Annotated in this window: 78 protein-coding genes, 1 tRNA gene and 12 pseudogenes (1 of these 91 cut by a window edge); 42 read left to right on the forward strand and 49 right to left on the reverse strand. The window is 66.1% G+C overall.

All coding sequences use genetic code 11. From position 1 onward, the window contains the following. On the forward strand, positions 1-305 hold the end of the coding sequence (locus tag LRS12_RS15585) for a class I SAM-dependent methyltransferase (protein WP_374581177.1). The gene continues 952 nt to the left of window position 1, outside the view; only the last 305 of its 1,257 coding nucleotides appear in the window; its start codon lies off the left edge, out of view; its stop codon occupies positions 303-305. A gap of 11 nt (positions 306-316) precedes the next feature. Next, the gene (locus LRS12_RS15590) at positions 317-1,483 is read left to right on the forward strand and encodes a serine hydrolase (protein ID WP_257845322.1); all 1,167 of its coding nucleotides are present in this window, start codon (positions 317-319) and stop codon (positions 1,481-1,483) included. A 4-nt stretch (positions 1,484-1,487) separates the two neighbouring features. Here the strand turns inward: LRS12_RS15590 and LRS12_RS15595 are convergent, their stop codons facing one another. Both LRS12_RS15595 and LRS12_RS15600 read right to left on the reverse strand, forming a co-directional pair. Next, on the reverse strand, positions 1,488-3,596 hold the full coding sequence (locus LRS12_RS15595) for a hypothetical protein (protein ID WP_257845323.1): 2,109 nt from the start codon (positions 3,594-3,596) through the stop codon (positions 1,488-1,490). Further along, complete coding sequence (locus LRS12_RS15600) at positions 3,521-3,787, reverse strand: hypothetical protein (RefSeq protein WP_257845324.1); 267 nt, start codon at positions 3,785-3,787, stop codon at positions 3,521-3,523. Before LRS12_RS15600 ends, LRS12_RS15595 begins: the two co-directional genes overlap by 76 nt. Before the next feature lie 82 nt (positions 3,788-3,869). Here LRS12_RS15600 and LRS12_RS15605 point away from each other — a divergent pair, with 82 nt between their 5' ends. Beyond that, a complete protein-coding gene (locus LRS12_RS15605) occupies positions 3,870-4,163 on the forward strand; it encodes an Hpt domain-containing protein (RefSeq protein WP_257845325.1) in 294 nt (97 codons plus the stop codon). A 70-nt stretch (positions 4,164-4,233) separates the two neighbouring features. Here LRS12_RS15605 and LRS12_RS15610 read toward each other — a convergent pair whose 3' ends face one another. Then, positions 4,234-4,467 carry a hypothetical protein gene (locus tag LRS12_RS15610; protein ID WP_257845326.1) on the reverse strand — a complete coding sequence of 78 codons (234 nt, stop codon included), beginning with the start codon at positions 4,465-4,467 and terminating at the stop codon, positions 4,234-4,236. 123 nt (positions 4,468-4,590) lie between these two features. Here LRS12_RS15610 and LRS12_RS15615 point away from each other — a divergent pair, with 123 nt between their 5' ends. The 3 genes from LRS12_RS15615 to LRS12_RS15625 all read left to right on the forward strand — a co-directional run bounded on the left by LRS12_RS15615 (position 4,591) and on the right by LRS12_RS15625 (position 8,273). Then, complete coding sequence (locus tag LRS12_RS15615) at positions 4,591-6,000, forward strand: dipeptidase (protein ID WP_257845327.1); 1,410 nt, start codon at positions 4,591-4,593, stop codon at positions 5,998-6,000. Between the two features lie 406 nt (positions 6,001-6,406). Further along, a complete protein-coding gene (locus tag LRS12_RS15620) occupies positions 6,407-7,540 on the forward strand; it encodes a sensor histidine kinase (protein ID WP_257845328.1) in 1,134 nt (377 codons plus the stop codon). Then, positions 7,530-8,273 carry a LytTR family DNA-binding domain-containing protein gene (locus tag LRS12_RS15625; protein ID WP_257845329.1) on the forward strand — a complete coding sequence of 248 codons (744 nt, stop codon included), beginning with the start codon at positions 7,530-7,532 and terminating at the stop codon, positions 8,271-8,273. The genes LRS12_RS15620 and LRS12_RS15625 overlap by 11 nt, the downstream gene beginning before the upstream one ends. A 56-nt stretch (positions 8,274-8,329) precedes the next feature. On the opposite strand, the gene LRS12_RS15630 is transcribed toward LRS12_RS15625, so the two are convergent. The 3 genes from LRS12_RS15630 to LRS12_RS15640 all read right to left on the reverse strand — a co-directional run bounded on the left by LRS12_RS15630 (position 8,330) and on the right by LRS12_RS15640 (position 10,646). Continuing rightward, positions 8,330-8,665 carry a UrcA family protein gene (locus tag LRS12_RS15630; protein ID WP_257845330.1) on the reverse strand — a complete coding sequence of 112 codons (336 nt, stop codon included), beginning with the start codon at positions 8,663-8,665 and terminating at the stop codon, positions 8,330-8,332. Between the two features lie 243 nt (positions 8,666-8,908). Next, complete coding sequence (locus LRS12_RS15635) at positions 8,909-9,133, reverse strand: hypothetical protein (protein WP_257845331.1); 225 nt, start codon at positions 9,131-9,133, stop codon at positions 8,909-8,911. A gap of 142 nt (positions 9,134-9,275) precedes the next feature. Then, complete coding sequence (locus LRS12_RS15640; RefSeq protein WP_257845332.1) at positions 9,276-10,646, reverse strand: M28 family peptidase; 1,371 nt, start codon at positions 10,644-10,646, stop codon at positions 9,276-9,278. A 143-nt stretch (positions 10,647-10,789) separates the two neighbouring features. On the opposite strand from LRS12_RS15640, the gene ettA reads away from it, so the two are divergent. Then, positions 10,790-12,469: an energy-dependent translational throttle protein EttA gene (gene ettA / locus LRS12_RS15645; protein ID WP_257845333.1), complete on the forward strand. Its 1,680-nt coding sequence runs from the start codon at positions 10,790-10,792 to the stop codon at positions 12,467-12,469. A gap of 45 nt (positions 12,470-12,514) precedes the next feature. Here the strand turns inward: ettA and LRS12_RS15650 are convergent, their stop codons facing one another. From LRS12_RS15650 to LRS12_RS15705, 13 genes and pseudogenes are all read right to left on the reverse strand, one after another. Continuing rightward, positions 12,515-12,895 (reverse strand): DoxX family protein, encoded by a 381-nt coding sequence (locus tag LRS12_RS15650; protein WP_257845334.1) that lies wholly within the window; start codon positions 12,893-12,895, stop codon positions 12,515-12,517. A 69-nt stretch (positions 12,896-12,964) separates the two neighbouring features. Next, positions 12,965-13,963, reverse strand: coding sequence for a quinolinate synthase NadA (nadA, locus tag LRS12_RS15655; RefSeq protein WP_257845335.1), 999 nt, complete (start codon positions 13,961-13,963; stop codon positions 12,965-12,967). Between the two features lie 49 nt (positions 13,964-14,012). Beyond that, positions 14,013-14,786, reverse strand: coding sequence for a hypothetical protein (locus LRS12_RS15660; protein ID WP_257845336.1), 774 nt, complete (start codon positions 14,784-14,786; stop codon positions 14,013-14,015). 60 nt (positions 14,787-14,846) lie between these two features. After that, positions 14,847-15,143, reverse strand: coding sequence for a hypothetical protein (locus LRS12_RS20105; protein WP_308223029.1), 297 nt, complete (start codon positions 15,141-15,143; stop codon positions 14,847-14,849). Continuing rightward, positions 15,143-15,595, reverse strand: a complete 453-nt coding sequence (locus LRS12_RS20110) for a DUF4230 domain-containing protein (RefSeq protein ID WP_308223030.1) — start codon at positions 15,593-15,595, stop codon at positions 15,143-15,145. Before LRS12_RS20110 ends, LRS12_RS20105 begins: the two co-directional genes overlap by 1 nt. Continuing rightward, on the reverse strand, positions 15,577-16,434 hold the full coding sequence (locus LRS12_RS15670) for an MBL fold metallo-hydrolase (protein WP_257845337.1): 858 nt from the start codon (positions 16,432-16,434) through the stop codon (positions 15,577-15,579). Before LRS12_RS15670 ends, LRS12_RS20110 begins: the two co-directional genes overlap by 19 nt. Positions 16,435-16,437: 3 nt before the next feature. Further along, positions 16,438-18,171 carry a M56 family metallopeptidase gene (locus tag LRS12_RS15675; RefSeq protein WP_257845338.1) on the reverse strand — a complete coding sequence of 578 codons (1,734 nt, stop codon included), beginning with the start codon at positions 18,169-18,171 and terminating at the stop codon, positions 16,438-16,440. Then, complete coding sequence (locus LRS12_RS15680) at positions 18,168-18,536, reverse strand: BlaI/MecI/CopY family transcriptional regulator (RefSeq protein ID WP_257845339.1); 369 nt, start codon at positions 18,534-18,536, stop codon at positions 18,168-18,170. The genes LRS12_RS15675 and LRS12_RS15680 overlap by 4 nt, the downstream gene beginning before the upstream one ends. Positions 18,537-18,798: 262 nt before the next feature. Then, positions 18,799-19,050 carry a hypothetical protein gene (locus LRS12_RS15685; RefSeq protein WP_257845340.1) on the reverse strand — a complete coding sequence of 84 codons (252 nt, stop codon included), beginning with the start codon at positions 19,048-19,050 and terminating at the stop codon, positions 18,799-18,801. Beyond that, complete coding sequence (locus tag LRS12_RS15690; RefSeq protein WP_257845341.1) at positions 19,050-20,120, reverse strand: glycosyltransferase; 1,071 nt, start codon at positions 20,118-20,120, stop codon at positions 19,050-19,052. The genes LRS12_RS15685 and LRS12_RS15690 overlap by 1 nt, the downstream gene beginning before the upstream one ends. A gap of 29 nt (positions 20,121-20,149) precedes the next feature. Beyond that, positions 20,150-20,480: pseudogene (gene grxD, locus LRS12_RS15695) on the reverse strand (Grx4 family monothiol glutaredoxin). 2 nt (positions 20,481-20,482) lie between these two features. Further along, positions 20,483-20,724, reverse strand: a pseudogene (locus LRS12_RS15700) (BolA/IbaG family iron-sulfur metabolism protein). 2 nt (positions 20,725-20,726) lie between these two features. Then, positions 20,727-21,050 (reverse strand): DUF1476 domain-containing protein, encoded by a 324-nt coding sequence (locus LRS12_RS15705; RefSeq protein WP_257845342.1) that lies wholly within the window; start codon positions 21,048-21,050, stop codon positions 20,727-20,729. 139 nt (positions 21,051-21,189) lie between these two features. Between LRS12_RS15705 and nadC the strand changes: the two genes are divergently transcribed. Together nadC and LRS12_RS15715 are read left to right on the forward strand one after the other, a co-directional pair. After that, positions 21,190-22,035 (forward strand): carboxylating nicotinate-nucleotide diphosphorylase, encoded by an 846-nt coding sequence (gene nadC, locus LRS12_RS15710; RefSeq protein WP_257845343.1) that lies wholly within the window; start codon positions 21,190-21,192, stop codon positions 22,033-22,035. Positions 22,036-22,195: 160 nt separating this feature from the next. After that, positions 22,196-22,546: a hypothetical protein gene (locus LRS12_RS15715; RefSeq protein WP_257845344.1), complete on the forward strand. Its 351-nt coding sequence runs from the start codon at positions 22,196-22,198 to the stop codon at positions 22,544-22,546. 4 nt (positions 22,547-22,550) lie between these two features. Here LRS12_RS15715 and LRS12_RS15720 read toward each other — a convergent pair whose 3' ends face one another. The 7 genes from LRS12_RS15720 to miaA form a co-directional block, all read right to left on the reverse strand. Next, positions 22,551-22,949 (reverse strand): DUF4112 domain-containing protein, encoded by a 399-nt coding sequence (locus tag LRS12_RS15720; protein WP_257845534.1) that lies wholly within the window; start codon positions 22,947-22,949, stop codon positions 22,551-22,553. A 28-nt stretch (positions 22,950-22,977) separates the two neighbouring features. Beyond that, positions 22,978-24,051: an ABC transporter substrate-binding protein gene (locus tag LRS12_RS15725; RefSeq protein WP_257845345.1), complete on the reverse strand. Its 1,074-nt coding sequence runs from the start codon at positions 24,049-24,051 to the stop codon at positions 22,978-22,980. Further along, positions 23,957-24,439, reverse strand: a complete 483-nt coding sequence (locus tag LRS12_RS15730; RefSeq protein ID WP_257845346.1) for an ABC transporter substrate-binding protein — start codon at positions 24,437-24,439, stop codon at positions 23,957-23,959. The genes LRS12_RS15725 and LRS12_RS15730 overlap by 95 nt, the downstream gene beginning before the upstream one ends. 55 nt (positions 24,440-24,494) lie before the next feature. Beyond that, on the reverse strand, positions 24,495-25,514 hold the full coding sequence (gene ilvC / locus LRS12_RS15735) for a ketol-acid reductoisomerase (protein ID WP_257845347.1): 1,020 nt from the start codon (positions 25,512-25,514) through the stop codon (positions 24,495-24,497). Positions 25,515-25,669: 155 nt separating this feature from the next. Continuing rightward, complete coding sequence (ilvN, locus tag LRS12_RS15740) at positions 25,670-26,185, reverse strand: acetolactate synthase small subunit (protein WP_257845348.1); 516 nt, start codon at positions 26,183-26,185, stop codon at positions 25,670-25,672. 4 nt (positions 26,186-26,189) lie between these two features. Further along, a complete protein-coding gene (locus LRS12_RS15745; RefSeq protein WP_257845349.1) occupies positions 26,190-27,950 on the reverse strand; it encodes an acetolactate synthase 3 large subunit in 1,761 nt (586 codons plus the stop codon). An 85-nt stretch (positions 27,951-28,035) separates the two neighbouring features. Beyond that, positions 28,036-28,959 (reverse strand): tRNA (adenosine(37)-N6)-dimethylallyltransferase MiaA, encoded by a 924-nt coding sequence (gene miaA, locus LRS12_RS15750; protein ID WP_257845350.1) that lies wholly within the window; start codon positions 28,957-28,959, stop codon positions 28,036-28,038. On the opposite strand from miaA, the gene serB reads away from it, so the two are divergent. Beyond that, positions 28,958-29,899 carry a phosphoserine phosphatase SerB gene (gene serB, locus LRS12_RS15755; RefSeq protein WP_257845351.1) on the forward strand — a complete coding sequence of 314 codons (942 nt, stop codon included), beginning with the start codon at positions 28,958-28,960 and terminating at the stop codon, positions 29,897-29,899. The two genes, miaA and serB, sit on opposite strands and share 2 nt — an antisense overlap. A gap of 103 nt (positions 29,900-30,002) precedes the next feature. On the opposite strand, the gene LRS12_RS15760 is transcribed toward serB, so the two are convergent. Then, positions 30,003-31,019, reverse strand: a complete 1,017-nt coding sequence (locus LRS12_RS15760; protein WP_257845352.1) for an SPOR domain-containing protein — start codon at positions 31,017-31,019, stop codon at positions 30,003-30,005. A 197-nt stretch (positions 31,020-31,216) separates the two neighbouring features. Between LRS12_RS15760 and LRS12_RS15765 the strand changes: the two genes are divergently transcribed. From LRS12_RS15765 to LRS12_RS15775, 3 genes are read left to right on the forward strand one after another with little or no spacing between them, the layout of a single operon-like run. Continuing rightward, complete coding sequence (locus LRS12_RS15765; protein ID WP_257845353.1) at positions 31,217-31,939, forward strand: ParA family protein; 723 nt, start codon at positions 31,217-31,219, stop codon at positions 31,937-31,939. Beyond that, positions 31,939-32,490: a hypothetical protein gene (locus tag LRS12_RS15770; RefSeq protein WP_257845354.1), complete on the forward strand. Its 552-nt coding sequence runs from the start codon at positions 31,939-31,941 to the stop codon at positions 32,488-32,490. Before LRS12_RS15765 ends, LRS12_RS15770 begins: the two co-directional genes overlap by 1 nt. Positions 32,491-32,509: 19 nt before the next feature. Beyond that, on the forward strand, positions 32,510-33,844 hold the full coding sequence (locus LRS12_RS15775; protein WP_257845355.1) for an SPOR domain-containing protein: 1,335 nt from the start codon (positions 32,510-32,512) through the stop codon (positions 33,842-33,844). A gap of 57 nt (positions 33,845-33,901) precedes the next feature. Here the strand turns inward: LRS12_RS15775 and LRS12_RS15780 are convergent, their stop codons facing one another. The 5 genes and pseudogenes from LRS12_RS15780 to LRS12_RS15800 all read right to left on the reverse strand — a co-directional run bounded on the left by LRS12_RS15780 (position 33,902) and on the right by LRS12_RS15800 (position 39,387). Then, positions 33,902-35,116: a dihydroorotase family protein gene (locus tag LRS12_RS15780; protein ID WP_257845356.1), complete on the reverse strand. Its 1,215-nt coding sequence runs from the start codon at positions 35,114-35,116 to the stop codon at positions 33,902-33,904. After that, positions 35,113-36,106: pseudogene (locus tag LRS12_RS15785) on the reverse strand (aspartate carbamoyltransferase catalytic subunit). The gene LRS12_RS15780 and the pseudogene LRS12_RS15785 overlap by 4 nt, the downstream one beginning before the upstream one ends. Positions 36,107-36,162: 56 nt before the next feature. Further along, entirely contained in the window at positions 36,163-37,719 is a 1,557-nt protein-coding gene (locus tag LRS12_RS15790) for a S10 family peptidase (RefSeq protein WP_257845357.1), read from the reverse strand. A gap of 59 nt (positions 37,720-37,778) precedes the next feature. Continuing rightward, positions 37,779-38,239 (reverse strand): annotated as a pseudogene (gene ruvX, locus LRS12_RS15795) (Holliday junction resolvase RuvX). Further along, a complete protein-coding gene (locus tag LRS12_RS15800; protein WP_257845358.1) occupies positions 38,236-39,387 on the reverse strand; it encodes a DUF3089 domain-containing protein in 1,152 nt (383 codons plus the stop codon). Before LRS12_RS15800 ends, ruvX begins: the two are co-directional and overlap by 4 nt. Before the next feature lie 112 nt (positions 39,388-39,499). Here LRS12_RS15800 and LRS12_RS15805 point away from each other — a divergent pair, with 112 nt between their 5' ends. The 5 genes and pseudogenes from LRS12_RS15805 to gatB all read left to right on the forward strand — a co-directional run bounded on the left by LRS12_RS15805 (position 39,500) and on the right by gatB (position 44,650). After that, entirely contained in the window at positions 39,500-41,050 is a 1,551-nt protein-coding gene (locus tag LRS12_RS15805; RefSeq protein ID WP_257845359.1) for a DUF4153 domain-containing protein, read from the forward strand. 223 nt (positions 41,051-41,273) lie between these two features. After that, positions 41,274-41,561, forward strand: a complete 288-nt coding sequence (gene gatC / locus LRS12_RS15810; protein ID WP_145845652.1) for an Asp-tRNA(Asn)/Glu-tRNA(Gln) amidotransferase subunit GatC — start codon at positions 41,274-41,276, stop codon at positions 41,559-41,561. After that, a pseudogene (gatA, locus tag LRS12_RS15815) lies at positions 41,561-43,044 on the forward strand (Asp-tRNA(Asn)/Glu-tRNA(Gln) amidotransferase subunit GatA). The gene gatC and the pseudogene gatA overlap by 1 nt, the downstream one beginning before the upstream one ends. After that, entirely contained in the window at positions 43,041-43,193 is a 153-nt protein-coding gene (locus LRS12_RS15820) for a hypothetical protein (protein ID WP_257845360.1), read from the forward strand. Before gatA ends, LRS12_RS15820 begins: the two are co-directional and overlap by 4 nt. Next, positions 43,190-44,650, forward strand: coding sequence for an Asp-tRNA(Asn)/Glu-tRNA(Gln) amidotransferase subunit GatB (gene gatB, locus LRS12_RS15825; RefSeq protein ID WP_257845362.1), 1,461 nt, complete (start codon positions 43,190-43,192; stop codon positions 44,648-44,650). The genes LRS12_RS15820 and gatB overlap by 4 nt, the downstream gene beginning before the upstream one ends. Positions 44,651-44,772: 122 nt before the next feature. Here gatB and LRS12_RS15830 read toward each other — a convergent pair whose 3' ends face one another. Further along, complete coding sequence (locus LRS12_RS15830; protein WP_257845363.1) at positions 44,773-44,967, reverse strand: hypothetical protein; 195 nt, start codon at positions 44,965-44,967, stop codon at positions 44,773-44,775. Positions 44,968-45,120: 153 nt separating this feature from the next. Here LRS12_RS15830 and LRS12_RS15835 point away from each other — a divergent pair, with 153 nt between their 5' ends. The 14 genes and pseudogenes from LRS12_RS15835 (at position 45,121) to LRS12_RS15895 (ending at position 59,327) form a co-directional block, all read left to right on the forward strand. Beyond that, positions 45,121-45,747, forward strand: coding sequence for a hypothetical protein (locus tag LRS12_RS15835; protein WP_257845364.1), 627 nt, complete (start codon positions 45,121-45,123; stop codon positions 45,745-45,747). Beyond that, entirely contained in the window at positions 45,744-46,115 is a 372-nt protein-coding gene (locus LRS12_RS15840; protein WP_257845365.1) for a hypothetical protein, read from the forward strand. Before LRS12_RS15835 ends, LRS12_RS15840 begins: the two co-directional genes overlap by 4 nt. A 40-nt stretch (positions 46,116-46,155) precedes the next feature. Beyond that, positions 46,156-46,617, forward strand: coding sequence for a hypothetical protein (locus tag LRS12_RS15845; protein WP_257845366.1), 462 nt, complete (start codon positions 46,156-46,158; stop codon positions 46,615-46,617). Between the two features lie 317 nt (positions 46,618-46,934). Next, a pseudogene (locus tag LRS12_RS15850) lies at positions 46,935-47,507 on the forward strand (ANTAR domain-containing response regulator); the annotation flags it as partial. After that, positions 47,499-48,709: pseudogene (locus tag LRS12_RS15855) on the forward strand (CmpA/NrtA family ABC transporter substrate-binding protein). The pseudogenes LRS12_RS15850 and LRS12_RS15855, both read left to right, overlap by 9 nt. 254 nt (positions 48,710-48,963) lie before the next feature. Further along, positions 48,964-50,202 carry a NarK/NasA family nitrate transporter gene (locus tag LRS12_RS15860; protein ID WP_257845367.1) on the forward strand — a complete coding sequence of 413 codons (1,239 nt, stop codon included), beginning with the start codon at positions 48,964-48,966 and terminating at the stop codon, positions 50,200-50,202. A 4-nt stretch (positions 50,203-50,206) separates the two neighbouring features. Continuing rightward, entirely contained in the window at positions 50,207-51,406 is a 1,200-nt protein-coding gene (locus LRS12_RS15865) for an alginate export family protein (RefSeq protein WP_257845368.1), read from the forward strand. Further along, positions 51,406-53,886, forward strand: coding sequence for a nitrite reductase large subunit NirB (gene nirB, locus LRS12_RS15870; RefSeq protein ID WP_257845369.1), 2,481 nt, complete (start codon positions 51,406-51,408; stop codon positions 53,884-53,886). Before LRS12_RS15865 ends, nirB begins: the two co-directional genes overlap by 1 nt. Next, the gene (gene nirD / locus LRS12_RS15875) at positions 53,883-54,224 is read left to right on the forward strand and encodes a nitrite reductase small subunit NirD (protein ID WP_257845370.1); all 342 of its coding nucleotides are present in this window, start codon (positions 53,883-53,885) and stop codon (positions 54,222-54,224) included. The genes nirB and nirD overlap by 4 nt, the downstream gene beginning before the upstream one ends. Then, a pseudogene (locus LRS12_RS15880) lies at positions 54,224-56,820 on the forward strand (molybdopterin-dependent oxidoreductase). The gene nirD and the pseudogene LRS12_RS15880 overlap by 1 nt, the downstream one beginning before the upstream one ends. Beyond that, a pseudogene (cobA, locus tag LRS12_RS15885) lies at positions 56,810-57,593 on the forward strand (uroporphyrinogen-III C-methyltransferase). Before LRS12_RS15880 ends, cobA begins: the two co-directional pseudogenes overlap by 11 nt. Further along, a pseudogene (locus tag LRS12_RS20430) lies at positions 57,586-57,933 on the forward strand (molybdopterin molybdenumtransferase MoeA); the annotation flags it as partial. The pseudogenes cobA and LRS12_RS20430, both read left to right, overlap by 8 nt. 64 nt (positions 57,934-57,997) lie before the next feature. Further along, positions 57,998-59,077, forward strand: coding sequence for a molybdopterin-binding protein (locus LRS12_RS15890; RefSeq protein ID WP_257845371.1), 1,080 nt, complete (start codon positions 57,998-58,000; stop codon positions 59,075-59,077). Then, entirely contained in the window at positions 59,061-59,327 is a 267-nt protein-coding gene (locus LRS12_RS15895) for a molybdenum cofactor guanylyltransferase (RefSeq protein WP_257845372.1), read from the forward strand. The genes LRS12_RS15890 and LRS12_RS15895 overlap by 17 nt, the downstream gene beginning before the upstream one ends. Before the next feature lie 289 nt (positions 59,328-59,616). Here LRS12_RS15895 and LRS12_RS15900 read toward each other — a convergent pair whose 3' ends face one another. The 3 genes from LRS12_RS15900 to LRS12_RS15910 all read right to left on the reverse strand — a co-directional run bounded on the left by LRS12_RS15900 (position 59,617) and on the right by LRS12_RS15910 (position 62,019). Next, a complete protein-coding gene (locus tag LRS12_RS15900; protein WP_257845373.1) occupies positions 59,617-60,522 on the reverse strand; it encodes an ankyrin repeat domain-containing protein in 906 nt (301 codons plus the stop codon). Positions 60,523-60,610: 88 nt separating this feature from the next. Next, positions 60,611-61,096, reverse strand: a complete 486-nt coding sequence (locus LRS12_RS15905; protein ID WP_257845374.1) for a DUF3592 domain-containing protein — start codon at positions 61,094-61,096, stop codon at positions 60,611-60,613. Between the two features lie 14 nt (positions 61,097-61,110). Next, entirely contained in the window at positions 61,111-62,019 is a 909-nt protein-coding gene (locus LRS12_RS15910; protein WP_257845375.1) for a hypothetical protein, read from the reverse strand. A gap of 272 nt (positions 62,020-62,291) precedes the next feature. Between LRS12_RS15910 and LRS12_RS15915 the strand changes: the two genes are divergently transcribed. From LRS12_RS15915 to LRS12_RS15925, 3 genes are read left to right on the forward strand one after another with little or no spacing between them, the layout of a single operon-like run. Further along, a complete protein-coding gene (locus tag LRS12_RS15915) occupies positions 62,292-63,302 on the forward strand; it encodes a sensor histidine kinase (protein ID WP_257845376.1) in 1,011 nt (336 codons plus the stop codon). Continuing rightward, positions 63,299-64,042 carry a LytTR family DNA-binding domain-containing protein gene (locus LRS12_RS15920; RefSeq protein ID WP_257845377.1) on the forward strand — a complete coding sequence of 248 codons (744 nt, stop codon included), beginning with the start codon at positions 63,299-63,301 and terminating at the stop codon, positions 64,040-64,042. The genes LRS12_RS15915 and LRS12_RS15920 overlap by 4 nt, the downstream gene beginning before the upstream one ends. Further along, positions 64,039-64,998 (forward strand): alpha/beta fold hydrolase, encoded by a 960-nt coding sequence (locus LRS12_RS15925; protein ID WP_257845378.1) that lies wholly within the window; start codon positions 64,039-64,041, stop codon positions 64,996-64,998. Before LRS12_RS15920 ends, LRS12_RS15925 begins: the two co-directional genes overlap by 4 nt. Here LRS12_RS15925 and LRS12_RS15930 read toward each other — a convergent pair. From LRS12_RS15930 to LRS12_RS15965, 8 genes and pseudogenes are all read right to left on the reverse strand, one after another. Then, positions 64,989-65,252 carry a hypothetical protein gene (locus LRS12_RS15930; RefSeq protein WP_257845379.1) on the reverse strand — a complete coding sequence of 88 codons (264 nt, stop codon included), beginning with the start codon at positions 65,250-65,252 and terminating at the stop codon, positions 64,989-64,991. The two genes, LRS12_RS15925 and LRS12_RS15930, sit on opposite strands and share 10 nt — an antisense overlap. A gap of 201 nt (positions 65,253-65,453) precedes the next feature. After that, positions 65,454-65,732: a hypothetical protein gene (locus LRS12_RS15935; protein WP_257845380.1), complete on the reverse strand. Its 279-nt coding sequence runs from the start codon at positions 65,730-65,732 to the stop codon at positions 65,454-65,456. A 733-nt stretch (positions 65,733-66,465) separates the two neighbouring features. Then, a tRNA-Lys gene (locus LRS12_RS15940) sits at positions 66,466-66,541 on the reverse strand. A gap of 108 nt (positions 66,542-66,649) precedes the next feature. After that, positions 66,650-67,777, reverse strand: coding sequence for a rod shape-determining protein RodA (gene rodA, locus LRS12_RS15945; protein WP_257845381.1), 1,128 nt, complete (start codon positions 67,775-67,777; stop codon positions 66,650-66,652). A 159-nt stretch (positions 67,778-67,936) separates the two neighbouring features. After that, a complete protein-coding gene (gene mrdA / locus LRS12_RS15950; protein ID WP_257845535.1) occupies positions 67,937-69,820 on the reverse strand; it encodes a penicillin-binding protein 2 in 1,884 nt (627 codons plus the stop codon). A gap of 14 nt (positions 69,821-69,834) precedes the next feature. After that, on the reverse strand, positions 69,835-70,347 hold the full coding sequence (gene mreD, locus LRS12_RS15955; protein ID WP_257845382.1) for a rod shape-determining protein MreD: 513 nt from the start codon (positions 70,345-70,347) through the stop codon (positions 69,835-69,837). Beyond that, entirely contained in the window at positions 70,344-71,225 is an 882-nt protein-coding gene (gene mreC / locus LRS12_RS15960) for a rod shape-determining protein MreC (RefSeq protein WP_257845383.1), read from the reverse strand. The genes mreD and mreC overlap by 4 nt, the downstream gene beginning before the upstream one ends. A 13-nt stretch (positions 71,226-71,238) precedes the next feature. Further along, positions 71,239-72,283: pseudogene (locus tag LRS12_RS15965) on the reverse strand (rod shape-determining protein). Positions 72,284-72,427: 144 nt separating this feature from the next. On the opposite strand from LRS12_RS15965, the pseudogene mutL reads away from it, so the two are divergent. Continuing rightward, positions 72,428-74,245, forward strand: a pseudogene (gene mutL, locus LRS12_RS15970) (DNA mismatch repair endonuclease MutL). Between the two features lie 259 nt (positions 74,246-74,504). Here mutL and rplI read toward each other — a convergent pair. The 4 genes from rplI to LRS12_RS15990 all read right to left on the reverse strand — a co-directional run bounded on the left by rplI (position 74,505) and on the right by LRS12_RS15990 (position 76,282). Next, the gene (rplI, locus tag LRS12_RS15975; protein WP_257845384.1) at positions 74,505-75,101 is read right to left on the reverse strand and encodes a 50S ribosomal protein L9; all 597 of its coding nucleotides are present in this window, start codon (positions 75,099-75,101) and stop codon (positions 74,505-74,507) included. 11 nt (positions 75,102-75,112) lie between these two features. Beyond that, complete coding sequence (rpsR, locus tag LRS12_RS15980) at positions 75,113-75,337, reverse strand: 30S ribosomal protein S18 (RefSeq protein ID WP_066575653.1); 225 nt, start codon at positions 75,335-75,337, stop codon at positions 75,113-75,115. A gap of 3 nt (positions 75,338-75,340) precedes the next feature. Then, positions 75,341-75,718, reverse strand: a complete 378-nt coding sequence (rpsF, locus tag LRS12_RS15985) for a 30S ribosomal protein S6 (RefSeq protein ID WP_257845385.1) — start codon at positions 75,716-75,718, stop codon at positions 75,341-75,343. A 183-nt stretch (positions 75,719-75,901) separates the two neighbouring features. After that, a complete protein-coding gene (locus LRS12_RS15990; protein ID WP_257845386.1) occupies positions 75,902-76,282 on the reverse strand; it encodes an RcnB family protein in 381 nt (126 codons plus the stop codon). A gap of 189 nt (positions 76,283-76,471) precedes the next feature. Here LRS12_RS15990 and fabD point away from each other — a divergent pair, with 189 nt between their 5' ends. The 5 genes from fabD (at position 76,472) to mltG (ending at position 80,917) form a co-directional block, all read left to right on the forward strand. Continuing rightward, positions 76,472-77,407 carry an ACP S-malonyltransferase gene (gene fabD / locus LRS12_RS15995; RefSeq protein WP_257845387.1) on the forward strand — a complete coding sequence of 312 codons (936 nt, stop codon included), beginning with the start codon at positions 76,472-76,474 and terminating at the stop codon, positions 77,405-77,407. An 11-nt stretch (positions 77,408-77,418) separates the two neighbouring features. Further along, positions 77,419-78,156: a 3-oxoacyl-[acyl-carrier-protein] reductase gene (fabG, locus tag LRS12_RS16000; protein ID WP_257845388.1), complete on the forward strand. Its 738-nt coding sequence runs from the start codon at positions 77,419-77,421 to the stop codon at positions 78,154-78,156. Positions 78,157-78,254: 98 nt separating this feature from the next. Then, on the forward strand, positions 78,255-78,491 hold the full coding sequence (locus LRS12_RS16005) for an acyl carrier protein (RefSeq protein WP_066575645.1): 237 nt from the start codon (positions 78,255-78,257) through the stop codon (positions 78,489-78,491). Positions 78,492-78,660: 169 nt separating this feature from the next. Continuing rightward, entirely contained in the window at positions 78,661-79,920 is a 1,260-nt protein-coding gene (fabF, locus tag LRS12_RS16010; protein WP_257845389.1) for a beta-ketoacyl-ACP synthase II, read from the forward strand. A gap of 22 nt (positions 79,921-79,942) precedes the next feature. After that, positions 79,943-80,917 carry an endolytic transglycosylase MltG gene (gene mltG, locus LRS12_RS16015; RefSeq protein ID WP_257845390.1) on the forward strand — a complete coding sequence of 325 codons (975 nt, stop codon included), beginning with the start codon at positions 79,943-79,945 and terminating at the stop codon, positions 80,915-80,917. On the opposite strand, the gene LRS12_RS16020 is transcribed toward mltG, so the two are convergent. Next, positions 80,914-81,876, reverse strand: coding sequence for an MFS transporter (locus tag LRS12_RS16020; protein ID WP_257845391.1), 963 nt, complete (start codon positions 81,874-81,876; stop codon positions 80,914-80,916). The two genes, mltG and LRS12_RS16020, sit on opposite strands and share 4 nt — an antisense overlap. 34 nt (positions 81,877-81,910) lie before the next feature. Between LRS12_RS16020 and LRS12_RS16025 the strand changes: the two genes are divergently transcribed. Next, positions 81,911-82,087: a hypothetical protein gene (locus LRS12_RS16025; protein WP_257845392.1), complete on the forward strand. Its 177-nt coding sequence runs from the start codon at positions 81,911-81,913 to the stop codon at positions 82,085-82,087. Positions 82,088-82,378 lie beyond the last annotated feature (291 nt).

The raw sequence follows: 82,378 nt of genomic DNA on the forward strand, positions 1-82,378 counted from the left end.
GCAATGTCGATTTCATCCAGACCTATGTCTTCCCGGGCGGGCTGCTGCTGTCCGAAAGCCGGTTTAGGGCAATCGCCGAGGCGCGGGGGCTGCGCTGGGCCGATCAGCATGATTTCGGGGCCGATTATGCCGAGACGCTGCGCCTGTGGCGCGCGGCATTCGATGCCGCGGTGGCGCAGCGGCGGCTTCCGCGTGAATTCGATGCTCAATTCATCGACTTGTGGCGCTATTATCTGATGTATTGCGAAGGCGGGTTTCGCGGCGGGGGCATCCATGTCGCGCAGGTCACGCTGATAAAGGAATAGGGAGAGCGGTGATGCGGGCAATCGGGGTGGCGCTGGGCGCGCTGGCATTGGCGAGCTGTGCCACGGGGGCGCGGACGCCGCCGCCCGCCGCTCAGGTTGCGCCGCAGGAGGCCGCGAAGCTGCGTCAGGTGGGCGCGGCAGTGCTGTTCTGGTCGCAGGAGGAGCGGTTCCGCAACTTCCCGGCGATGGAGAAGATCTTCCCCGGCACCACCGCCAAGGCCGGGCGCAAGGTCCGTGCGCTGCCCAAGGGCGCACCGCTGCCGATCGCCGAAGCCGATATATCCGGGTTCATGGCCGCACAGAATGTCGCGGGGCTGCTGGTCCTGCAGGACGGTAAGGTCAGGCTCGAGCGCTATGCCCATGGCTATGGCGCGGAGGGGCGCTGGACCAGTTTCTCGGTCGCCAAGTCGGTTACCTCAACCCTGGTCGGTGCCGCGATCAAGGACGGCTATATCAAGTCGATCGACGATCCGGTGACGCGCTACATCCCCGATCTGGCGGGCGCGGGCTATGACGGGGTGACGATCCGCCAGCTGCTGACGATGACGTCGGGGGTGAAGTGGAACGAGGATTATACCGATCCGAAGAGCGACGTTGCGCGCATGTTTGCGGAGGCTGTGCCGGCGGGCACGGACCCGACCGTTTTCTACATGCGCAAGCTGCCGCGCGAGAGCGATCCGGGCGTCAAGTTCGTCTACAAGACCGGCGAGACCAACCTGATCGGCGTGCTCGTCCGTCGCGCGACGGGCAAGTCGCTGTCGGCTTTTCTCGAAGAGAAGATCTGGAAGCCGTTCGGGATGGAGCGCGATGCATTCTGGATGACTGACCAGACCGGTACGGAAGTATCGGGATGCTGCCTGTCGATCTCGCTGCGCGATTATGGGCGGATCGGGCAGATGGCGCTGGAGGGTGGAAAGGGGATCGTCCCCGACGGCTGGTTCGCCGACGCGACCAAGGCGCAGGTGAGCTTCCCCGGTGGCGGCTATGGCTATCAATGGTGGGTGCCGGCGGGCGGAATCTTCGCGGCGCAGGGGATTTTCGGGCAGGTGATTCTGGTCGATCCGGCGAACAAGCTGGTCATGGTCACCAGCGCGACCTGGCCCAGGGCGACCGACCGTGACCTGTCGGCAGCGCGGATGGCGTTCGCGATGAAGGTTCAGGCGGCGGCGAAGCGCTAGCGGCTCAGCCTCGCAGCCGCTCGATCGCCTGTGCCAGCGCGACGTAAAGCTTGCCCATGTCGGACGAGAGCAGGGTGACGCCGAGCGGCGCGCCGTCGCGCAGGGCGAGCACCTGACGCAGCATCGCCTCGAAATCATGGATGTAGCGGTTGACCTGCTCGCGGAAGTCGGGGTCGCCTTCGTAGAGCGACGACACTTCGCGCGCCTGACCGGTGTCGAGCAGCCGCACGGCGCGGCGGGTGAAGACGCCGCGATCGCCTTTCAGATAGGCCGCCCAGGCGCTGTCCGACACTTCGTGCGCAAATGCCTTGGAGATGTCGATCGACGCCGAGTTGAGCGCCTCGACCAGCAGCGACACGCGGCGCGCGAAATTGTCGCGGTCGGCGGTTTCGCGTTCGGCGCGGGCTTCGTCGATGCGGGCTTCGACCTCGGCGGAGGCTTCGTTGATCGACAGCATCTGGTGCGCGAGGCGTTCGGAGGCGCGGGCGGCGGCGTTGACCGCCCCTTGGGTCACCTCGCCCAGTTCGATCAGCTGGGTGCGGATGCTGGCGTCGAGCGCGCGGCGGAGCGCGGCGGAGCCGGCGTCCTCGAGCTGACGGGTCGCTTCGGGAACGATGCTCGCCAGCGCGACGCGCGCCTGATCGGTCGCAGCGTTGGCGGTCTCCCGGATACGGAGCAGGGCGTCGACCAGTTCCGGCGCGGCCTCTTCGGCGAAGCGGCGGGCATTGGCGATGGCGCGATCGACGACATCTTCAAGCTGCGCCGTCCTGGCCTGGCCATCCTCCAGCGAGTCGAGCAAGGCCGCCTGGGTCTTGGCGAGCATGTCGCGCTGGGTGCGGACCACATCGGCGATCGCCTCGATCGCGTCGTGCGTGCTCTCTGCTGCGGTGACGAGTGCGAGCAGTTCGGGCTTGGACGCGGCGATGACGCCACGGGTCGCGCCGATCCGCTCCTCCAGCCGCGCGAGCGCCTCGGGCATCGTCTCGTCCATTTCGCGCGCTGAGGAATCGAGCGCGGTGAGCAGCTCCTCGGCGGTTGCGATCACGCGGCGGGCGATATCGTCGCCTTCACGCAGCGTATCGTTCATCGTCGTCGCCGAGATGTCGAGCGCGCTGATCGAGGCGGCGAGCGCCTGGGTGCGCTCCATGCCGCTGCTGTGCAGCGACGCCAGCTGGCCGTCGGCCTGGGCAATGCCGCCGGTGACCGAGGCGAGCAGGATGTCGATCCGCGTCTGCTCCTCACCCAGCCGCTCGGCGATCCGGCCGATCGTCTCCTCGACCTCGCCGATCCGCGTGCCGACGGTGTCGATACTGTCGCGCCCGGCCTTGTCGAGCGAAGCCTGATTGGCGGCGAGCATCGCGAGCATCGCTTCGCCCTGTGCGGCGATACCCTTGCGTGCCTCGTCCACCGCAGCGGCGGCGCGGTCGAGCATCGCGTCGACCGTCTCGGACATGGTGGCGGCGACGCCTTCCAGCCGTGTGCCGGCGCTTTCGCTGGTCGCCTCCATCCGGGCGATATGCGCGGCGAGGCGCTGGGCCGCGCCACCGGCGACGTTGTCCGCCTCACGCCCGCGTTCGCCGAGCGCGACGAGCTGGGCGTCGAGCGCGGAGGCATGTTCGCTAGCTTTCATCCCCGCCGCGTCGAGCGTTGCGGCCATGTCGGACATTTCGTCATGCGCCTTGGGCAGCGAGGCGAGGACGATGCCGACGCTGCGTTCGGCGGTCGCGCTGCTATCGACCAGCTTCTGTGCGCTGTCGGACACGGCGCGCGCTTCGGCGGCCATGCCGTTGGAGATCGCCTGAAGCCGTTCGGCGGCGCGGTCGCCCATCGCCATCAGCGCCGTGGTCTGTTCCGCGAGTTCGGCGCGGTTCGCCTCGATCTTGCGCGACAGCGTTGCGACGACGCGCTCGAGGCTCGCGGCCTCGGCACGCATCGCGCGCGCGGTCGCGCCGAAGCGGCGTGCCTCGGCGGCGCTGCTGCGACGGGCGAGCAGCCAAAGGATGCCGATCAGTGCGGGAGGAACGCAGAGCGCGGCGATCAGCTGGATGAGTTCGGCAGGGGGGGAGGGGCGGCCAGGACCGGCTGGAGCAGCCAGCCCGCGACCCCGATCCATGCAACGACCAGCCCGAAGGCGACCGTGGCCGCCAACCAAGGAGTGCGCAGCCGCTTTGGCTCTTCGTCGTCCAGATCGAGTTCGACCTCGGCCTCCTCGGCCAAGGGCTCAATCGTTTCCTCGACGAGCAGCAGCTCGTCGTCCTCGGCGTCGAGCGGACGCGGTCCGATCTTGTTCGTTCCCCCGTTCATTGTCCCGGTTTAGCACAACCGCACCATCGCCGCCTAGCATTGTGAAACCACTCATTAAGCACGTGGAATCTAGGCTCGTGACATGGCGTATGATCCCGGTGCAATCGATGCGACTCTGGCGGCGGCAGTGGGCGATGAGCCCGGGCTGATCGCGGAGCTTCGTGGAGCATTCCTCGAAAGCGCGAAGCGTGCGCTGGAGGCGCTCGGCAAGGCGCCGGATCCCGAAGCCTGGCGCGGAGCCGCGCTGCGGCTCAAGGGGCTGGCGGCAAGCTTTGGCGCGGTGCGGCTGATGGCGCTGGCGCAGGACGCGGCGGATGCACCGGCAGGCGATCGCGCGGTGCTGCGCAAGATCGAGCGTGCGGTCGAGCGGCTCTAACGCTTTTTCGACCCATTGAAGGCGACGGCTTCCGCGATTGGCGCGCGAAAGGCTGCCGATTTCACTTCGCTCACAATCTTTCTCCCGGCAGCTTGCTCGCCTGTACGACCCAGTCGACAAGCTGAGCCTCGAAATCCTCGCCTTCATGGATATGAAAGTAGCGGGTGTCGCCGCTTTTCGACGGCTCGGGCGGGATCGGGTCGAGCGACTGGCCGCGGAAGAAGGTGAGCTTCAGGTAGCGGTCGAAACAGTGGAAGCTGAGGAACCAGAGATCTTTTCGAGCCCGTAAAAGGGTGAGTTCCACTTGATCGCGCGTTGAACGCCCGGGACGAGGCGGCCGACCAGCGCATCGACGCGCGCCGCGGCGTCGCGTTTCCAGCCGGGGATCGCAGCGATGTACGCGCGGACGGGCGCATCGCCATAGCCCTTGGCGATCTGGGGATTGCCGCCGGACAACAGTCTGGGTGTCGTCATCGCCTGGTTCCGTCGTGATCGTCGCTGCACGAGACTGGCCGGGATCGGAAATCGCCGCAACCTGTCGTGCGACCCCTTCCATCGTCCGCGCGCCACGCTAGGTTTGGCCCATGTCGATGTTGACCCTCGCTCCGTTGCTGCTGCTCGCCGGTCAGGCGCAGTTGCCCCCGCACCCGATGCCGCGACGCTGAAGCGCGTCGATAAGGTGCTGACCCGCGCGCCGGTGATCGACGGGCATAACGACCTGCCCTGGGAATTGCGGTCCTCGCATGAGTCGCGGGTGGAGGGGGTCGCGCTGGAGGCCGATACCGCGTCGCTCGACGACCCGTTGCAGACCGATATTCCCCGGCTGCGCAAGGGCAAGGTCGGCGGGCAATTCTGGTCGGTCTATATCCCGGCGAGCATGACCGGGCCGAAGGCGGTGGAGGCGACGATTGAGCAAATCGACATCGTCCGCCGGATCGTCAACCGCTATCCGCAGGATTTCGCGATGGCGCGCACCGCCGCCGATGTCCGCCGCATCAGCCGGCAGGGCAAGGTCGCGTCGTTGATCGGTGTGGAGGGCGGCCACCAGATCGACGGGCGATTGTCGGTGCTGCGCCAATTTCATGAACTGGGCGTCGGTTACATGACGCTGACGCATGGCAGGAGCCTGAGCTGGGCGGATTCGTCGACCGATGCGCCGCGCGCCAATGGTCTGTCGCCGTTCGGGCGACAGGTGGTGGCGGAGATGAACCGGCTGGGGATGCTGGTCGATGTCAGCCATGTCTCCGACGCGACGATGGCGGCGGTGTTCGAGGTGACGAAGGCTCCGGTGATCGCGTCCCATTCTTCGGCGCGCGCTGTGACCGACCGCCCGCGCAACGTGCCCGACGCGCTGCTGCGCGGGATTGCGAAGAATGGCGGGGTGGTGATGATCGCCTTCTACCCCGGGTTCCTGTCGCAGGAGTGGAGCGCATGGGACGGAAGGCGCACCGCCTATGCCAAGGAACGGGGCGTCCCGGGGAATCGCTATGGCGCGCAGAGCCCGGCGGAACTGGTCGATTGGGAGAAGGCCAATCCCGAGCCGGTGGTGAGCGTTGCGCACGTCGCGGACCATGTCGAGCATGTCGCCAAGGTCGCGGGGCGCGATCATGTCGGCCTGGGCGGCGATTATGACGGGATCAGCGGCACGGGGCCGGTGCAGATGAAGGGCGTGGACAGCTATCCCCTGTTGTTCGCCGAGTTGGCCCGCCGGGGATGGAGCGATGCAGATCTCGCCAAGCTGGCGCAGGGCAATGTGTTGCGCGTCATGGAACGCGCCGAGGCGGTGGCAAAGAGCATGAAGGGACAGCCGCCGATCGACGCGACCGCGCCTGACTAGGTTCGGTACACGATCGGAGCGGGGATCGAGATTGGCTCGGCCAAGGCAGCCGGGCGGCGTCGCTTGCGTGCGCGTAGCTCTGCTACGCGACTGCGCTACGCTCGTTGCCGACGGCCGGCAATCGCGCAGCAGCGGCGGGCGTCGTTTGGCGCATGGTTTCGTCGCTCGTCGGTCACGATGCATCAACGTCGATCTCACTCCTCGCCCTGCGCCAAAATCCGCTCCGTCTCGATCCCGATCTGATCGAGTACAGACCCTAGAGTCGGGTTCAGCGGCGCTGAACCGGCGTCGGCCCGCCGAAGATCGATCGCGCCTGGCGGAAGGCTTTCGACCAAAGGTCGACGGGCTTCGACGAGCGGGACTGGCGTGAATGGTTTCTTGGCCGCTGATCGGCTTAGGTTCAGAAATGTCAGACACCCCCACCAACGCCTCCCGCTTCAAGGTTCCACCGCGGATCGCCCTGCTGTCGATCGTCGGCTTCTGGGTGTTCTACTATGTCAGCGTCACGCTGCGCGCCTGGATCATGGACTATCCGGGACATTTGCAGATGCTTGACAACCGCGCATGGGTGTCGCTGTTCGGGATCGGGTTCACGACGTTGATGTATCTTGCGCTCCGCTCGCTGGAGCAGCGCAGCCTGAGGGTGCGGGTTGCGGCGGCGTTTCTGTTCGCCGCAGCTACGTCCACGGCCTATTCGACGGTCAACTATCTGTCATTCTATGTCGTCGACCCCAGACCCGAGATGGAGAAGTTGGACGCCGAGAAGTCCGAAACGCACAAGGCGCAAGAAAAGCGGGAGATGAAGAAGGGACCCGCCTCTGTGATCGCCGACAACGCGATCCATTGGTATTTCTTCAACCTCGCCTGGGCGATCTTCTATCTGGCGCTGTCCTATGCCGGTGCGGTGCGAGCGTCGGAGCGTGAGACCGCGCGGTTGCGGACCGCGGCCCAGACCGCGGAGCTTCGCGCACTGCGATACCAGGTGAACCCGCATTTCCTGTTCAACACGCTCAATTCGATCTCGTCGCTGGTGATGACGGGGCGGCGTGAGGACGCCGAGACGATGATCCTCAACCTGTCGACATTCTTCCGGACCAGTCTTGCCGCCGAGCCGACCGAGGATGTGCCGTTGGCGGACGAGATCGCATTGCAGCGGCTGTATCTGGAGATTGAAGCGATCCGCTTCCCCCAGCGCTTGCGCAGCACGTTCGACATCGCGCCGGACGCGGAGAGGGCCTGTGTTCCGGGCCTGCTGCTCCAGCCATTGATCGAAAATGCGATCAAGCACGGCGTCGCCCCGGCTAGGCGACCGGTAGAGGTGCTGGTCCGCGCGTGGATTGACGGCGCCTGGTTGGTGGTCGAGGTTATCGACGATGGCGAGGCGGTTCAGGGTCAACAGGGTACCTGTGTCGGCCTGCGCAATGTTCGTGACCGGCTGACCGTCCGGTTCGGCGACGCAGCGTCGATTGATGCCGGGCCACGGCCCGAGGGCGGGTTCGCCGTCACCATTCGCATCCCGGTGACGACTCATGGCTGCTGAACGGTTGCGTACCCTGATCGTCGACGACGAGCCGCTGGCGGTCGAGCGGATGCAGATCTTGTGCGCGGGGCTGGCGGAGATCGACCTGATCGGCACCGCAGTGGACGGTGAGGCGGCACTACGCATGATCGATGCGCTGCGGCCCGACCTGGTGCTGCTCGACATCGCGATGCCCCATTTCGATGGCATGTCGGTGGCGGCATCGCTTGCCACCGCGCCGCACCGGCCGGCGGTGATTTTTTGCACCGCGTTCGACCAGCATGCTGTGGCGGCGTTCGACGTTTCGGCGGTGGATTATGTGCTGAAGCCTGTAAGCGCCGAGCGGCTGGCGCGCGCGGTGACGCGGGCGGTCGAGGCGATTGGCAGGCGCAGTGTCGAGCCGCTATCGCCGCCGTCCCGCTGGACCGAGGAATTCTGGGTGCCGTACCGTTCCGAGATGGTGCGGATCGGGGCGTCGGAGATCGAGCGGATCGACGCCGAGCGCGACTATATGCGGCTGAGCGTGAATGGGCGCAGCTATCTGATTCACCAGACGATCACCGAACTGGAGCGGCGGCTCGACCCCGAATGCTTCATCCGGCTGCACCGATCGACAATCGTGCGGCGCGACCGGATCGTGAAGCTGCGCCATGACGGGCTGGGCGCGTGGTACGCGGAGCTGAGCGACGGGGAGAGTGTGCGGATCGGGCGCACCTATCAGGCGGCGGCCAAGGCGATCCTCGCAGGGAAGTAGACACCAAAAAGATCCCGCCCGCCAAGCAATGCTGGGCGGGCGGGAGACAGGGTCGATTAGGGGGCGACCCTGATGCTCTGATCGCGTGCGGCGAGTTGCCGCGTGGCGGAATTTCGGAATGCGAGCTCGACGGCGGGGCGCGACGATTCGAGCGCGGTCGCGACGCAGCGCTTGTGGCGGACGACACCGGCCAGGTCGCGTCCGTCGGTGGGGCCGCACACGGCATCGGCAGCGCGAGCGATGCGGCGTTCGAATGTCTTCTTGCCTGCATCGGCGGTCAGGTCGAGATCGGCATAGGATACGCGAACATGTTTTCCCTGACCGGCGACGGTCGGAAGCGAGACGAGCAGGGCAGCGCCAAGGGCAGCTGCGCGGGCGAAGTTGGTAATCATCACGGACCTCTTTGGGTTCAATGCGTTCGGGGGCTGAACGCAGGTCCGGAGCTAGGCGGGGTGGGGCGGGGGCGCCATTTCACATCGACCGGCGACGACGTTGGATCGACCAGACCCGTTCGCGGCGACCAAATGTCGTTCATCGACGACGAACGTACCTGCGCCGGAACGAAAAAAGGGCGCCCCCGCAGGGACGCCCTTTCGATCGACCGGACCGGGTGGGTCCAGGAAGAACGATCCGGATTAGCCGGCGACGTTGTCGGCCGCTGCTTCCAGGTTGTCGGCAGCGTTCTCAGCCGCGTCCTCAACAACTTCGTTGGTCGCGTTGTCGGCAACCATTTCCATGTTGTCGGCAGCCTCTTCGAGGTTGGCGGCGACGTCAGCGGTGTTGTTCGCGGTCGGCGCGGTCTCGCAAGCTGCGAGCGACATCAGGCCGGTCGCGGCAGCGACGATGAGGATCTTCTTCATTCGTTTGCTCCCAAGCAAAGCTATTTCGGTTCGCCCCGGCCCGATTGCCGTGCGAGTTAGTCGGAATAGCGCCCGTTACGCGCCCGTCAATGGAAATTCATCTGGCAGCAAGGTTTGCGGCGAGCCGAAATGGTGCGCTGCATCACTTTACCGAGCCGATTTCCTCGGGCGCGTTGGCCACCACGGCCAGCATCGCGGTCCATGCCGCGACATTCTGGCGCAATTGTGCCGGATCGACCTTGTCGAGGGTATCGTCGGGCGTGTGGTGCAGGTCGAAATAGCGGCTGCCATCCTGTTGCAGGTCGATTCCCGCCACTCCGGACGCCACCAGCGCCGCGATATCTGCACCCCCGCCCGCAGGGGTGCGTCCGCGACTGATGCCCAGCGGCGCGAGCGCCGTGGCGACGCGATCGCCCACTGCTTTCGCACTCTCGGGGAGCTTGAAATCGACACGCCAGACGCGATCGGCGCCGAAATCCGATTCGGCGGCAAGCGCGTGGCGCTCGCCCTTGTGGGCGTCGAAATAGGCTCGGCCACCGAACACGCCGACCTCCTCCGCGCCCGCCCACAGGATGCGAATCGTGCGTCGCGGGGTGCCGGCGTCCATGATCCGCTTCGCCGCAGCGGCGACGATGCCGCACCCGGTGGCGTCGTCGAACGCGCCGGTGCCAAGATCCCAGCTGTCGAGGTGACAGGCGACGACGACCATGCCGGCGGCAGGGTCGCTGCCGGGAACCTCGGCGATGACATTGCCCGATTCGGTGGTGCCGATCTGACGCGGGGTCAGGGTAAGCTTCACCTTCACCGGCTGGCCGCGCTTGAGGATTCGCTCGAGCTGCTCGGCATCGGGCAGCGAGAGGGCGGCGGCCGGGATCGGCGCCACGCCCTCCGCGAAGTTGGTCACGCCCGTATGGGGATTGCGGTGGTAATCGGTGCCGATCGAGCGGATCAGGATCGCCGCCGCGCCCTTGCGCGCCGCGACGGTCGGCCCGCTGCGCCGGGCGGCACCGAAAGCGCCATACTGCGATCCGTCCTGCGTGCGGGTCATGCTGTGGCTAACAAAGGCGATCTTGCCCTTGAGGCTGCCATCGGGCGCAGCGTTCAGCGCGGCGAGGTCGGCGAAATAGACGATTTCCGCCTCAAGCCCCTTTGGGCCGGTCGCGCCCGAATTGCCGAGCGCGGTAAGGTGGAGTGGCTGGGGAAAGGGGGCGAGCACCTCCAGCGCTTCGACGCCGCGGACCCAGGTCTTCATGTCGAACGGCTCGTTACGAACATTGCTGAAGCCGAGAGCCGTCAGTTTTCGAAGCGACCAGGCGCGTGCCCGTGCCTCAGCCTCGGTGCCCGCCAGGCGCGGGCCGACTTCGGTCGTCAGCCCCTCGGTAATCTCCCACGCCAGATCGTCCTTGAGCGCGGCATCGCGCAGCGCGGCAGGGTCCATGCCCTGCGCAAGGGTGGTGGCGGGGAGCGCGAGCAGGGCGGTCGCGGCGGCGAAGCGAGTGAGGCGATGCATCATGCCGCACCTCCTAGCCAGCCGATGTACGTTCGTCACCTGGCCGACGTCCGCGATCGCGCGCGTGGCGTTTGCCTTGACGCCGTACCGTCGCTACATCGCGCGTCAAATCCAGACCAACCTGTTCGATCGATCGGAGACCACAAGTGGCCGCCCAATACGCATTCGTCATGAAGGACATGACCAAGTCCTTCCCCGGCGCGCAAAAGCCGGTGCTGAGCAACATCAACCTGCAATTCTATCAGGGCGCGAAGATCGGCATCGTCGGCCCGAACGGCGCGGGCAAGTCGACCCTGATCAAGATCATGGCCGGCATCGACAAGGATTTCACCGGCGAGGCATGGCCGGGCGAGAACATCACCGTCGGCTATCTGGAGCAGGAGCCGCAGCTCGATCCCACCAAGTCGGTGCTGGAGAACGTCAAGGACGGCGCGCGCGAGACCGCCGATCTGGTCGAGCGGTTCAACGCGATCAGCGCGGAAATGGGCGATCCCAAGGACGACACCGATTTCGACGCACTGATGGAGGAAATGGGCGACCTTCAGGCCAAGATCGACGCGGTCGACGGCTGGAGCCTCGACAACCAGCTCGAGATCGCGATGGAAGCGCTGCGTTGTCCGCCGGGCGACTGGAGCGTCGAGAACCTCTCGGGCGGTGAAAAGCGTCGCGTCGCGTTGACCCGCTTGCTGATCCAGAAGCCGTCGATCCTGCTGCTCGACGAACCGACCAACCATCTCGACGCCGAAAGCGTCCAGTGGTTGGAAAACCACCTCAAGGAATATGCCGGCGCGGTGCTGATGATCACCCACGACCGCTATTTCCTCGACAATGTCGTCGACTGGATCCTCGAGCTCGATCGCGGGAAGTACTTCCCGTACGAGGGGAACTATTCGACCTATCTGGAAAAGAAGGCCAAGCGCCTGGAGCAGGAGGACCGCGAGGCCACCGGCCGCCAGAAGGCGATCAAGGACGAGCTGGAGTGGATCCGCGCTGGCACCAAGGGGCGCCAGACCAAGTCCAAGGCGCGCATCGCCAAGTTCGACCAGCTCGTCGAGGCGCAGTCGCAGCGCGCGCCGGGCAAGGCACAGATCGTCATCCAGGTGCCCGAGCGTCTCGGCGGCAAGGTGATCGAGCTCGACAATGTCAGCAAGGCCTATGGCGACAAGCTGCTGTTCGAGAATCTGTCCTTCACGCTGCCGGCGGGCGGCATCGTCGGCGTGATCGGGCCGAACGGCGCGGGTAAATCGACGCTGTTCAAGCTGATTACGGGTCAGGAGACGCCGGACAGCGGCACCATCGAGATGGGGTCGACCGTGCGACTCGGCTATGTCGACCAGAGCCGCGATCACCTCGACCCGACCAAGAATGTCTGGGAGGAAATCTCCGACGGGCTCGATTACATGAAGGTCAATGGCCACGACGCGTCGACCCGCGCCTATGTCGGCGCGTTCAACTTCAAGGGCCAGGACCAGCAGAAGAATGTCGGCAAGCTGTCGGGTGGTGAGCGCAATCGAGTCAACATCGCCAAGATGCTGAAAAAGGGCGGCAACGTGCTGCTGCTCGACGAACCAACCAACGACCTCGACGTCGAAACGCTGGGCGCGCTGGAAGAGGCGATCGAGAATTTCGCGGGCTGCGCCGTGGTCATCAGCCACGATCGCTTCTTCCTCGACCGTCTCGCGACTCACATCCTCGCGTTCGAGGGCAATTCGCACGTCGAATGGTTCGAGGGGAATTTCGAGGCGTATGAAGAGGACAAGCGCCGCCGTCTGGGCGACGCGGCGGATCGTCCGACGCGGTTGGCGTACAAGAAGTTGACGCGGTAACCGACGATTGACGGCCCGGCGACTGCGCCGGGCCGGTTTCGGCGCTTAGCCCTTGCCGGTCGCGCGGTCGACGCTCCACGCGCCGCCGCCCGCTGCGGCGAGATAGAGAAAGATGAAGCAGAAGAGCAGGATCGCCTCGCCGCCATTGGCTGCGGGGAAAAGGCTCTTGGTGCCGTGTGCCAGCCAGTAGCCGACCGCGCACATGCCGGACGACAGGAACGCCACCGGCCGGGTGAACAGACCGATCACCAGCAGCGCGCCACCGACCAGCTCGATCGCCCCGGCCGCATAGAGCATCGGGTTCAGCTCCATTGGAAAGGGCGGGACGCCGAAGAATTTCGCCGTGCCGTGCTGTAGGAAGGCGAGCCCGGCGACGATGCGGAGCAGGGCGAGAAGCTTGTCAGACCAGCTTGCGGGAATTGGCATGGATTGTCTCCCAGCGGCGGGCAGGGTGCCCGTTGCGCAGGTGAAACATTCCATGCCGTTCCCGGCGGATCAATCCCCGGTGACGCGGAGCGGGCCGAGGTCGCCCAGGCCGACGGTGCCGCTCGCCATGGCCAGCATCCGATCGAGGCTCTTCTTCGCCTTCAACCGGATATCCTCGGCGATCTCGATCCGGGGTTCGAGGTCGCGGAGCGCGATGTAGAGCTTTTCCAGCGTGTTGAGCGCCATGTACGGGCAGATGTTGCAGTTGCAGTTGCCGTCCGCGCCGGGCGCGCCGATGAAGGTCTTGTCCGGGACCGCCTTTTCCATCTGATGGATGATGTGCGGTTCGGTGGCGACGATCATCGTGTCGCCTTCGAAATCCTTGGCATAGGCAAGGATGCCGCTGGTCGATCCGACATAGTCGGCATGGTCGAGTACGTGTGGCGGACATTCGGGGTGCGCGGCCACCGGGGCGTGGGGGTGCTGTGCCTTGAGTTTCAGCAGTTCGGTTTCGCTGAACGCCTCATGCACGATGCACACGCCCGGCCAGAGCAGCATGTCACGGCCTATCTTGCGGTTGATGTATCCGCCGAGATGCTTGTCGGGGCCGAAGATGATCTTCTGCTCGTGCGGGATCTGGCTGAGGATCTTTTCGGCGGAGGAGCTGGTGACGATGATGTCGCTGAGCGCCTTCACCTCGACCGAGCAGTTGATGTAGGTCAGCGCAATGTGATCGGGGTGCTGCGCGCGGAACGCGGCGAACTGTTCGGGCGGACAGCTGTCCTCGAGACTGCACCCCGCGTTCATGTCGGGCAGGATCACGGTCTTGTCGGGCGACAGGATCTTCGCGGTTTCGGCCATGAAGCGCACGCCGCAAAAGGCGATCACCTCGGCATCGGTTTCGGCGGCCTTGCGCGACAGTTCGAGGCTGTCGCCGACGAAATCGGCAAGGTCCTGGATCTCCGGCTTCTGGTAATAATGTGCCAGGATCACCGCGTTGCGCTCCTTGCGCAGGCGGTCGATCTCGGCGCGGACGTCGATGCCGTTGAGGCTGCTGGGAGCGTTCATTCTGGGACCCTCTGATTCGGGTCTCACATGGCCTTGTCGGCTCCGCGGTTCAACCCATTGGCGGCATCGGTGGGAAGGCATAGGGCGCGAGCGCGCCGCCGGGCTGGCCGGTCGTCACCGCTTCGAACAGCGCCAGGCCGACCGGGCTGTAGGCGATCAGATTGCATAGCGCGCGCATCGCGATGATCGCGCCCACCGCCCAGATCCAGGCGGGGTGGATGCGGCCATGTTTGCGCAGGTCCCACGCCATGCCGGCAAGCGGCCAGAGCATCACCAGTCCGAATTCGATGATCGCGGAGTGCGGCATGACCAACGGCATCGGGAACAGACGCCCGATGCCCGGACCGGTCAGCACCGCCATCCCGGCGAAATGCAGCCTTTTGTGCCAGTCGGTCCGCCGCCGCATCAGGATGGCCGCGGTCGACAGGCCGACAAAGGTCCAGACGGTGAGCGGCGCCATGACGAGGAAGAAAGCCGGCTCATAGAATGGAGCGGCGCGGCCAAGGCGGATCGCCTCGACCGCGACCAGCGGGCCGACGACCGCCATCATCGCGAGCCAGCCCGCACCGACCCAGCCGAGGCGGCGATGCAAGACCAGGCTGCCGCGCGTGGCGAGCAGGGTCTGGAGGACATAGATTCCTACCCAGCCGAAGAAAATTATTGCGTGCACGTGCACAACCCACGGCGCGCTGAAGCTGGAAATCCCCATGACGACGAAGAAGGTGAAGCCGGCAGCGATGATCGCGGCCATTGCGAACCCGCCCCACAGGAAAAACCCGTCGTCCCGCGCCGAAATCAGACCCGATCGTGCATGTGTTGCCATTGTCCCTGCCCCCAAGAACCCTGTGGGCGCAGGAATATCATGCTTCGCGCCGGTTCCCAGCTATTTCGTCCTGTCGCCTTCACGCTCGGCGCGTTCGCGCAGCACCTGTTCGATCGACTTGGACACGTCCCAGCGTTCGCGGTCGGTGGAGCTGCGCTCGTCAGGGAACAGCGCCTCGACCGTCACCTCCATGCCGGTGGCGCGCAGCGGCATCGCGAAGCTTCGCTCGACGGCCCGGCGGGTGGCGTCGCGGGCGAGGCGCATCGGCGCGGGTTCGCGCGCCTGGCGGACCAGTTCCTTCTGTCCCGCCGCGCGATTGGCGGCGTCTAGTCGCTCCTCGCTGTCGGTGAGGGCCATCAGCACGCCGCCCTCGCCATATTCGCGGATATTGTTGAGGTCGACCTCAGGGCCGACGACTTCGAGCGGGGGAGGGCGATGCTGAGCTTCTTCGCAGCAGGGTCCCAGATCACGTCGCGCTGGCTGAGCTTGCCGAGATCGACCTCGTACCGGACCGATCCGGGCATGATCATGGTTTTTTGCGCGGTAAATCCCATCCGCGTCTGGCTGGTGGTGACCACGGCGACATAGCGCGCGGCAAAGGCGGACAGGCGGTTCTGTTCGCGCAGCCCTTGCAGGCTCGCCTGGGCGACGGTGACCGGGTCCGGACCGCCCGTCAGCCGGTCGAACGCGCTGCGCCCGACGAAGTACAGCGTGGCACCCACAGCGAGCGCCATCGCCAGCACCATGCCAAGTGCAACGACACAACCCTGTGCCAGTCCGCTGCGCTGCCTTACGCCGCTTTCGTCCATATCTCTCCTTCCGCACGGACGATGCCGCGGTTGTTCAGGTCGATCAGATGCGCGAGCACCGATCGCCCCGCTGCGCCGGTCAGCCGCGGGTCGAGCCCGACATACATGCGGGCGACCATGTCTGGGATCGCGCCGACCTGTTGATCGAGCAGGCGCAAGATCTGCCCCTCGCGCTGCTTGCGATGGCCCATCATGCCGCGAACGAGGCGGTGCGGCGTTGCCACTTCTGGCCCGTGCGCGGGATAATAGACCCGGTCGTCGCGGGCGAGCAGCCGGTCGAGGCTGGCCATGTACGCGCCCATGTCGCCATCGGGCGGGGCGACGACGCTGGTCGACCAGCCCATGATGTGATCGCCGGTGAACAGCGCGCCGCTCTCACCCAGCGCGAAGCAGAGATGGTTCGATGTGTGACCGGGGGTCGCGACCGCCTCCAGCGTCCAGTCGTCGCCTGAAACGCTCTCGCCATCTGCGAGCACGCGGTCGGGCGCATAATCGCGGTCGAACGCGGCGTCGGAGCGGGGGCCGTCATCGTCGAGCGCGAGGGGCGCACAGCCGATGATCGGCGCACCGGTCGCAGCGGCGAGCGGGCGGCTCGCCGGGCTGTGATCGCGATGGGTATGGGTACACATGATGGCGCGAACCGGACGGTCGGCAATCGCGGCAGTGAGCGCGGCGAGATGCGCGGGGAGGTCGGGGCCGGGATCGATCACCGCAAGGTCGCTGGTGCCGACGAGATAGGTCTGCGTGCCGGTATAGGTGAACGGGGAAGGGTTCGCCGCCAGCAGCCGTGCCACTAGCGGTTCGAGCTGCATCGCCACGCCGGTTGCCGCGTCATCCATGCGTCAGAAATGGCGGTTCCTTGTGGTTGGCACAACCCCGAACACTGCGCACGCGAACGGGCCGGCCGCGTGAAGGGGGACGCGGCCGGCCCTGGTGGAGACATCGCGCAGTGATGGGCTCGCCGCGCGATGGTCCGCTTCGCGATCAGTCCTTGTCGGCCCCTTCCAGCTCGCGCATCGCGTCGTCGATGCCCTTTTGAGCGCATTGGCCTTTTGCTCGGCACTGAGTTCGGTCTGCGCCTCGATCGAGCGGCGGGCCATCTTGAGCCCCATCAGCGCGTGACGCTTGCCCATGTCAGCGCTGGCGATCGCCATGACCTTGGCGCGGGCAGCGATGGCCTCGGCACCCTTGGCCTTGTCGGCAGCGGCGGCGGCGCGCATTTCGATACGATCGGTGCAGATCACGATCTTGCGCTTGTCGCCGTCGCGCGTCTCTACCTTGACCTCGTCATCCTTCGATCCGCCGCACTTCATCGACTTGACGTCGATATCCATGTCACCGGTCCAGACGAAGTCCTTGCCATCGCCCTTCAGGCGGATGACGCGGGTTTCGGCCTTTGTGCCCTTGCCGTCCTTGTCCTTGCCGTCCTTGCGCTCGACCATCACGATGCGATGGACGCGCTTTTCCTTGGTGGCTTCGGGCGCTTCCGGCGCGGCGGGCGCATCGGGCGCCTGGATTGCAGCAACAGCGGCGGGTGCAGCAGGAGCCACAGGTGCTGCGGGCGGCGTCGGCGCATCGGCCTGGGTCACGGCAGCACCCGCGCCCGAGGCGGTGAGCGCGAGCCCCGTGAGGGTCAGCGCGATGGCGCCGGTGACGCCTGCGGTGATCCGGGCGCGCGACTTGGGATTATGTTTCGAGAGCATTTTGAGCCTCCCCTTGAGTTCGTTGACAGTGTGTAAGTGGCATGCCGCCGAGACCGCACCCCCATGCGCGGACTTGACGATGGCGCGGCCATAGGCATGGCGCAGCGCCGGTGCGCGGCCTGAGAGCACAAGGGCGTCACAGGCCAGTTCCTGATCGGCGCGAAAGGCGCGGAACGCCCGCCATGCGACCGGGTTGAACCAATGGATCGCGAGCACGACCAGCGCGACCCAGTTGGCGATCAGGTCACCCCGAAGGTGGTGCCCGAGTTCATGGGCGAGCGCGAGGTTGCGCTCGACCGGATCGTAGCGCTCGGCGAAATCGCGCGGGAAGGCTACGTATTTGCGCCAGATGCCGAAGGCGAGCGGGCCGGTCGCGGCATCCGTTTCAATGACATGGACGCGGCCTTCCGCGACGGTGCGGCGGATCTCGGCCTTGCGCATCAGATTGGCGCAAAAGCGGGTATGCGAGACGATGTGCCAGAGCAAAAAGGCGAGCGCCCCTGCTGCCCAGATCGCGCCGATAATGAGCAGCAGGCTCGGGGCGCTCGACGTCACGACTGTCGTTTCGGTAACGGTGGCGGTCGTTCCGCCGGCAAGTTCCAACTGTGCCTGGACGAGCGCCTGATCGATGATCGCCTGGGTCGTAGCGGGATCCGCGGAGGCGGATTGCACGCTGCCGGTCAGGCCACGGAGCAGATCGGTGAAGCTCCACGCACCGGGCAGCGGCGGGATCAGCAGCCGCAGCACCGGCAACAGCCACAGCGCATAGGCGATATTCGGCCCGAACTGTTCGCGTACCGGTTTGCGGATCGCGAGGACCAGCAGCATCAGCAGCGTGGTGGCGATGCAGGTCTCAACCATCCAGGCGATCATTGCTTGATCTCCTTCAGCAGGGCTTCGATCTCGGCGATGTCCTGATCGGTCAGTGCATCGCGTTCGGCGAGATGGGCGACCAGCGGGGTCAGCTTGCCGCCGAACAGCCGGTCGATCAGACGGCGCGATTCACCTTCGACATAGTCGCCACGCTCGACCAGCGGGCGATACTGGTAGCGACGGCCATCCTCGTCGGCGGCGATGACGTTCTTGGCGAGCAACCGACCGAGCAATGTCTTGACCGTGTTGGCGCTCCAGCCACGCGACGGATCGACCCGCTCCACCACGTCCTGCGCGGCCAGTGGCGATTCGTCCCACAGGACTTCCATCACGGCGTGCTCGGCATCGCTGATTCGCTCGGTCATCGCTTCCCTCTCTGACTACGGGTGTAATCGTTACGATCACATCTGTAGTCAAGGGGCTGAACGGATGATGAATGGCGTTCAGGAAGCGGACGGGCGCGGTGGGCGGTGTCGGGAAATCTGACAGCCTGACAAAGGGCTAAATCATATTAACTATCGTGTCGCGCGGGATTGCGCGCTTCATCCGAATTGGCACGGGCGATGCAACTATTCGGGCATATGTGTTCACCCTTGTGTGACGCTTCAGGGGCGGGTGGCTTTCGGGTCACCCGCCCTTTCCCGTTCTGGCGACGGCATAGTCCACCGGGCTGCCGTCCCTGCGCCGACGGCGGCGAAATATTCGGGTCCCGTCCTCTTCAAGCCGCTCGGCGGCACGGGACAGCGCCATGGGGTAAATCTCGTTGAACAGCCGGTCGAAGGTTCGGTCCCAGCCATAAAGGTCAACCACCATCGCGCGGGCGCGCGCGCCGATCAGTTGCGCTCCGTCTTCCCACAGTTTTACGACATTGACCGCCATCACCGCCGTATCATCGACCGGGCCGAGCAGGCCGAGACCGGGGGGACGCGGTCCGGCATCGCCCCGCTCGCAACGCCAACGACAGGAAGCCCGCAGGACTGTGCCTCCAGCACCGATATGCCGAACGTCTCGTCCGCCATCGCCGAGACATAGATGTCGGACGAGGCAAGCGCACGGGCGAGTTCTTCGCGGTCCTTCTCGAAGCCGATGAACGCGATCGGCAGATCGCTCGCCTCGCGCGCGAGGCGATGCCGCAGCTTGCCGTCGCCGATCATCACCATCGCTGCGCCGAGGTCGGCGGGGAGGCGGCGGAACATATCGACCAGGCGATCGGCGCGCTTTTCATTGTCGATGCGGCCCGCATAGGCGAGCAGCGGTCCGTCGCCCGGCAGGCCGAGCTCAGCGCGAAATGCGGGGTCGCGGCGCACGGGGCTGAACAGGCTTGTATCGACACCCAGCGGCATCACATCGGTTCGCGTGATCGTCTTGCGGGCGAGGGTCGTCCGGGCGTCCTCGCTCAGGGTATAGACGCGATCGAATTCGCGATAGGTAACCTCCGCATAGCCATAGGCGAGCACGCGCATGAAGTCTGCCGCCAGCCGTCCCGCCTTCGCCTCGACGACGCGGTGGACATGGGCATTGGGGAAATCTGTGCGATATCCCGCGACCAGTGCGGTCTCCGGGAAGTCGCGGCGGTGGTTGATCGCGGTCCAGGGGAGCACCCAGGGGCAGAGCGATTCGATGATGTCGGGCCGGTACTGCGCCAGCAGATCCCGTACCGCGCCGGTCCGGAGGATGAAGCGATAGTTCGGACTTCCGCGGACCGGAGCGGCCCCGACTTCCGCGAAGATGTGGCGTCCATTGACCGTGACCCGATCCTCCGGTCCCGGCACGATCTGCAACAGTTGGTGCGGCGTGTGGTTGAGCACATAGTCGCGCTTTTCACGCAGATAAGTGCTGATGCCACCACCGCCAGCCGGCGAATAGCTTTGAGTAAGGTCGCAGATCAACAGGGACGCATGATCCCCAGCCACCGCGTCGGGCGCGGCAGCAAAAGACTGTACGAACATAGGTTCTTTACTCGATCTTCAACCCCCCGTTACGAGGCCGAAACGCCCTTCTCCTGGAGAAGTTGCGAGAGCTCCCCGCTCTCATACATTTCCATCATGATATCCGAACCGCCGATGAACTCCCCCCTTTATGTAAAGCTGGGGGATGGTCGGCCAGTCGGAGAATGCCTTGATGCCCTGCCGCACCTCCTGATCCTGGAGCACATCGACGCTTTCGAATTCGACGCCAAGATGGGTGAGGATCGACACCGCGCGATTCGAAAAGCCGCACTGCGGGAACAGGGGCGTACCCTTCATGAACAGCAGAACTGCGTTCGAATCGACGAGGGACTGGATGCGGGCGTTGGAATCGTCGGTCATGGTCATTCGCTCCCTGCCGGAACTGCGGTGGTCAACTGAAGCGCGTGGAGAACGCCCCCATCCGACCGCCGAGCGCGGCGTACACAGCCTGGTGCTGCCGGATGCGCGGCAGCCCCCGGAAACTCTCACTGGTGACGCGGGCGGCATAATGATCGCCGTCCCCGGCAAGGTCGGTGATTTCCACCGCCGCATCGGGGATGCCGGCGCGGATCAGCGCCTCGATCTCTTCGGCCGCCATCGGCATTGTTACTGCGCCTCGATCAACTGGCGGCGCGCCTCGACGGTCATCTCCTCGACCGCCTTTCGCACCACGGCGTCGTCGACTTCGATGCCTGCAGCAGTGAGATCGCCCATCAGCTTGCGTATCACGTCCTCGTCTCCCGATTCCTCGAAATCGGCCTGGACGACCGCCTTGGCATAGGCGTCGGTCTCTTCGGGGGTCAGCGCCATCTGCGCCGCCGCCCACTGCCCAAGCAGGCGGTTGCGGCGCGCTGTCACGCGGAACGCCATTTCCTCGTCCCGGGCAAATTTAGCCTCGAACGCGCGCTCGCGATCATCGAAGGTCGTCATCCTGCGTCACCCCTAATCTGTTTCGCCCGGGAGATAGGGGGCAGCGTCGCGCATGACAACGGGTTCGCCTGAAAGCGTCCGAGATTGAACCGGACAGGGAGGGGCGGTAGGCGGCGGGGAAATGGGTTCAGGAGTTGCAATGTCCGCCTTTCAACTTGCCGGGTTCGATCTGGACGGCTTTGTCGCCGCCACGCTGGCCGAGGATGTCGGCACGGGCGATGTGACTGCAAACGCAGTGATCCCGGCGGATGCGGTGTTCGACGGCGTGATGGACAGCCGTGACGCGGTGATTGTCGCGGGGCTGCCGATCGCTGCCGCCTTTTTCCGCGCGCTCGACCCGGCGGCTGAGATCAAACTGCTGGCGGGGGAGGGAGAGGCGGTGGCCGCCGGGAGCGATCTGATGCGGCTGCGCGGCAGTGCGCGGGCGTTGCTGACCGCCGAACGCTCGGCGCTCAACACCGTCCAGCACCTTTCCGGTATCGCGACGATGACGCGCGCCTATGTCGATGCGATGGCCGGCAGTGGGGCCACGTTACTCGACACGCGCAAGACGATCCCGGGCCTGCGCCGGCTAGAGAAATATGCGACGCGGATGGGTGGGGCGAAGAACCACCGGATGGGCCTGTGGGACGCCGCGATGATCAAGGATAACCACATCGCGGTGGCCGGATCGGTGGACGAGGCAGTCGCGCGCGCGGTGCGTGCGGGGATCGCAGAGATCATCGTCGAGGTGGACCGGATCGACCAGATCGAACCCGCGCTGGGAGCCGGAGCCACCCACCTTTTGCTCGACAATATGGGGCCGGAGACATTGCGCGAAGCGGTGGCGCTGGTCGCCGGGCGGGTTCCGACCGAGGCGTCGGGCGGGGTACGGCTCGACACGATCGGGGCGATCGCTGCGAGCGGGGTTACCTATGTCAGCGTCGGACGGCTGACCCAATCGGCACCTGCCGCCGATATCGGACTGGACTTCGTCCCCGCCTGACGCCTAGCAAGGCGTCCTGTCAGGGGAGTGATAACCATGCGTCCCAATTCGATTATTCGTTTCGAACAAGCCTATCTCGCGTCGATCGCGGTGTGGGGGGCTGAACGCCGCGCTTGGCTGGAGCAAACAGGTCGCTGCGATTGAGGCGGGATTCGCCGAGATGCCGCAGATGGTACCGATGGGCCATGCGATGCTGATCGGTTTCACCCTGTTCGCGCTCTTCCTCTCGCTCCTGCTCTGGTATTTCACCGCGCGTAGGGCGAGTGAAGTGGCGAAGTGGATCATTGTCGCATTCTTCGGCCTCTCGGCGGTTAGTCTGCCGTTCACGCTCGCGGGCTTTGAGGCCGTCGGGATCGTTCCGGTCGCGCTCAACGTCGTGACCTTCGCGCTGACTGCGGTTGCCGTGTGGATGCTGTTCCGTCCCGACTCCGCGGCGTGGTTCCGCGACAGTGGCGGCGATAGTGACAGCGACAGCGACAGCAGCACGCCTCCGGTGCCGCCGATCGCCTGAGGGCCTATCGGTCGATCGTCGCGGTCGCCGGGTGATGCTTGTCCAGGTGCCGCCGGATGATCCGCAGATTGCGCGAGTTGGAGCGGTAGAAAAAGTCGGCGACGTCGCCTACCCCGGGGATCAGGCCGATCAGCCAGTCGAACCCGACATTGCCGGCCATCCGCAGCATCGCGCCGCGCGACATGCCGATATTGCGCGCTTCCCACATCATGTAGAGGCCCATCGCGGCCGCGATCACGTCTCCGCCGACCGGAATCAGGCCGATCAGAGCGTCGAGGCCGACGGTCTGGCGCGTCCCGGGGATGGTGAAGCTGCGTTCGAGCAGTTTCTCCATCGCGGTGACCCGCTGGCGCACCGAATGGGGATCTCGGCCGATCGGGAAGGCGTCGGGGGTGCGTTGCATGCGGGTCGCCTTGGCCACGTCAGTCCTCCTAGGGCTCGCGCAGATGGGTCAGCGGATGCCAGGCGCGCGGGTTCGTCTGGAACGCGCTGAGCCTGAGCGCCGCAACCGACCAGCGCAGCGGTTGTGCGATCGGGATATAGCGATGCGCGGCGGTGAGCGCGAGGTCGGCCTCCGCGATGCGGCGGGCGCGCTCCCCAAGCGTCGGAGCGTCGCGTGCTGCTTCGATCACGGAAGCCAGATCGTCGGGGCAGTTTCGGCAGGCGGTGACCAGATACCAGCGCCCGCTGTCATAGGGGGCAACGCTGTCGATAACGCGCAGGTCGGCGTCCTCGCGTTCGTTCACCCATGCGGGCGTTAGCCCGATTGTGCGTAGATCGCGGGCGACGCGGTTCCACAGCAATTTGGTGCCAGGACTCCGGGTCATTGCAATGCGGATCGTCAGGGGCGCGTCCGGATTAGCTGAACGCCACGCTGCAACGCGGTTGCGGGCAGCGTTCACCCGTTCTTCCAGTGGCTGGTTCACCCAGGCCGGTGCCGCTGGAGGGGCGGCGGAGTCGAACTGGGCGGGAAGCACCGTCTCCACCGGCTGCCATTCGGGTCGAAACACGGCGGTCAGCGCGACACGGTCGATCGCCATCGCCAGCGCCTCGCGATTTATCGCATCGGCGGTAAAGCCCTTGTCTGACACGATCGCGATGCCGAACAGCCCGACCGCAGGGTCGACCCGCAAGTTCGCCGGGGCAATATCGGCATGGGAGAGCAATGGCCAGTCGCGGAAGCTGCCACCGAGAATCAGGTCGGATTCGCGCCGCGCGAAGCGGATAAGCGCGAGTGCGGCACGCTCGCCGCGCAGCCGGACATTGTCGGCGGGATCTGGCTCATCCTCCCCAGCCTCGGGATCGAGGCTGGGGCCGCGATTGGGACGCAGCAAAAGGGAAGTGTCACCGCTCTCGGCGATGTGAAACGGTCCCGTTCCGGCAAGGCGCGGGCGACGCAGGATCGCGAATTCAGGCTGGGCGAACAGCTTGAGCAGGTCGGTGCGGGCGCTTTTCAGCCGGACCTCTACCACCTGCGGTGTCATCTCGACCACCTCGTCGATCACGGCGACAAAAGGGGCGATCGAGGAGCGCGCGCGGGGGGCCGATCGTGGCGCGCATACTGGCGACGACATCGGCCGCAGTGATCGGTTCTCCGTCATCCCATTCGGCGTCGCGCAGGCGAAAGATGTAGCTGCGCCCGCCATCGGTGACGATCCAGCGTTCGGCGATGCCCGGCTCGATCCCGCCATTGGCGTCGAAGCGCACCAGCCCCTGTGCGGTCGCGCTCAGCACGACGCGCTGAGAGAAATCGAGTTCGCCCTTTGCAGGGTCCGACAGTTCCGCCGCGCCGCCGATCGTGCTGACCACCACGGCGACATCGTCGGGTCGGCGCTCGCAGCCGCCTGCGATCAGCGCGAGCGCAACGGCGAAGGGCAGGGCGGGGGAGCGCATGGCTCCAGCTTTATGGAGGCGGGGCGGGGAATCCAACCCCGCCCCGATGGTTGGGTCAGTTCTTTTCCTTGTCGACCAGCTTGTTCGCGCCGATCCACGGCATCATCGCGCGCAATTCGCTGCCGACCTGCTCGATCGGATGTGCGGCGGCGGCCTTGCGGCTCGCCTTCAGCTCGGGCTGGCCAGCGCGGTTGTCGAGCACGAAATCCTTGACGAAGCGGCCCGACTGGATGTCGGCGAGCACACGCTTCATCTCGGCCTTGGTCTCGTCGGTGATAATGCGCGGCCCGGTCTTGATGTCACCATATTCGGCGGTGTTCGAGATCGAATAGCGCATATTGGCGATGCCGCCCTCATAGAGCAGGTCGACGATCAGCTTGGTCTCGTGCAGGCATTCGAAATAGGCCATTTCGGGGGCGTAGCCGGCCTCGACCAGCGTTTCGAACCCGGCCTGAATCAGGTGGGTGATGCCGCCGCACAGCACCGCCTGCTCGCCGAACAGGTCGGTCTCGCACTCTTCCTTGAAATTGGTCTCGATGATGCCCGAACGACCACCGCCGACGCCGCTGGCATAGGCAAGCGCGACGTCATGCGCGTTGCCGGTCGCGTCCTGATGGATCGCGATCAAGCAGGGGACGCCGCCGCCGCGGACATATTCGCTGCGCACGGTGTGGCCGGGGCCCTTGGGCGCGATCATGATGACGTCGATGTCCGCCGGCGGCTCGATCAGCCCGAAATGGACGTTGAGGCCATGCGCGAAGGCGAGCGCGGCGCCCGGCTTCATGTTGCCGGCGATGTCATCGGCCCAGATCGCGGCCTGATGCTCGTCGGGGGCGAGGATCATCAGGATGTCGGCCCAGCCGGCAGCTTCCTTGGTCGACATGACCTTGAAGCCTGCGCCTTCGGCCTTCTTCGCGGTCGCCGAGCCGGCGCGGAGTGCGACGGCGACTTCCTTGACGCCGCTGTCGCGCAGATTCTGCGCATGGGCATGGCCCTGGCTGCCATAGCCGACGATGGCGATCTTCTTGCCGGTGATCAGGTTCAGGTCGGCGTCACGATCGTAATAGACACGCATTTCTCAGTTTCCCTTTTCCTCCTCTCCCTATGGGAGAGGATACGAAGACTTGCCAGCTTGCTGGCTAGTCGGAGTTGGTGAGGGTGACTGGCCTCTCGCCCTCACCCTTCCGCGCCTTCGGCGCTCCCTCCCTCTCCCGCTGGGAGAGGGAAATTTCAGGCCGCCTCACGCCCACGCGAGATGGCGACAATGCCGGTGCGAGCGACCTCGATCAGGCCGACTTCGCTCATCAGTTCGATGAACTTGTCGATCTTTTCGGTGGTCCCGGTGACTTCGAACACGAAGCTCGAGATGGTCGCATCTACCACGCGGGCGCGATAGACTTCGGACAAGCGCAGCGCCTCGATCCGGTGGTCGCCGGTGCCCGCGACCTTGACCAGTGCCAGCTCGCGCTCGACATGGTCGCCCTCGGCGGTGAGGTCGTGGACCTTGTGGACCGGCACGAGGCGATCCAGCTGCGCCACGATCTGCTCCAGCACGTGCGGGCTGGCGCTGGTGACGATGGTGATCCGGCTGACCGACTTGTCGTCGGTGATCTCGCTCACCGTCAGGCTTTCGATATTATAGCCGCGCGCGGTGAACAGGCCGGCGATCCGGGCGAGGATGCCCGGTTCGTTGTCGACGATGATGGCGAGCGTGTGCCGCTCGGCCTTTTCTTCCTTGATGTGCATAAGCTTAGACCAGCGCCTTGGCTTCGTCGTCCATTTCACCGGAGACTTCGGCGGCCTGGAGGAGCATGTCGGTATGGGCGGCGCCCGACGGGATCATCGGGAAGCAGTTGGCGAGCTTGGCCACGCGGCAGTCGACGATCACCGGCCCGTCATACGCCAGCATGTCCTGAATACCGCTTTCCAGATCGCTGCGGTGCTCGATCAGAATGCCCTTCCAGCCATAGGCTACGGCGAGCTTCACGAAATCGGGCAGCGAGTCGCTGTAGCTTTCCGAATAGCGGCTGGAATAGGTCAGTTCCTGCCACTGGCGGACCATTCCCATATATTCGTTGTTGAGGATGAAGATCTTGACCGGCAGGCGATACTGGGTCGCCGTCGCCAGCTCCTGGATGTTCATCTGGATCGACGCCTCGCCGGCGATGTCGATCACCAGCGCGTTGGGGTTGCCCAATTGCGCGCCGATTGCGGCGGGCAGGCCATAGCCCATCGTGCCGAGGCCGCCGCTGGTCAGCCACTTATTGGGCGCTTCGAAATGGAAGTGCTGCGCCGCCCACATCTGGTGCTGGCCGACCTCGGTCGTGATGATCGGGGCCTGATCGCGCGTCGCCTCCCACAGCGCGCGGATCGCGCGTTGCGGCATGATCGTGTTCGCATCGATGCCCGGACCTTCCTCGGGGAAGTCGAGGCACTTGACCGCGCGCCACCCCTCGATCCGCCGCCACCATTCGGACAAATCGGGCTTGGGATGCTGGCGCGCCTTCCAGATGCGCAGCATGTCCTCGAGCGCGTGGCCGACATCGGCGACGATCGGCAGGTCGACCCGGACGGTCTTGTTCATCGACGAGCGGTCGATATCGATATGGATCTTCTTCGCGTGCGGCGCGAAGGCGTCAAGCCGCCCGGTGACGCGATCGTCGAACCGCGCGCCGACCGCGACGATCAGGTCGGCCTGATTCATCGCGTAATTGGCTTCATAGGTGCCGTGCATGCCGAGCATGCCGAGCCACTGGTCGGACGAGGCGGGAAAGGCACCCAGGCCCATCAGCGTCGAGGTGACCGGCGCACCGGTGATCTTCGCCAGTTCGCGCAGCAGCTGCGACGCGCCGGGACCCGAGTTGATGACGCCGCCGCCGGTGTAGAAGATCGGCCGCTCCGCCGCCGCCAGCATCTCGACCGCCGCGTCGATCAGCGCCTTGTCGGCCTTGACCTGCGGACGATAGGTCTTGTGCTGGATCGGGCCGGGCTTGCTGTAGCGCGCGGTCGCGATCTGGACGTCCTTGGGGATGTCGATAACGACCGGACCGGGGCGGCCCGAGGTCGCGATATGGAATGCCTCATGGACGACCGCGCCAAGATGCGCGGGGTCCTTCACCAGATAATTATGCTTGGTACAGTGGCGAGTGATGCCGACCGTGTCCGCCTCCTGAAAAGCGTCGCTGCCGATCAGGTGCGTCGGGACCTGGCCGGTGATGACGACCATCGGGATCGAATCCATCAACGCGTCGGTGATGCCGGTGACCGCATTGGTCGCGCCGGGGCCGGAGGTGACGAGGACAACGCCGGGCTTGCCGGTCGATCGGGCATAGCCCTCCGCCGCATGGGTCGCCGCCTGTTCGTGGCGGACGAGGATGTGGCGGATCTTCTTCTGCTTGAAGATCGCGTCATAGATCGGGAGCACCGCGCCGCCGGGATAGCCGAACACGACCTCCACACCGAGGTCGACCAGCGCCTCGATCAGAATGTCTGCTCCGCTTTTCTCGGCCACGATAAGTCTCCTTGGATGCCGCAGTGCAATGCGTTGGGGGAAGCGCGCTGCTATGCGTATGAAAGATGCGTGTCAAGCATTGTGTTTATACGATTCGTGCGAAATTAGCCATTCGATTGATAATATCTGTCGCGTGAATGCGCGGCCAGGCGACCGGCGGCTGGTGCCGCAACCAGGTATATTGCCGCTTGGCATATTGCCGCGTTGCCGCCTGCGCACGCTCAAGTGCCTCTGCGCGCCCGATTTCCCCGGCGAGCATCGCGGCGATCTCCGGCACGCCGATTGCCTTTCGCACCGGAGCCTCGGGCGGAATGTCGTCACGAGCGAGCAGCGCGGCGACCTCGTCGATCGCGCCCTCGTCGAACATCGCGGCGAGGCGGAGGTCGCAGCGCTCGGTCAGCCATGCGCGGTCGGGAAGAAGGATCAGCGGGGCGAGGTCGATCTGGTCAGCGATCCCACCCACTTTCGCGCGCTGCCAGTCGGCCAGCGTGCGGCCAGTGGCGGTGACCACCTCCAGCGCGCGGGCGACGCGGGTGGTGTCGGCGGCGGCGAGGCGCGCGGCAGCTTCGGGGTCGCGTTCGGTCAGCAGGGCGTGAGCCTGCGCGACGGGCAAAGCGCGGACCTCGGCGCGGATCGCCGGGTCGATGCCGGGCACCGGGGCGATGCCGTCGAGCAGGGTGCGGAGATACATGCCGGTCCCGCCGACGAGAATGGGGAGGCTGCCGCGTTCCTGCGCCGCCGCGATCTCCGCCTTGGCCTCAGCCGCCCAGCGCGCGGCGGAATAATCGTCGGTGCCTGTGACATGGCCGAACAGGCGATGCGGGGCCTGTGCCTCTTCTTCGGGCGAGGGCCGGGCGCTCAGCACGCGCAATTCGGCATAAACCTGAGCCAGATCCGCGTTGATCACGGTGCCGCCGGTCGCCTGGGCGAGTGCGATCGCCAAAGCGGACTTGCCGCTGGCGGTCGGTCCTGCAATGAGCGCGACCTTCGGCCGGTCGGGAGGGTTCATGTTCGTCGCCACTTTGATTGCTGATGGTGGGCTGGATGACGCGCTTCTAGCGGACATGGCGCATCAGTTCGACATGGACTGTGTTGCCGGCAAAGTCCTGAGCGCCGATTTGACGGACCCCGGCCGTGCCGCCGATTTGGTTTTTCAACCATCCTCCGATTTCAGTATCTCGGATTGCGCTCTCCTTGCCGACAGCATTCGCGAGATGGCGGGATCAATCGCGAAATCCGGCTTTGGCTGCGACCTGTCTCTCGATGTCATTGTTCAGCCCAATTCTACGCGCGAGAAAAGGCTGATCGTCGCCGATATGGATTCGACGATGATCACCGTCGAATGCATCGACGAGCTGGCCGATTATGCCGGGATCAAGGCGCAGATCGCCGAGGTCACGGAGGCGGCGATGCGCGGCGAGCTGGACTTTGCCGAGGCGCTGGATGCGCGGGTGGCGCTGCTCAAGGGGCTGGGCGCCGACGCGATCGACCGCTGTCTGGCGGAGCGGGTGCGGTTGATGCCCGGCGCGCGGACTCTGGTGCAGACGATGAGGGCTCGCGGGGCGACCGCGATCCTGGTGTCGGGTGGCTTTACGCGCTTTGCGCAGCCGGTGGGAGCGCAGATCGGGTTCGATCGCGTGATCGCCAATGAATTGCTGATTGAAGACGACGCGCTGACCGGCGCGGTGACCAAGCCGATTGTCGATTCATCGACCAAGGAAGTGACGCTGCTGGGCGCGATGGCGGAGCTGGGGCTGGACGCTTCCGCGACGATGGCGGTCGGAGATGGCGCGAATGACCTTGCGATGATCCGTCAGGCGGGGCTGGGGGTCGCCTATCATGCCAAGCCGGTCGTTGCCGCGGCTGCGGGCGCGCGGATCGACCATGGGGATTTGACGGCGTTGCTGTACGCGCAGGGTATTGCGCGGAGCGAGTGGGTCGAGGGCTGAGCTTTTCGTCACCCTGGGCTTGACCCGGGGCCAGCTGCCTTGGCCGGTCGAAGAAGCGGGGCCCGGGTCAAGCCCGGGGTGACGGTTAGTTTATCGCTTCAACCTACTCCCGCACCGGCACGCAGGGGCTTAGTCCGCGACACGCCGCGCTGGCTTCGGCACTGGAGGCGAAGGGGCCGACCAGCACCTTGGTCAGGCGGCCCGACTTCACGTAGGAAACCTTGCGGCCCGGGAAGCGGCCGCCGACCTGCGACCACAGCTTCTGGGCATTCCCCGGCTCGCCAAACGCACCGAGTTGGAGTTTCCAGCCGCCATCGCGGATCGCCGCGGTGGCGACAGGGGCGGGTGGTGTCGGCTTCGGCGTCGGCTTTGGGGCGGGCCGGACGATCGGTGGTGCAGGGCGTGTCTCTGTGCTCTGCGTCGGGGTCGGTGCCGGGATCGCCTCACGCGGCTGATAGGCCGCCGAGGGCGGCAACTGGGTGCGGCCGACGGTTGCGGGCGGCTGGTTGCCGCGCGGCGGCTGGATCACGGCGACGCTGGGACGTCCAGCGTCGCGCTCATAGGCGCGCGCGAGTTCCAGCCCCTTTTGCCGGTCCTGCAGCGAGATATAGCCGTCCATCTGTGCCTGAGCCGCAGATGCCTGAGGCAGACCCTGTGCGGCCGCCCGGACGGTGAGGGCGTAGGCGCGCACCCAGTCCTTGGTCACGGCGTCGCCGTTGAAGAACATCGTCCCCAATACATATTGCGCGCGCGGTTCACCGCGCGCCGACGCCTTTTCGAGCCATTCGACTGCCTGAAGCCGCTTGCCGTTTTCGAACAGCGCGAGGCCGTAATTCTCCTCGGCCTGGGGATGTCCCTGGAGTGCTGCCTTGCGATACCATTCCTCGGCCTGAGCGAGGTCGGCGGGGACGCCGCGGCCGAGCTTGTACGCCTGGCCCATGTTGAACTGCGCATCGGCGTCGCCCGCGACGGCTGGGCCGCGCCATTGCGCCACCGCAGCGCGATAATCGCCGCGCTGCCACGCCTCGACCCCCGCTTTCACATCGGCCTGACCAAGCGCCAGCGCCGGAGCAGCCAGAAGCGCGCCGACCAGCGTCGCCGTCCAGATGAAGTGCCTCATTCGGTCAGTTCCCGATCCCGCCCACGCATGGATAATGACAGTTAACCATAGCATGGCCAAGCAATGCTTGCGCTTTGGTTAAGCCCGGCATGGGACAACTCCCGGTGCCGCACCTGATTTCGCAGCGCCATTAACGCCTTCTTAGCTTCCCGATGGCATCCCCAATGTTGGGTAATCGGGTTATTTTCGAGGGGTAGATGCGCGTACTCGCGATGGCATCACAAAAGGGTGGTTCGGGCAAGACCACGCTGAGCGGGCACCTGGCGGTGCAGGCGCAGCGGGCCGGCCATGGCCCCGTCGTTCTGATCGACATCGATCCGCAAGGGTCGCTGTCCGACTGGTGGAACGAGCGTGAGACGGATTTCCCCGCCTTCGCCCAGACCACGGTCGCCCGGCTCGCCGCCGATCTCGAGGTGTTGCGACAGCAGGGCTTTCGCCTTGCCGTGATCGACACGCCGCCTGCCATCACGATGGCAATCCAGAGTGTGATCCAGGTCGCCGAACTGATCGTCATCCCAACCCGACCCTCGCCGCATGACCTGCGCGCAGTGGGCGCAACGGTCGATCTGTGCGACCGCGCGGGCAAGCCGCTGATCTTCGTGGTCAACGCAGCGACGCCCAAGGCCAAGATCACCAGCGAGGCCGCCGTCGCGCTGTCGCAGCACGGGACGGTTGCCCCGGTCACGCTGCATCACCGCACCGATTTCGCCGCGTCGATGATCGACGGGCGCACCGTCATGGAAGTGGACCCCAACGGCAAGTCGGCCGGTGAGGTGACCGCGCTCTGGGCCTATATCAGCGATCGCCTGGAGAAGAATTTCCGCCGCACCGTGTTCAGCGCGCCCGCCGCCGCTGCGACGCCGCACGCTGCCTTTGCCGGGCGTCCCCAGGGTGGCTTTGGCCGCCGGGTGGTGAGCTGATGTTCGGCTCCGCCAAGCCCGCCGCGTCGCTGTCCTCGGGCCTGCTCGCCCGCAAGGGACAGGCACGCCCCGCGATGCGCCCCCAGGGATTTGTCGGCCTCGATCCGGGGACGTCGCTCGACGATCTGGGGTGGAACGACATGGGCGGCGAGGTGCCCGTGCCCGCGTTCGAGCCGGTGCCGCCGGTGCTGGCCCAGCGCCAGACTCTGGTCGAAGAATTCGCGCCCCAGCCCGAGCCTGTGGCCGCGCCCCAGCCGGTCACCCATGTGCCCGAGCCGGAACCCGCGACCCAGGTAGAGTCGGATGTGCCCGCGCGACCGGTTTCCAACGCTACCGCCGCGCGGATCGGGCGCGAGGTTGCGTCGCGCAAGGGCAAGGCCGCCTTCACGCTGCGGCTCGACCATGAACGTCATTTGAAGCTGCGTCTCGCCTCGGCGCTCACCGGCCGTTCGGCCCAGTTGATCGTGACCGAGGCACTCGACGCATTTCTTGAATCTTTGCCCGAACTGGGGGCGCTGGTTGACCGGCTTCCTGCGGGCAAGGCGCGCTGATCCAGGGGGACACAGAGCCATGAACCTTCGCCGCATTTTGACCGTATCGGTCTCCGCATTGGTGCTGGGCGCACCGATCGTCGGTGGCCCGACGCTGATCGGCGGGCTTGCCGTCGCCAGCGGCGGGGTCGAGACCGCCGACCTTCGCCGCGCCGCCAAGGAAGCCGCCGCCGCCACCAAGGCTCTGAAAAAGGGCGAAGGACAGAAGGCGGTGACGCATGCCGAAGCGGCAGTCACGCTCGACCCGCGCAACGGCGAGTATCGCAAGCTGCTGGGTGAAGCCTATTTGTTCGCGGGCCGCTTCATCTCGGCGGCGCAGGCGCTGAACGAGGCGCTGTCGCTCGATCCGGCCAATGGCCGCACCGCGCTCAACCTTGCGCTGGCACAGATTGCGACGGGCGAGTGGGACGTGGCGCGCCAGACGCTGGCAATGCACAGCGCGACGATCCCGGCGAGCGATCGCGGACTTGCGATGGCGCTGGCGGGCGATCCTGCGGGTGCGGTCGGTCTGCTGATGGAAATCGCGCGTCAGCCCGGTGCCGACGCCAAGACGCGCCAGAATCTCGCGCTCAGCCTCGCGCTGGCGGGACAGTGGCAGCAGGCGCGCGCGATTGCGGCGCTCGACCTGTCGCCCGATCAGGTCGACGGGCGGATCATGCAATGGGCGAGCTTTGCGCGTCCGCAGAATGCGTACGATCAGGTGGCGGCGCTGCTTGGCGTCACCCCGATTGCCGATAATGGCCAGCCCGAGCGGCTGGCGCTCGCCCAGTCGATGACCAGCGCTGTTGCGGCGGCGCGCGTCGCCGATCCGGTCGATACCTATATGCCCGGCCCTGCGCCGGTCGAGGCCGTGGCCGCGGTCGCTGCCACCGCGGTTGACGTGGCCGCAACCGATGTCGCTCAGGGCCCGTCGATCACCGCGCCGAGCGGCCAGCAGGTCGTCTTTGGCCCGCGTCAGGAGATTGTTCAGGCAATCCCGACCCGCGCAGTGCGTGCCGAGACCTCGGTCGCCAGCGTCGGCGCGATCAAGCCGGTTCGGGCCGACGTGCCATCGGTCCAGCGCTTCGCCAAGGGGAGCTGGTATGTCCAGCTCGGTGCCTATGACAGCGTCGGCGTGGCGCGGGATGCGTGGGGCCGCCTGGTCAAGCGCACGCCGCAACTCAAGGGTCTGACCCCCGCGAGCGCCAGCGTTTCGACCAGGGCGGGTGCGTTCCAGCGTCTGTCGGTGGGCGGGCTCGCTCGCGCCGATGCCGATGCGCTGTGCCGTGACGTGCGCAGCGATGGCGGGAACTGCTTCGTGCGCAGTGCAGCCGGGGACAAGCCGGCGAGCTGGGTGCGCAGCGCTTCGCGCTGATCGCTTTTGAAAGATTATAAACGGGGCCGGGGGAGGAAATTCCCGGCCCTTTTCGATTCACCGGACTTCGCTACCGCCCTTGAACAGCCGCAACGCCTTGCCCTGGACGGGCAGACCGTCGAACGGGGTGTTGCCCGCCTTGCCCGGCATCGTGTCGGCGACAATCTGCCAGGGGGCATCGGGATCGACTAGAACCAGGTCGGCGGGCATGCCCGTCGCGAGCGTGCCGGTTTCGATGCCGAGGATCCGCGCGGGATTGCGCGCGACCAGCGCGAACAGGCGATCAAGGGTGAGATGGCCGTCCCGGACAAGGCCTAGGCCAAGCGTCAGCAGTGTCGCCGCGCCCGCCATGCCCGGCGTCGCATCGGCGAAGGGCAGGCGCTTTTCTTCGGGCCCGCGCGGGTCATGGCCCGAGCAGAGCACATCGATCGTCCCGTCGGCGAGCGCGGCGAGCGCGGCACGGCGGTCGCTGTCGTCGCGCAGTGGTGGCGAAAGGCGCGCGAAGGTGCGGAAATCGGACAGGTTGATGTCGGACAGCAGCAGGTGCGCGGGCGTGATGCCGCAGGTAACGCGCACGCCGCGCGCCTTGGCCGCGCGGATCAGGTCGAACGACGCGGCGGTGGTCAGCTGGCGGAAATGGATCGCCGCACCGGTCGCTTCGGCAAGCGTGAGGTCGCGCTGAACCGCCAATGCCTCGGCAATGGCAGGTGCGGCCGGGAGGCCGAGCCGGGTGGCGGTCTCACCCTCGGTCGCGACCGCGTTGCGGGTCAGCCCGGCATCCTCGGGGTGCGAAATCACGACGAGGCCGCAGTCGCGGGCATAGGCCAGCACGCGGCGCATCACGCCGCTGTCGGCGACCCAGCCGCGCCCGGTGCCGACTGCGCGCGCGCCTGCATCGGCGTTGGTGGCATATTCGGCGAGGTCCACACCCTCCAGCCCGCGCGTGGCGGCGGCGATCGGGTGGACCCACAATTCCGGCTTGCCCATGTCGGCGGCGCGCTGGACGAGGCCGGGGCCGTCGAGCACGGGCGACTGATCGGGCATCAGGCCGACGCGTGCGATCCCGCCAGCTCGGCACGCCGCCTTGTCCATCGCGAACACGCCGAGATCGGTGAGAGCGGGGGCGAGCAGCTTGCCGCCGCACTCGATCACCTCTGCCCCTTCGGGAGCGGTGTCGACGATGCGCTCGTCGGCGACGAACAGGTCGCCGGTTCGCTCGCCACCCTCGGGACAGACCAGCCGAGCATTGCGGAACATGCGCTTCACGTTCATGCCCAGCCCTCCACGCCGCGCGCGCGGCGGGTCAGCACGTCGAGGCACGCCATGCGCACCGCGACGCCCATCTCAACCTGTTCGGTGATCGCCGAGCGGCCGGGCAAATCGGCGACGACCGAGTCGATCTCGACCCCGCGGTTCATCGGGCCAGGGTGCATGATCAGCGCATCGGGCTTGGCGCGCTTCAGGCGTTCGAGCGTCAGCCCGTAATTGAGGTGATATTCGCGGGTCGAGGGGATGTAGGCCCCCGACATGCGCTCATTCTGGAGCCGCAGCATCATCACCACATCCGCGCCCTCCAGCGCTGCATCGAAATCGGTGAAGGGCGTGACGTGCATCTTATCGATCGCGGCGGGCATCAGCGTCGAGGGGGGCGACGACGCGCACCTCGGCGGCCAATGCCGTTAGCGCAAGGATGTTCGAGCGCGCGACGCGGCTGTGCAGGATGTCGCCACAGATCACCACGCGCTGATGCGCGACGCTGCCCCGGCGCCGTCGGATGGTGAGCGCGTCGAGCAATGCCTGGGTCGGATGCTCATGGCTGCCGTCGCCGGCGTTTAGAACGGGGCAATCGACCTTGTCGGCGATCAGCTGGACCGCGCCCGACGACATGTGCCGGATCACGATGACGTCGGCGCGCATGGCGTTGAGCGTCATCGCGGTGTCGATCAGAGTTTCGCCCTTCTTCACGCTCGATTGCGCCGCGTGCATGTTGACGACATCGGCACCGAGCCGCTTGCCCGCAATCTCGAAGCTCAACAGCGTGCGGGTCGAGTTTTCGAAGAAGGCGTTGATCTGGGTCAGCCCGTCGAGGCGATGGTCGCTGGGCGCGCGGTTGCGGTTCGCCTCGATCCACTGCTCCGCTTCGTCGAGCAGGAACAGGATTTCGTGCGGCTGAAGCCCGGAAATGCCCGTCAGGTGCGCGTGCGGAAACACGGCGCGCCCCTGAATCTGGGCGCCGGGGCGATGATCGATCGGCGGTTGCATTAAAGCTGCCGGTTAGCGGGGCGGGGCGGGGGTGGCAAGCGCCGTCGCCCCGCCGGTCACTGGCCGGGTTGCATCGCCGGGCGCGGCGCGGCTTGTCCCGGGGCGGCCAGCACGGTGTCGTACCAGCGGGCGAGGTCGCCGTGCATCTTCGCCAGCTCGTCGGGGTTGAGATAGACCATGTGCCCCGCCTCGTAATAAGTGAAGGCGATATTCCGCTGGAGCGTCTCATCCAGCAGCATGTGCGAGGCGTCGAACTCCGCACCGAAGAATGCGGTGGCGAAGTCGTAATAGCCGTTGACGAACATCACCTTCAAATAGGGGTTGGTGCGCATCGTCCAGGCGAGGTCGAGGCCGGAATTGGGCGTGGTCTGCGCGTTGCTGCTGCCCGGCGGGCGGTGGCTCCAGTCCCAGGCGAAGCCTGGGCCGCGCGCGGTCATGCGGTAGTTGAGGTCGGTCTTGTAGCCGAGCACGCGGGTCGCATAATCCTGAAACGTCGCGACGAACGCGCCCGAAATCGCGGTCGAGGACGGGTCGTCGCCCGGGCTGTCAGCATTCGCATCGGTCATGTTGAGCGTGTAGCGCGAGTCGAGCCGGCCCACCGCGAGGCGGCGGTCGCGCAGCAACTCGGTCTGGAAATGCTGGAGGTCGATGCGCAGGTCTGCGCGCAGGATGAAGGCTTCGCTGAGGCCGATATAGGCGGCCATCTGGCGCGCGACCGTCTGCTTCTCCGCTGCCGTGATGTTCGACCCCTTGGCCAGAGCCGCGGCATAGGCGCCGGTGGTGAAGCCGCGCACCTCGTCGAGGAACGCCCGGAGGTTCGCCGGGCGGTTGGGCACCCGGTTATGATACCAGGCGGTGGCCGCCATCGTCGGGAACAGGGTCAGGTAATTCTGGTCATAGCCCGACTGGCGCACGCCATAGTTCATGATCGTCGAGAACTGGACCATGCCGTTGATGCTGACCCCCGCTTCCTCCAGCTTTGCCGCGACCACCGGGTTGCGCAGCGTCCCATAGCTTTCGCCGAACAGGATCTTGGGGCTCTGCCAGCGGTTGTTCTTGACGATGTAGCGGGTGATCGCGCGGGCGAAGCCCTCCGCATCCTGATCGACGCCCCAGAAATCCCTGCCGCTCTTTTCGCCCAGCGGCCGCGACCAGCCCGCGCCGATCATGTCGATGAAGACGAGGTCGCTCTTGTCGATCAGCGAATAGGGATTGGGGCCGAAGCCATAGGGGGCGGGGCGGATATATTCGGGGTTGGCGGTGGTGACGCGGACCGGAGCGAAGCTGCCCATGTGGAGCCAGATGGTCGGCGAACCGGGGCCGCCATTGTAGAAGAAGGTGACCGGGCGGTTCCCGCCACCATCCTTGGTGTAGGCGGTGTAGAAATAGCTGGCGCTCGGCTTGCCCTCATCATCGCGGATGGTGAGCGTGCCGGCGGTGGCGGTGTAGGGGATGCGCTGGCCGCTGACGGTGACCGCGCCCTTGCTGACGAACGCCTGTTCTTCGACCAGCGCGCGGGCCTGCGCAGCTTCGGCCTCGGCCTTGAGAGACGGCTTGTCCTGCGCCAGCGCGGGCGCGGCGAGCAGGGTGGCGGCGAGAAGCAACTGGCGCATGATAATCCCCCAGATCCGGAGGCGCGACGCTGCCCGTTCGCGCGCGGCTTCGCAACCGGTTACCCGGTCGCCAGCGCGTCGATCGCTCCTTGCAGGATGTAGCTCGCCGCCAGCTTGTCGACCCGTTCGGCGCGCTTGGCGCGGGAGAGGTCTTCGGCGATCATCTGGCGTTCGACCGCGGCGGTCGACCAGCGTTCGTCCCACAGGAAGATGGGGAGGCCGAGGTCGTCCATGTTGCGGGCAAAGGCGCGGGTCGATTGCGTCCGCGGGGAATCGCTGCCGTCGAGGTTCAGGGGGAGGCCGATCACCAGCCCCTGACCTGCTGCTGCGCGATCAGCGCCACCAGTTCCGCCTTGTCGGCGGTGAACTTGGTGCGCTTGATCAGATGCGCGGGGCTGGCGAAGGACCAGCCCGCGTCGCACAGCGCCGTCCCGATAGTCTTGGTCCCGACATCGAGGCCGAGCAGACGCCCACCATCGGGCAAGGCGGCGCGATAGGCGGCCGGGTCGGTGGTGATCATCCCACCGCTCGCCGCGCGAAGACATCCACCCATGCGCTGCGCCGCGCCCGGTGCACCGCCAGCCGCCGCTCCGCATCGGCGCGGACATTGGCCCAGAACAGCGCATAATCGAACACATGATAGTTGTTGCCGGGCAGGACATATTGACCGCCCACGCCCTCCGGCACCGTCCCGAGCAACAGGATCCCCCGCCCGTCGCAGCGCAGCGTCGTCGCACTCTTCGCCAGCGTCGCGCTGGAGAAATCGGCGGCGGGGACGAGATTGCCGATCTCCGTCGCCGTCGCCGCAGTCGGCGCAGGGGTCCCGGTGACCGGGTTGGTGCAGACCATTTCGGTCCCCTTGCGCGGGGTGCCGGTGAAGCCATTCGAGGCGTCGAAGGTGTCGAGGATCAGCGAGGGATCGGCGGGCTCGGCAAAGCTCTGCCACGACAGGATACAGCCGCTCTGGTCGGCAGCGGTGCATTCGGGCAGGCCCAGCGCGGGCAGATCGGCGGTTTTCGACACCGGCCAGCCGACGACGTATGCCGCAACGATCCGCTTTGCGAGCGGCTTGCCCGCCACGCGGTCGCGGAGCAGCCGGGTGAGGTGGAGCGCGCCCTGGCTGTGTCCGGCAAGGATGATCGGGCGGTCGCCCGCTTCCTTGAGGAACTGGTCGAAGGCGGCGGTGACATCGCGATAAGCGAGGTCGAGCGCCTGTGCAGCGTCCGCCTTGCTGGTCACGAACGCGCCGAACGTTGCCTGACGGTAACGCGGCGCCCAGATCGCGCCTGCGCCGTTGAACGCGCTTGCTTGTCCGCGCAGGAACAGGTTGGCGCGATCATTCGCCTCCTTGTCGTCCAGCGGCGCGTTCCACTTCGCACGGTTGAGGTAGGAGGTCGGGTGGATGAAGAAGACCGCCGCCTCGGGCTTGGCCGCCGGCTTGATCCCCTGCGGCGTCCACAGCGCGGGATTGCCGGGCCGGTCGGGCCGGGCGAGCCACATGTCGGGGCGGGCATAGCTGTCGGCGGGGAGCGCGGCCTGCGATTCGAAGCGGCCGCCCGGGACCATTGCCTGCCGCAGCAGCTCGGCACCCCAGATCCGGTACGCAAAGGTCGCTGCAAGCGCGAGCACGATCAACACCGCCACGATATAGAGGAACTTACGCGCCACTTCGGGCTCTCCATTGTGCAATGCAGCATGACGCGCTGCCGGGCAATCGCTTTCCGTTGCGCGATGGTTGCGAAGGATGCAACCTTGGCGAATGCAATCGAGGGGGCAGGGGATGAACGCAGCGATCGAACCACGGGACGAACGCTGGCCGCTGCTGCCGCCGATCCTGGCCGCGCTCGGGCTGGCGGCGGGGCTGATCGCGCATTGGATCATCGGCACGGGCTATCAGGCAGAGGTGAGCGCGGTGCGACTCGCGCTGCTCAGCTTCGTCAGCGTGTCGGCGATCCTGTTCGGGTTCGTGGTGATCCGCAGCGACCTGATCCGCTCGGCAATCTTCGCACTCGGATGCGGCGCGGTTGCGGCGCTGATCCTCTATTTCAACGGCGCGACATCGGGGTGGAGCGCGACCGAGGGGTGGCGGCTGGTCTGCCTCGCGCTCGCCATCGGCATCGCCGCGCCGCTGTTTCAAGCGGGCCGTGAGGGTGGGTTTCGGCCGCTGTCCTATCCTTTGGCGCACGATCACGCCTGGACCAATGCGGTGCTGTGGTGCCTCAGCTGGGCGTTCGTAGGTGTCGTGCTGTTGCTGGCGTTCCTGCTCGCTGCCCTGTTCGACCTGATCGGGATCGACCTGCTCTCGGATCTGTTGCGAAAGGAGTGGTTCTGGCGACCGCTGGTCGGGCTGGCATTCGGGCTTGGCCTGGCATTGTTGCGTGAACAGCGGCGGATCGTCGGGCTGCTTCAGAATGTCGCGATGCTGGTGCTGGGCGTGCTCGCGCCGGTGCTGGCGGTCGGGCTGGGGCTGTTCCTGCTGGCACTTCCGTTCACCGGATTGCAGCCCTTGTGGGAGGCGACCAAGGCGACCACGCCGATCCTGCTCGCCTGCGCGGTCGGGGCGCTGCTGCTGGTCAATGCGGTGATCGGCAATGGCGACGACGATGCCCCGCGCAACCGCGTGCTCCGCTGGGCGGCGCTGGTGCTGGCGGTGGCGATCCTGCCGCTGGTGGTGATCGCGCAGTTCTCGACCGCGCTGCGCATTGGACAATATGGCTTCACGCCGGAGCGGCTATGGGGCCTGACCTTCGTCATCATCGCGAGCGTGGTGGCGGTCGCCTATCTCGTCAGCGTGATCCGAGGGCGAGGGGCGTGGGCGGAGCGGGTGCGGCCCGCGAACCTGTATCTGGCGATGATCGTGTGCGGCGTCGCGCTGCTCCTGGCGACCCCGCTGGTCAGTTTCAACGCGATCTCGACCCGCGATCAGGTCGCGCGGCTGGAGTCGGGCAAGGTCTCGCCGGAGAAGTTCGACTGGCGGGCGCTGGCGTTCGATTTCGGGGAGCCGGGGCGCCGAGCGCTGGAGCGGTTCAGAACATCGAGCAACGCGGTGATCCGGAAGGGAGCAGCCGAAGCGGCAACGGCCAAGCATCGCTGGGATGCGCCGGACGGTACGCAGGCAACGCGCGAAGAGGCACTCGACAAGACACTTCGCATCCTGCCGGCGGGAGCCCCCTGCCGCCGGAATTGCGCAATGCGATTGCTGAAAGCTGGGAGTGTCGCGAACAACGCTGCACTCTCACATTTCTGTCGGGAGGCAAGGAGGCGGTGCTGCTCACCTATTCGCAACTCAAGCGTGGCGATGGCACGATCGGGCTCTCCACAGGGCGCGTAGAGCGCTACGCGCTCGTAAAGGTAAATGGACCGATCCGGTCGAAACTGGAAATGCTTCAACTGATGCCGCGGCGAATGCGCGCATCGCTGCCGGGCTGGAGTCGGGCCAGATCGAAGTCCGTCCGGTCCAACGCCGTCAGGTCTTCGTCGGCGGTGTGCCGGTGGGCGATCCCTTCGAATAACCCCGCTTGCTGAAACGGGGGCGTCGCTGCTAGGCGCTCCGCATGTCCGTAGATACCGCCACCGTGAAGAAGGTCGCGAGCCTTGCGCGCATCGCGATCAGCGATGCCGACGCCGAGCGGCTCGCGCCTGAGCTCAACAACATCCTCGGCTGGATCGAGCAGCTGGGCGAGGTCGATACCTCGTCCGTCGAGCCGATGACCGCCGTGATCCCCAACACGCTGCGCCTGCGCGATGACGTCGTCAACGACGGCGACATGCGCGACGCGGTGCTGGCCAATGCGCCGCTCGCCGAGCATGGCTTTTTCACCGTGCCCAAGGTGATCGAATAATGACCGACCTCACCAATTTCGGCGTCGCCGCGCTGCGCGACGGCATCCGCACGGGCGAATTTTCCGCGCGCGAAGTCGCCGACGCATTCATTGTCAAGGTGAGCGCGGCCAAGGCGCTCAACGCCTTCATCGTCGAAACCCCCGAGCACGCGCTGGCCGCAGCGCGTGAGGCCGACGCCGCGCGTGCCGCTGGCGAGACGCTCAAGCCGCTGGCCGGCGTGCCGATCGGCATGAAGGACCTGTTCTGCACCAAGGGCGTGCAGACCACCGCCGCCAGCCATATGCTGGAGGGTTCAAGCCGGTCTATGAATCGACCGTCTCGCAGAAATTGTGGGACGCGGGCGCGGGCATGCTGGGCAAGCTGAACCTCGACCAGTTCGCGATGGGATCGTCGAACGAGACCAGCTATTTTGGCAATGTGATCAGCCCGTGGCGGCGCAAGGATGGCGGCAATGCCCCGCTCGCGCCCGGCGGTTCGTCGGGCGGCAGCTCGGCGGCGATCAGTGCGCGGCTCGTGCCCGCGGCGACCGGCACCGATACCGGCGGCTCGATCCGCCAGCCTGCGGCCTTCACCGGCATTTCGGGCATCAAGCCGACCTATGGCCGCTGCTCGCGCTGGGGCGTGGTGGCGTTCGCCTCCTCGCTCGATCAGGCCGGACCGATGGCGCGCGACGTGCGCGACTGCGCGATCATGCTGGAGGCGATGGCGGGCTTCGACGCGAAGGACGCGACATCGCTCAAGCTCGACGTGCCGAAGTGGGAGCAGGGGCTGAACCCCGATCTGCGCGGCAAGAAGGTCGGCATTCCCAAGGAATATCGCGTCGACGGCATGCCCGAGGAGATCGAGGCGCTGTGGCAGCAGGGCATCGACTGGCTGAAGGATGCGGGGGCGGAGATCGTCGAGGTCTCGCTGCCGCATACCAAATACGCGCTGCCGGCCTATTACATCATCGCCCCGGCCGAGGCGTCGTCCAACCTCGCCCGCTATGACGGCGTGCGTTATGGCTTGCGCGACCTGCCCGATGGGGCGGGGTTGCAGGACATGTATGCCGCGACCCGCGCTGCGGGCTTCGGCCCGGAGGTGCAGCGCCGCATCCTGATCGGCACCTATGTGCTTTCGGCGGGCTTCTACGACGCTTATTACACCCAGGCGCAGAAGGTCCGCACGCTGATCGCGCGCGATTTCGAGCGGGCGTGGTTGCAGTGCGACCTGCTGCTGACTCCGACCGCGCCGAGCGCGGCGTTCGCGCTGGGCGAGAAGTCGGCCGATCCGCTGGCGATGTATTTGAACGACGTCTTTACCGTGCCGTCCTCGCTGGCGGGCATCCCGGCGATGTCGGTGCCGGGCGGGCTGGACAAGGACGGGCTGCCGCTGGGGCTGCAGATCATCGGCAAGCCGCTGGACGAGCAGGGCGTGCTGAACGCGAGCCTCGCGCTCGAGCAGCGCGCCGGGTTCACCGCGCGGCCGGATCAGTGGTGGTGAGTGCGTTTGACGGGCTTGTAAAAGGGCTCAGCTATCTATTTGAATTTCTCGCCGAGCCGCGCAGAGGATCGAAGCCAGCATTGTCCGAGCGAGATTGGCAACGTCAGCACGATGCGCTGCGTCGAGAAACCGAAGAGCTGAAGAAATGACTGAAGCAGCATACCGCATCAAAGGCGAAACCGGTGAGTGGGAGGTCGTGATCGGCCTTGAGGTCCACGCGCAGGTCACGTCCAACGCCAAGTTGTTTTCGGGCGCCGCGACCGCGTTCGGGGCGGAGCCGAATACGCAGGTCAGCCTGGTCGATGCAGCAATGCCGGGCATGCTGCCGGTGCCCAATGTCGAGTGCATCCGTCAGGCGGTGCGCACCGGCATGGCGATCGACGCGCAGATCAACAAATGGTCGCGCTTCGACCGCAAGAACTACTTCTACGCCGATCTGCCACAGGGCTATCAGATCAGCCAGCTCTACCACCCGTTGGTGGGCGAGGGCGCGATCGAGATCGACGTCGACGGCGAGACCAAGGTCATCGGCGTCGAGCGCATCCACGTCGAGCAGGACGCCGGCAAGCTGATGCACGACCAGCATCCGCGCCTGTCCTATGTCGACCTCAACCGCAGCGGCGTCGCGCTGATGGAAATCGTGTCGAAGCCCGACATGCGCTCGCCCGCCGAGGCTGGGGCGTATCTCGCCAAGTTGCGTTCGATCCTGCGCTATGTCGGCTCGTGCGACGGCAATATGGACCAGGGCTCGATGCGCGCCGACGTCAACGTCTCTGTGCGCAAGCCCGGCGCCGAATTCGGCACGCGGACCGAGACCAAGAACGTCAATTCGGTCCGCTTCGTCATGCAGACGGTGGAGATCGAGGCGAAGCGCCAGATCGAAGTGCTGGAGAGCGGCGGCAAGATCGTGCAGGAAACCCGCCTGTTCGACCCCGATCGCGGCGAGACCCGGTCGATGCGGTCGAAGGAAGACGCGCATGACTATCGCTACTTCCCCGATCCCGACCTGCTCCCGCTGGAGCTGGACGATGCGTTTCTGGAGGAATGTCGCGCCTCGCTGCCCGAACTGCCCGACGCCAAGCGCGCGCGCTACATCGCGGCGGGGGTGACGCCCTATAATGCCGGCGTGCTGACCGCAGAGGTCGAAACCGCGCGTTACTTCGACGCGCTGCTCGATGCCGGCGCAAAGGGCGCGGCGGCGTCGAACTGGGTGACGTCGGAGCTGTTCGGCGCGCTCAACAAGCTGGGCAAGAGCATCGAGGAATCGCCGGTTTCGGCGGCACAGGCCGCCGAGCTGCTCGGCCTGGTCGCTGACGGCACCATCTCGGGCAGCCTTGCCAAGCAGGTGTTCGAGATCATGCTCGAAACCGGCGACAGCCCGGGCAAGATCGTCGAGGAACGCGGCCTCAAGCAGACCAGCGACACTGGCGCGATCGAGGCGGTTATCGCTGAAGTGCTGGCCAAGAACCCCGGCCAGCTAGAGCAGTATCGCGGCGGCAAGGAGGCGCTGTTCGGCTTCTTCGTCGGCCAGACGATGAAGGCGATGGGCGGCAAGGCCAATCCGGGCGTGGTCAATGACCTGCTGAAAAAGGCGCTGGCGGGCTAAGGATCAGTCCGGGGGGTGGGGGTACCCCCGGTTTCCCGTCTGATCCTTGAGGATGATCATCGGGCGTGACGCCGCCCTGCTTGTTCGGCTGGGTGCGGTTTTCGTCGGGCATCGGACGTCTCCTATTGAGCGGTGTCGTCCTGGTTCTTGATGACGCCGCCAGTGCCGCCGACGGCTCCGTCCACACCGTCCGGGGGTGTGTCGTCCTGCACATTCTCGATATCGCGGTTGGTATCATCGACTGCGCGCTCAAGATCACTGCGGCGGTCGTGATCGGCTTCGGGCGGGCTGTCAGGATGCGGGTCGCGGTCGGTCATCTTCATTCTCCTTGCCCACCCCAACGATCGGAAACGCCGCGCGGCTCCATCAAAGCGGCTTGTCTGCCGCATCGCGCGCGATAGGCTGCGCAGCGGGGGCGGTCTGCGCGCGATTCGTGTCGGCAAACCGCTGAAAATAGGGGTGTTTGAATGATGGAAGCAGGTTGGGCTCGGCGCGCATGCGCCGCGCTGACGGCGGTTGCGCTGACCTTGCCGGGGGGCGTGGTGGCGCAGGAAACGGCGGGAACGGTCTATCTCGACGATAGCGGATCGCCATTCGGGAAGGCGCCGGAGGAAGCGGGCGACGCGGCGAAGGTGACGATGCCGAAGCTGGACTTTACGCCGTCGCCCACCGATCCTTCGAACTACGACAAATATTATTACTTTGTTCGCGCCGACACGGATTTTGAGACGGCTTATGCCGATATCGTCGAGTGCGATGGCTATGCGCGCGGTCTGGCGAGCGGGATCAGCTACACTCAAGTCCCTTACCCCTATGCCGGAACGATGGCCGGAGCCGTGGGCGGGGCGATCGGCAGCGCGATGGCGATGGCGATCTTCGGTTCGGCGGAAAAGCGCCGCCTGCGCCGCGTGAACATGCGCCAGTGCATGAATTTCAAGGGCTATCAGCGCCATGGCCTGTCGAAGGACCTGTGGCAGGAGTTCCATTTCGAAGAAGGGCTTTCGGACATGCCCGAGACGAGGCGTTTCGCTTATCTCAAGCAACAGGCGCTGGTCGCCGCGACAGCAAAGCCCGAGAGCAAGGAATTGGGGCTGTGAAGGCGCTGTTCATGTCCGCTGCGCTTGCCGCGGTGCTGGCTGCTCCCTCTGCGCTCGCTGCGAAGAAAGAGAAGGTGGTGTTCGTCGAGGCGAGTGCGGTCGCCGACAAACCCGTCGTGACGCTCGACACGACCAAAGCCTATGTCATGCTGCGCTCGGACATTGCCGTTCCGCTCCATCTGATGCGGGTTCCGGACGCAGAGGACCAGGCCAAAGTACGACCAGCTGCGCGCCGATTCCTTGACCGAGGCAAAGGAGAAATATGTCCGCAAGGCACGCAACTACGAGCGCGACATGGCTTCTTGGGAGAAATACCCCAAAGGGTCGGCACGCCCGCCCAAACCGGAAAAGCCGGTGGAGCCGACTGATGGGAATTTCGAGTTTGTCCCGTTTGGGCTGATGACCGGGGTGTCGATCGGCCCGCTGTTCCGCTTTTCGAAAGGATCGGGCGGGGACAAGGTCTCGACCTACGTTCATCAGCTCACGCCCGGCACGTACCGCATCTATGGGATGATGAGTGTGGTGCCTGGCGGCGGTGCCTTTGGCAGCTGCTTTTGCATGGGTAGTGTCAAATTCGAGGTGAAGGCGGGTGAGATCACCGATCTCGGCCGCTTCGTTGCGCGCGAATTGCCGAAGCGCGACAGCTCCGACAATGCGATGCCGATGCCGCTAGGGGTCGAATATCGCTTGCCGGTGGCGGGGGAGGCTGCCGACTCTCGACTAGCGGCGCTGCCAGTGCGCCCCGCCAAGCTGAAGCCCGTGGGCAAGCTGCCCAATTACTTCGGTATGACCATAGACCGGTTTCCGGCCACCGCTGGCGTCATCCGTTACGACCGCGACAAGATTGTAGACCTGACCGCAGGAAACTGATCTGCCGGTCAGGCGCGCTCACGCCACCGGCTGAACCGGTGTCGTCGGCGGGTCGCCGCCTGGCTGGGGGGCGGGGATGTCGATGTCGGGGGCGGGGGCTGGATCTCCGGCGTGACCGGGCCGGGCTGGCCCGGTTGTGGCATCGGGGGTGCCTCGGGCGGGGGGATTGAGGGCTGGGCGGGGATCGGCGGTTCGACGGGCATTTTGGCTCTCCTGTTTCCGGTCGAACGTTTCGCCCATGCTTTGGTTCAGCGGGCTAAAGGAATTGTGCGCCGCAGCATCTGGCGCAGCGGCACGCGATTGCATAGAACTGAACCATGCGGATCGCGATCATCGACACGAGTTCAACGCGCGCCGCGATCATTTCCGACGGGTTGCGGGAGGCGGGACTTGTCGATCTCGTCCTCATCGATCCTGCCGGGCCGCTTGCGGCGCAGATCGAGGCGGCGCGGCCCGAAGTCGTTCTGATCAATCTCGAAAACCCCAGCCGCGACCAGCTAGAGGACTGTTTCGCGATGTCGCGCGCGCTCGACCGGCCGATCGCGATGTTCGTCGATCAGAGCGATGCCGAGGCGACCGGCGCGGCGATCGATGCGGGGGTCAGCGCCTATGTCGTCGACGGGCTGTCGAAACAGCGGATCAAGCCGGTAATCGACCTGGCGGTGCGGAGGTTTCAGGCGTTTTCGCGGCTCCAGCGCGAACTCGACGCGGCGAAGAACGCGCTCGCCGAACGCGCGACGATCGACCGTGCCAAGGCAATCTTGATGAAGAAGCGCGGGATCGACGAGCCCGCCGCCTATGCGCTGCTGCGCGGACAGGCGATGCGGACGAGCCGCCGGATCGTGGAGATCGCGGAGGCGATCGTCACTGCCGAGGCGCTGATGGGGGGATTTGCCGTGAGCGACGAGACGATGCGGATCGGCTTTTTGCCGTTGGTCGATGCGGCGCTCCCGATCCTGGCGCACGAACTGGGCTTTGCCGAGGAACAGGGGCTGCGGCTGGAACTGGTCCGCGACATGACCTGGGCGACGGTACGTGACCGGCTGCTCTATGGCCATACCGATGCCGCGCACATGGTCGCGCCGCTCGCCATTGCCACTGCGCTGGGGCGCGGGCGGCCGGCGGTGCCGATGGCGGTGCCGTTCGTGCTGGGGCTCAACGGCAATGCGGTGACTTTCTCGACTGCGCTGGCGGATGCGGTCGGGCTGGGCGAGTCGCTGGGCGATCCGGTCACGATCGGGCGCGCGCTCAAGCAGGTGGCGGGTAAGCGCCGGCTGCGCTTTGGCGTCGTCCACCGCTATTCGAGCCATAACTATATGCTCCGCTATTGGCTGGCCGGGGTGGGCATTCGCCCCGATGTCGATGTCGATATCGTCGTGACCAGCCCGCCCTTTGCCGCCGATGCGCTGGCGGCGGGAGAGGTCGACGGCATCTGCGTCGGCGAGCCGTGGAATTCGATCGCGGTCGATCGCGGGGTAGGGCGGATCGCGCTTGCGACGGCGCAGATCTGGCGGCGCGGGGTAGAGAAGGTGCTGGCGATGCGCAGCGCGGTGGCGGAGGAGCGGCACGATGCGGTGCAGCGGCTGATCCGTGCGCTGCATGCCGCAGCGGCGCATTTCGTCGATCCGGCCAATGCCGAGGCGAATGCCGCGATCCTCGCGCGCAGCGACTACCTCGATGCGTCGCCCGACGCGGTGCTGCGCGCGATCACCGATCGGTTGCGGCTGACCCCGGGGGCGAGCCGGTCCATTATCCCGATTTCATGTTCCAGTATCGCGAGGCGGCGAACTTTCCGTGGCGCAGCCAGGCGGCGTGGCTCTACGCGCAGATGACGCGGTGGGACGGGGTGGCGTATTCGGATGCCGACGCGGTAACCGCGACCGATGTGTTCCGCCCGGACCTGTACCGTGAGGCGCTGGCTGGATCGGGTGCGCCGCTGCCTGGAGCGAGTTCGAAGCTGGAAGGCGGGCTCGATTCGCCGATCGGCGTTGGCTCGGTGCAGGGGCGGCTGACCCTGGGTGCCGACCGATTTTTCGACGGAAGGTCGTTCGATCCCGAGGACATCGCAGGATATCTCGCCAGCCTGCCGTGACGCGCTGCACCTAAAAATATTGCACCTGCGAAGATTAGGCTTGCGTGAGCCAAGCAAATCAGGCAGCTTTCTGTCTGTCCGGCGACGACGCTGGAAAGATTGATGCGTGTCGCTGCCAACGGGGGGGAGCGGATCGCAACAGGCCGGGGCACAAGCTCCTTCAACCTCAACAGGCAACGAAGCCGCCAGGACGCGCCCTTATGGCCGCCGTTCTGGCGGCTTTTTCGTGCCGGTCGCATTCGGGGACTGAGACGATGGCAACCGCATATCTGGACGCACAGCCGTCCGCGACGAAATCCAATTTCTGGTCGAGCGGGCATACGCCGACACTGATTGCGGCGTTTCTCTATTTCGACCTCGCCTTCATGGTCTGGGTAATCCTTGGGCCGCTCGCGCCCGAAATTTCCAAGACGCTGGCGCTGACCCCGGCTGAGAAGGGGCTGATGGTCGCGGTGCCGACGCTGGCCGGGGCGCTGTTGCGCGTGGTCAACGGGCTGCTGGTCGACCGCATCGGGCCGAAAAATTCGGGGACGATCAGCCAGATCATCGTCATCGTCGGCCTCTTCACCGCCTGGGCGATGGGCGTAACCAGCTTTGCCGGCACGCTCGCACTCGGCGTCATCCTCGGCTTTGCGGGAGCGAGCTTCGCAATCGCGTTGCCGCTCGCCAGCCGCTGGTATCCGCCCGAGCATCAGGGCAAGGCGATGGGCCTTGCCGGCATGGGCAATTCGGGCACCGTGCTCGCCGCCTTGTTCGCGCCGGGCCTCGCCAAGATCTTTGGCTGGAACGACGTGCTGGGCCTTGCCTGCATCCCGCTGACGCTGGTGCTGATCGCCTATGTCTTCATGGCGAAGGACGCGCCGGGTCGCCCTGCCGCGAAGTCGCTCAAGGATTATTTCCAACCGCTCAAGACCGCCGACAGCTGGTGGCTGATGGGCTTCTACTCGGTGACGTTCGGCGGGTTCGTCGGGCTTGCCGCCAGCCTGCCGATCTACTTCACCGACCAGTTCGGGCTGACCACGATCCAGGCGGGCTATGCCACGGCGGCGTGCGTGTTCGCGGGCTCGCTGGTGCGGCCGATGGGCGGCGCGCTGGCCGATGCGATCGGCGGGGTGAAGGCGCTTACGGGCGTGTTCATCCTCGCCGCCTTTGCGCTTGCCGGGGTGGCGATCGCGGACAATTTCGTCACCGCGCTGATGCTGTTCGTGATCGGGATGCTCGCGCTCGGCACCGGCAACGGGTCGGTTTTCCAGCTGGTGCCGCAGCGTTTCTCGGCAGAGATCGGCGTGATGACCGGGCTGGTCGGCATGGCGGGCGGCGTCGGCGGCTTCTACCTCGCTTCCTCGCTGGGCCTCGCCAAGCAGTGGACCGGGAGCTTCTCGCCCGGCTTCCTGATCTTTGCGGGGCTGGCGATCGTCGCACTGGGTGGGCTGATGCTGGTCAAGGCCAAGTGGCGCGCCACCTGGGGTACCGCTGCCGGCGTGCGGATCTGATCCGATGCAGCGGCTCCTTCCCCTCATCGGGCTGGTGGCGGCAACGCCCGCCACCGCCCAGACCCTGACCCTCAAGCCCCTGATCGACGCGCGGCTGCGCTATGAACAGGTCGAACAGGACGGCCTGACCCTGGATGCCGAAGCGGTAACGCTGCGGGTCCGCGCGGGGGTTCAGGCAGGCCATGGCCCGCTGACCGCAATCATCGAGGCGCAGGGCAATCTCGCCATCGTCGATGATCGCTTCGACGGGCTCTCCGGATCGGCGGCGCGACCCCTGATCGCCGATCCGGAGAATGTGGCGATCCACCGGGCGCAGCTCGCGCTCAAGCTGCCGGTGGTCACGCTGACCGCCGGGCGCCAGCGGATTACGCTCGATGACGAGCGGTTCGTCGGCGCGGTCGGGTTTCGCCAGAATGGCCAGAGCTTCGACGCGGTGCGCGCCGAGGTGACCCCGGTGAAGGGCCTCAAGGCCGACCTTGCCTATGCGTGGAGCGTGCGGACGATCTGGGGCATCGACGGGACCGGGGCGCGGCAGCGCGCGGTGGGCGGCGACAATGTTTTCGCCAACCTGTCCTGGACGAGCCCCGTCGGGACGGTCACCGGCTTTGGATACTGGGTCGATCAGGATGAGGCGGCGGTTCAGGGCTTTCGCCTGTCGAGCCGGACGCTCGGCGCGCGGCTGGCGGGGACTCGGAAACTGGGCAAGGCGAAGCTCGCCTATCAGTTCAGCCATGCACGCCAGTCGGACATGGGCCGCAATCCCAACAGCTACGAGGCTGGTTACTGGCTCGCCGATGTGTCGGTGGACCTCAACGGGCCGAAGCTGGGGGCGGGCTATGAGGTGCTCGGTGCCGATAATGGCGTCGCGCTGACCAGCTTCCAGTTCCCGCTCGGCACCAATTTCAAGTTCCAGGGCTGGGCGGACAAGTTCCTGACCACCCCGGCCGATGGTTTGCGCGACCTGTATGTGAATGCGGGCTGGAGCTGGAAGGCGGTCGGCCCGGCCAGGGCGGTGACGCTACAGGCGGTGTGGCACCGCTACGAAAGCGACCGGCTCAACCGGTCCTATGGGGACGAACTCAACCTGCTTGCCTCGGCCAAGCTCGGCAAGACCACCGCGTCGGTGCGCTACGCCGATTACCGCGCCGACGGCTTTGCCACCGACACGCGCAAATTCTGGCTGCAACTGGACTGGACGATCTGATGGAATTGCAACGTATCGAGCGTGCGGAGGGCGATATGCGCGAGCATCTCGTCGTGATCGGCAACGGCATGGCCGGATGCCGCGCGGTCGAGGAAATCCTGGCGCGCGACCCGACCCGCTATCGCGTCACCATCTTCGGCGCAGAGCCGCGGGTGAACTACAACCGCATCATGCTCTCCCCGGTTCTGGCAGGGGAGAAAGCGTTCGACGACATCGTGATCAACGGTGCCGACTGGTATGCCGAGCATGGCATCGACCTGATCGCCGGTGACCCGGTGATCGCGATCGACCGCGCAGAGAAAACGGTGACGTCGCGTCGGGGCGTCACGACCGGCTATGACAAGCTGTTGATCGCGACCGGGAGTGACCCCTTCATCATCCCGGTGCCGGGGCACCAGCTACCCGGCGTGATCGCGTTTCGCGACATGGACGATGTCGGCGCGATGCTCGCCGCCGCCGAGAAAGGCGGGAGCGCGGTGGTGATCGGCGGCGGGCTGTTGGGGCTGGAGGCGGCGCATGGCCTGAGTCTGCGCGGCATGAAGGTGACGGTGCTGCACCTGATGCCGACGCTGATGGAGCGCCAGCTCGACGAGGCGGCGGGGTGGCTGCTCAAACAGGCGCTGGAGGCGCGCGGCCAGGTGATCCTGACTGGCGCGGATACTGCCGAGATTGTTGGCGACGGCAAGGTCGAGGGCGTGGTCCTGAAGGACGGGACGCGGATCGCCGCCGATCTGGTGGTGATGGCGGTCGGCATCCGCCCCTCCACCGGCCTAGCCCGCGCGGCGGGGCTGGAGGTCGGACGCGGGATCAAGGTCGACGATCACATGGTGACCTCCGACCCCGATGTCCTCGCGGTCGGCGAGTGCGTCGAGCATGACGGCAATGTCTATGGCCTGGTCGCGCCGCTGTGGGACATGTGCCGCAGCCTGGCCGATCACATGACGGGCAGCCCTAACGGCTATCGCGGGTCGGTCACCTCGACCAAGCTCAAGGTGTCGGGGATCGACGTGTTCTCGGCGGGGGATTTCTCGGGCGGGGACGGGTGCGAGGATATCGTGATGCGCGACGCGGCGCGCGGCATCTACAAGCGCGTGGTGGTCAAGGACGACCGCATCGTCGGCGCGGTGCTGTATGGCGATACCGCCGACGGCAATTGGTATTTCGACCTGTTGAAGAAGCAGGAGAGCGTCGCGGACGTCCGCGACCTGCTGATCTTCGGTCAGGCCTTCGCCCAGGGAGGGGGCGCGGCGGACCCTAAGGCGGCCGTTGCGGCGCTTTCCGACGATGCGGAAATCTGCGGCTGCAACGGCGTGACCATGGGACAGGTTGTGTCATGCATCGCCAAGGGGTCGCACAGCCTCGATGCGGTGCGCGCCACCTGCAAGGCGTCGGCGAGCTGCGGTTCGTGCACCGGACTGGTCGAGAGCATCCTTGCGTTGACGCTTGGCGATGAGGTTCAGGTCGGTGCGAAGACGATGTGCAATTGCACAAGCTTTGGCCATGACGATGTCCGCCGCGAGATCGTCGCACAGGACATGCGCTCGATCCCGGAGGTGATGCAGAAGCTGCACTGGAGCACGCCGGATGGCTGCTCATCGTGCCGCCCAGCGCTCAACTATTATCTGCTCTGCGCGCTACCGGGCGTCTATGTCGACGATCAGCAGAGCCGCTTCGTCAACGAGCGGATGCACGCCAATATCCAGAAGGACGGCACCTATTCGGTCGTCCCGCGCATGTGGGGTGGCCTGACCAATCCGACCGAGCTGCGCGCGATTGCGGACGTGGTCGAAAAGTACAACGCCCCGATGGTCAAGGTGACCGGTGGCCAGCGGCTCGATATCTTCGGGATCAGGAAAGAGGACCTGCCCGCAGTCTGGGCCGACCTCAACGCCGCGGGCATGGTCAGCGGCCATGCCTATGGCAAGTCGCTGCGCACGGTGAAGACGTGCGTCGGCTCCGAATGGTGCCGCTTCGGCACGCAGGATTCGACTGGCCTTGGCGTCAAGATCGAGCGGGCAACCTGGGGGTCGTGGATGCCGCACAAGTTCAAGATCGCGGTCAGCGGCTGCCCGCGCAACTGCGCCGAAGCGACGATCAAGGATTTCGGCGTGGTGTGTGTCGACAGCGGCTACGAGCTTCACGTCGGCGGCAACGGCGGCATCCATGTCCGCGCCACCGACCTGCTGTGCAAGGTCGCAACCGAGGCCGAGGCGATCGAGCATTGCGCCGCCTTCATCCAGCTCTACCGCGAGGAAGCGCGCTATCTCGAGCGCACCGCGCCGTGGATCGAGCGGGTCGGGGTCGAGTATGTCCGGTCCCGGCTGCTCGACGACGAACAGGTTCGCGCGGACCTCGCCGCGCGCTTCTTCCACTCGCAGAGCTTTTCGCAGGACGACCCCTGGGCGCAGCGCGCGCAGGGTGCCGAGCGCGAGCATCACGCGCCGATGGCGCGCTTCACCCCGGTTGGAGAGATGGCATGACCACCGCAGAGTGGCTCGATATCGGCTGGCTGAACGAAATCCCGGTGCGCGGCAGCCGTACGGTGCAGGTCGAGGGCGGCGGCGATATCGCGATCTTCCGCACCGGCGAGAATATGGTGTTCGCGCTGCTCGACCGCTGTCCCCATAAACATGGGCGGCTCAGCCAGGGCATCGTTCATGGCGGCGCGGTGGCGTGCCCGCTGCATAACTGGCGCATCTCGCTGACCACAGGCGAAGCGCTGGGTGAGGACAAGGGTTGCACCCCTACTGTGCCGGTCAAGATCAGTGCCGGGCGGGTACTGATCTGCCGCGCGAGCACGCTGAAGGCGGCCGCCTGATGCCCGAAGCGGTCCGCACCACCTGCGCCTATTGCGGGGTCGGCTGCGGGATCCGCGCGACCGTCACGGGCGAGCGGGCGGTGCAGATCGAGGGCGATCCCGACCATCCCGCCAATCGCGGGCGGCTGTGTTCGAAGGGCACGCATCTGGGCGAGACGGTCGGGCTGGAGGGGCGGCTGCTCCACCCGATGATCGGCCTTAAGCGCGCAAGCTGGGAAAAGGCGCTGAACCTCGTCGCCAAACGCTTCCGCGACACGATCGCGCGGCATGGGCCGGGCAGCGTCGCCTTCTACGTCTCTGGCCAGTTGCTGACCGAGGACTATTACGTCGCCAACAAGCTGATGAAGGGGTTCATCGGCACGGCGAACATCGACACCAATTCGCGGCTGTGCATGTCGAGCGCGGTGGCGGGGCACAACCGCGCGTTCGGCGAGGATGTCGTGCCCGCCAGCTATGACGATCTCGACGCCGCCGATCTGATCGTGCTGGTGGGCAGCAACACCGCATGGTGTCACCCGATCGTCTATCAGCGCATCGCCGCACGGCGCGAGGCTGGGGCGAAGTTGGTGGTGATCGACCCGCGCCGGACCGAGACTGCCGAGGGTGCCGACCTGCACCTCGCGATCCGGCCGGGCAGCGACGTCGCGCTGATGAACGGGCTGCTGCACTGGTGCCGCGAGGCGGGCGCGATCGACGCGGCATATCTCGCTGCGCATGTCGCGACGCCGGAGAATTTCTGGGACGAGGTAGGAGAGGGGAGTGACCTGTGGTCGGTGGCGCGCGTCTGTGACGTGCCGCCATCAGACCTCAGGCGCTTCTTCGAGCTGTTCGCCGCGACGCCGCGCACGGTGACGATGTTCAGCCAGGGGGTGAACCAGTCGCTGAACGGCACCGATCAGGTCAACGCGATCCTCAACGTCCATCTGACGACAGGACGGATCGGCAAGCCGGGTGCCGCGCCGTTCTCGATCACTGGCCAGCCCAATGCGATGGGCGGGCGTGAGGTAGGGGGGCTCGCCTCCACCCTCGCCGCGCACATGGACTTCGCGCCGGAGAACCGCGACCTCGTCCAGCGCTTCTGGGCCTCGCCGGCGATGGCGGAGAAGCCGGGACTGAAGGCGGTGGACCTGTTCCGCGCGATCGAGGAAAGGCGGATCAAGGCGCTGTGGATCATGGCGACCAATCCCGCCGTATCGATGCCCGATGCAGGCCGCGTGCGCGAGGCGATGGCCGCCTGTCCCTTTGTCGTGGTCAGCGACGTGATGGAGCGCACCGACAGCGTCGACTACGCCCATGTCCGCCTGCCCGCCGCCGCATGGGGCGAGAAGGACGGAACCGTCACCAACAGCGACCGCACGATCAGCCGCCAGCGCGCGCTGTTTCCGCTGCCCGGTGAGGCCAAGCCCGACTGGTGGATCGTGAAAGAGGTCGCGCGGCGGATGGGGTGGAAGACCGCCTTTGCCTATGACCGCCCCGCCGAGATCTGGCGCGAGCATTGCCGCCTCTCGACCTATGGCAATGACGGCAAGCGCCTGTTCGCGCTGCCCGATGGCGGGGCCGGGGGGCAACGCCGCCTACGACGCGATGACACCGTTCCGTTGGGGCGGCGTGCCGTTCGCCGATGGCCGTTTCTCGACGCCGGACGGGCGCGCACGGCTGGTCAGCGTGACGCAGAGGGCGATCCCCGCGCCGCTGCGCGACTGGCCGATGACGCTCAACACCGGGCGCTATCGCGACCAATGGCACACGATGACCCGTACTGGCCTGTCGCCGAAATTGGCGCGCCACCGCGAGGAGCCGCTGGTCGAGGTACATCATGAGGATGCCGCCGAGTTGGGGCTGACCGATGGCGGCCTGGCGCGGGTCGCGACGCCGCAAGGGGACAGTATCTTCCGCGTTTCGCTGACCGATGCGCAGCGGCGCGGCGAGCTGTTCACGCCGATCCACTGGACCGACCGGACCTCCACCGGTGGGCGGACCGGGCTGCTCCCGCGTCCGCTCACCGATCCGCATTCGGGCCAGCCGGGGTTCAAATCGACGCCGGCGAAGATTGAGCCGGTGGCGACCGAATGGCGTGGCTTCCTGATCCTTTCCGGCGAGTTGGCCGCGCCGCCGCGCTGCCTGTGGGCGACGCGGGTGGCGGTCCCGCAGGGCAGCTTGTGGGAGTTGGCGGGCAATGGCGACACAGCACGGATCGAGGCGCTGCTGCCGCGCGGCGAGCGCGTCGAGGCGTTCGATGCCGCGCGCGGCACGCGGCGGATTGCCGTGCTCGACACGGGCAAGCTCGCGGCGGTGCTGTTCGTCACCCGCACCGGCGAGCTGCCGTCGCGCGACTGGCTGATCGCACAGCTGGCCGAGGAACGTGCCGCGCCGACCCTGCTCGCCGGGCGCGCGCCGGGGGCGCAGCCCGATCGCGGCGCGGTGATCTGCGCCTGTTTCGATGTCGGGCTCAACACCATCGTCGCGGCGATCCGCGACCGGGGGGCTGGCCGATGTCGCCGCGATCGGCGGCGCGTTGCAGGCCGGAACCAATTGCGGATCGTGCCGCCCGGCGCTCGCCCGCATCCTTTCGGAGGTAACGTCCGATGCAGCATGACGATTTTCCAGCGGGCAGCGTATGGCTGGTGGGTGCAGGGCCGGGCGATCCCGATCTGCTGACGCGCAAGGCCGTGCGGCTGATCGCGGCGGCGGACATCGTCTATTATGACGCGCTGGTCGGGCCGGGCGTGCTCGACCTGATCCCCGCCGGGGTCGAACGGGTCAGCGTCGGCAAGCGCGCCGGGCTGCATTCGAAGGATCAGGGGAGCATCGACGCGCTGCTGGTCGCCGCCGCGCGTGCGGGGCGGCGGGTGGTGCGCCTCAAAGGCGGCGATCCGTCGATGTTCGGGCGATCAGCGGAGGAAATGGCCGCGCTGCGCGATGCAGGGTGCATCGTGCAAGTTTGCCCCGGCGTCACTGCGGCGAGCGCGGCGGCGGCATCTGCCGGTGTGTCGCTGTCGCTGCGCGGGATGGCGCGCGAGGTGCGATTCGTGACCGCGCACAGCCGCAACGGCACCGCGCTCGATCTGGATTGGGCCTCGCTCGCCAGTCCGGGCGCAACGCTCGCTTTCTATATGGGGCGCGGCGCGGCGGGGGGAGATTGCGCGGCGGTTGATAGGCGCAGGGCTCGACCGCACGACCCCGGTGCTGATCGCGTGCAATGTCAGCCTGACGGATGAAAAGCGGCTGGCGACCCGGCTCGATCTGCTCGACATCGCCACCCGTGCCTTTGCGGAGGACGCACCGACGCTGATCCTGATTGGCGAAGCGGTGGGCGGTGCGGGCGTCGCGCGGGTCATCGAGGAAGCGGTGTATGGCGCGGATGGCTGAGATCACTGCCTGCGCCGCGACGCTCGATTTCGACGCGGCACAGGCGATCCTTGCGGCGCACGCGTTGCCGTTGGGGAGCGAGACCGTCGCGCTTGCGGATGCGGCCGGGCGGGTGCTCGCCGATCCGGTGGTCACACGGATTTCCGCGCCGCGCTGGGATTGTGCGGCGATGGACGGCTATGCGGTGCGGAGCGCCGATCTGGCCGACGACACGCCGCTGCGCGTCGCTGGCACGCGCTACGCAGGTGCAGCGGCGGACGGGCGGCTCGCGCCGGGTGAGGCGATGCGGGTGATGACCGGCGCGCCGCTGCCCGATGGGGCGGATCGCGTGGTGATGGTCGAGCGCAGCGCAGCGAGCGGGGCGCTGGTGCGGCTTTCGCCCCCGGGCGGGAGAGCGGGCGCATGTGCGCCGGGTGGGAGAGGATTTCGCGGTCGGGACGCCGGTCGTGCCGCGCGGCACCCTGCTCGAGCCGGGCGCTTTGGTGGCGGTCGCTGCGGCGGATGTCGGCGCGGTCAGCGCCTGGCGGCGTCCGCGCGTGCGGCTGCTGGCGGCCGGGGACGAGATCGTCGCGCCGGGAAATGCTGTGGCAACGCGCCATGCCATCCCCGACAGCCTGTCGATCGCGCTCGCCGCCTTTGCGCGCGGCTGGGGGGCGGAGATGGTCGCGAGCGCGCGCGTCGCCGACGATCCGGCAGCAATCCGCGCTGCCGCGCGCGCTGCGCTGGTCGATGTCGATGTGCTGGTCATCGCGGGCGGAGCCTCACGCGGCGACCGCGACCATTGCCGCGCGGCGCTGGCCGCGCTGGGGCTGGAGATCGCCTTCGCCGATATCGCGATCAAGCCGGGCAAGCCGGTGTGGTTCGGCCGGCTCGGCAGCCTTGCGGTGCTGGGCATCCCGGGCAATCCGACCGCCGCGCTCACCGTCGCGCGCCTGTTCCTCGCACCGCTGCTCGCCGGACTGGGCGGACGGCCGCCCGACGCGGCGCTCGACTGGGAACAGCGCCCGCTGGTCGCGCCGATCCCATCACAGAGGGATCGCGAGGGCTTTTGTGCGCGGCCCGGGTGGATGGCGGCGTCCGGCTGCTCGATCGTCAGGCGGCTTCGGGACAGGGAATGCTCGCACAGGCTCGTTATCTACTGCGCCGCCCGCCTCATGCGCCGGCTGCAGTTGCGGGGGACCCGGTCCCCGTGCTGGCGCTCTAGCATGCGGCTGCTCGGCGCGATCATCGCGGGCGGCACATCACGCCGGTTCGGCAGCGACAAGGCGATGGCGCAAATCGCGGGGCGCAGCCTGCTCGACCACGCCCGCGCGGCGCTCGTTCAGGAGGTCGACGATCTGGTGCTGTGCGGTCGCACCGTGGGGGGGACTGCGCTGCATTTCCGATCGGCCCGAACCGGGTCTGGGGCCGCTGGGCGGGATTGCCGCCGCGCTGGCGGATGCGCAGGCGCGCGGCTTCGACGCGGTGGTGACGGTGCCAATTGACGTGTTTCCCCTGCCGACCGATCTGGTCACACGGCTAGGCGGGGCAGGGCCAGCCGTGTTCGAGGTGCAGTATCTGATCGGCCTGTGGCCCGCCGCACTGGCTGGGCAACTCGATGCCCATCTCGCCGACAGGCATCGCTCGCTGCGTTCGTGGATGGAGGCGACCGGTGCGCGCCGTGTGAATGACGCCGCGCTGGGGCTGTTCAACATCAACCGACGCGCAGAACTCGATCGCGCCATGGCCGCATGACACTATCGTGGCGGGAACAGGGATTTCGGCGTTACAACAGGGCATCGGGCGACCGAATTGGATCGGACCGAGCTGCGCGTCGGTCCGATCGCACGTGAGCACGCGGATGAGCGGATGAAGTGCTGTGCTTGCGCCCGCGAGAGGCACCGGGCCTTGCTCGTGGAACACAAGCTGCATCGAGGTGCTGGGGCTTCCGGGCGTCATCGTCGATTGTCGGGGGGCGCGAGACGTCCCCGGCTGATAGACTGGACCGGTCTCCACTGGTCGCTGAGCCGGGGATCGCCGACCGTTACCAGTAATTGCCGGTCTTGAGACATTGCTGCCATTTGCGCATCGAACGCATCCGGCAGGTGGAATCGGAGCAAAGTGCTACATCGGCCCGATATTTTTGCTGGCATTCAATATCGCGCGATGTTGCTGGTTTCGTCGTCGCGACGGATCCGCCGAGCAGCGCCTTCATCTCAGGCGAGGTGGCGAGTTGCCCTGGGGTCTGGCCATCCTTGTTGCGAAGGGCCTTGTTGGCGCCTTTCTTCAGCAGGATCTTGGCCAGCTCGACGCGGTCACGCTGCGCTGCCTGATGGAGGAGAGTCCAGCCATATTCGTCTTGCTCGTCCACCCGTACGCAATCTTCGAGCAGACCGGTCAATTCGTCAGGCTTGTTGTACCAGACCGCATCCTTCGCGGCGAGGAATGGCCGCAACGCCGGCGATCGGCTGCTGCTCGCAGGATCGTTGCGCGCCATCTCGCACATGCCATTCGACTTGGCGGGGGCGGCCTTCGCCGCGCCCTTGGGCGATGCTGCGCCGCCGGCTTCGCGGGTCGGGACCTGCGCGGCGCTCATCGCCTTGCGGAGCTCGGCCTTGACCGCCGTTGAATAGGCCATCTGATAGGGTGTGTACCCCACCGAATTGTTCCTGGCGTTCGGGTCGGCACCGCGGGCAAGCATGGCCTTGACCAACTCCAGATCGCCCGCCTCTGCCGCAAAATGAAGGAGCGTGTAGCCCTCCTCATTCTCCAGATTGATGTCGAACTGACCGCTGTCGATGATCCTGAGAGCTTCAGCGCTCGATTTCACGCCGATGAGGTAGCGAGCGTTGTCCCATGGATCCACCTGAAGGGCGCGAATGCTACCCGTCCAGGCGGCGCTCGCGCCTGCCGCCAGCCCAAGCGCGATCAGTGTCGCGACGGAAATCATTGTGAAGCTCTTTCGCATAAACTGCTCCCACACTTGGCGTCGACAGGACAGGATCGCTTGGACCTGTCGCAACGACTTCACGACGCGGTCAGGCGAGGCCTGCAAGCAGCGCTGCACCCAATCCCGCAAAGCCAACGCCGACGATCACCATTGCCGCCGCAACGAAAAGGCTTGGCTTGTCGAGAAGCGGCGCACTGTCTTGAGGCTGGGCGGGGTCGTACCAGAGGTCGATCACCTTGCCCGGCGGATGCGCCAGCAGCCACTGCTGGGCCGGCGGAAACAGCGAGAATCGCAGCGCCGTGCAAAGGGCGGTTCGATCCCCCTCGAACACCTGCCCGGCTACCGCGTAGCGATAACGAAGTTTTGGCTCATACCAAGTCGTCGAATCGCCGTCGCTGTCGGTGCTTTCGCGATCGATCAGATTCGCATCGATCACTTCCGCGTCCGTCCGCTTCCAGTGCGCTTTTGCGCTGGCGAAACGCCGTCCCTGCTTGCGATAGCGGTGGATACCGAACCAGGCGAATGGAACGCCGAACAGGATCAGGCCCAACGAAACTGCGGTAAAGACGTCCATTTCCTACCCCCAACTCAATTGCCGAACCGTGCGATGCACTGGTCGCCGATCTGGTCGAGCCGTCCGGACTCCGCGACCGCCTTGATCGCGGCCTCTATCGCCTCGGAAGCAGGTGCGGGTCTCGCCGAGAACCGCGCGTGCACGGTGCGATAGGCCGCGGCGTAGCGCGTCGCGGGCGCGCTCCCCTTCGCGCCCTTCGCCAGCCCGCCTTCTTCCGCGAAGCTCAAGACATCGTCGCAGATCGTGAGCGCAGCCGCGTCGTCGGTAGGCAACGCGCCCGTCGCCTTGTCGATCTTCGGATCGTTCTTGCGGCACTCCGCCGCCCATGCCCGCGCCGTTCCGGCGGTCATCACCTGCCCGAGCCGCGTGGTAGCGTCGTCATTGGCGGTGGTCAGCTTGTCGGCGCCACCTGCAAGGATCGCCGCTTTGTGCAGCAGATATCCGGCCTGCGGATCATAGATGATGCGAGACTCGGCATCCATCTCCCGGCCGCCGAGATTGTCGTAAGCGATCGCCGCCGCGCAAACGACCGTGCGTTCATAGGATCCGCGTGGCAGCTCAGGGACGGGTTCCTCCTCGATGCCATAGGCCTTGAAGCAGGTGTTGATCGTCGTCGCCCAGTGCGATCCTACCGCCGACTGGATCGCCGCTTCGGTTCCCAGCGCCTTGCCTGGATCCTCGTTGCTCCCCGGAAAGAGCGAGTAGAAGCCGTTCGCATTCGCCAGTTCGCGACCTTTCGCCGACACCCGATCGAAGCGCTCTTTGTCGTTCGACGGCGTCGCGCCGATGAGCATTACCCCTGCGCGGGTGCACAGCAGGGCGCGTTCCTTGGGATCCTCGGGCAGGTCGCCAAAGTCCCGCGCTCCGCAGCCGGACGCCAGCAATGAAGCGGAAACGAGCAGAATGATCGGAATACGGGTCATATGCCTCTCGTGCGACGATATCGCTGATCCTGCTTGCAGTCCGGCGGTCCGGGCACGAGCGGCACGCGACCAGCGGGGCACTGGCACCGCCCGGCGGGCCTCAATGCGACAAAAGCGCTTGGCAGCACGACCGAATTGCCGCATTCCCGACAAGGGGTGGGGCGAATTTCCTATGGCGTACAGGGGTTTGCGTGCAGCGTATCTTGCGTAGCATCATGCGTGGAACCGCCATCCGGCTTTGCGCAGTCCTGTGGCTGTTCGGATATGCTCTGGTGATCGGCGGCGCGATTGCTCAAGGGCGTTTTGCGGGCGGCATGATGGTAGTTGCCAATGTCCCGCTGCTGCTGCTCGGCATCGCGCAGGCTGTGGCGCTGAGCCTGTTGCTCGACCATCTGGCGGAACGGGCCGGACACGTAAAGTGGCTGCTCATGGCAATTGCCGGACTGGTAGCGGCGATGATCCAGACTTCAGCCGACCAGGCGCTGCTTCAGCTGCTTGCCCTCACGATAGTGCCGAGCTGGCAAGACTGGGCGGTCGGTATGCAGCCCCAGCGTCTGGTGCTGATGCTGATCCTCTATTGCTGGACCATGTATCTGTCGATCGCGCTCGTCTGGGCAGCGCGCGCGACCGATTTGGCCCGGCTGAACGAAGCGCGTGCGATTAGCTTTGCCGCCGCCGCGAGCCGTGCGGAGGCGGCGGCGCTGCGGCTTCAGCTCAACCCGCATTTTCTGTTCAACACGCTCAACGGCATCTCCAGTCTGGTGGTGCGGGGGCGCGATGAAGAGGCGGAAGACATGCTGGGCCGCCTTGCCGACTTTTTGCGCGCAGCGTTGGTCTCGCGACCTGATGCGATGGTGCCGATCGCGCAGGAACTGGCGACGATCCGCGCCTATCTGGAAATCGAGCGCGCCCGCTTCGGCGACCGGCTGAACCTGACGACCGAGCTCGACCCCGGGCTGCAGGAACTGCCGGTTCCGAATTTTCTGCTCCAGCCTCTGGTCGAGAACGCGGTGCGCCATGGCGTGGCCGAGATCCAGGGACCGGGAAGCATTCGCATCAGCGTGACCGGCGATGGCCGGGTGGCTCGCATTGAGCTCTTCAATACCAGCGATGGCTCCGGTGGCGCAGGACGGGGTCACGGTATCGGTATCGACAACAGCCGGCGCCGGCTCCAGCTGCATTATGGGGACCGCGCAGCGATTGAGCATGGCCCTGTCGCTAACGGCTATCGGGTCGCGATCGACCTTCCGGTTGCGTCACTCGAACGAGAGAAGATGGCATGAGGATCGCGATCGTCGATGACGAACCGCTCTCGCGCGAGCTGACGCGCGCATTGCTCGGCGAAGACGGCGGCATCGAGATTGTCGGGGAGGCCGACAACGGCCTTGCCGCCCTCGCGCTGATCGCCGACGCGGCCCCCGATGCGGTCATCCTCGACATCAGCATGCCCGGCAAGAGCGGCATTCAAACCGCGATCGAGTTGGTGCCGCAGGACATCGACATCGTGTTCCTGACCGCGCACGAGGAATATGCGGTCGACGCCTTCGAACTGGGTGCTGCAGACTATGTGCTGAAGCCGCTCCGCCGGCTACGCCTCGCCAAGATGTTGACGCGGCTACGCGAGCGCCAGGCCGCCCGACGCGCCGGAGCGCCGGCGCCGACCACCACGCCCGTCGAAAGCCAGGAGGAGGATGTGTTCTGGGTGCCGGTGCGCACCGGGCTCGCTCGCGTCAGCGTCGAGAGCATCCAGCGTGTGGAAGCGGCACGCGACCATGTCTATTTTCATACCGCAGACCGGGCCTATCTCTACCGGATCACGATGGCGGAACTCGAATCGCGAATGATCGCCGGCGGACTGATCCGCGCGCATCGCTCTGCCTTTGTCCGGCCATCCGCGGTCCGGGGAATCAACCGGAGAGGAAAAGTCCTCAAGCTGACCCTGGCAGACAACAGCGTGGTCCCCGTCGGGCCGCTGTACAGGTCCCAGGTGCTGGCCGCTGTCACCGGGGCGATCGAGGAGTGAGCGGAGCGCAGATCGGGGCGCTGCTGCGGCGGCGGGTGCATGACGATGCGTCGATCGGATGGTACGAAACCGACGATGCCTACCCGCTGCGCACATTCCAGTGGCGAGCGGACGCGCCGCGCGGATCAATCTTGTTCCTGGGCGGTCGCGGCGACTTTTTCGAGAAGTATCTCGAAGCGTTCGGACATTGGCGCGCCCGCGGCTGGAATGTCGATGCGTTTGACTGGCGCGGGCATGGAGGGTCGCCCCGGCTGACCGCGGACCCGCTGATCGGGCACAGCGGAAGTTTCGCGCGCCTTGTCGCCGACCTCTCCGACGTCGCCGCAGCGTGGCGGGATCGCACAGCCGGGCCACATGTCGTGATGGGCCATTCGATGGGGGGACATCTCCTGCTGCGCGCGCTGGTCGAACGCATGGTCGTGCCCGATGCGGCCGTGTTGCTGTCGCCCATGATCCGTATCCGAACGCCGCTCGGCGTCCGCCTGAGCGAGGCGATCGCTTCCTGGCAGGTTCGTCGCGGCAATGGAGCGCGCGGGCCGTGGAAGGAAAGCGCAAGCGCGGCGAACCAGATCGACAGCATGTCGATGATGACCGGAGACCTCGAGCGGTATCTCGACGAGCAATTCTGGCTGGACGAAAACCCGGCATTTCGCCTGGGGCCGCCGAGCTGGGGCTGGTTGGCCGAAGCATTTTCCTCAAGCAGGAAATTGCGCGCAAACCGGGCGGTCTTGGGACTGAACATCCCCTTGCTGCTGATGGTCGCCGATCGCGATCGCCTCACGCACAGCGGGGCCGCGCTTCGCCTGATCGGGCAGCTTCCGCATGTCACCGTGCGTCGGTTCGGCAAGGGCGTGGCGCACGAATTGTTGCGCGAGCGAGAGCCAGTGCGGAGCGCGGCAATGGCGGCGATCGACGACTTTCTCGCCGCGATCGCCGCCCCTACGGGTCAGTTCTGAGTCCAGACCCGCAGGTTCAGCCCCCCCGCTGAAATGACGTTGCCACCGCCTGCCGACACGACATTGCCTCCGCCCGCCGCAATGACGCCGCTGGCACCGTTCACTACCGGATAGTCGCGACCGTTCACGTTCACGACTGCATGTCCGTCCTTGATCGTGATCCGGCTGCCCCGCGGTGCCTGGATCGTGACCTGCTTCTTCTTGTAATAGGGGTATTGCGGCCCATTGTTGTTGTCCCAGGGGCACAGCCCCACACCAGAATGTTGACCACGCCGTTGCACCCGGTGCCTGCATGAGCGGGGGAGGCAAGGCCGATGGCGGCAGCCGTGGCCAATCCGGCCAGGGCAAGCTTGACAGGCGTTGAAGTCATGATGGTCTCCTCTCAGAAGTGATGGGTGCCTTGTCGGTTGCTTGCCGCTGTCTTGGCCAGCAGGGCGCGACGGCGATGCCCGCGCCTACGACGAAGATCCGTCTGGACGTGATCCGGCTATGCGGGCGAAGAGACGCAGCAGGCCTTCCAGCGCGAACGCGATCCCGCCGCCGACTGCTGCGCCGAGCAGCAGCATGACCGGGGCAAACAGTGCGAGCGCGAGCCACTCGCCCGGCGATTGAGGACCAGCCGGACTGTCGGCGCCGCAACAACGGACTGAAGCCACAAGGCTGACGAGCGCGACAACCAGCAGTTCGAACGACGCGAAGCCGATCCAGCCGGCCAGCTTTGCGGACCGGCGCAATACAAATGCTTTGGATGAGATCGTCATCGTCGTTCGATGCCACGCGCTGCAGGCGGTGCCAGTCGTTCGCTACGACGGCGGATGGATCGCGCACAAAGCGACGAAATCGCCCTGACTCGCGACCAAAGTGTCCCGGGAATTCTGACGCTCGCTGGCAGCTAGCCGTAGCCAAACTCGGACGGCTATTTCCTGCAATCGCATACCAAGAAAATGCGGACAGTCAGCAAAGCCGTCATGCAACCGCCAAGCGATCGACTCCGAAAGCAGCCGATCGGCCGTCGCTTCCGCGTCGGTATGAGGTTCGAATACTGACCGTTTGCCAAAGTCCCGTCCGGACCCGGGTTGCCGGGCGAGGCCGAACGCGTATTTTGCCTCGCTCCCTGGTCCAAGAGGGGTCGGGATCGGGCATTTCGCCTGTCCTACGATAGGGTCGCCAAGCAAAGCCGCCAGGCCATATGGTGGACCGGCGCTGCCTTTGGTTTCAATGTCGCGTGGCACGTCAGTCCGGCGCCAACTCGCCAGTTGCGGATTGGCCCCGGAATGGTGCGTCGTTCACGCACCTGTCGGCCAAGCAGTTGGCGTCCCATGCCGGCCAGCTGATTTTTGAGGCCAGGTCGGGACGCAATGGCCCCCTCGGGAATCGGACGGCGGTCGGTCACAAAAAAGGTCACAGTGGAGGCCGAAATGGCCTCCATCTGGTCACAAATAACCGAGTTAAGCGACTGAAAGGAGATGGTGGACGCACTAGGGCTCGAACCTAGGACCCGCTGATTAAGAGTCAGCTGCTCTACCAACTGAGCTATGCGTCCATTCCGGGCGAAGGGAAGGGGCTCTGGAGCCGCTTGCCGCGTTCGGGAGTGGCGCGGATAGCGGGCGAGTTTCGGGAATGCAACAGGCTTTTTGCCAAAAACGGCCCGTTACCAGCGGGCGGTGGTGGCATTATGCCGATTTTGACGGTCGATTGCGAACAGGATGCCGATCGCAAACATCACGGTCATCATCGAAGACCCGCCATGGCTGACCAGCGGGAGGGGGATTCCGGTCACCGGGGCCAGGCCCATCACCATCAGCAGGTTGATCGCCACGTAGAAGAAGATCGTGGCGGAGATCGCGGCTGCGGTCAGGCGTTCGAACTTGCTGGTCGCACGTGCGGCAACTCCGATCGCCCAAAGGCACAGCGCGACGAATGCGGCAATCAGCCCGACGCCGCCGACCAGCCCCAGTTCCTCGGCGATCAGAGCGAAGACGAAGTCGGTATGCCCCTCGGGCAGGTAATTGAGGTGGACCTGAGTGCCGTTCCCAAAGCCCTTGCCGAACAACCCGCCAGATCCGATCGCGATCTTCGACTGCGTGATGTGATAGCCGGCACCCAGGGGATCCTGTTCCGGATTGAGGAAGATCAGAACGCGCTTCTGCTGATACTCCTGCATGCCGTAGTTGATCATCAGCAGGCCCGCGACCGCCCCCGCCATGCCGCCGGCGATAAACAGGCGTAGCGGCAATCCGGCGAGGAACATCATTGCGCCGCCCCCGGCGATAATCATGACCGCGGTTCCCAAGTCGGGCTGGACCAGCACCAAACCCGCCGGGATCATGGTCAACACCAACGCGGGCCAGATCGCGCCGAATTTCCGCGTCTCGCCAGTGGGCAGCATCTCGTAGAATCGCGCCAGTGCGAGCACGAGGGCGAGCTTGGTCAGCTCTGACGGCTGGAGCCGCATGAAGCCGAGGTCGAGCCAGCTCTGCGCGCCGCCCGCGACATGACCGATCAGCTCGGTCAGGACGATCAGCACGATGCAGATGCCATAGATCGGGAAGGCGAGCTGGCGATACCAGTCGACCGGCACGCGCGACATGGCGAGCGCGATCGCGAGGAAGATCGAGAAGCGCATGCCGTGGCTGAGCGCCCAGGGGGTCAGGCTGCCGCCCGCCGCCGAATAGAGCATCGCCGTGCCGAACAGGCCGATGCCGACGACCAACGTCAGTGCGCCCCAGGGCAGACGCAGCACGGGGGCGGGGACGAAGCCCGAACCGATCGTGGTCATCGGGGAGCCTCCGGCGTAGCACTGGTTGAGGGCGGAGCGACTGCCGTCGGCGACGGTGTGGGCACCGGAGTAGGGGCGGGTGCGGCCGGCGCGGTTGCCGTCGCCGCGGGAGATGACGTCGGAGAGGGGGTTGGGGTGGCCACAGCTGCTGGCGCGGCGTCAGCCGGGCGTGGGGGGCAAACCCTGCGCGGAGCGGAACGCCGCCTCCTTCGCCGCCATGCGCGTGCGGATGTCGCCGCCCCACCCGGCCTCAAGTACCGCGAGCGCGTTGATCGCCTTTTGCCGGTCGAACAGCCAGGTCAGCACGTCCTTTGCGACCGGTGCCGCGGCGCGCGACCCGCCCATCCCATGTTCGATCACCACCGACGCGGCATAGCGTGGATTTTCGACCGGGGCGAAACAGATGAACAGGCCATGGTCGCGATATTTCCACTCGCCGCCCTGGCCGCGGTTGCGGTCCATGATGCGGCGGACCTGCGCGGTGCCGGTCTTGCCCGCCATGCGGATATTTTCAAAGGGAAGGCGCGACGCGCCCGCCGTGCCGTGGCCATTGACCACCTCGTCCATCCCGGCGCGGACGATCGCGAGATGCTCCTCAGGGAAATCGAGGCGCAGTGGCGGCTTGGGCTGGTCGATGATGAGCGAGGGAAGGAGGGCCCGGCTCGACGCGATCCTGGCCGTGGCGACCGCGAGCTGAAAGGGGCTGACCAGCACATATCCCTGGCCAATCGAGGCGTTGAGCGTATCGGCCTGGGTCCAGTCCTGCTTGTAGCGGCGCTGCTTCCACGCGGTGTCGGGGACGGTGCCGTAACGCTGTGAGGGGAGGGGCAGGTCGAACTCCGCGCCGAACCCCAGCTTGCGTGCTGCCGCTGCGATCGGTTCGATCCCGATCTCGCGTCCGATCGTGTAGAAATAGGTATTGCAGCTGCGCGCGATCGCGGTGTGCATCGTCATCGGCCCGTGGCGACCGAGGCAACCAAAGCGGCGATTGCCAAGCTGATAGCCGCCGTTGCAATACACGACGCGCTTGGGATCGACGCCCGCTCCGAGAATGGCGAGGGCGGTCGCTGGCTTGAAGGTCGAGCCGGGCGGGTACAGCCCCTGCATCGTCTTGTTCATCAGGGGCAGATGGTCGTCCTGCGACAGCAACTTCCATTCGGTGCGGCTGATGCCATCGGAAAATGCGTTCGGATCGTAACAGGGCATCGAAACCATCGCGAGGATGTCGCCATTGGTGATGTCGAATACCGTGACCGATCCCGACTCGTTGCCGAGGCGCCGGGCGGTATATTCCTGTAGCCCGGCGTCGATGGTCAGCCGTACCGTCTTTCCCGGCACATCGGCACGGGTTTCGAGTTCCCGGACCAGTTTTCCGCGCGCGGTGACCTCGGATCGCTTCGCGCCGGGGGTGCCGCGCAGCGTACCCTCCAGCATCTTTTCCAGACCGTCCTTGCCGAGCTTGAAGCCGGGGGTGAGCAGCAGCGGATCCTTGGTTTCCTTGAACTGCTCGGCCGAGGCGGTGCCGACATAGCCGATCAGATGCCCGACCGCCGCTCCGGCGGGGTAGTTGCGGGCAAAGCCGCGGGTCGGGGCCACGCCCGGCAGTTCGGGCAGGTGCACGCTGACCGAGGCATAGCGTTCCCAGTCGAGATTTTCGGCGACCTGGACCGGCTGGAACCCCGCCGCGCCCTTCAGATCATCCTCGATCCTGCTGATATCCTCTGCCGTCAGGCGCAGGATTCGTTGCAGCGTAGTCAGTACCTGAGCCTTGTTCTCAAGCCGGTCGGGAATGATGTCGACCCGGAAATCAGTGCGGTTGTTGGCAATCGGTACGCCGCGTCGGTCGACGATCCAACCCCGGCGTGGGGGCGTCAGCGTCAGGTTGACGCGGTTGCTCTCCGCCAGCAGCTTGTACTTGTCGTTCTCGTAGACGGCGAGCCAGGTCATTCGCCCCGCCAGGACCAGTCCCAACGTTGCCTGAACCCCGCCAACCAGCATCGCGCGGCGCGAGAAGCTGTAGCTTTGCTGCGCCTCGGTGATCATACGCACCGGGCCGCTCATTGCCATTTCTTCCGGCGATCGAGGCGGGCGACGAGGCGTGACAGGACCGGGAACAGCGCGATCGAGATCAGGATCTGAATCAGCAGGACGGTGTCGACATGCGCGTCGAGCGGCGCAGCAACGAGCCGCCCGCCGATCAGGCAAAATCCGATCGCGCCGGCGGCCAGCAGCCAGTCCTGAAGAAAGTCACGCCACACGATCCGCGTATCTAGCACATCGATCGCAATGAACGACACCGTCCAGAAGAACATCGCGTTGCCCAGCGGCTGGCCACTGACCATGTCGTCGACAAAGCCAAGCAGCAATGGCGCCCACGGCTTGAGCAAATCGGGCCGATGGAGCCGCCACGCGAGCAGCATCATCAGCCCGAAAGGCGGAAGCAGCGGGACGGTCGCCTTGAACGGGATGAGCGTGATGAGCGAGGCGAGGACGATCGTCAGCGGAGCGAGCCAGCGCGCACGTTTCGAGACGTTCGGCTGGCCAAGGCCCGCAAAAGGTGTACCCGTCACCGCGGTGCTGCGTCCGGCGCGCGCACATCGGCGGCTTCAGGGAAGAAGGCGCGCTGGACCAATGCATAATCGAGCATGTCGGGACTTGCGGTCGGTTTGGCCTTCGCCGTGTCGCGGGCGCGTTCTAGAGCGATTGCAACCGCAATATTGGGTGGAAACAATCCGCCGGTGCCCGATGTGACGAACGTATCGCCCGGCTCGAACAGCACCTGCGCTTCACCTGCGGAGCGGATTTCGAGCAACCCATCGCCGCGCCCGGCGGCGATCGCGGGCAGGCCGTCACGGATGCGGCGGACGGGAACGACGCTTTCGGGGTCCAATACGAGCAGGATGCGCGCGGTGTTCGGGCTGACCTCGACCACCCGACCGATCAGCCCGTCGGGGCCGCGCACCGGCTGGCCCGGACGAACGCCCTGCCAGCTGCCGGCGTTGAGCGTCGCGAAGCGCCGTGTGCTGGAGCCGCTGGCATAGACGATGCGCGCGGCGACCACCGGATCGGCGACGCGGTCGCGCAGCTTGACCAGCGCGCGCAGCCGACGGTTGTCGCGGGTGACGACCCGGGCATGTTCGACCAGCGTCTTGTTGGCCTCGAGTTCGGCCTTCAGTCGTGCGTTCTCGCTGCGCACGGCAAAGAAGCTGCCAATCCAGCCGGGCACGCCGGAAATGCCGCGCCGCGTCCAGTCCGCACCCGACGCGACGGGAGTGACTAGTTCGGAAAAGGCGCCGCGCACTACCGCATAGGCGGGAGGGTTCAGCGTCGAGAGCAGCAGCAGCGCGACCGCGACCAGCGCACCGCCGACCGCGACCACATATCCGATGAAGAGCCCATATTGCGCTCGCCGTGAAAAGCCGGAGCGCCGGTTATGTGGCGGCGCCATAGCCCCCGCTTCCTCAGACCTGAATCAGAACACCACGAAACACCGGGTCTTCTAGCGCACGACCGGTGCCCAGCGCCACACAGGTCAACGGGTCTTCGGCAACCGTAACGGGAAGACCCGTTTCATCGCGGAGCACTTCGTCGATCCCCTCGAGCAGCGCGCCGCCCCCGGTCAGGACAATGCCCTGGTCGACGATATCCGCCGCCAGTTCCGGCGCAGTATTCTCAAGCGCGATGCGAACGCCCTCGACGATCGTGCCGACCGGCTCGCTCAACGCCTCGGCGATCTGGCCCTGGTTGATCTGGATTTCCTTGGGGACGCCGTTGACCAGGTCACGCCCCTTGATGTGGATGGTCAGGCCGATGCCGTCCGTAGGCGGCTTGGCGACACCGACTTCCTGCTTGATCCGCTCGGCCGTCGCTTCGCCGATCAGCAGGTTATGGTTGCGGCGAACATAGGAAACGATCGCCTCGTCCATCTTGTCACCGCCGACGCGAACGCTGTTCGAATAGGCCAGGCCGCGCAGCGAGAGCACAGCGACTTCGGTCGTGCCGCCGCCGATATCGACGACCATCGATCCAATCGGCTCGGTTACCGGCATGTCGGCACCGATCGCGGCGGCCATCGGTTCCTCGATCAGGAACACCTGGCTGGCACCCGCATTCGACGCGGCGTCGCGGATCGCTCGGCGCTCGACACTGGTCGAACCCGAAGGGACGCAGATCACGATCTGGGGCCAGCGCATGAACTTGCGCTGCCCGGTCACCTTGCGGATGAAGTGCGAAATCATCTGCTCGGCCACGTCGATATCCGCGATGACGCCGTCGCGCAGGGGGGCGAATCGCCTCGATCGAGCCGGGCGTCTTGCCCATCATCAGCTTCGCGTCGTCGCCGACAGCCTTGACCCGCTTGACGCCGTTGATCGTCTCGACCGCGACGACCGACGGCTCGTTCAGGACGACCCCGCGTCCGCGCAGGTAAACAACCGTGTTCGCGGTCCCCAGATCGATTGCGAGATCGTGAGACATGAATTTGAAAAAGCGGGAGAAAAACGCCATCTATTGTTCCGTCCTTCGCGCGTGAGGGGCGGCGCGATTCGCATTTGAGTTAGCATTGACCAATCCGGAGCAGGTCAGCTCCGGAACAGGAAATCTGGCGGATACAGCTCGCAGGATGGCGTCGCTTGGGCTACACCATCCTGCATGTCAATACGCCGCTTGCCGGAGCATCTTGTCAACCGGATTGCAGCGGGTGAGGTGGTGGAACGCCCTGCCAGCGCGCTCAAGGAACTTGTGGAAAACGCTGTCGATTCGGGGGGCGACCCGGATCACCGTCCGGCTGGGCGGTGGCGGGATCGACTTGATCGAGGTTACCGACGACGGATGCGGGATGACGCCCGCCGAAATGGCGCTGGCGCTGGAGCGGCACGCAACGTCGAAATTGCCCGATGACGCCATCGATGCGGTCACGACACTGGGTTTTCGCGGCGAGGCACTGCCGTCGATCGCCAGCGTGTCGCGCTTCACGGTCGAGAGCCGCCCGCGCGGGGCCGATGGCTGGTCGCGCACGGTGGACAATGGCGCACTGGCGGCCGAGGGGCCGGCGGCCTTGCCCCCCCGGGACGCGGGTGCGGGTGGAGGGATTGTTCGAAAAGGTGCCGGCGCGGCGCAAGTTCCTGCGCTCGACCCGCTCGGAATATGCCGCCTGCCTCGACGTGGTGAAGCGGCTCGCGATGGCGCGGCCCGAAATCGGCTTTTCGGTCGAGCATGACGGGCGGCGCGTGCTCAGCGTTCAGGAGGGGATGGACCGGATCGCGCGCGTCGCGGCGCTGACCGACCGCGATCTGGCGGCGAACAGCGTCGGGATCGATTTCGAGCGCGAGGGGATCGTGCTGGGCGGGGTCGCGGGATTGCCGACCTTCAACCGCGGCGTCGCGGACCACCAATATCTGTTCGTCAATGGGCGCCCGGTGAAGGACCGACTGCTCACCGGCGCGGTGCGCGGCGCCTATGCCGAGATGCTGGCGCGCGACCGTCATCCGGTGGTGGCGCTGTTCCTCGACGTGCCGCCCGACCAGGTCGATGTGAACGTCCATCCGGCGAAGACCGAGGTGCGCTTCCGCGATCCGCAGCTCGCGCGCGGGTTGATCGTCAGCGGGCTGAGGCGGGCCCTGGACGGGGCAGGGCATCGCAGCGTGCAGCGTCCCGATGCGGCGGTGATGGGGTTGTGGACGAGCGAGGCGCTAGCGCCCGATCAGAACCCCTCACGTCACCCCAGCGAAAGCTGGGGTCTCCCGTGGGGAAGCGATGCCGGTAATCTCGGGGAGACCCCAGCTTTCGCTGGGGTGACGAGCTTGAGTGACCGCCGCCCGACTTTCTTCACGCCACCCCCACAGGCGCGCGCTGAACCCGCCGCCGAGCCGGTCCCGGCGGCGATCAGCTACCCGCTCGGCGTCGCGCGGGGGGCAAGTCGCGCGGACCTATATCGTCGCCGAGGCGGAGGACGGCCTGGTGCTGGTCGACCAGCACGCTGCCCACGAACGCCTCGTCCTCGAACGGATGCGGCGTGCGGTGAGCAGTGGCGGCGTCGCAAGCCAGGCACTGTTGCTGCCGGAGGTGGTCGAGCTGGACGAGCCGGCGTGCGACCGGCTGGAGGCGCGGGCGGGCGAACTGGCGGAGTTCGGGCTGGAGCTGGAGCGCTTTGGCCCGCGCGCGATGCTGGTCCGCGCGACCCCGGCGATGCTGGGCAAGGGCGATGTGATCGCACTCGTCACCGACATCGCGGATGAGCTGGCGGCGTTCGACCAGGCGCTGAGCCTCAAGGAAAAACTCGACCATGTGGCCGCGACGATGGCGTGCCACGGATCGGTCCGCGCGGGTCGGGTGCTGTCGGTCGCAGAGATGAACGCGCTGCTCCGCGAGATGGAGGTCACGCCGCATTCGGGCCAGTGCAACCATGGCCGACCGACCTGGGTGAAGCTGGCGCATGGCGATATCGAGAAGCTGTTCGGGCGGAAGTAGGCGAAGGGGGTCGTCAGTCCCGGACCGATGCAACCTTCCCATCGCCTACGCATTGTTAACCCTGAACGACGCTTCAGGTAGAATACAGATGGGCAAGTTGATGTCGGTGGCCTTGGCCGCCATTCCGCTGGTTGCGGTGCTGGGTGCGATGGTCGCCGCACCGTAACCCAAGAGTTTCGCTCCCAAGCGAAAAAAGAGGCCGCCCAGACTTCGCGTCTGGGCGGCCTTCTCTTTGTTCGGACCGGAAACGGCGAGGGGTTTAGCCTTCGGCCTGCTCCTCGGTCTCGGTCGCTTCGACAGCGATCTCGCCGGGTTCGGCGTTGGGATCATAATCCTCGGTGAAGCCGGCTTCGTCCTTTTCGAACATCGCCTCCATCACGTTGACGCCCTGTGCCTGCATCTCGGCCTCTTCCGGCGAGCGGGCGACGTTGACCTTGACGGTCACCGCAACCTCGGCGTGCAGCGCGACGCGGACTTCGTACAGGCCGATCGCCTTGATCGGCTTGTCGAGGACGACCTGCGCCTTGTTGACCTTGTGGCCATCGGCGTTGAGCGATTCGACGATGTCGCGCACCGCGACCGAGCCGTAGAGCTGGCCGGTGTTCGACGCCTGGCGGATCAGGGTGACCGAAACGCCCTCAAGGCTCTTCGATTCCTTCTCTGCCTCGGTGCGCTTGGCGGCGTTCTCGGCGACGATGCGCTCGCGATTCGCCTCGAACACCTTGCGGTTGGCTTCGTTGGCGCGCAGCGCCTTCTTGTTGGGAAGCAGGAAGTTGCGGGCGAACCCGTCCTTCACCGTCACCACGTCGCCGATATGGCCGAGCTTCTCGACCCGCTCGAGCAGAATGATTTGCATGGGTCCGCTCCTTACTTAACGATGAAGGGCAGCAGGCCCAGATGGCGTGCGCGCTTGATGGCGATCGCCAGCTCGCGCTGCTTCTTCGCGCTCACCGAGGTGATGCGCGAGGGGACGATCTTGCCACGCTCGGAGACGAAGCCCTGCAGCAGGCGAACGTCCTTATAGTCGATCCGGGGCGCATCCTTCGCGGAGAAGGGGCAGCTCTTGCGGCGGCGGAAAAAGGGTCGTGCCATGTCTTATTCTCCCCGGCCTTCGTCACCGTCGCGGTCGCGACGACCGCGGCGCTCGCGGTCACCCTTGCGCATCATCACGGTCGGACCCTGCTCCAGCTCGTCCACGCGGACGGTCATGTAGCGGATCACGTCTTCGTTGATCTGCGTCTGGCGCTCGAGCTCGGCGACGACACCTGCGGGGGCGTCGATTTCGAGCATCACGTAATGCGCCTTGCGGTTCTTCGCGATCTTGTAGGCGAGGCTGCGAAGACCCCAGGTCTCGGTCTTGACGACCTTGCCCTGATTATCCTCGACGATCTTGGTGGCGGTTTCCGCCAGTGCGTCCACCTGCGCCTGTGCCAGATCCTGGCGCGCAAGGAACACATGCTCGTACAGAGCCATGCGTCTGTTCTCACTGTTGGCCGATCGCTGACGCCCGCACCATGCGAGACGCCCCTCCGGCTGTCGTTCCAAATACGAAAAGCGGCCAGCCGAGGCTGCCGCTCAACGACGCGCCCTTACGCGCGCTTTCGGGAAAAAGGCAAGCGGCGAGGTGATGGACACCCCGCCGCCCGGAGGAAGCCTTTAGCGGATCATGTTGCCGAAGATGGCGCCGATGATGCCGCTCGCGATGCTGACCAGCACGATGTCATTGCCCGACTGGACGTAGCGATAGCCGCGCGGCGGGGCGTTCAGGTGACCGCGATACTGGCGGTTGTACTGGCGATAGTCGATCTGGCGGTAATTCTGGGCATAGCGGTGGTCGAACCGCTGGCCGCGCTGCCACTTGCGATAGCGCTGCGGGGTCGCCTTGCCGACAGTCTGCTGGCGGACCACGACCTTGCCGTTCGGCTTGTGCTTCACGACCGTCGTATGGCGCTGCGGAGCTGCTGCGGCGGGCGCGGCGGCGAGTATCGGGCTGACCGCGACCGATGCGGCGACGGCGGCGAGAACAAACTTCTTCATCTTCAGTCTCCTGCGTTCGAGCCCGTCATCGGGCGACGAGATCAATCTGGGGGGCCGCGTGTCGCAGGGGTTTCGCGGAAGTTGTGCAAAATGGTCGCCGTGTGTCGCAACCCGTTCAGCTTCGTTCATCTTGCGGTTGTGGGGGAGCGGGCTTAGGGCGACCGCCTGATTTCGAGAGGAGCCTTGAACATGCGTGCCTTCATCTTTCCGGGGCAGGGGAGCCAGTCGGTCGGCATGGGGCTGGCGCTCGCCCAAGCGAGCGCCGCCGCGCGCGAGGTGTTTCAGGAGGTCGACGATGCGCTGGGGCAGAAGCTGTTCAAGCTGATGACCGAAGGGCCGGAGAGCGACCTGACGCTGACCGAAAACGCCCAGCCGGCGATCATGGCGCATGCCATCGCGGTGCTGCGCGTGCTGGAAAAGGAAGGCGGGGTGCGGCTGTCCGACAAGGCCGATTTCGTCGCGGGGCATTCGCTGGGCGAATATAGCGCATTGTGCGCGGCAGGGGCGTTCAGCCTGCCGCAGACCGCAGCGCTGCTGAAGGCGCGCGGCCAGGCAATGCAGGCGGCGGTGCCGGTGGGTGAGGGGGCGATGGCCGCGCTGCTCGGGGCCGACATCGCCAAGGCGGAAGCGCTGAGCGCGGCGGCGGCCGAGGGCGAAGTGTGCGAGGTCGCCAACGACAATGACCCGACCCAGGTGGTGATTTCCGGCCATCGCGGCGCGATCGAGCGCGCGGTAGCGCTGGTGAAGGACTATGAGATCAAGCGCGGCGTACTGCTGCCGGTGTCTGCCCCCTTTCATTGTTCGCTGATGCAGCCAGCGGCGGATGCAATGGACGCGATCCTGGCCGAGGCGACGACCGACGGCCTGCTGGTGCCGCTCTACGCCAATGTCACCGCAGCCCCGGTCACGTCGGGTGCCGAGGCGAAGACGCTGCTGGTCGATCAGATCACCGGCCGCGTGCGCTGGCGCGAGTCGATTCTTGCGATGCAGGAGGCCGGCGTGACGCAGTTCGTCGAGCTTGGCGGCAAGGTGCTGGGCGCGATGGTCAAGCGGATTGCGCCGGACGCGACCGTGACGAGCGTGGTGACGATGGATGATATCGAGGCGCTCGAAAAGGCGCTCTGAGGAGAATGAATATGTTCGACCTGACAGGCATGACCGCGCTGGTGACCGGCGCATCGGGTGGGATCGGTTCCGCGATCGCCAAGGCAGTCGCCGCTCAAGGCGCGCGACTGGCGGTATCCGGGTCCAATGCCGAGAAGCTGGAGGCGTTTCGCGCTGAGCTGGGCGGGGATCATGTCGCACTCGCCTGCAACCTGTCCGATGCGGCAGCGGTGGATGCGCTGGTGCCGTCGGCGGTCGAAGCGCTCGGCAAGCTCGACATCCTCGTCAACAATGCCGGCGTCACCCGCGACAACCTCGCCATGCGGATGAAGGATGAGGAATGGGACACCGTGATCCGCGTCAACCTTGAGGCCGCGTTCCGCCTGATGCGCGCTGCTGCCAAGCCGATGATGAAGGCGCGCTATGGCCGGATGATCTCGATCACCTCCGTCGTCGGCGCGACCGGAAATCCGGGACAGGCCAACTATGCCGCGTCCAAGGCCGGGTTGGTCGGAATGTCCAAGGCGCTGGCGCAGGAACTGGCGAGCCGCAACATCACCGTGAACTGCGTCGCGCCGGGCTTTATTCGCTCGGCGATGACCGACGTATTGCCCGAGGCGCAGAAGACCGCGCTGCTGACAAAAATTCCGGCCGGCGATCTTGGCAGCGGCGAGGATATCGCTGCGGCGGTGGTCTATCTTGCGTCGAAGGAAGCGGGCTATGTCACCGGCCAGACACTGCACGTGAATGGCGGCATGGCGATGCTGTGATCCACCGGTGACGCTGCGTCCCCCTCTTGCGCAGGGGCTGGCGGCGTTCTAGGTGCGTTCAGGATTAGAGATTCAACCCATAAGAAGGAACAGGGTACATGAGCGAGACCGCCGATCGCGTGAAGAAGATCGTCGTCGAGCACCTCGGCGTCGAAGCCGAAAAGGTGACCGAGGATGCAAGCTTCATCGACGACCTGGGCGCGGACAGCCTCGACATCGTCGAGCTGGTGATGGCGTTCGAGGAAGAATTCGGTGTCGAGATCCCCGACGATGCGGCGGAAAAGATCACGACCGTGAAGGACGCGATCACCTATATCGACGAAAATCAGGGCTAAGCGGGTCACCGCGATGCCGGCCCGCATGGGCAGGATTTGACGAACGGCTCCCGGTCCCGGAAAGGGGTGGGGAGCCGTTTCCTTTGTGAAGCATTTTACTGTCGCATCGTTGGTCGCTGAACATCGGTTCCATTTGGTTCAGCACGATGCCTGATACCGGAGAGTTGCTATGCGGCGCGTCGTCGTAACCGGCCTCGGCCTTGTCACCCCGCTGGGCGGGGATGTCGAAACCACGTGGACGAACATCATCGCGGCCAAATCGGGCGCGGGGACGATCACACGCTTTGACGCGACCGATTTCCAGAGCAACTATGCCTGTGAGGTGAAGCCCGCCGACCATGAATATGGCTTCGACCCTGGCAAGCGCGTCGATCACAAGATCCAGCGCCAGGTCGATCCGTTCATCGTCTATGGCATCGACGCTGCGGGGCAGGCGATCGAGGACGCCGGCCTGCTCGACATGAGCGAGGAAGAGCGGCTGCGCGCCGGTTGCTCGATCGGGTCGGGAATCGGCGGCCTTCCGGGCATCGAGAGCGAATCGCTAGTTCTGCACGAGAAGGGGCCGAAGCGCGTTTCGCCGCATTTCGTGCATGGTCGGCTGATCAACCTGATCTCGGGTCAGGTTTCGATCAAATACGGGTTGATGGGGCCGAATCACGCGGTGGTTACCGCCTGTTCGACCGGGGCGCATTCGATCGGCGACGCTGCGCGGATGATCGCAATGGATGACGCCGACGTCATGCTGGCGGGCGGCGCGGAAAGCACCATTTGCCCGATTGGCATCGCCGGTTTCGGTCAGGCGCGCGCGCTGTCGACCGGCTTCCGCGACGAACCGTGGCGCGCCAGCCGCCCATGGGATCAGGGTCGCGACGGGTTCGTCATGGGCGAGGGCGCGGGCATCGTCGTGCTCGAGGAATATGAGCGGGCCAAGGCGCGTGGTGCCAAGATTTATGCCGAAGTGATCGGCTATGGCCTGTCGGGTGACGCCTATCACGTCACGGCACCGCACCCCGAGGGTTCGGGCGCATTCCGGTCGATGCAGATGGCGATGAAGCGCTCGGGCCTCGCGCTGTCGGACATCGACTATATCAACGCGCACGGCACCTCGACCCCGTTGGGCGACGAACTGGAGCTGGGCGGTGTTCGCCGCCTGTTCGGCGACGCGATCGGCGATCTGTCGATGAGCTCGACCAAGTCGGCAATCGGCCATCTGCTGGGCGGTGCGGGCGCGGTGGAGAGCATCTTCTGCATCCTCGCCATGCGCGACCAGATCGTGCCGCCGACGCTGAACCTCGACAATCCGAGCGAGAATTGCGTCGGCGTCGATCTGGTGCCGCACAAGGCCAAGGAGCGGAAGGTGAAGGCGGTGCTGAACAACTCGTTCGGCTTTGGCGGGACCAATGCGTCGCTGGTGATGAAGGCGGTTTGATCCGCAGGTTCGGGAGACGTTGGTGCGCAAGTTCGGCTGCTTCGGCGTCCTCCTGATCCTCGCGCTCGTCGGCGCGGCCTTTTGGGCGGCGCAGCTTTGGGGTGGCCCCGGTCCGGGCGCGCGCAACTCGACGCTGATGGTGGCTCAGGGATCGACCCTGACCACTGCCGCGCGCGAGCTTGAGAAGCAGGGCGCGATCCGCGATGCCGACCTGTTCCTGTGGATGGCGCGGGTGTTTGGCGACGACACGCCGATCCAGGCGGGCGAATATCGCGTGCCGGCGAAGATCAGTCAGTCGGACCTGCTCAAGATGCTGCAGGGCGGGCGCACGCTCCAGCGCTTCGTGATGATTCCCGAGGGGATGCCGTCGATCATGGTGCATGAGCGGCTGATGGCCGCCGAGCAGCTCGAGGGTGAGGTCGAGGTGCCGGTCGAGGGCACGGTGCTGCCGGACAGCTATGCCTATAATCGCGGCGATACGCGGCAGGCGGTGCTCGATCGCATGCAGAATGCGATGCTGGACTATCTCAGCAAGGCATGGGCGAAGCGCAAGCCGGGCATTGCGGTGGCGAATGAGCGTGAGGCGCTGATCCTCGCGTCGATCGTCGAAAAGGAAACGGGGAAGCCCGAGGAGCGGCGGATGGTCGCCGGGGTCTATTCCAACCGGCTGAAGCGCGGGATGCCATTGCAGGCCGATCCGACCGTCATCTATCCGGTGACCAAGGGCAAGCCGCTCGGCCGCCGTATCCTGCGCTCCGAACTGCAGGACAAGAATGGGTACAATACCTATGCCAGCGCGGGCCTGCCGATCGGGCCGATCGCCAATCCGGGCCGCGCGAGCATCGACGCTGTGCTGAACCCGGAACAGACCAGCGCGCTCTACTTCGTCGCGGATGGCACCGGCGGGCATATCTTCGCCGACACGCTGGAGCAGCACAACGCCAACGTCCAGAAATGGTATGCCCTGCGCCGCGCGCGGGGGAGATGTAGGGCCTAGTCGGCGCTGCGCCCAACTCCGAGGCGTGGCAGCACGATCAGAAACGCGAGCCCTCCGACTGCCAGCACGCCGGCCAGCATCGCCATCGGCGCAAGCGTGCTGCCGGTATAGTCGCGGACCATCGGCACCGCGTTCTGCGCGGCAAATCCGCCGAGATTGCCGACCGAGTTGATCACCGCGAGCCCGGCGGCGGCGTGGGCCCCGCAGAGCAGCCCTTGCGGTACGCTCCAGAACACCGGCTGGGCGGAGAAGATCGCGGCGGCGGCGATGCACAAACAGGCGAATTTGAGCGCTGCGCCGGGCACAACGACGCTGGCGAGGAAGAAGGCAGCGGCGACCAGCATCGGGCCGGCGACGTGCCAGCGGCTCGTCCCGTGGCGCGCTGCGTGACGCGGGACCGCCCAGAGCGCGGCCGCGACGAGGATCCACGGGATCACGTTGATGATGCCGTTCTGGATATTCGACGCGCCGAAGCTCTTGACGATGGTCGGGAGCCAGTAGCTAAGGCCATAGGCACCGAGCGGCATCGCGAAATAGAGCAGCGAGAGCAGCAGCACGCGCGGGTCGGCGACAGCGCGCCAGGCCGAGCCATGGTCGCCTGACGGGCTTTCGGCGGCGAGGGTAGTGGCGAGCCAGTGTTTTTCGCCGTCGCTCAGCCATTTCGCCTCGCCGGGGGTGCTGGGCAGTTTCCACAATACGACAGGCGCGAGCAGCACCGGGGGCAGTCCGGTGGCGACGAACACCCATTGCCATCCGGCGAGGCCCGCCACGCCGTCCAGTTCCAACAGCGCGCCGCCGATCAGCGATCCGACCGCATTGGCAAAGGCGCTGGCGATCATGAACAGCCCGACCATCCGCGCGCGGTGCGCCTGCGGATACCAGAGGGTGAGGAGGTAGAGCACCCCGGGGAAGAACCCCGCCTCCGCCGCGCCGAGCAGGAAGCGCAGGACGTAGAACATCGTCGGGCTTTGCGTGTAGCCGAGCGCGACGGTGATGAGACCCCCAGGTGAGCATGATCCGGGTGAACCACACCCGCGCGCCAATGCGGGCGAGCACCATGTTGGCGGGTGCCTCGAACAGGAAATAGCCGAGGAAGAACAGGCTGGCGCCAAGGCCATAGGCGGCTTCGGACATGCCGAGCGCGTCGACCATCTCCAGCTTGGCATATGAGACGTTCTGCCGGTCGATATAGGCGAGGAGGTACATGGTGCAGAGCAGCGGCATCAGCCGCGCGCTGATCCTCGCAAGCGTCGCCTGCGGCGAAACCGCATCGTCCATAGAAACCTCCCCCTGTCGCCGGCGAGATTTGCCGAATGCGGGAGCGAGCACAATCGAATTATGGGAGCGCTACCTCAATCAAGGTCGATCACCGCGCGCCAGCGGTCGCTATCCACTTCGCGGAACAGCAGCGCATAGGGGGATTGCTCCTCCGGATCCCAGCCGATTTCGTCAAACGCAGCG

The sequence above is a fragment of the Sphingomonas sp. J344 genome (assembly GCF_024700005.1).
In the GTDB taxonomy this organism is placed as follows: domain Bacteria; phylum Pseudomonadota; class Alphaproteobacteria; order Sphingomonadales; family Sphingomonadaceae; genus Sphingomonas.

What these genes read in the sequence shown, in the direction of transcription:
- LRS12_RS15630 (WP_257845330.1), bottom strand. Translation starts at nt 8,665, where the DNA reads ATGATTACCAACTTCGCCCGCGCAGCTGCCCTTGGCGCTGCCCTGCTC.
- miaA (WP_257845350.1), bottom strand. Translation starts at nt 28,959, where the DNA reads ATGAACCCTCCCGACCGGCCGAAGGTCGCGCTCATTGCAGGACCGACC.
- LRS12_RS20110 (WP_308223030.1), bottom strand. Translation starts at nt 15,595, where the DNA reads ATGGACGAAAGCGGCGTAAGGCAGCGCAGCGGACTGGCACAGGGTTGT.
- LRS12_RS15720 (WP_257845534.1), bottom strand. Translation starts at nt 22,949, where the DNA reads ATGCAACGCACCCCCGACGCCTTCCCGATCGGCCGAGATCCCCATTCG.
- LRS12_RS15835 (WP_257845364.1), top strand. Translation starts at nt 45,121, where the DNA reads ATGGAAGCAGGTTGGGCTCGGCGCGCATGCGCCGCGCTGACGGCGGTT.
- mreC (WP_257845383.1), bottom strand. Translation starts at nt 71,225, where the DNA reads ATGGCGCCGCCACATAACCGGCGCTCCGGCTTTTCACGGCGAGCGCAA.
- LRS12_RS15715 (WP_257845344.1), top strand. Translation starts at nt 22,196, where the DNA reads ATGCCGCAGATGGTACCGATGGGCCATGCGATGCTGATCGGTTTCACC.
- LRS12_RS15650 (WP_257845334.1), bottom strand. Translation starts at nt 12,895, where the DNA reads ATGCCAATTCCCGCAAGCTGGTCTGACAAGCTTCTCGCCCTGCTCCGC.
- ilvN (WP_257845348.1), bottom strand. Translation starts at nt 26,185, where the DNA reads ATGCACATCAAGGAAGAAAAGGCCGAGCGGCACACGCTCGCCATCATC.
- LRS12_RS16005 (WP_066575645.1), top strand. Translation starts at nt 78,255, where the DNA reads ATGAGCGAGACCGCCGATCGCGTGAAGAAGATCGTCGTCGAGCACCTC.
- LRS12_RS15830 (WP_257845363.1), bottom strand. Translation starts at nt 44,967, where the DNA reads ATGACCGACCGCGACCCGCATCCTGACAGCCCGCCCGAAGCCGATCAC.
- LRS12_RS15770 (WP_257845354.1), top strand. Translation starts at nt 31,939, where the DNA reads ATGTTCGGCTCCGCCAAGCCCGCCGCGTCGCTGTCCTCGGGCCTGCTC.
- mrdA (WP_257845535.1), bottom strand. Translation starts at nt 69,820, where the DNA reads ATGATCACCGAGGCGCAGCAAAGCTACAGCTTCTCGCGCCGCGCGATG.
- LRS12_RS15920 (WP_257845377.1), top strand. Translation starts at nt 63,299, where the DNA reads ATGAGGATCGCGATCGTCGATGACGAACCGCTCTCGCGCGAGCTGACG.
- LRS12_RS15865 (WP_257845368.1), top strand. Translation starts at nt 50,207, where the DNA reads ATGCAGCGGCTCCTTCCCCTCATCGGGCTGGTGGCGGCAACGCCCGCC.
- LRS12_RS15705 (WP_257845342.1), bottom strand. Translation starts at nt 21,050, where the DNA reads ATGACGACCTTCGATGATCGCGAGCGCGCGTTCGAGGCTAAATTTGCC.
- rplI (WP_257845384.1), bottom strand. Translation starts at nt 75,101, where the DNA reads ATGCAAATCATTCTGCTCGAGCGGGTCGAGAAGCTCGGCCATATCGGC.
- LRS12_RS15900 (WP_257845373.1), bottom strand. Translation starts at nt 60,522, where the DNA reads ATGATTTCCGTCGCGACACTGATCGCGCTTGGGCTGGCGGCAGGCGCG.
- rpsF (WP_257845385.1), bottom strand. Translation starts at nt 75,718, where the DNA reads ATGGCTCTGTACGAGCATGTGTTCCTTGCGCGCCAGGATCTGGCACAG.
- LRS12_RS15635 (WP_257845331.1), bottom strand. Translation starts at nt 9,133, where the DNA reads ATGAAGAAGATCCTCATCGTCGCTGCCGCGACCGGCCTGATGTCGCTC.
- LRS12_RS15765 (WP_257845353.1), top strand. Translation starts at nt 31,217, where the DNA reads ATGCGCGTACTCGCGATGGCATCACAAAAGGGTGGTTCGGGCAAGACC.
- LRS12_RS15760 (WP_257845352.1), bottom strand. Translation starts at nt 31,019, where the DNA reads ATGAGGCACTTCATCTGGACGGCGACGCTGGTCGGCGCGCTTCTGGCT.
- rpsR (WP_066575653.1), bottom strand. Translation starts at nt 75,337, where the DNA reads ATGGCACGACCCTTTTTCCGCCGCCGCAAGAGCTGCCCCTTCTCCGCG.
- LRS12_RS15600 (WP_257845324.1), bottom strand. Translation starts at nt 3,787, where the DNA reads ATGAACGGGGGAACGAACAAGATCGGACCGCGTCCGCTCGACGCCGAG.
- LRS12_RS15670 (WP_257845337.1), bottom strand. Translation starts at nt 16,434, where the DNA reads ATGGATGACGCGGCAACCGGCGTGGCGATGCAGCTCGAACCGCTAGTG.
- LRS12_RS15595 (WP_257845323.1), bottom strand. Translation starts at nt 3,596, where the DNA reads ATGGATCGGGGTCGCGGGCTGGCTGCTCCAGCCGGTCCTGGCCGCCCC.
- LRS12_RS15690 (WP_257845341.1), bottom strand. Translation starts at nt 20,120, where the DNA reads ATGTTCGTACAGTCTTTTGCTGCCGCGCCCGACGCGGTGGCTGGGGAT.
- LRS12_RS15730 (WP_257845346.1), bottom strand. Translation starts at nt 24,439, where the DNA reads ATGCGCTCCCCCGCCCTGCCCTTCGCCGTTGCGCTCGCGCTGATCGCA.
- fabG (WP_257845388.1), top strand. Translation starts at nt 77,419, where the DNA reads ATGTTCGACCTGACAGGCATGACCGCGCTGGTGACCGGCGCATCGGGT.
- LRS12_RS15790 (WP_257845357.1), bottom strand. Translation starts at nt 37,719, where the DNA reads ATGCGCCAGTTGCTTCTCGCCGCCACCCTGCTCGCCGCGCCCGCGCTG.
- LRS12_RS15685 (WP_257845340.1), bottom strand. Translation starts at nt 19,050, where the DNA reads ATGGCGGTCAATGTCGTAAAACTGTGGGAAGACGGAGCGCAACTGATC.
- LRS12_RS15675 (WP_257845338.1), bottom strand. Translation starts at nt 18,171, where the DNA reads ATGATCGCCTGGATGGTTGAGACCTGCATCGCCACCACGCTGCTGATG.
- gatC (WP_145845652.1), top strand. Translation starts at nt 41,274, where the DNA reads ATGTCCGTAGATACCGCCACCGTGAAGAAGGTCGCGAGCCTTGCGCGC.
- LRS12_RS15680 (WP_257845339.1), bottom strand. Translation starts at nt 18,536, where the DNA reads ATGACCGAGCGAATCAGCGATGCCGAGCACGCCGTGATGGAAGTCCTG.
- LRS12_RS15780 (WP_257845356.1), bottom strand. Translation starts at nt 35,116, where the DNA reads ATGAACGTGAAGCGCATGTTCCGCAATGCTCGGCTGGTCTGTCCCGAG.
- LRS12_RS15590 (WP_257845322.1), top strand. Translation starts at nt 317, where the DNA reads ATGCGGGCAATCGGGGTGGCGCTGGGCGCGCTGGCATTGGCGAGCTGT.
- LRS12_RS15905 (WP_257845374.1), bottom strand. Translation starts at nt 61,096, where the DNA reads ATGGACGTCTTTACCGCAGTTTCGTTGGGCCTGATCCTGTTCGGCGTT.
- LRS12_RS15640 (WP_257845332.1), bottom strand. Translation starts at nt 10,646, where the DNA reads ATGATGCATCGCCTCACTCGCTTCGCCGCCGCGACCGCCCTGCTCGCG.
- nadA (WP_257845335.1), bottom strand. Translation starts at nt 13,963, where the DNA reads ATGAACGCTCCCAGCAGCCTCAACGGCATCGACGTCCGCGCCGAGATC.
- nadC (WP_257845343.1), top strand. Translation starts at nt 21,190, where the DNA reads ATGTCCGCCTTTCAACTTGCCGGGTTCGATCTGGACGGCTTTGTCGCC.
- gatB (WP_257845362.1), top strand. Translation starts at nt 43,190, where the DNA reads ATGACTGAAGCAGCATACCGCATCAAAGGCGAAACCGGTGAGTGGGAG.
- serB (WP_257845351.1), top strand. Translation starts at nt 28,958, where the DNA reads ATGTTCGTCGCCACTTTGATTGCTGATGGTGGGCTGGATGACGCGCTT.
- LRS12_RS15805 (WP_257845359.1), top strand. Translation starts at nt 39,500, where the DNA reads ATGAACGCAGCGATCGAACCACGGGACGAACGCTGGCCGCTGCTGCCG.
- LRS12_RS15660 (WP_257845336.1), bottom strand. Translation starts at nt 14,786, where the DNA reads ATGGCAACACATGCACGATCGGGTCTGATTTCGGCGCGGGACGACGGG.
- ilvC (WP_257845347.1), bottom strand. Translation starts at nt 25,514, where the DNA reads ATGCGTGTCTATTACGATCGTGACGCCGACCTGAACCTGATCACCGGC.
- LRS12_RS20105 (WP_308223029.1), bottom strand. Translation starts at nt 15,143, where the DNA reads ATGGCCCTCACCGACAGCGAGGAGCGACTAGACGCCGCCAATCGCGCG.
- LRS12_RS15775 (WP_257845355.1), top strand. Translation starts at nt 32,510, where the DNA reads ATGAACCTTCGCCGCATTTTGACCGTATCGGTCTCCGCATTGGTGCTG.
- nirB (WP_257845369.1), top strand. Translation starts at nt 51,406, where the DNA reads ATGGAATTGCAACGTATCGAGCGTGCGGAGGGCGATATGCGCGAGCAT.
- LRS12_RS15605 (WP_257845325.1), top strand. Translation starts at nt 3,870, where the DNA reads ATGGCGTATGATCCCGGTGCAATCGATGCGACTCTGGCGGCGGCAGTG.
- LRS12_RS16020 (WP_257845391.1), bottom strand. Translation starts at nt 81,876, where the DNA reads ATGTTCTACGTCCTGCGCTTCCTGCTCGGCGCGGCGGAGGCGGGGTTC.
- nirD (WP_257845370.1), top strand. Translation starts at nt 53,883, where the DNA reads ATGACCACCGCAGAGTGGCTCGATATCGGCTGGCTGAACGAAATCCCG.
- LRS12_RS15990 (WP_257845386.1), bottom strand. Translation starts at nt 76,282, where the DNA reads ATGAAGAAGTTTGTTCTCGCCGCCGTCGCCGCATCGGTCGCGGTCAGC.
- LRS12_RS15860 (WP_257845367.1), top strand. Translation starts at nt 48,964, where the DNA reads ATGGCAACCGCATATCTGGACGCACAGCCGTCCGCGACGAAATCCAAT.
- LRS12_RS15625 (WP_257845329.1), top strand. Translation starts at nt 7,530, where the DNA reads ATGGCTGCTGAACGGTTGCGTACCCTGATCGTCGACGACGAGCCGCTG.
- fabD (WP_257845387.1), top strand. Translation starts at nt 76,472, where the DNA reads ATGCGTGCCTTCATCTTTCCGGGGCAGGGGAGCCAGTCGGTCGGCATG.
- LRS12_RS15910 (WP_257845375.1), bottom strand. Translation starts at nt 62,019, where the DNA reads ATGACCCGTATTCCGATCATTCTGCTCGTTTCCGCTTCATTGCTGGCG.
- fabF (WP_257845389.1), top strand. Translation starts at nt 78,661, where the DNA reads ATGCGGCGCGTCGTCGTAACCGGCCTCGGCCTTGTCACCCCGCTGGGC.
- rodA (WP_257845381.1), bottom strand. Translation starts at nt 67,777, where the DNA reads ATGACCACGATCGGTTCGGGCTTCGTCCCCGCCCCCGTGCTGCGTCTG.
- LRS12_RS16025 (WP_257845392.1), top strand. Translation starts at nt 81,911, where the DNA reads ATGAGACCCCCAGGTGAGCATGATCCGGGTGAACCACACCCGCGCGCC.
- LRS12_RS15620 (WP_257845328.1), top strand. Translation starts at nt 6,407, where the DNA reads ATGTCAGACACCCCCACCAACGCCTCCCGCTTCAAGGTTCCACCGCGG.